This is a genomic window from Dactylosporangium sp. CA-152071 (genome assembly GCF_050936335.1).
In the GTDB taxonomy this organism is placed as follows: Bacteria; Actinomycetota; Actinomycetes; order Mycobacteriales; family Micromonosporaceae; genus Dactylosporangium; species Dactylosporangium maewongense.
In genome coordinates this window covers 6417122-6532464 of record NZ_JBNJMZ010000001.1, presented here as the reverse complement: position 1 = coordinate 6532464, position 115343 = coordinate 6417122, and the positions used below count along the sequence as shown (strand labels likewise).

The window sequence follows — 115343 nt, the reverse complement described above, 5'->3', positions numbered from 1 at the left end:
TTTCGCGACTCGTCGTGCGGTGGCGGCGAACGGCGTTAGATTCGGGGTTGTGACGCTCTCGCTCGCATTCTCGCCGTGCCCCAACGACACGTTCGTCTTCCATGCGCTCGCGCATGGGCTGGTGCCGGGGGCGCCCGCGTTCGACGTGACGTTCGCCGATGTCGACGTCACCAACACCGCTGCCGAGCAGGGTGCGTTCGACCTGGTCAAGGTCAGCTATGCGGCGCTGCCGTGGCTGCTCGACAAGTACACGCTGCTGCCGTGCGGCGGGGCGCTCGGCCGGGGGTGCGGGCCGCTGGTGCTGGTGAAGGACCAGGCGATCACCAGCCTGGAGGGCAGGACGGTGGCGGTGCCGGGTGACCGCACCACCGCGTATCTGCTGATGCGCCTGTGGTCGGCCGGGGCGCCGCCGAAGAGCGTGGAGATCGTGCCGTTCGCGGAGATCATGCCGGCGGTGGCCAAGGGGCAGTTCGACGCGGGACTGGTGATCCACGAGGCGCGGTTCACGTTCCAGCGGCACGGCCTGCACGCGCTCGCCGACCTCGGCGAGTGGTGGGAGGGTGACACGGGGCTGCCGATCCCGCTCGGGGCGATCATCGCGCACCGCGACCGCGTCGACCCGGAGCAGGCGACCGCGTGGATCAAGGAGTCGGTCCGGCAGGCGTGGGCCGACCCGTCCCGCAGCCGTGACTACGTGCTGGCGCACGCCCAGGAGATGGAGCAGCCGGTCGTCGACCAGCACATCAACCTGTACGTCAACGAGTTCACCTCGTCGCTCGGCCCGGACGGCCACGCAGCGGTCGACGCCCTGCTGACCAGGGCCGCCGCCGAGGGGCTGGTCCCAGCCACACCCCTCGTCGGCGCCTGAACAAAGCACTGAGCAAGCAACAGCAACCCAGACGAGCAACAGAAAACCTAGACTTCCAGCTCCCGCGCCACGAGGTGGACCGCCTCGGCGACGGTCTTCGCGATCTTGCGGTCGGGGTAGCGCCCCCGCCGCAGGTCAGGCTGGATCTTCGCCTCGAGGACCTTGATCATGTCCTCGATCAGGCCGTGCAACTCGTCCGGCTGGCGGCGGCTGGCGACAGCGCGGGCCTCGGTCACGGAGGGCGGCGCATCGACGAACTTGACGTGCATCGCCTGAGCGCCCTTACGGCTGTCAACCACCCCGAACTCGACCCGCTGGCCGGTCTTCAACTCACCCGCACCGGTCGGCAGCGCCGCCTTGTGCACGAAGACGTCGCCGCCGTCATCGCTGGTGAGGAACCCGAAACCCTTCTCCTGGTCGTACCACTTCACTCGACCCGTCGGCACGCTGTCCTGCTCCCCAGTGATTGACCCGTCCCACCCACAACACCTCAAGGCTAGTCACCGCTTGGCGGACGGCCAACCGAGATCACGCCCTTGAGAAACGAGGGGAACGCGTGCAGGTCGGCGGCCACGACCGTCGCGCCCGCGGCCTGCAGCTCCGCGGCCGAGCAGGGTCCGGTGGTGACACCCAGGACGGGCACGCCGGCCAGGACTCCGGCCTGCATGTCGGCGACGTGATCCCCGACGTACGCCGTCGCGCCCACCGCCTTCAGTACCGTCGACTTCTCCGCGGCGAAGACGTCGCCATGCACCTCGTCGACCGGAATGTCCAGATGCGCGAGATGCAGTGAAGCGAGCCTGCCGAGCTTCGACGTGATCACCACGATCCGGCCTCCGGCCGCACGCACCACCGCAAGGGCGGCCAGGACACCGGGCAGCACCAACGCCGGAGCGATCGCGTGATGCTCGTACAAACTCCGATAAATAACGACAGCCTCCTCGACCGACTCAGGAGGGAACCATTCGGATAGTTCCGTCCTGAGCGGTGGTCCGAGACGGGACACCGCCAGATCGGCGTCGACATGGACGCCAGTACGCGCTGTGAGGGCGCGATACGCAGCCGCGATTCCTGGCCGAGTGTCGAGGAGCGTCATGTCAAGGTCAAAGCCAATGACAACCGGTTGTTGAGACACCCTTAAGGATGCCCAGGTCACGATAGGTAAGCCATCGAAATACCCACCGGTCACCAGTTGACGAGGTGAGACTTCGGCCACTAACGTCTCCAATACTTTTAGGAAAGTTTCCTAAAGGATCATCCAGGAGACGCGATGAAACGATCCGTCCGCAACGGCCTCATCGTCGCCGCCGCGCTGGCAGTGGCCGGGGCCGTCGTCCCAATCGTCACCACCACCGCCAACGCCGCCGGCAACCTCAGCGCAACGTTCACGGTCGACCAGGACTGGGGCAGCGGCTGGGGCGCCACGTACAAGATCACCAACGGCACCTCAAGCGCCATCAACGGATGGACTCTCGAGTTCGACCTGCCCACGGGCGGTCAGATCACCAGCTTCTGGGACGCCGACGTCGTGCGCACCGGCCAGCACTACGTGGCGAAGAACAAGTCGTGGGCCTCGTCGCTCGCCGCCGGCGCCAGCTTCAGCTGGGGCATGAACGGCAGCGGTGCGAAGCCGCCGACCAACTGCAAGATCAACGGCGTGACCTGTAGCGGTGGCACCCCCACCACCAACCCGCCGACCACGACGCCGCCGACCTCCAAGCCGCCGACGTCGAACCCACCCACCTCGAACCCCCCGACCTCCAACCCGCCGACCACGAACCCCCCGAGCGGCCAGAAGGTCGTCGGCTACTTCGCGGAGTGGGGCGTCTACGGCCGCAACTACCACGTGAAGAACATCGACACGAGCGGCTCGGCGGCGAAGCTGACGCACATCCTCTACGCGTTCGGCAACACCACCGGCGGCCAGTGCTCCATCGGTGACAGCTACGCCGACTACGACAAGGCGTACACGGCGGCCGACTCGGTCGACGGCGTCGCGGACACCTGGGACCAGCCGCTGCGCGGCAGCTTCAACCAGCTCAAGAAGCTCAAGGCGAAGTACCCGCACCTGAAGGTGATCTGGTCCTTCGGTGGTTGGACCTGGTCGGCCGGCTTCACCCAGGCCGCCGCCAACCCGACCGCGTTCGCGAACTCCTGCTACAACCTGGTCAACGACCCGCGCTGGGCCGGTGTCTTCGACGGCATCGACATCGACTGGGAGTACCCGAACGCCTGTGGCCTGCAGTGCGACGCGAGCGGCCCGGCTGCGTTCAAGAACGTGATCTCGGCGCTGCGCGCCAAGTTCGGCACCAGCAAGCTGGTCACCGCGGCCATCACGGCTGACGGCAGCAACGGCGGCAAGATCGACGCGGCGGACTACGCCGGTGCGGTCGGCAACCTCGACTGGTTCATGCCGATGACCTACGACTACTTCGGTGCGTTCGCCGCGCAGGGCCCGACCGCCCCGCACTCGCCGCTGAGCTGCTACTCGGGCATCCCGCAGGCCGGCTTCTGCTCCGAGGCCGCGATCGCCAAGCTCAAGGCGAAGGGTGTCCCGTCCAACAAGCTGCTGCTCGGCATCGGCTTCTACGGCCGTGGCTGGACCGGCGTCACCCAGACCGCGCCCGGCGGCACGGCGACCGGCGGCGCACCCGGCACGTACGAGACGGGCATCGAGGACTACAAGGTCCTCAAGAACACCTGCCCGGCCACCGGCACCGTCGGCGGCACCGCGTACGCCAAGTGCGGCAGCAACTGGTGGAGCTACGACACCCCGGCCACCATCGCCGGCAAGATGAGCTACGCCAAGCAGCAGGGCCTCGGCGGCTCCTTCTTCTGGGAGCTCTCGGGCGACACCACCAACGGTGAACTGATCACCGCGGTGAGCAACGGTCTGAAGTAACAACCCCCTTCGAAAGAGGGCGGGGCCGTCGGCCCCGCCCTCTTTTGTCATACGGGGCGGTTAGCGTATGAGGTGAGATGACTACCTCGCTCGCAGACCACTTCCGCGCCCTGCCCGACGACGGGCTGATGGCGCTCATCCGGTTGCGCCCGGACCTGGTCATCCCCCCGCCGTCGGACTTCTCGGCGCTGGCGCACCGCGCCCAGTCGCGGGTGGCGGTGGCCCGGGCGCTCGACGGGCTCGACACGTTCACCCTCGAGATCCTCGACGCACTGCGGTACACACGCATCGGCCACACCACGTCCACCGAGACGGTCCTGGCGCTCACCGCGGCGTCCGGCGTCGAGGCGGCGAGGGTGCGGGGCGCGATCGACCTGCTCCTGCAGCACGGCATCGTCTTCGGGCACGACAGCGCGCTGCGCATCGTCGGCGCCGTCGACGAGGTCTGTTCGCCTTATCCGGCGGGGCTCGGCCGGCCCGCCGCCGAGCTCGACCCGCTCGCCGGCGCCCTGGTCGCCGACGCCGCGAGGCTGCGCCGCACGCTGCTCGCCGCGCCACCCGCCGCCCGCGCGGTGCTCGACCGGCTCGCCGCCGGCCCGCCCGTCGGCACCGTCACCCCGGCCAGCCTGCGCTCCGACCCCGACTCCCCCGTCCGCTGGCTGGTCGAGCAGCACCTGCTGGTCGCCGTCAGCCGCGACGCCGTCGAGCTGCCCGTCGAGGTGTCGCTCGTGCTGCGCCGCGACGGCGGCCCGCTCGGCCAGCTGCACCCCGACCCGCCACAGGTCGACACGCCGACCCGCGACGCCGCCCAGCTCGACCGCGCCGGCGCGGGCCAGGTCCTGGAGCTGGTGCGCAATCTCGAGACGCTGATCGAGGCGGTCAACGCCGACCCGCCGTCGGTGCTGCGGTCCGGCGGCATGGGCGTGCGCGAGCTGCGCCGCTTCGCCAAGCTCGTCGGCGTCGACGAGCAGGCCACCGCCCTCATGATCGAGATCGCCGCCGCCGCCGGGCTTCTCGGCGAGGAGATCATCGACAACAAGCGGGTCGAGAGCGTCTTCCTGCCGACCGTCGCCTATGACGTGTGGCGGGCGTGCGGAATCGCCGCCCGCTGGCACCGCGTCGCCGTCACCTGGCTGACGATGACCCGCGCCCCGTCGCTGATCGGCCAGCGGGACGACCGCGACCGCCCGTTCAACGCGCTGGCGCCCGAGCTGTCCCGCCCCGGCGCACCCGCCCAGCGCCGCGCCGCGCTGCAGGTCCTGGCCGAGCTGCCGCCCGGCGCCACCATCGCCCCGTCCGACGTGGTCGACCTGCTGTCGTGGCGCACCCCGCGCCGGGTCTCCCGCGGCGCCGCCGCGGTGGTGGAGGCCAATCTCGCCGAGGCCGCCCTCCTCGGCCTGATCGGCTATGACGGCCTCACCGGCTATGGCCGGCTCCTCCTCGACGAGGTCACGTCGGGCAGCGTCGACACCGACGACCCGCTCGGCCTCAACGCCCCTGACGGCACCGCCCTCACCGGCTCCGCCGCCCTGCTCGACACGCTCCTGCCCGCCCCGGTCGACCACGTCCTGCTGCAGGCCGACCTGTCCGTCATCGTCCCCGGCCCACCCGAGCCGACCCTCGCCGGCGAGCTGGAGCTCCTCGGCGTGCAGGAGTCCGCCAGCGTCTTCCGCATCACCGCCGACTCGGTCCGCCGCAGCCTCGACGCCGGTTACAGCGCCGCCGACCTGCACGCCCTCCTCGCCCGCCGGTCCCGCACCCCCGTCCCGCAGACGCTCACCTATCTCATCGACGACATGGCCCGCCGCCACGGCGGCATGCGCATCGGCTCCGCCAACTCCTATGTCCGCAGCGACGACGAGTCCCTGATCGCCGAGGTTCTCGCCGACCGCCGCCTCCAGCCGCTGACGCTGCGCCGCCTCGCACCGACCGTCCTCGCCAGCCGCCACACCCCCGCGAGGCTGCTGGAGGCCCTCCGCGACGCCGGCTACCCGCCCGTCCAGGAAGACTCGACCGGCGCCGCCGTCCTCACCCGCCCGAAGGCCCGCCGCGGCCCACCCCGCCCCAGCTGGGCACACCGCGGCATCGAGGACCCGGCCGCCGCGGCCCGCCTCTCCAGCCCCCGCCTCGCCGGCGTCATCGAGCAGATCCGCAAGGGCGACGCCGCCGCCAGGGTCGCCCGCCGCGCCCCCGTGACCGTCCGCGCCAACGGCTCCAGCACGTCGTCCCACACCGAGGCGCTGGAGATCCTCCAGCAGGCGCTGCGCGACAAGACCCGCGTCTGGGTCGGCTATGTCGACTCCCACGGCGCCACCGCGTCCCGCCTGGTCAGGCCCGTCTCCATGGGCGGCGGCTACCTGCGCGCCGAGGACGAGCGGACCGAGATGCTGCACACGTTCGCCCTCCACCGAATCACCGCCGCCGCACCCGAAGAGGGCCCCGCATAGCTGGTCTTTCATGGCTCCGGCCGGGCCACCTCCGCGATCCACCCGGCCAAGGCCACGACGCGACCTCGCGGTCGCGACAAGCACCCGGTCGGCCGCTGCCATGACCCGCCCACCAGCCCCGCGACGCCAACATTCCCCGTCGGTGAGGTCGTCGCCCGGCGCGGCGTAGTGCGCGTGTGAGTACGGCACCTACCGGCGGTGCGGCCTGTCATGGCGGATAGCGATCAGCTCGCCGGTGGGTGTGGGGCGTCAGCCGCGGCCTGTGGGGTCCGATGCGCGGGCGGCGCCGATGATGGAGACGACCAGCAGGATCGCGGCCAGGCTGCCGACCGTCTCGCCGATCGCGTCGGTGAGCGGGCTGCCGAGCACGAGCCACGAGACGAGGAACCACGTCAGGCCCAGCGCGCTGACCGCGCCGACGCCGAGCAACGCCAACAAGGAGAAGCCGGACCGGGCGGCATCGTCGACGGACGATGCTTGCGTGCCCTCCAGGTCGGTCACCTTCCACAGCGTACCGACTCATCGCCCACTGTCACGGTCCGAAATCAGCCGCGACGGATGGAGCCGATCACCGAGACGACGAGCAGGAGGACGAGGATCGCGCCGAGCGACTCGCTGACAGCGGTCGCCACGTCGGTGTGCGCCACCTGGGAGGACAGCAGGAACCAGCCGACGGCCACCGCCGCTGCGGCGAACCCGCCGAACGTCAGGGCAGCCTTGTCACCCAACCGCCGGCCCACACCGACCAGTCTAGGAGGTGGAGCGGACGCCGCGCCCACCCCCGATCAATGATCGGAAGGCAGCGGTCGCCAGCCCCCGCGACCACACCGCCATCTTCCGATCCGAACGCGGACGTCCGGCTCCACCACCGACTTGCGGGCACTGCAGTGACAAGACAAGCGATGGAGGCGAATCTGATCGCATCCATCGCGTGGCCGTCACAAGCACAGACGCGATTCGACCCCCGGATGGTTGCAGCATTTCCAATCCTCCCACATATCGGGAACTGTCAGAGGTGCATGCGACACTGGTGCCGTGCCCGAAGGTCCACTGATCGTCCAGTCCGACAAGACCCTGCTGCTTGAGGTCGACCACCCCGACGCGCTCGCGTGCCGGATGGCGATCGCGCCGTTCGCCGAGCTGGAGCGCTCGCCGGAGCACGTGCACACCTATCGCCTGACGCCGCTCGGCCTGTGGAATGCGCGTGCCGCCGGGCACGACGCTGAGGGGGTCGTCGACGCGCTGCTGCGGTTCTCCCGCTATCCGGTGCCGCACGCGCTGCTCGTCGACATCGCCGAGACGATGGACCGCTATGGCCGGCTCCAGCTGCTCAACGACCCCGTGCACGGCCTCGTCCTGCACGGGCTGGACCGGGCGGTGCTGATCGAGGTCGCGAAGAGCAAGAAGCTCGCCGGCATGCTCGGCGCCAACATCGACGCCGACACGCTCATCGTGCACGCGTCCGAGCGTGGGCGGCTCAAGCAGGCGCTGCTGAAGCTGGGCTGGCCGGCGGAAGACCTCGCGGGCTATGTCGACGGCGAGGCCCACCAGATCGACCTGGCCGAGGACGGCTGGGTCCTGCGCTCCTACCAGCGCGAGGCGGTCGACTCGTTCTGGGCCGGCGGCTCCGGCGTCGTCGTCCTTCCCTGCGGCGCCGGCAAGACGCTTGTCGGCGCGGCCGCGATGGCCGAGGCCAAAGCCACCACCCTGATCCTGGTCACCAACACGGTCGCCGGCCGGCAGTGGAAGCGCGAGCTGATCGCCCGGACCAGCCTGACGGAGGAGGAGATCGGCGAATACTCCGGCGAGCGCAAGGAGATCCGCCCGGTCACGATCGCCACGTATCAGGTGTTGACCACCCGCCGGGGCGGCGTGTTCCCGCACCTGGACCTTTTCGGCGCCCGCGACTGGGGCCTCATCGTCTATGACGAGGTCCACCTGCTGCCCGCCCCGATCTTCCGGTTCACCGCCGACCTGCAGGCCAGGCGCCGCCTCGGCCTGACCGCGACCCTGGTCCGCGAGGACGGCCGGGAGGGCGACGTGTTCTCGCTGATCGGCCCGAAGCGTTACGACGCACCGTGGAAGGACATCGAGGCGCAGGGCTGGATCGCCCCGGCTGAGTGTGTCGAGGTCCGCGTCACGCTGACCGACGCCGAGCGGATGGCCTATGCGGTCGCCGAGCCCGAGGAGCGCTACCGGGTCGCCGCCACCGCCCGCACCAAGCTGCCTGTGGTCCGCGCCCTCGTCGACCGCCACAAGGACGAGCAGATCCTGGTCATCGGCGGCTACATCGACCAGCTGCACCAGCTGGGCGAGTTCCTGGACGCACCGATCGTGCAGGGTTCGACCACCAACAAAGAGCGCGAGCGCCTCTTCGACGCGTTCCGCACCGGCGAGCTCAAGACCCTGGTCATCTCCCGCGTCGGCAACTTCTCGATCGACCTGCCCGAAGCCGCCGTGGCGATCCAGGTCTCGGGCAGCTTCGGCTCCCGCCAGGAAGAAGCCCAACGCCTCGGCCGGGTCCTGCGCCCCAAGGCCGACAAGCGTCAGGCCCACTTCTACACGGTCGTCGCCCGCGACACGATCGACACCGAGTATGCCGCCCACCGGCAGCGCTTCCTGGCCGAACAGGGCTACGCGTACACCATCACCGACGCCGACGACGTCTTAGCCCCGTAGACCGCAGCCGCTACCGCCCGGAGTCCGACCACTCGCAACTCCGGGCGGTAGACCACACGACCCAAGCTCCGCTCCGAATCCGACTCCACCCCACCGGCCTCGCGGCGGCCTGGCCCGTGGGGCCTGGTCTGCGGCGGCTGGTCTGCGGGGGCTGGTCTGCGGGGGCTGGTCTGCGGCGGCTCGGCTCGAACTGCCCTGGCTGGTCGGACCGGGTCGGGCGGCGGTTGCAGGCTGCACCGCTGAACCAGGTCCGCGCCGGCCTGCGTCGGGCACTCGAACTGAGGGCGATGCGCTCGAGCTGGCACGCCCAACCGGCTCACCGCCGACGGCGAGTGCCTTGACAGCCGACTCGATCCCGGACCAGGCCGGACCGGTCGGACCAGGCCGGACCGGTCGGACCAGGCCGGACCGGTCGGACCAGGCCGGACCGGTCGGACCAGGCCGGACCAGGTCGAACCGGCAAGACAGGAGGACCAAAGTCGGACCGACCGGACCACGTCGGATCGGGCGGACCACGTCGGATCGGGCGGACCACGTCGAACCAGCCATCAGAGCCACACGGAGTCATGAGGAGCACCCCACCCAGCCACTGCGGAGGGCGACCACCGGATGGATGCGGCGCGCATGCGCCGCTTGCTCTGCCTCGCGCCTCAGCGCGGGCAGTGCGTCGCGAAGCGGCGCATTGGGGTGCGGGTGAGAATCCCCGCCGGGCCCCGCCGCGGCAGCGGTGGGGGATTACAGCATTACAGCATTACAGCGCCTGGAGCTCTTTGGAGAGGAGCTCGGCGATCTGGGCAGTGTTGAGGGCGGCGCCCTTGCGGAGGTTGTCGCCGGTGACGAAGAGGTCCAGGGCGCGCGGGTCGTCGATCGAGCGGCGGATGCGGCCGACCCAGGACGGGTCGGTGCCCACGGCGTCGATCGGCATGGGGAACTCGCCAGCGGCGGGGTCGTCCACGAGGATCACGCCGGGGGCGTGGCGGAGGACCTCGCGGGCGCCTTCGGCGTCCACCTCGACGCCGAAGACGGCGTGGACGGCGACGGAGTGGCCGGTGACGACGGGGACGCGGACGCAGGTGGCGGAGACTTTCAGGTCGGGCAGGCCGAGAATCTTGCGGGACTCGTTGCGCATCTTGAGCTCTTCGGACGACCAGCCGGCGTCGCGGAGGGAGCCGGTCCACGGGACGACGTTGAGCGCGAGCGGGGCCGGAAAGGGGCCCAGGTCGTCGCCGACGGCCTGGCGGACGTTGCCGGAGCGGGAGCCGAGGCTGCGGTCGCCGCTGACGCGTTCGAGCTGGCTGAGCAGGGTGTCGACGCCGTCCTTGCCGGCGCCGGAGACCGCCTGGTAGGACGCCAGGACCAGCTCCTTGAGCCCGTATTCGCGGTGCAGGGGGGCGAGCGCCACGATCATCGCGAGGGTGGTGCAGTTGGCGTTGGCGATGATGCCCTTGGGGCGATTGCGGGACTGTTCGGGGTTGATCTCCGGTACGACCAGCGGGACGTCGGGATCCATGCGGAACGCGCCGGAGTTGTCGACCGCGATCGCGCCGTAGGAGACCGCGACCGGGGCCCATTCGGCGGAGACCTCGTCGGGGACGTCGAACATCGCCACGTCGACGCCGGCGAAGACGTCGCCGGACAGCTCCTGGACGACGACCTCCTCGCCCCGCACGACCAGGGTGCGGCCGGCGGAGCGTTTGGAGGCGACGAGGCGGATCTCCCCCCACATGTTCTTGCGGGAGGAGAGCAGCTCACACATGACGGTGCCGACGGCGCCGGTCGCACCGACGACGGCCAGCGTTGGTAGCGCGCCCATAAAGAGCGAACCTACCGTCCGGACCCCGCATAAACCACGGCTTCCTCGGACCCGCCCAGCTCGAAGGCGTCGTGAATGGCACGGACGGCCACGTCGAGGTCGGTGTCGCGGCAGACGACGGACACCCGGATCTCCGAGGTGGAGATCATCTCGATGTTGACGCCGGCCTCGGCGAGGGCGGCGAAGAGCTTGGCCGCGACGCCCGGGTTGGAGCGCATGCCGGCGCCGATGAGGGAGACCTTGCCGACGTGGTCGTCGAACAGGATCTCGCGGAAGTCGACGGTCGCCTTGACGCGCTCGAGCGCGGCCTTGGCGGTGGCGCCGTCGGTCTTCGGCAGCGTGAAGGAGATGTCGGTGCGGCCGGTGCCCTCGGTCGACACGTTCTGCACGATCATGTCGATGTTGGTCTCCGCGGCGGCGACCGTCTGGAAGATCCGCGCGGCGACACCAGGCTGGTCGGGCACGCCGACGATGGTGATCTTCGCTTCGCTGCGGTCGTGCGCGACGCCGGTGATGAGTGCTTGCTCCACAGAAAGGTCCTCTATCGATCCGGTGACCATGGTGCCGTTGGCGGTCGAGTATGACGAGCGGACGTGGATCGGCAGGTTGAACCGCCGCGCGTATTCGACGCTGCGCAGGTGCAGCACCTTCGCGCCGCAGGCGGCCAGCTCGAGCATCTCCTCGTACGTGATCTGCTTGATGTGTCTTGCGTTCTTCGCCACCCGCGGGTCGGCGGTGAAGATCCCGTCGACGTCGGTGTAGATCTCGCACACGTCCGAGCGCAGCGCCGCGGCGAGCGCGACGGCGGTGGTGTCCGAGCCGCCCCGGCCGAGCGTGGTGATGTCCTTGGTGTCCTGCGACACACCCTGGAACCCGGCGACGATGGCGATCGCACCCTCGTCGAGCGCGCCGCGGAGGCGACCCGGCGTCACGTCGATGATGCGGGCCCGGCCGTGCGTCGACGTGGTGATCACGCCCGCCTGGCTGCCGGTGTACGACCTTGCCTCGTATCCGAGGTTGTTGATGGCCATCGCGAGCAGCGCCATGGAGATCCGCTCACCGGCGGTGAGCAGCATGTCCAGCTCCCGCCCGGCGGGGACCGGGCTGACCTGCGACGCGAGGTCGAGCAGCTCGTCGGTCGTGTCGCCCATGGCCGAGACGACCACGACGACCTCGTTGCCGGCTTTCCGCGTGTCGACGATCCGCTCGGCGACGCGCTTGATGCGCTCGGCGTTGGCGACGGACGACCCGCCGTACTTCTGCACGATCAGCGCCACGCCGTCGAGCTCCTTTCCACCCGTACGGGCGATGTTGACGCAGCCGAGCGTACCGGCGCCGGGTATCCCCCGGGAGTGGCGTTCCCACGATCCGGCCGCACGACAGGCGAGAATACGCACGTGCGCGCACGTAGAGGCCGGGTATCCGCGATCACTGTGACCACCGGCACGGCGCTCGCCGCGGTCACCGGGCTGCTGCTGACCGCCTGCGGCGGCGGCGCGCCGGTCGATGCGCCGTCGGATCCGGCGACCGGGGTGCCCGCGCAGCCAGACCCCCGCGGCATGCTCGCCGCCCGGGTCGCGGTCGCCAAGGACCAGCGGTACGTCGCCGCGTACACCCTCGTCGTGCAGGGCAAGGCGCCCCGATCGGTGCTGGTCACGGTCGCCAAGGACCGCACCTGGCGGGTCGACATCCAGGGTGGCGCGCTCGGCGGGACGGCGGACGTCGCGATCGCCAACCGGCCCGAGGGCGTCTACCAGTGCGCGATCAACCCCCCGACCGGCTGCGTGAGGGTCGGCGCCACCAACAAGAAGCTGCCCGTCTCGATCGACCCGAGGCTGCAGTACGTCTTCATCGCCTGGCTGGACGTGCTCCTGGACCGGCAGGTCCCGCTCGCGGTGTCGCCGGCCGAGCCGCTGGCCGGCACGTCGGCGCCGTGCTTCGCCGTCGAGCCGGGCGTCACCGCCGTACAGCCGCCGATCGACGCCGGTGTGTTCTGTTACAACGACAAGGGCATCCTCGCGGCCGCCAGGATCCCGCTCGGCCAGCTCATGCTGACCGGGGAGCCCGCGCCGGCCCCCGACACGATCACCCTGCCAGGACCGGTCGTCACGGTCCCTCCGCTGGGCACGTCGGCGCCGCCCCCGCCGAAGCCGTCGTCTTCGTCACCATCGGCCGCACCGTCGATCTCGCGCTCCCGTTGAGTGGTACGCTGGCGCTCGACATGTGGCAGACGGTTCTCCTTCTTCGTCGCCGCGACGAGGCCCGACAGGCCGGCACCTCGTCGCGGGGTTGAGTCGCGTCTGCGCTCCTGCCGGTCGACCCTTCTTGGTCCCGACCACCTTTCCAGGAGCATTGAGCCATGTCCGAGATCGCCAATCAGACCAGCAGCCGGATGCCCGTCGAGCGCTACCGGCCGTTCAGTGAACAGTTCCCGGTCCCGCTGACCGATCGTCAGTGGCCCTCCCGTGAGGTCACCGTGGCGCCCCGCTGGTGCGCGGTCGACCTGCGCGACGGCAACCAGGCGCTGATCGACCCGATGTCCGTGGAGCGCAAGCGCCGCATGTTCGCGCTGCTGGTCCGCATGGGCTACAAGGAGATCGAGGTAGGTTTCCCGGCGGCGTCGCAGACCGACTTCGACTTCGTGCGGACGCTGATCGAGCAGGACCTGATCCCCGAGGACGTCACGATCCAGGTCCTGACCCAGTGCCGCGACACGCTGATCGAGCGGACGTTCGAGTCGCTGCGCGGCGCGAAGCGGGCGATCGTGCACTTCTACAACTCGACCTCGACGCTGCAGCGGCGGGTCGTGTTCGGCCTGGACAAGGCCGGGATCACCGACATCGCGACGAGCGCGGCGCGGCTGTGCCAGAAGTACGCCGAGGCGATCACGCCCGACACCGAGATCTACTACGAGTACTCGCCGGAGTCGTACACCGGGACCGAGCTGGACTACGCGTTGGAGGTCTGCAGCGCCGTCATCGACGTGCTGCAGCCGACCCCCGACCGGCCGCTGATCGTCAACCTGCCGGCGACGGTGGAGATGGCGACCCCCAACGTCTACGCGGACTCCATCGAGTGGATGTCGCGCAACCTGCCGCGGCGCGAGTCGGTCGTGCTGTCGCTGCACCCGCACAACGACCGCGGCACCGCCGTCGCCGCCGCCGAGCTGGGCCTGCTGGCCGGCGCCGACCGGGTCGAGGGCTGCCTCTTCGGCAACGGTGAGCGCACCGGCAACGTCGACCTGGTCACCCTGGGGCTGAACCTGTTCTCCCAGGGCATCGACCCGCAGATCGACTTCTCGAACATCGACGAGATCAAGCGGACCGTCGAGTACTGCAACCAGCTGCCCGTGCACGAGCGCCACCCGTACGCCGGCGACCTGGTCTACACGGCCTTCTCCGGCTCCCACCAGGACGCGATCAAGAAGGGCTTCGACGCGCTGCACCGCGACGCCGCGACCGCGGGCGTCGAGGTCGACCGCTTCACGTGGGGCGTTCCCTACCTGCCCATCGACCCGAAGGACGTCGGCCGCTCCTACGAGGCGGTCATCCGGGTCAACTCGCAGTCCGGCAAGGGCGGCGTCGCCTACGTCATGAAGACCGAGCACCACCTGGACCTGCCGCGCCGGCTGCAGATCGAGTTCTCCGGCGTCGTGCAGCGGCACACCGACGACGAGGGCGGCGAGGTCAGCCCGCAGGCGATGTGGGACTTCTTCTCCGGTGAGTACTTCTCCGACAAGAGGTTCGCGCTGCAGGGGTACGAGGCGGCGACGGTCGACGGCAAGGTCACCCTCACCGCCGACGTCTCGGTCGACGGCGCCGTCCGGTCGGTCACGGCCACGGGTAACGGCCCGATCGACGCGTTCGTGCACGCGCTGGGCGACTTCGGCGTCGACGTGCGGGTCCTGGACTACGCCGAGCACGCCCTCACCGCGGGTGAGAGCGCACAGGCCGCGGCGTACGTCGAGTGCTCCGTCGACGGGCAGACCTTCTGGGGTGTCGGGATCGACGCCAACATCGTGACCGCATCGTTGCGAGCCGTGCTGAGCGCCGCGAACCGCGGCTGATCCACCGCCGCATCCCGGAGTTCCTCCGGGGATCGTTCGGGTTGCTCTGAGCTGCTCAGGCTGCTCAGGCTGCTCGGGTTGCTCAGGGTTGCTCAGGGTTGCTCAGGGTTACTCAGGGTTGCTCAGGGTGAAAGGCCGGCCCCCGCAATGGGCCGGCCTTTCCGTCTATGTGGGTCCTGCCCAGGTCTTCGTCGTCATGCCACTGATCCTGCGGGACCCGGTGTCCCGGGCGACAGGGACACCGGTCCCGTTCTGTGGTCCCGCCCGTTTCATGGGGATATGCGACTGTTCGTGTCGGGAATCGCACCGTGGCGCTGCGAGCGCGGCGTGCGCCGATGCCGCACAGTGGTGGGCGTGCGCCCCTCCAACGGCAAAGCCGTCCTCCTCGCCCTCGCGCTAGCAACGGTGCTCACCGGCGCCGCCAGCTGCGAGGTCTCCTCCACGCCGGGCGCGGCAGCGCCCAGCTCGACGTCAACGACCGGCAGCGGTGGCACCGCCGGTGCGACGAAGCCACCGGCCGGCAACCCGGCCAACGCCACGGCCGCGCTCGATCAGCTCACCGTCGCGGCCGCGGGGTCGATGGCCGGGTACAGCCGCGAGAAGTTCACCCACTGGATCGGCCAGGGTGACGGCTGCGACACCCGCGACGTCGTGCTCAAGCGCGACGGCAAGGGCGTCAAGGCCGACGCCGAGTGCAAGATCACGGCGGGGACCTGGTACAGCCCGTACGACGACAAGACCCTCACCGACGCGAAGGCCCTCGACATCGACCACATGGTGCCGCTGGCCGCCGGCTGGCGCTCGGGTGCCAGCAAGTGGACCGATGAGCAGCGCAAGCAGTTCGCCAACGACCTGACGCGCCCGCAGCTGTTCGCCGTCAGTCTCCAGTCGAACCGCTCCAAGGGTGACCAGGACCCGTCGACGTGGAAGCCGCCGAACAAGGGCTACTGGTGCACATATGCGCAAGACTGGGTAACGGTGAAGAGCTTCTACAAGCTGACCGTCACCGCCGCCGAGAAGTCGGCACTGACGGAGATGCTCGCGACCTGCAAGTAGGGTTTCTTTTCCGGGTTTTCGCGCGACTGAAGGGCGGCCGAGATGGCAGACGCAGCACCGGTGCCGGGAGCGGCACCGGGCACTCCGCAGGCACCGGCCGCCCCCGCCGCGACCCCGGCGGCGCCGGCCGGCACTCCGACGCCGGCCGCGGCTCCCGCGACGGCGGCTTCGGCACCCGCTTCGACTCCGGCCTCAACCCCGGCGGCGGCTCCGGCTCCGGCGGGCGCCGCTCCGGCCGCGGCCCCTCCCGCCGACGCCACTGCGGCCGGGGCCACCCCGGCTGACGCCGCTGCTGGAGCCGCTCCCGCTGGGGCCGCTCCGGCTGGCGCTGACCCGGCCGCCGCACCCGCTGCGGCTCAGGCGGGCGGCGGGGCAGCGCCGCTGACGACCGACATCATGGCGGGCCCCGGCGGGGTCATGACCGACGAGGTCGGCGTGGTCACCGGCGAGCTGACCCTGCGCTCCGAGGTCGACGCCACCGGCGCCGCGCTCGTCCGTGTCCAGTACAAGGACGCCGAGGAGTGGTACGTGGTGACCGGCACCAAGACCCACCTCGCCGACCCCGCCGACCTCGCCGCCGTGCACGCCGTGGCCGTCGGCATCCTGAACCGCCCGGAAGGCTAGCCCGGGCTAGACCGCCCGCCGTCCCTCGAACGCGCGGCCGAGCGTGATCTCGTCCGCGTACTCGAGGTCGCCGCCGACCGGCAGGCCACTGGCGAGCCGGGTCACGGTGAGACCCATCGGCTTCACCAGCAGCGCCAGGTAGGTCGCGGTGGCCTCACCCTCGGTGTTCGGGTCGGTCGCCAGGATCAGCTCCTTGCAGGTGCCGTCCGCGAGCCGCATCATCAGCTCGCGGACCTTCAGGTTGTCCGGCCCCACGCCCTCGAGCGGGTTGATCGCCCCGCCGAGCACGTGATACCTGCCCCTGAACTCGCCGGTGCGCTCGATCGCCACGACGTCCTTCGGCTCTTCCACGACGCAGAACACCTCGTCGCTGCGGCGCGGGTCGCGGCAGATCCGGCACAGGTCCGACTCCGCGACGTTGAAGCAGCGCGTGCAGAAGCGCACGAGCTCCTTCACCCGCGTCAGCGCCTGGGCGAGCCGCTTCACGTCCGACGGGTCGGACGACAGCACGTGAAACGCGATCCGCTGCGCGCTCTTCGGACCGACGCCGGGCAGCCTGCCCAACTCGTCGATCAGGTCCTGGATGGCACCTTCGTACATCTGCGGCGGTTAGAATCCGGGCAGCCCGAGGCCGCCACCCAACCCGCCGAGGCCCGCGGTCAGCGGTCCCATCTTCTGCTCCGTCAGATCCTTCGCGGCCTGCGCGGCGTTGTGCAGCGCCGCGACCACGAGGTCCTCGAGCGTCTCCACGTCCTCCGGGTCGACCGCCTTCGGGTCGATCTTGATGCTGACGACCTCCCCGGACCCACGCACGACCGCCGTGACGAGACCGCCGCCGGCCGTGCCGGTCAGCTCGGCCTCGGCCAGCTCGGCCTGCGCGGCGACCATCTGCTGCTGCATCTTCTGCGCCTGCTTCATCATCTGCTGCAGGTTGGGCTGTCCACCGGGGCGCACGATCTGCTCCTCTTCGATATTCGGTCACTGCTCAGCTGGTCTTACCCTGGCACGCCCGGCCGGTATACCTCGGCCGCCGCGCCCGTCCTGCCGCCCGGCGGGTGGCCCTCGGCCGCCGCACCGTCCTGCCGTGCCGCTGGGCCGGTGTTTCTCGGCCGCCGCACCGTCCTGCCATCCGGCGGGTGACCCTCGGCCGCCGCGCCGCGCCGCTGTGCCGCCCTGCCGGGCCGCCGCCGTGCCTGTCCTGCCACCCGGCCGGTGACCCTCGGTCGCGTCGTCCTGCGGGCCCGGCCGGTCTCACTCGAAGCCCCGCCCGCCGGCTCAGCTCGTGGTCTCGCCGATCTTCTCCGCCCCGAGCGCCTCGCTGAGCAGCCGTAACGCGGCTTCTTCGCTCGACTCGCGGACGGAGCTCGCATCGTCGAGCAGCTCATCCCCCGGGTCCAGCCCGGGAAACCGCGGATCGGCGACCGGCCTGTCGTACTCCGGGTCGTACGGCGGCTCGTCCGCCCCCGCACCCTCCCACGCCGACTCGGCCACCGGCGCCGCGGCCGCCCGCCGTGGTGCGTTCGCCGCCCTGCTCGCCGCCTCGCGCGCCTGCTCGATGGCGCTCCGCGGTCGTGCGCCGTTCTGCTGGCGGGCGCCCCCTTGGGTGCGCGCGCCGTTGGCTCCTTGACCGCTACCTGCCCCGGACGGGCCACCACCGTTCGGCGACGCACCCGCCGCCTGCCCGGCGCCGGGCTGCCTGGTCGCCACCTGCGCCGATCCAGCCGCCGCGGAACCCCCGGGCGTGGCCGTCGCGGGCCACTCGCTCGCCTGCCCCTGACCCCCCTGGGCCGCACCACCTGGCGTGGCGATCGCGGGCCAACCGCCGCCCTGGCCGCCGCCGCTGACGTGCATCTGGTCGCCGCCCGCCGATCCTCCGGACAGGCCGCGCGGATCTGCCAGCGCCCCACCCGACGGTGTGCGAACCACCCCACCGGGCACGGCCGTCGCCGGCCAGCCGTCCGGCTGCGCCGCCCCACCAGGAACCGCGGGCGTCGGCCAACCCGCCTGCCCACCGCCCTGAGGACCAGGCGCACCACCGTGCGCCGCCCCGCCGGCCTGACCCGCGTAACCACCCTGGGCCGGGTGCCCGTCCCCATGACCTGCGTCGGAAGCCTGGACAGTCGTCGTGGCGTGGGTCCCGTGAGAGCCGCCGGTGCCGGGCACGGCCGCCGGAGTGGGCCAGCCGTCGTCTGCTTGGGACGGACCACCCGGAGAGCCAAGCGCCCCTGACGAACCACCTCCATGGGCGAACGCCCCTGACGGACCACTCGCAGGGGTGAAGCCGCCTGACGGGCCACCCGGAGCGGAGTGCCCGGAGGAGCCACCCGCGTGCGCGTCGACGGGGACCGGGTCGCCCGCGGGGCGGGCGGGCGTCGGCCAGGCCTCCGCGGCCTGCTGCGGGACTGTCGCGCCGCCGGGACCGCCGCCCGACGGACCGCCGTGTCCCGGTGCGCCGCCGGGCGCTTGGCCACCCGGAGGGGCGCCGCCGGGGCCGGACGGCGTCGGGCGGGGCGGGGTGGGACGGGTGCCGCCGCCACCGCCGCCGGGCTGGCCGCCGACCTCGCACCTGACCTGCCACCTGCCGCCGAGCAGCTCGCTCAGCGCGGCGATGAGGACGTCGGGTGAGGCGTTGAGCATGTTGGCGTGCGCGGTGTGCTTGAACCCGAGCACGAGCGTGGTGCCTTCGACGTCCTGCACCGTGGCCTCGCGGACGATCGCGGCGGCCTTCTTCGACTTCCCGCTCACCAGGGACAGCACGTCGGTCCACACCCGCCGGACCGCGCCCGCGTCGAGCGCCCCGACGCCCTGCGAGGTCGGCTGCACAGGAGGCGCGGCGGGAGGTGCCGGGGGTGCGGCCGGATGGGCCGCAGGCTCATACGGGACCGGAGCCCCACCACCCGCCGACTGCTGTGGCTCCCCGGCAGCGACCTGCCCGGAAGCGTGGGCAACCGGCGCCGACGCGTGACCGGCCGCCGCGGCAGCGGAACCAGTCGCCGGCGCGGAGCCGTGATGGGCCGCGGAGGCGTGACCCTCCGCCTGAGCGGGAGCGTGACCGGCCGCGGAAGCAGTACCTGACCCAGCGGGAGCACCCGCCGCGGGTGCGTAACCGGCCGCGGAGGCAGGGCCAGGCCCTGGGGCGGGCACGGGAGCGGGCGCGGGCGCGTATGCAGGCGCCGCCGTTGGACCGGGCACCGGGGCGCCGCCGGCGAGCAGGCGGCGCTCCATGCGCTCCAGCCGCTGCAGCAGCGCGCTGCTGGAGTCGTCGGCGCCGGGCAGCAGCATGCGGGCGGTGATCAGCTCCAGCAGCAGCCGCGGGGCGGTGGTGCCGCGCATCTCGGTCAGCCCGTCGTGGACGATGTCGGCGAACCGCGACAGCGTCGCCTGCCCCAGCTGGGTCGCCTGGGCTCCCATCCGCTCCAGCTGGTCGTGCGGCGCGTCGAGCAGACCCTTGGCCACGGCGTCGGGCACCTGCTGCAGGACGATGAGGTCGCGGAGCCGCTCGAGGAGGTCGGAGGCGAAGCGCCGCGGGTCGTGGCCGGCCTCGACGACCCGGTCGATGACGCCATAGGCGCCACGGCCGTCGTCGGCGGCCAGCGAGTCGCACATCTCGTCGATGAGGGCGACGTCGGTGACGCCGAGCAGCGAGACGGCCCGCTGGTAGGTGACGCCGTCGGCGCCGGCGCCGGAGATCAGCTGGTCGAGGACCGAGAGCGAGTCACGGGCGCTGCCCGCGCCGGCGCGGACCACCAGCGGGAAGACGGCGGGCTCGACCTTGACGCCCTCGGACGTGGTCAGCTGCTCCAGATAGGGCCGGAGCACCCCCGGCGGAATCAGCCGGAAGGGGTAGTGGTGGGTGCGGGACTTGATCGTCCCCAGCACCTTCTCGGGCTCGGTGGTCGCGAAGACGAACTTCACATACTCCGGCGGCTCCTCGACGAGCTTGAGCAGCGCGTTGAAGCCGGCGGACGAGACCATGTGGGCCTCGTCGATGACATAGACCTTGAACCTGCTGGAGACCGGCGCGAAGAAGGCCCGCTCCCGCAGGTCGCGCGCGTCGTCGACACCACCGTGGCTGGCGGCGTCGATCTCGATGACGTCGATCGAGCCGGCGCCGTCGGGCGCGAGCGCGCGGCACGAGTCGCACTCGCCGCACGGGTCGGGCGTCGGGCCCTTCTCACAGTTGAGCGAGCGGGCGAGGATGCGGGCGCTGCTGGTCTTGCCGCAGCCACGAGGGCCGGAGAACAGGTAGGCATGGTTGAGCCGCCCCGAACGCAGCGCCTGCGACAGCGGCTCGGTGACGTGCTCCTGCCCGATCACCTCGGCGAACGTGCGAGGCCGGTACTTGCGGTAGAGCGCGAGCGCCACCAGCGGTCCCTCCGTTCGCCTCGCTCAATCGGGCCGGCACCACGGTACCCCCAGGCACCGACAAAAAGCTGCGCCGCGACCGACCGGGGCCCGGACATGAAGGCGCCACCCGTGCACCCGTCAGAGCTCACTTATCCTTGCTGCCTTCCGGCCCTGGGGAGGTTCGTAAGATGACGCCGCACGAGTGGCTTGAGGAACACAATACCCCGTAGCGCGGAGCCCGTGAGGCATGGGTATCCTGGCGCACGGAGGATTCGCCTAGAGGCCTAGGGCGCACGCTTGGAAAGCGTGTTGGGATAAAACCCTCACGAGTTCGAATCTCGTATCCTCCGCCGGTCTGACCAGGCAAAACGCCGGGACGCCCACCAGGGCGGCCCGGCGTTCGTCGTTCAGGGCCCACACCGGAGGCGTTCAGGACCCACCCCGGAGTCACCCCGGGAGCCCACCGAGAGGCGCCCAGGCCCATCCGAGGACGGTCGAGGACGGAACAGGACCCACCCGAACGGCGGACCACCCGAAGAGCCGACACCGCGCCGACCCCCGCGCGACAGGCAGTCTTCACGCTCAATCTGCTATATGGCTGGTTGGGACCTGGCGCCCTGTGACACCACATGCGACCATGAGTGCATGGCCAGCCGGCTAGGGGGCGAGAAAACACAACAGCACCCGGCGGCCACCGGGTGCTGTTTGTGATCGCTTCCACCTCTACGACTACGCGGAGGGTCAGCGGTGATACCTACAGCAATCCTTGCGCATCCTGCACCCCTCCGCAAGACCGAGAGGGAAAGGGAGATGCGCACCTTCTACCGGAGTCCGGACATCCTGGTCACAAGCGACCATTTTTCTGTCCTCCGCCCACGCCCTGTCCGCTTCCGGATCAGGGACCTCAGAGACGCCTACATCGTCCGGCACGGATCACCCTCACTTCGCCCGCAGCTGGAGATTCGCGCGGGTTACGGGGCAAACGACGTCCGGCTCTTCATCACCACCGACTCGCGGACCTTTGGACAGATCCGTCGCGCACTCATCCGCGCCCTGGAGCAGAGCAAAGCAGCACGTAGTTAGGCCCCAAATGACCGCGCGCGAGCCGACGGACTCGCGCGCGGCATCTTGGGTTCATCAAGATGATGCAGAAGTGCAACTTGCAATATCGCTACCTGGTGGATGGCCTGTCGTTACCATCCCCGGGGCGGCGGACGGTGCGAGCCACCCGCAGGCGACCTCCCCAGAGGTCGGTGCGCGGTATAGCCTGTATTTTGGCATTCACCACATCCGCCCAACCGTCTGCGCGTAGCGTCACGAAGTGGCTCCCTACCTGCAATGTCGCTGGTAGGCATACGTCCCTTGGAGGGGCTGGACATGGCACCGGGTGACACTCCCGCCGTGGCCCGCCGCGCCGTCCGCTTGGCTATCAAGGACGCGCGGACGGCGAAGGGGCTCACCCAGTCGCAGGTAGCCGAGGCCATGGAATGGTCGCTGTCCAAGGTGATGCGCATCGAAAGCGGCGAGGTCACCATTTCGCAGAATGACCTGCGCCCTCTGCTGAGCCACCTCGGAATTCGCGACAGAGCACGCGTCGACGAGCTCGTGCAGGCCGCCAAGGCATCAAAGCAGCGGCAGCAGTGGTGGGACCACAAGCGCTACGCTGGAATGCTGACGCCGGCGATGAAGCAGTGGTTCAGCTACGAGGCCGAAGCCAGCTCCATGCGGCTCTTCTACTCCGCGTATTTTCCGGGGTTCCTGCAGACCCCGGAATTCGCGCGTGTTCTACTTGAGTTCTTCGTCGACGACCTCACACAAGACGAGATCGCGGCGCGCATCGAGACGCGGACCCAGCGTCGACAGGTCCTTGAGCAGCGAAGAGGCCGACCCAACGTCCATCTGCTGCTCGACGAGTCAGTGCTTCGCCGGACCCTCGGCCTTCCGGAAGTGCTGGGCCGCCAGTTGTCCGCCGTGCTCGACGTCATCAACGAGGGCTGGCTGACGATTCGCGTCGCACCATTCACCGTCTTCAACATCGCCATCGGAAACTGGGATCTTTTCTATCTCGGCTCCGAGGATCTCGACCATGCGGTTCTCTACCGCGAGAACGCCACCCGGGACGAAATCATCGACGACGCCGTCAGTCTGCAGCGGCATCTTGTCCAATGGGACAAGATCTGGCACGCGTCGTATGACGAGACCCACAGCAAGGAAATGATCGAGAGTCGCGCCCACGAACTCCTCGCCATTCATAACTCCCCAGGACGCGAACCTGCGGGATAGGGCACCTCAAGCCTGAGGTGTCGACTCCTTTTCCGAGAGGAAAGAAGTATAGTGCAGCCTACTGTGGCGCCACTTGTGTGGCGCAGAAGCCAGGCGTGTGCCAGCTCGGCATGCGTCGAGGTCGCAGAACACTCGAGCTCATTCTTCGTCCGCGATTCGAAGAATGCCGCAGGCTCGGTGCTGACCTTTGACCGGGCGGAGTGGGGCGCTTTCATCACCGGCATCAAGACCGGCGCGCTCACGACGTCCGTTTGACATAACGAATGGTGAGGTTGAGTGCGACGAACGTTCAAGACGCCGCAGCGCCCAACCTCACCGGCTCATTCGATTCGCCCCTCACGCACCGCCCCGATGAACGATGCCCAATCGTCGGCGCCGAATCCCAGGCGAGGGCCTTCAGGATTCTTCGAATCGCGGACCAGAAAGCGGTCCTCGGCCCGCGCCACCTCGACGCAGGCGGCACTTGCGCAGGACCGGCTCTTCCGCCAGGTCAGCCCGTTCACACCGTCGGCCACAGGGTCCTCCTCCCTTTGGACCTGCCCTCCAGGATACGGACGGTCACGAGCGGCGCCACCGAGATTTCATCGATTTGCATGAGTTTGGCATGTGTGAATGCCTCATTCATGTGCAAACCGGGGCCAAAAGGCAACGATCGTGCCGCCTGCGTTTTGCAAATCGCAGGCGGCACGATCGCCCAGGCCACTAGAGGGTCTGGTTGAGTCTCCGGAAGGCCTCGTCATAGCCGGCCAGATCGCGCCGGTCCATGCTGCGGGAACGGGCCTCGAACGCGCGCATCAAGGCTCGCTTGACCTGACCGAACACGAGCATGTCGGAGGAGCTGAACAACGTGACCGGCACGCCCAGGTGGTGACCCACCAGGTGCAGCGTCCGGGGGGTGAGCGCCCGCGACGTCGAGCCGACCATCGGCGGCGCGACGATCGCGGCGAACGCGAACAGAAACTCGCCGGCCGAATCGATCAGCGGCCAGGCGACGAGCACCGCGAGGACGGCAAGACCTCCGAGCACCATGAGAACGATCCGGGCCGGGTGAATCGAACCGCGGACGACGTGCACCCCCTGCACCTCGTCCAGCACGTACACCTGCGGATCCGGCGACCAGAGGGCGAAGATCTCCTCAGTGATCATCAGGTCGGTACTTCGGTAATACACCGTCGTTGACATTGCTCCCCCTCCCTGTCGGGCAAGTCAATCGCGGTCGTCCGTGCTGCGAGGTATCCGGCGGGTCCCCATCCGCATGTGAATCACCCCGCGTAGTCAGAGTCGGCTGTCGATCACAATTCCGGCCCCCACCGGAGACTCTGGCCGTCCATCCGCCCTACCAGTATGGATGAGGTGCCTCACAGATCGCCAGACTTCAACCAGCTATATCGCAGATTGACGTACCACGGGTGGCTGTCACGCAACCAGCTGTGTACGGACGGTTACAGCTAGGCGTACCAGAGAACGACGGCGAATGAGAGCACAATCACATAGCTGGACGGACGGCACGCACCGTCTTGCCGTCGTCGGCGACGGCGGAGACCCAGCCGCCGACCCGTCCCAGCCGCAGCAGGACGTCGGCCCGGGCCGGGAGGTCGGCGGTCTCGCCCGGCGTGGGCGGCCACGCCTGCCGGGCCGCGTGGCCGGGCGTCAGCCACGGCACCAGGGTCGTGATCGGGTCCGCGCCGTCGAGGGCGGCCCGCGCGGCGGCCAGGTCGGCGAGCACCGCGTCGAGGGCGTCCAGAACCGCCTCCGCGTTGCCGCCGCACATGGCCGCGGTCAGCTCGGGGCGGGCGGCGGCGACCCGGGTGCCGTCGCGGAACGAACCGGCGCCGAGCGTGCCCGCCAGGGGGTCGGCGGCGATCCGGGCGGCGACGGCGGCGGCGACCAGGTGCGGTACGTGGGAGATCGTCGCGACCGCGCGGTCGTGCTCCTCGGCGGTGGCCGGGACGACCCGGGCACCGAGCCCGGTGACGAGCGCGGCGAGCTCGATCCAGTCCCGCAGGCCGGCGCCGTCCTCCTCAAGGCACAGCACCCAGGCGCAGCCGTCGAAGAGGCGCGGGTCCGCGGCGGTGAAGCCGGAGGTCTCGCGGCCGGCCATGGGGTGCCCGCCGATGAACGTGGCGAGGGCCTGCCCGCCGGTGCGGAGCCGGTCGAGGGCGAGGTCGCGGACGGGGCCTTTGACGGAGGTGACGTCGGTGACGACGCCGACGTACGCCAGCGACGCCAGCTCGTCGAAGACACTCCCGACGGCCGGGAGCGGCACGGCGACGACCGCGAGATCGGCGTCGCGGACGGCGTCGGCAACCGTGGCGGTGACGTGCCAGCGGGCGTCGGCGGGCGCCTGAGCCGCGGCGGTGCGGGCGGTCGCCCTGGTGGCGGGGTCGGCGTCGTATCCGGTGGCATGGTGCCCACGCGCCGCGAGGGCACGCAGGACCGATCCGCCGATCAGTCCGAGCCCGATCACCGCCACGTTCAACGTCGCATCACGCACTGCGGAACTCTCGCACACCTGCCGATCACCCGTTCGGCTCGGGACGACCACCGAACAGCCTTAAGGAGCCGATTCATTCCTATTTGGGCGGTTACAACCCGTTAGCGTGCTCACATGCGACTTTTCCGGCAATTCGTGAGGACCGCCCTCGTGGCGGCCGCCGCCACGGCGGTCTACGGGCTCTCCGGCGGCGGCCAGGCGCACGCCGCGGTGGTCGAGAAGACACCACTGCTGTCGCCGTCGTTCGACGGCACCGTCTGGGCCGTGGCCTACTCCTCCGACGGCGGGACCGTCTACGTCGGTGGATCGTTCAGCAAGGCGATCGTCAATGGCAAGAGCATCGCGCGGAGCCGGCTCGCGGCGATCAACACCCGCACCGGCGCGCTGCTGGACTGGGCCCCCGTCGCCGACAACACGGTCCGGGCACTCGCGGTCGACGGTGACTCTGTGTATGCGGCCGGTGACTTTTCGAAGGTCGCGGGGGTCAAGCGGGACTCGCTCGCCGGGCTCGACGCGACCACCGGCGCGGTGACCACATTCAGCCACGAGGTGTCCGGCTCGCCGGTCACCCTCGGGGTGGGCAGCGGCCGCCTGTACGTCGGCGGCAAGTTCAGCACGATCGACACGGCGAAGCGGACCAACCTCGCCGCGTTCAGCCTCGCGACGGGCGTGCTCGACGCGGACTGGGCGCCGACCACCGACGACAAGGTGGAGGCGCTCGCCGTGACGAGCAGCCGGGTGTACCTCGGCGGCTCCTTCCACAAGACCAACGGGGTCAGCAACGCCTTGCGGCTCACCGCGGTCGACTCGGTGGACGGCAAGCTGGACAAGACCTTCATGCCGCGGCCGTCGGCCATCGTGCTGGCGGTGGCGGTCGGCCCGGACGGCGTCTACGCGGGCATCGGTGGGCAGGGCGGACGTGCGGTCGCCTACACCACCGCCGGCAAGGCCCGGTGGACCCGGGTCTTCGACGGCGACGTCCAGGCGGTCACGGTGCTCGACGGCGTCGCGTACGTCGGCGGGCACTACGACAAGGCATGCACCACGAACAGCAACGGCTCGCAGGGCGCGTGCACCGACGGGTCGGTGTCGCGGGTGAAACTCGCCGCGATCGACGACCGCGGCAAGCTGCTCGACTGGGCGCCGCAGGGCAACGGCGTCGCCGGGGTGCGGGCCATGGCCGCCGACCAGGCGCTCGGCCAGGTCGTCGCCGGCGGCGAGTTCACCACCATCGGCGGCGTGACGCAGAAGCGGATCGCCCTGTTCGGCTAGGAATTCGGACCAGACATCGGTAGGTCGCTGCGCAGCCCGGTCGTCCCTCTGGGACGGCCGGGCTAAGCTCTTTTTCGTGGCAGTGAACGAGTCGCCGTGGAGTTCGCCGGACGCGTCGCGCCCCGCGAGCCCGGCACCGGCGTTGCCCGACGACCCCCAGCCGGTCGCGCCGGGGCTGCCCGGCAGCCCTCAACCGGTCGCGCCGGGGTTGCCCGGCGGCCCAAAGCCGGTCATGCCGGGGTTGCCCAGCAGCTCCCATCCCGTCCCGCCGCCCCCGCACGGGGCGCCGAGCCTCACGGCAGGCCGGCCGTGGCCGGGCGCCAGCGGGCCGCCCGTCATCGGGCCCCCACCACGCCTGAGCGCCACCCGCCCGCTCACCCCCGCCGCGTCCTATGGCGCCTGGCAGGGCGTGCTGCGGCCGCCGCCGTTCGTGGTCTCCCAGGGACCGATTCGGCCCACGTACCGTGAGCCGCTGCCGGTCCGCAGCCCGATGGTCACCGCCGGCGCCGCCGCCGGGGCCGCCTGGATGCTGCTGTTCGGCCTGCTCGCCACGGGCGCCCGCGGGTACATCTGGCTGACGATCATCGCCGGGGTGCTCGCCTGGGTGGCGTCGTTCATCCTTGCGAGGTTCGGCGACCGGGGCGTCGCCGTGGGTGTGGCGGTCTCCAGCGGCATCGCCGTGGCGATCGCCTGCATCGTCGTGGCATACCGGCTCGCCGGCGGCGACTGGGTCCTGTGGTGAGGCGCGAGCACCGCTGAAAAGCGTCGGCCGAACACGTTCGGTAGCTGGCACAAGGACTTTCCCGCGTGGGCTTGACGTGGATTGCGGCGAGGATCACTCTCAGCAACATGGCTTTGAGGCTGCAGCGGCTCGATCCTGAGCGGCGTCGTCGGCGGCTCGCGCTGCTGGTCGAGCTCGCGGACGCGAAAGCGCTTCGCGAGCGGCTCCACCCACGCCGTCTCCGCGCCGACCGGATCCGCGAGCTCATCGCGACTCGCCGACGACTCGCCGACTAGCCCTGCGCCAACCGCCGATCTGCTCGAATAGTGTTCTCGGGTAACGACGAACACCGACCGGGGGGACCGTGTCGCACTTCGCTGCCGCTGTCACACGCGGCTCCAAGAGCTGGGCCGCGGCCGAGCTCGACCTCAGTGGCGTCGCCGACGTCGAGGAGGTCACCGAACGCCTACGCGACACCGACCCGGACGCGACGGTGTCACTGCTGTTCGTCGAGTCCGACGACGCGTATCTGGTGATCCTGCGCCTCGACGACGGCGAGGATCTGCGGATCTTCGGCTCCGACTCCATCTTCGCCACCGAGTCGCGCCTCGGCGCCATCCTCCTCGGCGACATCGAGGAGCAGCTGCCGGAGATCGTCGACGAGGAGGTCGACACCGACGAGGAGGATGACGAGGAGCGGCCGTCGGCCGAGCCCGACATCGAGCCGGTCGGCGATCCGGAGCTCCTCGCCGACCTAGGGCTGCCCGGCGGGCGGCTGCTGGAGCTGTGCGCCCAGGAGGGCATGCTCCCGGCCGACCTGACCGCGGAGATCTGCCAGGCGATCGGTGCCGGCGACGAGATCGAAGAGCTGCGCGAGGCCTGAGGCGTTGCACCAGCGCTGGGAGCCGGCGATGCGGCGGGCCCTGGCGGTCGCCGCGTCGGCCGGCGCCGACGTGCCGATCGGGGCGGTCGTCCTCGGCCCCGACGGCACGGAGCTCGGCGCCGCCCACAACGAGCGGGAGGCCACCGGCGACCCGACCGCGCACGCCGAGCTCCTGGCGCTGCGCCGCGCCGCCGTGCGCCTCGGCGCCTGGCGGCTGGAGGACTGCACCCTGGTGGTCACCGTCGAGCCGTGCACGATGTGCGCCGGCGCCCTCGTGCTCGCCAGGGTCGGCACCGTGGTCTTCGGCGCGTGGGAGCCCAAGACCGGCGCCGTGGGCTCCCTGTGGGACGTCCTGCGCGACCGCCGGCAGACCCACCGTCCTGAGGTGTTGGCAGGTGTACTGGCGGCAGAGTCCGCGACCTTGCTCCGGACGTTCTTCCACCAGCAGCGCTGACGCCAAGGCAACGCCGACGCACCGGCGGTCGTGACACCCGGGCCCCACGATGCGCCGGCGGCCCTGACGCACAGGCGGCGTCGATGCACGGGCGACGCACCGGCGGCACCGGCGCCCCTGCGGCAGCGCTGCGCGCCGCCGCGTCAGGTTCGGAAGCGGCCGGCCAGCTGCTGGAGCTCGTCGCTGAGGCGGGTCAGGTCGGCGACGGCCGCGTCGGCCTCGGCGAGGTTGGTCGTGGTCTGCTGGGTCGCGTCGGCCACGCCGGTGATGTTGGTGGCGATGTCGGTCGAGGAGTCGGCGGTGTCGGCGACGCTGCGGCTCATCTCCTTCGTGGTGGCGCTCTGCTGCTCGACGGCCGCGGCGATCGTCAGCTGATACTCGTTGATCCGCGCGATGATCTCGCTGATGCGGCTGATCGCCTCGACGGCCTCGGCGGTGTCGACCTGGATGGCGCTGACCTGCTCGGAGATCTGGCCGGTCGCGCGGGCGGTCTCCTGCGCCAGGTCCTTCACCTCGCTGGCCACCACGGCGAAGCCCTTGCCGGCCGCGCCGGCGCGGGCCGCCTCGATCGTCGCGTTGAGGGCGAGCAGGTTGGTCTGCGTCGCGATGGCGGTGATCGTCGCGACGATGTTGCCGATCTCCGCCGACGACGCGCCGAGCTGCGACACGGTGTTGGTGGTGGTGGCCGCGACGCTGACCGCCTCGGCGGCGACGGTGACGGCCTCGTTGGCGTTGCGGGCGATCTCGCGGATCGAGGCGTCCATCTCGTCGGCGCCGGCCGCGGCGGCCTGGGTGTTGGTGGAGACGCTGCCCGCGGACGACGCGACCAGGCCCGCCTGCCGGGCCGCCTCCGACGCGCTGCCGGCGAGGAGCTTGGTGACGGACGTCAGCCGGGAGGTGTTCTGGCCGAGCGTCCGGGAGCCGGCGGTCAGCGAGGAGACGGTGTCGCGCAGCCCGGTGCGGGCCGCGTTGACCGCGGCGGCCATCTGGCCCAGCTCGTCCCGCCCGCGCACCTCCGCGGACGTCGTCAGGTCACCCGCGGCGACGGCACCGAGGGCCGCCGACACGCTCGACAGCTGGCGTCTCGTCAGCCGTGCGGCCCAGACGGCCAGGATCAGCGCGAGCAGGATGCCCACGGTGTAGGCCACGATCATCGTGGTGCGGGCATCGGAGAACCGGGCCTCGACCTGCGCCGACCGCGCCTCCGCCTCGGACAGCTCGAGGTCCTGCACCTTCTGTACCGCCGCAAGCAACGCCGACTCGATCCGCTCCGCCTGCTGTTGCTGCTGGGCTGCCGGCACGGGCGAGCCGGAGGCGGCCGCGCCCTCGCCCAGGAACGCGGCGTTGCGCAGCTGCCGGTAGGCGAGGATGGTCTTCTCGAGCTCGTCGGCGGCGGCGAGGCGGGCCGTTGAGGCCTCGGCGGCCTTCCGGTATTCGGCCAGGTTCTGGTCCGTGTGGGCGTCGGCCTTGGTGATCTCCTCCCGCGCCGCCGCGAGCCGCTGCGCGTCCGGCGCCGGTGCGGACCTGGTCAGGATGTAGACCAGCACGGTGCGGTAGAGCAGCCCGATGTCGCCGCGCAGCTCGGAGAAGGTGCTGAGGCTGTCCACGTGGTGCGCCTTGATCGTGCGTACGTCGCTGCGCATGCCGAGCATCGTGGTCAGCGACGCGGTGCCGATGACCAGCGCCGCCAGGGCGACGACGCCGACGACGAGGGCGTTGCGCGCGTTGAGGCCGAGGTCCGCCAGCAGGCCGGTGAGCCGCCCCCGCGGCACGGTCACGTGGATGTCGGACCGACGCTGCATGGTGAAGGCACCTTCCGTCCCGGCGACCGATACCGGACGCATCGGCGACGACCTTCAGGAACTGAGCAAAGTGCTCGCGTGGGTGCGGGCGTCCTCGCTCCACGGCGCGGGGCGCAGCGTGCGCGGGTCGAGCTTCACGTTGACGCGCCGGCCCTCCGCGTGGACGGTCTGGCCGTCGGCGGACAGGATGCGGAAGCGGTAGACGGCGCTCGTCTCGCCGAGCGTCTCGATCCAGAAGTGGACGCCGATCTCGCCGGTGCCGCGGACGGGCGCCTTGTAGGAGATCGAGTACTCCGCGACGGCGTGCATCACGTCCGGCGTGGTCGGCCGGCCGCCGGCGTAGGAGTGGCCGCGATCGGCCCACCACTGCGACAGGGCCCGTTCCAGGAACACCGCGTAGCGGGCGTTGTGCACGATGCCCATCGCGTCGAGGTCGTCGAAGTGCACGACGAACGGGGCGACGTGGCCGGGCAGGACGGTGGTGGTCATGTCAGCGCCTCCAGATACGGGACCAGGGCCAGGGCGCGCAGCCGCTCCAGGGCGGCCGTCCGCGCATACGTGTAGATCTCCTCCGCCCGCAGCAGCCGCGACTCGTAGACCGCCGCGGTGCCCAGCGCGTTGAGCTCGAACGCGAGCCGCGGAGGGTGGACGTCGGCGGGCAGCTCGCCGAGCTCGACCGCCTCGGTGATCAGCCGCTCCAGCAGGGTGTGCCAGTCGGCGAGGGCGGCGCTCAGCGCGTCGCGGACGCTGCCGGGCCGGACCGTGAACTCGAACTGCGCGTTGGTGAAGAAGCAGCCGCCGGGCAGGGCGCCGCTGGCCATGTCGGCGAGCCGGCTCTCCTGCAGCGCCCACAGCCGGCGGATGCCGCGCGGCGCCCGCAGCGCGGGCCGCACGACCACCTCGGTGAAGCGCTGCGAGGCGTGGGCGACGGCGGCGAGCTGCAGCTCCTCCTTCGTCGACCAGTGCGCGAACAGGCCCGACTTGCTGACCCCGGCCCGCTCCGCGAGCTGGCTGAACGACAGCCCGTCGAGGCCGGACTCGGTCGCGAGCGCGACCGCGACGTCGAGGGTCGCGGTGCGGGCTCGTTCGCCGCGCGCCAGGCGGCCGTCGACGGTGGGCACGCCCCCGACGGTACCAACTAAACGACCGACCGATCGGTTAGTTTGTGTGTGGGCAGGGTCACCGTGACGATGAGCCCGCCGCCGTCGCGGGGCCGCGCGTCGACCCGCCCGCCGTGCGCGACCGCGACCGAGCGCACGATCGACAGGCCCAGCCCCGTGCCCTGCGCCGACCCGGTGCGCCCGCGCAGCCGGCGGAACGGCTCGAACAGCCGCGGCACCTCGTAGGCCGGGATCACCGGGCCGGTGTTCTCCACGACGAGCTCCGCCGAGGCGCCGGCCGTGCGGGTGCGCACCCACACGTCGCCGCCCTCCACGTTGTACGCGAGCGCGTTGTCGACGAGGTTCTGCACCACCCGCTCGAGCAGCACGGGGTCGCCGACGGTCGGCGCCGCGCCCGGCGACACGTCGGTGGCGACACCGGCCGTGACGTGCCGCGCGATCTCCGCGAGGTCCACCGTCTCGTGCACGGTCAGCGCCTGCTCCGAGGCCACCAGGGTGAGCAGCCCGTCGATCAGCCGCTCGTGCCGCGCGTTGACCGCGAGCAGCGTCTCCCCGAGGTGCACGAGCTCCGGCGGCGGCGACGGCCGGCCCAGCGCGACCTCGATCAGCGTGCGGTTGATGGTCAGCGGCGTGCGCAGCTCGTGCGAGGCACTGGCCACGAACCGGCGCTGCCCGTCGAACGCGCCGTCGAGACGCTCCAGCATCGAGTCGAACGTGTCCGCCAGCTCCTTGATCTCGTCGGCCGGCCCCTGCAGCGCGATCCGCTCGTGCAGGCTGCCGCCCGCGACGCGGCGTGCCGTCTCGGTGATCCGCCCGACCGGCCGCAGCGCCCGCTCCGCCATCAGCCAGCCGAACCCGACGCCGATCACCGTCACCGCGCCGAGCGCGATCGCGCCCTGGGTGACCAGCGCGTCGAGGGTGTCCTGCTCGATCCGCGCCTGGCGCGCCGCCAGCTGCTGGACGAACTCGTTGACCGCCACGTTGCCGATCTTGATCTCGGCCGGCAGGTCCGCGGTCGTGCCGGCGCCGCGCTGGTGGATGTTCTCCCGCACCAGGAAGTAGGTGACGCCGAGCAGGATCGTCCCGCCGAGGAGGAAGAGCACGCCGTACAGGACGGTCAACCGCGTCCGGATCCCCAGTCTGTTCATCGGATCTGGTACCCGACGCCGGCCACGGTCTCGATCACCGGTGGGTCGCCGAGCTTGCGGCGCAGCGTCATCACCGTCACCCGCAGCACGTTGGTGAACGGGTCGATGTGCTCGTCCCAGGCGCGTTCGAGGAGCTGCTCGGCGCTGAGCACGGCGCCGCCGGCCCGCAGCAGCTCCTCCAGGACCGCGAACTCCTTGCGGGTCAGCGCCACGTAACGCCCGGCGCGGAACACCTCCCGCCGGTTGGGGTCCAGGCGCAGGTCGCCGCGCTCCAGCACCGGCGGGGTCGCCGCCCTGGCCCGCCGGCCGAGCGCCCGGACCCGCGCGACCAGCTCGGCGAACGCGAACGGCTTGCCGAGGTAGTCGTCGGCGCCGAGGGACAGCCCCTCGACCCGGTCGAGGACCGCGGAGGCGGCCGTCAGCATCAGGATCCGGGTCTCCGGCAGCTCGGCGCTCACCCACCGGCAGACGTCGTCGCCGCCGACCGACGGCAGGTCCCGGTCGAGGACCAGCACGTCGTACTCGTTGACCCCGAGCCGCTCCAGCGCGCCGTCGCCGTCGTAGGCGACGTCGACCGCGAACGACTCCCGGCGCAGCCCCTCGGCGACCGCGTCGGCCAGCAGCTGCTCGTCCTCGACCACCAGTACCCGCACGCGATCCATGGTGCCCGCCCGCCGCGTAAGCCCGGGATAAGCCCGCATGCTCACGGCCCGTTTATCGCCGGAGGCGTCTGCTGCCCGCATGAGACGAATCCTGCTGACGACGGCGCTGCTGCTGGCCGCCTGCTCGTCCACCACCGGCCCGTCCGTGGCCACGGCGGGCGGCGGCGCCGCCGCGTCCGCGTCGCCGTCCATCAGCCAGGCCGAGGCCAACCGGCAGTTCGCGCAGTGCATGCGGGAGCACGGCGTCGAGGTGCCCGACCCGGGCCCCGACGGCAAGCTGGAGTTCGGCCCCGGCGTCAACCGCGACAAGGTCGCCGAGGCGATGCCGGCCTGCCAGCGGCTGCTGCCCAACGGCGGCACCCTGAGCAACCTCACCCCCGAGCAGCTCGAGCAGGCCCGCCAGTTCGCCAGGTGCATGCGCGAGCACGGCATCGACATGCCCGACCCTGACCCCGCGACGGGCGTCGGCGACATGGTCAAGCTCGTCGGCAAGCCCGGCTTCCAGGAGGCGGCGAACGCGTGCAAGGGGGTCGTGGGCCGGTGAGGCGCACCCTGCTGATCGCCCTGCCCGTCCTCGCGCTCGCCGGTGCCGGCGGGTGGGTGCTGCTCGACCGCGACCCGGCGCCGGCCGCGGACCGTCCCCCGGCGGCCACGACGAAGATCACCCGCGGGACGCTCACCGAGACCGAGGACGTCGACGGGACCCTCGACTTCGGCCCCGCGACCACCGTGACCGGCCGGCTGCCCGGCATGGTCACCGGCCTGCCCGCCGAGGGGGCCACCGTCGAGCGCGGCCAGCCGCTGCTGCACGTCGACGGCCTGCCGGTGCTGCTCATGTACGACGCGGCGCCGCTGCACCGGTCGCTCCGCGCGGGCGACTCGGGCGCGGACGTCGCGGCGTTCGAGCGCAACCTCTCGGCGCTCGGCTTCAAGGGGTTCACGGCCGACGACTCCTTCACGTCCTCGACGGCGTCGGCGGTGCGGGACTGGCAGGAGCGGCTTCGCCTGCCGGAGACCGGCGTCGTCGAGCTGGGCCGGGTCGTCATGGCGCCCGGGCCGGTCCGGGTCGGCGCCGTCAAGGCCCACCTCGGCGACAACGCCACCGGCCCGCTGCTGGAGTGGACCGGGCGGACCCGGCAGGTCACGGTCAGGCTCGACGTCACCAAGCAGCGTCTCGCCTCGGTCGGCGACCAGGCCACCGTGAAGCTGCCCGACGGCGTCACCGTGCCGGGGACCATCACCGCGATCGGCGCCGTCGCCACCGTGCAGCCCGGGCCGCCGTCGATCGTGACCGTCGACGTCACCGTGACGCTGCCGTCCCAGGACGCCCTCGGCGCCTACTCGTCGGCGCCCGTCGACGTCACGCTGGTCTCGCAGCGGCGCGACGGCGTGCTCATCGTGCCGGTCGGGGCGCTGGTCGCGCTCGCCGAGGGCGGCTACGGGCTGCAGCTCGTCGACGGCCCCGCGATGCGCACGGTCGCCGTCACCACCGGGCTGTTCGCCGCAGGCCGGGTCGAGGTCTCGGGCCCCGACGTCCGCGAGGGGCTCACCGTCGGGACCGCCGGATGATCCGCCTGGAGGACGTGCGGAAGTCGTACACCGGCGGCATCACGGCACTGGACGGCGTGTCGCTGTCGGTCGAGGCCGGCGAGATGCTCGCGATCGTGGGCCCCTCCGGCTCCGGGAAGTCGACGATGCTCAACCTCATCGGCACGCTGGACCGGCCCACCAGCGGCTCGGTCTCGATCGACGGCCTCGACGTCGGGACACTCCCCGACGACCGGCTGTCCCGGCTGCGGGCGACGACGATCGGCTTCGTCTTCCAGCAGTTCCATCTGGCGGCCGGCGTGCGCGCGGTCGACGACGTCGCCGACGGGCTGCTCTACGCGGGGGTGCGGCTCGCCGATCGGCGGCGGCTCGCCCTGGCGGCGCTGGACCGGGTCGGGCTCGGGCACCGGGCCACGCATCGGCCGCACGAGCTGTCCGGGGGCGAGCGGCAGCGGGTGGCGGTCGCCCGGGCCGTCGTGGGCTCGCCGGCGCTGCTGCTGGCCGACGAGCCGACCGGCAACCTCGACACCGCGGCCGGTGCCGGCGTGCTGTCGCTGTTGCGCGAGCTGCACGCCGCCGGGACGACCGTCGTGGTGATCACGCACGACCTGGACATCGCGGCCGCCCTGCCCCGCCGGGTGCGGATGCGCGACGGGAGGATCCTGTGAGGCTCTCTTTCTTGGATGTCGTGCGCGTGGGCACGGCCGGGCTGCGGACGCGGCCGCTGCGGGTGGTGCTGTCGGCGCTGGGTGTCGCGATCGGGATCGCGGCGATGGTGGCCGTCGTGGGGATCTCCACGTCGAGCCGGGCGTCGCTGGACCGGTCGCTGGACGCCCTGGGCACCAACCTCCTGACCGTCGGCCCCGGGAAGTCGTTCTTCGGCGAGGAGTCGCACCTGCCGTCGTCGGCGCCGGCGATGGTGTCCCGGATCGGGCCGGTGACCTCGGTGTCCTCGACCGGGCGGGTCGCGGGCGCGCGGGTGTACCGCACGGACCGCGTCCCCGCCTCGTCGACGGGCGGCATCGCCGTCCTGGCGGCGTCACCTTCGCTGCTGCCCACCGTGGGCGGCGCGGTGGCGTCGGGCTCGTGGCTCGGCTTCGGCGCCGCGCCCGTGGTGGTGCTGGGCTCGCGGACGGCGTCCCTGCTCGGCGTCTCGTCCCCTGGGCTGCGCGTATGGCTGGGAGAGCGGTGGTTCACCGTCGTGGGGGTTCTTTCGCCGGTACCGCTGGCGCCCGCGCTGGACACGGCGGCGCTCATCAGCTGGTCGGCGGCCACCGAGCTCGACTTCGACGGCTACCCGACGACGATCTACGCCCGCACCCGTCCGGACGCCGTGACCGCGGTGGCGTCGGTCCTCGCCGCCACCGCGAACCCTTCGGCCCCTAACGAGGTGCAGGTCTCCCGCCCGTCGGACGCCCTGGCCGCCCGCTCCGCCGTGGACCGGGCGTTCACCGGCCTGCTGCTCGGCCTCGGCGCGGTGGCACTGCTGGTCGGCGGGGTCGGCGTCGCCAACACGATGGTCATCTCCGTGCTGGAGCGCCGCGCCGAGATCGGCCTGCGCCGGGCCCTGGGCGCCCGGCGGGTCCAGATCCGGCTGCAGTTCCTCACCGAGTCGCTGCTGCTGTCCCTGCTCGGCGCCGCCGTGACCGTCGTCTACGCGCTGCTGCGGTCCTGGCCTGCGGTGGTGCCGCTGTGGGCGGTGGGCTCTTCGCTGGTCGCCACGCTGGTCGTCGGCGTGCTGGCCGGGCTGGCGCCCGCGGTGCGGGCCGCCCGGCTCTCGCCCACGCTCGCCCTGGTGTCGGCTACTTGACGATCGCCTCGAGGGCGATCTCGACCATCTGGCTGAACGTCTGCTCCCGCTCCTGCGCGGAGGTCCGCTCGCCCGTCTTGATGTGGTCGCTGACCGTCAGCAGCGTCAGCGCCTTCGCCTGGAACCGCGCGGCGATCGTGTACAGCGCCGCCGACTCCATCTCGACGGCGAGCACACCGTAGTCGGCGAGCTTGTCGTACAGGTCGGGCCGGTCCGTGTAGAACGCGTCCGCGGCCAGGATCGGCCCGACCCGCATGGTGATGCCCTTGGCCTCGGCCACGTCGACCGCCGCGCGCAGCAGCCCGAAGTCCGCGACCGGCGCGTAGTCGATCAGCCCGTCGAACCTGGCCCGGTTCATGTTCGAGTCGGTGCTCGACCCGATCGCCGCCACCACGTCCCGCAGCTGCAGCGACTCGACCAGCGCCCCACAGCTCCCGACTCTGACCAGCGACTTCACCCCGTAGTCGTTGATCAGCTCATGTGCGTAGATGCTGGCCGACGGCATCCCCATCCCGGACCCCTGAACGCTGACCCGCGTCCCCCGGAACGTCCCCGTGTACCCGAACATGTTCCGCACCGTCGAGTAACACGACGCCCCCTCCAGGAACGTCTCGGCGATCCACTTGGCCCGCAGGGGGTCCCCCGGCATCAGGACAAGTTCGGCGATCTCGCCCGGCTCAGCGCCAATGTGCGTGCTCATGCCCCCGATCCTGCCAAACGGCCATCCCCCGCGCAGACGCGGATGGGCATCCGGTAGCCTTCTCGGCGGTGGCGTGTCCGAGTGGCCTAAGGAGCACGCCTCGAAAGCGTGTGAAGGTGCAAGCCTTCCCGGGGTTCGAATCCCCGCGCCACCGCACTCGGCCAGCACGAACGCCCGGCATCTCCTAACGGAGACGACCGGGCGTTCGGCATTCCAGTCTCATTTCGTCTCAGTTGTGGCAGGGTGCTCTGTGCACCGTTGGCGGCCACGGAGCATCCAGGGCGACCAGTCGACGATCCTCTCCTGCACTTCGGTCGCCCCTCGCTGTACTACACACAACGTGCTGTACTACACCGACAGTGTCATGCTGTAGTACAAAACACAGCTCTGTACTACAGCCTGTTGCACAGGCCCGCGAGAGGAAGCAACGATCACTTCCTCTGCGAGGTCAAGCGGTCCCAGGGGGGATTGCCCGCCACACTCTGGGAGACGATCAGCGCGTTCGCCAACGCTCAGGGTGGCTGCATCCTGTTGGGTGTCGATGAAAAGTCCGGCTTCGCCGCCGTCGGTGTCACCGACGCCGGGGCGATGGAGAGCCAGATCGGCGCGGTGTGCTCCGAGATGGAGCCGGCCGTCCGGGCGGAGATCTTTACGGTCGCCATCGATGGCAAGAACGTTGTCGCCTGCTACGTGCCACCGACACCACGCGATCAGCGCCCGTGCCACAAGCGAAGCCTCGGACCCTGGGCCGGGTCACGGATCCGGGTCGGTGATGGGGACCGGCGGCTGACCGACTACGAGGTCGCTGTGCTGCTCGCGAACCGTACCGAGCAGAAGCACGACGTCCGGGCGATGTCAGATGCCAGCATCGCGGATCTGGACCAGGAGGCACTCGGTCGATTTCTTCACCGGATTCGCGAGACCAGGGGTGAGATCTTCCGAAAGGTCGACGACGAGCGCGCTCTGACCATGCTCAACGTCTTGACCGTTCACGACGGCAGGTCCGTGCCGACGCTGGCCGGCTTGCTGGCGTTCGGCGTCTATCCGCAGACCTTCGAGCCCCAGCTCTACCTCACCTTCGTCGCCTATCCCACCAGCGAACCCGGCGTGCTGGGCCCCGCCGGTGAACGGTTCACCGAGAACCGGTCGGTGGACGGCTCGATCCCGTTCATCGTGAACGAGTGCGTGCGCATCCTGAAGCGCAACATGAAGCGGCGCAGCATCATCTCTGGCATCTTCCGCATCGACGAGTGGGAGTATCCCGAGGAGGTCCTGCGCGAGGCGCTGGTCAACGCGCTGGTCCACCGCGACTACTCCGACTTCGCACGCGGCATGCAGGTCCAGGTCGAGATGTACCCCGATCGGCTCGTGATCCGTAACCCCGGCGGGCTCTACGGGCCGGTCGACGTCGGTGTGCTGGGCATTACCGGCGTCACGTCATCACGGAACAAGGCCCTGCTCAAGATCCTGGAGGACACGCCGTACTTCGACGGTCACATGGTGTGCGAGAACCGCGGAAGCGGAATCACCCGCATCCGGATCGCACTCACCGAGGCCGGCATGGAGCCACCGCATTTCACCGACTCGGTCTCATCATTCACCGCAGAGTTCCCGAACCACACACTGCTCGACCAGGAAGCGCTCGAATGGTTGCAGTCTCTCGACAACCGGCCGCTGTCGCGGTCGCAAATGAGCGCCCTGGTGATGATGCGAAACGGTGTCGTGATGACGAACAGCGCCTATCGAGCGTCCACCGGCGTTCAGGACAGCCGAACGGTCACTCGCGAGCTACGGGACCTTGTCGAGCGGGGCCTGATCGAACAGGAGGGAACGCGGGGCACGACAACGTATCGCCTTCCGTCGAATGATCCGCTTCAGACGGAACAGACTGACGAGCCGGTAACGACGGATGACGACCTGACTCGGAACTCGGCTCAAGTGATGGCCGGGCTCTCCGCCGAAGGTTCGTCTCGAAGCGAGATCGAGGAGCGCACCGGCCTGAAGCCGCACCAGGTCTTTCGCGCCTTGAAGGCGCTTCGGGAACGGGGTCTGGTGGAGATGACCGGCCAGCCACGATCGCGGACCGCTCGCTATCGGCGGGTACCGCAAATTCCGGAAGCCTGAGGTCGCGCGCTCCGCCGCGAGAGCCGACCTTCAACCCATCGAGGTCGTCTCAGTTGTCGTCTCATTCGCCAGCCTCCACCGGCGGCCCAGGCGGTCCATGTCACCTTGCCGCACCTGGTCACGGACGGTGGTGACCGCTCCCGGACGCGGGTGGGCAGACCTCGAAAGCGTGTGAAGGTGCAAGCCTTCCCCGGGTTCGAATCCCCGCGCCACCGCACCTCGGCCAGCCCAGACGCCCGGCGGTCCCCACAGACCGACCGGGCGTTTTGGCGTTTCAAGATCGCTAGTCCCAGTTGAGCTTCGAACCGAGATGTGGGATCACTGCCTCACGCGGCTCAGGCTTTGACCGCGCAGGCCGTCCAGGCCCGAGCCCGGCTGCTCGCGGCACTCCCTTGACAGACATTGGTCAATGCCCTGCTTTGCGGCTATTGCTCCATAGACGTTGCGCGATCCACCCCCAGTTCGATCTCTGAAATAGGGGTGGATCGCGCAACGTCGATCCGGGAAAAGGAGTATTCCGGGGCATTGGCCAACATCTGCATCGCGGGAGCTCCGGGTACTCCAGCCACGATGCCTCCGCAGGTCGCCGGACCCGCGGACGTGGATTTGAAGAGCACGACGGCCGGGATCAGCGTGCGCTCGGCCTTGTCGAGCAATTGCTGGCGTTGGAGTCCGCGCCTTGAGTCCTTCCCGGTTCGTGCGCCGCCGTGGGCTGGTCGGTGGCATCACGGTCGAAGTGACTCACGACACTGCGATGTCCCTGTGCGACGACGCAGGCGTGCGACTTGTGGTCATTGCTCGAGTGCGGGGTGGGTTGCGGGGTGGGGCAGGCGCGAGGGGGCGGTGCGCGGGGAGTCGGCGGCGTGGTGGGCAGGGCGGGGTGGGGTGGGGTACCAGATGCGGGTGTCGGTGACGATGGCGGTGACCAGGGAGGCGGGGGTCACGTCGAAGGCGGGGTTCACCGCGGGGGTGGCTGCAGGGGCGGCGGTGCCGACGACTTCGGCGGGGCCGCGGTCCTCGATCTCCACGTCGGCGCCGGTGGGGGTGGAGGGGTCGACGGTGGATTCGGGGGCGACGCAGATGAAGGGGATGCCGGCGGCGCGGGCGCCCAGGGCGTGGGCGTAGCTGCCGACCTTGTTGACCACGTCGCCGTTGGCGCAGATGCGGTCGGCGCCGAGGATGACGGCGTCGATCTCGCCGCGGGCCATGAGGAAGGGACCGGCGGAGTCGACGGACAGGCGGTGGGGGATGCCGGCCCGGGCGAGCTCCCAGGTGGTCAGACGGGCGCCCTGCAGGAGGGGACGGGTCTCGCTGGCGGTGACGCTCGCGAGGGTGCCGCGGCGGTGCAGCTCGAAGGCGACGGCGAGGGCGGTGCCGCCGACGACGGTGGCCAGGGCGCCGGTGTTGCAGTGGGTCAGGAGGCGGGCGGACGGGCCGCAGAGGGACGTGACCAGGTCGGCGCCGCGGCGGGCCATCTCGGTGGAGGAATGGATCTCCTCGTCGCGCACGCGCAGCGCCTCGGCCAGCACGGCGGGGAAGGACGGCAGGTGGGCGGCGGCGCGGTCGACGCCGCGGGCGAGATTGACGGCGGTCGGGCGGGCGGTGGCCAGGCGGTGCACCAGGTCGCGGACGACCGCGGGGTCGGAGGACGAGGCGGCCGCCAGGGCGACGCCCATCGCGCCGGCCACGCCGAGGGCCGGTGCGCCGCGCACGGCCAGGCGTTTGATGGCGTCGACCAGTTCATCCACAGTGGACAGGCGGAGGTGGACCAGCTCGGACGGCAGCAGGGTCTGGTCGATAAGGACGACGGCGTCGTCGATCCAGTCGATCGTTCGCATGTCAACTCCCAACGGTCATGATTTTCGGAAACGGCCAACACGAAACGTTGACGGGCGTACATTCGCGGTTATGAGCACCGGATTGGCGCTCGCGACGGTCTTGGGTCTGATGACGGTTGGGCCGGTCGCGTTGATGAGAATTCCGACAAACCTGCAGCTGACGGTCACCGACACGGCCCTGGTCATCGAGCCGCAGGGGCTGGACAGCTGGTGGACGGGGACAGGAAGGGTCGAGGTGCCGGTCGAGGAGATCGCCTCGATCAGGATCGTGCCGCGGTCCGAGGCGCCGGCGGTGGCCAAGCGGCTGCGGCCGGGGGCGCTGCACATCGACGGGGTGATCACGGCGGGCGTGCACGACGGCACGTTCTGGGACGTGCGCGGCGGCGACCAGCTGCTGATGATCACCTGCCGGCCGGAGTCCCGGCACAAGGCTTTGGTGCTGCAGTTCGCCAACCCGTTCGCGACACTGACGAGGACACGGACGGTGGTCGCGCACCGGCCGTCGAGGAGCACTACCTTCTAGAGCATGAGGGATCCGCTCGCCGATCTGCGGCGCATCGCGTTCCTGCTGGAGCGAGCCGGCGAGAAGACCTACCGGGTGCGCGCGTTCCGCGGCGCGGCGGCGACCCTGGCGAAGCTGCCGGAGGGCGAGCTGGCCGCGCGGGCGGGCAACGGCACGCTGAAGGACCTGCAGGGCGTCGGCGAGGTGACCGCCCGGTGCGTGGTCGAGTCGTTCGCCGGCGAGGAGCCGGTCTACCTGCGCCGCCTGGAGTCGACCGCCGGGCAGGACCTCGACGAGGCGACCGCCGCGATGCTGGCGGCGCTGCGCGGTGACTGTCACGCGCACTCGGACTGGTCCGACGGCGGGTCGCCGATCGACGAGATGGCCCTGGCGGCGGCCGCGATCGGGCACGAATACCTGGTGCTCACCGACCACTCGCCGCGGCTGACGGTGGCCCGGGGGCTGTCGGCGGAGCGGCTCGCCGAGCAGCTCGACGTCGTCGCCGACCTCAACGCGGGCTTCGCGGAGCTGGGCATGCAGTTCCGGATCCTGACGGGCATCGAGGTCGACATCCTCGCCGACGGCTCGCTCGACCAGACCGACGAGCTGCTGGAGCGGCTCGACGTGGTGGTCGGGTCGGTGCACAGCAACCTGAAGGACGAGCCGGACGTGATGACCCGCCGCATGGTCACCGCTCTGGCCAACCCGCACCTGGACATTCTGGGCCACTGCACCGGGCGCCTTATCACGGGCGGTCGTGGCACCAGGCCAGAAAGCCGGTTCCATCCGGAGCAGGTCTTCGAGAAGGCCGTCGAGCACGACAAGGCGATCGAGATCAACTCGCGGCCGGAGCGGCTCGACCCGCCGAAGCGGCTGCTGCGGGTCGCGCTCGAGACGGGGTGCAAATTCTCGATCGACACCGACGCGCACGCTCCCGGGCAGCTCGACTGGCTGTCAAACGGCTGCGCGCGTGCCGTCGCCTGCGGGGTGCCGCTCGACCGGATCGTCAACACGCTTCCGGCCGCCGACCTTAGAAGCTGGACCCAATCGCACAAATAGCCCCTGCGAGATGCCGACGCCGCACAGGACGATGATGCCGCCGACGGGCTGATTCCAGGTCAGGTGCTCGTGCAGGACGACGACGCCGGCCACGGCGCCGACGAAGGGCGGCAGGTAGGTCACCATCGAGCCGGTGGTGATCCCGGCGGTGCGCACGACGTGGTTGTTCAGGGCGAAGGCGATCCCGGTGCCGAACACGCCGAGCGCGACGACCGCCAGGTAGACCCGCGGCGAGTGCGACAGCGGCGACGGCGGCGCCCCGGCGATCAGCGGCGCCGCGACCAGTAGCTGCAGCGTCGACATGGTGAGCTGGCCGACCGACAGCTGCAGGGCCGACAGCTCGAAGTTCTTCATGAGCCAGCGGGTGTAGTTGAACGCGATGCCGTAGCAGGTGACCGCGCCGAGGAGCATCAGCTGGCCTGCCAGCGACGAGCCGCCCACCCCGTTCCAGACGCCGAGGACCACCAGTACACCGGCGAAACCGGCGAGAAGTCCGAGGATCTGCCGCCGGGAGGGGCGCTCGGACCGCATCGCGACCAGGGTCACGACGAGCGTGGTGAGCGGGGCGGTGCCGTTCCAGATGCCGGCGAGGACCGACGGGACCCGCTGCTCCGCGTAGCCGAAGAGCGTGAAGGGCACCGTGGTGGCGACGGTCGCGTAGACGAACAGGTGGACCCAGAGGCGGAGCCCTCGCGGCGGGCGCAGGCCGCGGGCGAACAGGAAGACCAGCAGGGTGAGCGCACCGAGGAGGATCCGGTAGCCGGCGACGTACACCGGCTCGAGCTCGACCAGCGCGTCCTTGATGAACATGAAGCTGGTGCCCCAGATCAGGGCGACGGCCAGGAAGGCCGGAAGCCAGCGGGACGCGTCAGGAGCTGGAGACGTCATGGGCCTTACTTTGCTCCCGTCGAAAACAAAAAGTCGCGCGGATTTCGGACGTCTGGGCGCAGGTCAGTCCACCAGTTGCGAATTGGCCTCGACAAAGGCGACAGCGCCGGACGCAGTCCCGTAGGGTCGGCGCGTGGGATCTATCGATGACATCGCCAACAGCTATGTCGAGCAGTGGGCGCCCCTCGACCCGACCGGGGCGACCTTCGTCGGAGTGGCCGGGTATGACGACAGGTTGACCGACCTGTCGCCCGACGGTTTCGCAGCCCTCGCCGACCTGGACCGGCGCACCCTCGCCGCCCTCGCGGCGCAGACGCCCACCAGCGAGAGCGAGCGGGTGGCCAGAGAGGCCATGCAGGAGCGCCTGGGGCTCGCCCTGGAGCGGTTCGAGGCCGGCGACATGACCAGCGACATCAACGTCATCTCCAGCCCGCTGCACGGGGTGCGGAGCTCGTTCGACCTCATGGCGACCGAGGGCGAGGAGGCCGCGACCAACGTCCGCGACCGCCTGGCCGAGGTGCCGGTCGCGCTGGACCAGTGGCAGCGCTCCCTGCTGCACGCCGCGCAGCAGGGGCACGTCGCGCCGGCCCGGCAGATCATCGAGGTCGCCAAGCAGTGCGAGGTCTGGGCCGATCCCGAGGGTGACAACTTCTACCCGGACCTGGCCGCGAAGGTCGGCGCCGGCAACAAGACCACGCTCGCCGAGGAGCTGGCGCGCAACGCGGTGGCGGCCCGCGCCGCGACCGTCGCGCACGCGGAGTTCCTGCGCCGCGAGCTGGCGCCGCTGGGCCGGGAGAAGGAGGCCGCCGGGCGCGAGCGCTACCAGCTCGCCTCCCGCTACTTCCTCGGCGCCACCGTCGACCTCGACGAGGCGTACGCGTGGGGCTTCGAGGAGCTCGCCCGCCTCGAGAGCGAGATGCGCACCGTCGCCGACAAGATCGTGCCCGGCGGCTCGGTCGACGACGCGGTCGCCGCGCTCGACGCCGACCCGGCCCGCACGATCCGCGGCAAGGAGGCGTTCCGCGACTGGATGCAGTCGCTCGCCGACGCGACCGTGAGCGAGCTGCACGGGCGGCACTTCGACATCCCCGAGCAGGTCCGGCAGATCGAGTGCATGCTGGCGCCGACGTCCGACGGCGGCATCTACTACACCGGCCCGAGCGAGGACTTCTCCCGCCCGGGCCGCATGTGGTGGGCGGTGCCGCAGGGCATCGAGGAGTTCTCCACCTGGCGCGAGGTCACCACGGTCTACCACGAGGGCGTCCCCGGCCATCACCTGCAGATCGGGCAGACGTACGTGCGGGCCGAGCTGCTCAACCGGTGGCGCCGGATCCTGGCGTGGTCGTCCGGCCACGGCGAGGGCTGGGCGCTCTACGCGGAGCGGCTCATGGACGAGCTGGGCTACCTCGCCGACCCGGGCGACAAGCTCGGCATGCTCGACGGCCAGGCGTTCCGCGCCGTCCGGGTGATCATCGACATCGGCATGCACCTGGAGCTGGAGATCCCCCGCGACAACCCGTTCGGCTTCGCGCCGGGCGAGCGGTGGACCCCGGAGCTGGGCTGGGAGTTCCTGCGCGCGCACTGCCGGGTCGAGGAGAAGAGCCTGCGCTTCGAGCTCAACCGCTACCTGGGCTGGCCCGGCCAGGCGCCGGCGTACAAGCTCGGCGAGCGCGCCTGGCTCGCCGCCCGCGACGACGCCCGGGCCCGCAAGGGCGCCGCCTTCGACCTGAAGGCCTTCCACCGCGACGCGCTCAACCTCGGCTCGCTGGGCCTGGACCCGCTGCGGGCCGCACTGCAGAGAATCTAGAGCGTGGGCCCGCTCGACGGCATCCTCGTCGCGGACTTCTCCAGAGTCCTCGCCGGGCCGATCGCCACCATGACGCTCGGCGACCTCGGCGCCGACGTCGTCAAGGTGGAGCGGCCCGGCGCGGGCGACGACACCAGGTCGTGGGGGCCGCCGTTCGCCGCCGACGGGCGCTCGACCTACTTCCTGTCCGTCAACCGCAACAAACGCGGGCTGGCGCTGGATCTGGGCACCGACGACGGCCGGCGACAGGCGCTCGAGCTGGCGTCGGCGGCCGATGTACTGGTGGAGAACTTCGCCCCCGGCACGATGGAGCGCTTCGGTCTGGGCTACGAGCAGATCGGCAGTCCCAGGCTCGTCTACGCCAGCGTCACCGGCTTCGGCCGGCAGCACCACTCCCCCGGGTACGACTTCCTCGTGCAGGCGGTCGGCGGCCTGATGTCGATCACGGGCGACCCGGCGGGCGCGCCGACGAAGGTGGGCGTCGCGCTGGTGGACGTGCTCGCCGGCCAGCAGCTGACCGCGGGCGTCCTGGCGGCGCTCTACGCCCGGGAGCGGACCGGCCGGGGGCAACGGGTCGAGGTGGACCTGCTGTCCAGCCTGCTCGCCGGGCTGGTCAACCAGGCCTCCGCCCACCTGAACGCCGGCGTCGTGCCGCAGCGGATGGGCAACCGGCACCCGAGCATCGCGCCCTACGAGACGCTGCGGGCGAGCGACGGCGAGTTCGCGGTGGCGGTGGGCAACGACCGGCAGTTCGAGCGGCTCTCAGCGGCGCTTGAGCTGGCGCCGGACCCCCGGTTCGCCACGAACGCCGGCCGGGTCGCGCACCGGCAGGACCTCGTCGACAGGATCGAGGCGGTGACGGTACAGCGGCCGAAAACGCACTGGATCGAGCTGCTGCACACGGTGGGGGTGCCGTGCGGGCCGGTGAACACGGTGGCGGAGGGAATCGCGCTGGCGGAGCGACTGGGGCTCGCGCCGGTGGTGGAAGTCGACGGTGCCAGGTCGGTGGCGTCCCCGATCAGGTTGTCGGAGACCCCGGTGACCTATCGACTCCCACCACCTGATCAGGACGCGTAGGCGATGCTCAGCCCGGGCGCCCGAAGGACGTTGGACTGCACGTAGACCAGCTCGATGTTGCAGTTGGTGTAGTACCCCGGCAGCGGGATCGGCGGCGGCGGGAACGACGGGGTGAAGGTCAGCGGCAGGATGCCCAGCACGTTCGCGGAGAACTTCGACGTGTAGAACTTCACGTTGCCCTCGACGGTCAGCTTGCTGCTCTTCGTCAGCAGCAGCTTCGGCGCTCCGGGGGTCCGCAGCTCGAACGGGGTCGACACCGAGTTCTTCATGCTGAACGCCAGCACCTTGACCTTGCTGCCGTCCTTCTTCGTCAGCTCCGCCACGCCGTCGTAGACGAGGCTGTCCATCGTCATCTGGTCGGCGATGAGGATGGACGGCGCCGACGCCACGAAGGGCTGACCGGCCGCGACCTGGGCCTTCTTGTCGTTCGGGGTGGCCGACGCGCTCGCGCACGGTGCCTTCGAGGGCGACTTCGTCGCCGTCGAGGTCGTGGCCGGCGCGGCCGGGGACGCGGTCGTCTCCGCCTGCGCCGCGGGCGGGGCCGCGGTCGCCGACGCGGTGGTCTCGGCCTTCTTGTCGTCGCCGCCGCCGAAGAGGCCGCCGAGCCAGTCGAGCAGGCCCGGCTTCTCCTCCGCGGTCTTGGTCGGCGACGGGCTCGGGCTCGGCGATGCCGGAGCGGGTGCCGACGTGGCGCCGCCGCTGGGCGCCGGCTGGGTGCCGGTGCTCGGCTTCACCGACGGGGAGGCGCAGACGGCCGGCGCCGCGAACGCCGGCGTGCCGCCGTGGGCCGCGCCGAACAGGGCCGATCCCGCGACGGTGCCGGTGAGCAGCAGCGCGAACAGCGGGATGCCGAGCCCGCGCCGCCTCGGCAGGTCGTCGTTGCCCGACGGCGGCCGCTCGTCGTCGGCGCTGCCGCCCCCGCCGTAGGACGGCGCGTCGTGCAGAGGGCTGCGCTGGGAGATCGGCAGCGAGTCGGTCAACACGCCCGACGAATGCCGAGGGAGGGGCTGCTCCCGGGTCGGCTCGTCATGAGCGATGTCATGACCGGCGTCGGTCTCCTTGCGCAGCGACGGGCGCTCGTAGCCGGCCGGCTCGTCCGGCTCGTTGCTGAGCAGGTCGTCGAGCTCCGCCGGCTCGTAGGTCGCCGTGTCGTCATCTTCGACGGTGGTGGACTCCGCGGGGGTCCCGGGCGACCAGGAGGCGGCCAGGCCGCCGCCGATGACGCCGAAGATCATGCCGAGGAAGAAGCCGCCCAGGTTGAGCCCGATGATCGAGTACAGCGCGGTGAGGGTGCCCAGGATGCCGTAGAACAGCCGCTGCGCCGGCGACAGCCAGGTCAGCAGACCGCACAGCAGCAGCATCGCGGGGATGACGTAGGACAGGAAGCCCGTCGGTCCGAAGTGGACCTCCAGGGCGAGCTGCAGGTTGGCGCTGAGGAACAGTTCCAGCCCCGACAAGAGCAGGAACAACCCACCCCAGAAAGGACGCGAGTCGCGCCACTTGCTGAAGCCACCGGCACGGCGCTTGACGTGCGAAGGGTGGGGAGTGGTCACGGAGCCCTCCAGCTGAAAAGACTGACGGCAAACAACTGGGCCCGCGGGTGTGACGCCGCGGGCCCAGGCGGTGAGGCTAGAAGCACTCGAAGGGGGTGCCACCGGTGGAGAGGCTCAGGTCGAGACCGGTCAGCTTGAACGTGCCGGCCGTGGTCGACCAGGCGACCTGCTTCAGGTTGGTGATGACCACGCTGTCCGCCTGCTGGGCGAAGCTGCCCTGCAGGCCCTTGGCGTTCGGGCCGCCCTTGCTCAGGTCCGACGCGTCGATGCCGATCTGGATGTTCTCGAACGTGGCGTCACCCTTGAGCGACGTCAGGTCGATCAGCAGGTCGGTCGCCTCGGCCGGGGCACCCGCGGCCTGACCGGCGTGGATCACCATGCTGACGGGCAGGCCGGGGACCTTCACCGACTGGCACAGGTTGTAGAGCTTGGCGGACTTGATGCCCGAGACCGCGACGAAGTGGTTCTTCGGGTCGGCCGGGTTGGCGGGGTTGCCGCCCTTCTCCGTGGCGAGGCCGCCGTACTGGACGAAGCCGGTGCCCTCGAGCTTGTCGGCGGAGACCTTGAACTGCTGGCCGGAGACGCTGAACGACGCGGCGATCGCGCCGGTCGCCTGGCCGAAGACGATGGCGCCGGCGATGAAGGCGGAAGGCACGACGACGGTTGCGAAACGCTTCCATCGCGTGCGGCCCTTCACCGCGCTGCCCTGAGCTACGGACACGAGAAGCTCCTCTTGGGTCGCGGGGGTGCGTGCGGTGCTGCGCTCCTGTCACTGCGGGCGCTCGCACCGGCCTGGGTGTCTCGACGCCCCGGCCGGCCCTGCGTCCGCAGGGGGTGGAACCGGGGATTGGGGCGTGCGGACGATGTTGCCGCCTGCGTCGAGCGCGGACAAGGCCCGTAGTTACTCGCCGGTAACGGCTCAAGTCCAGAATTCTTACGTTCCGTGATCGGTTACCGGAGCGTTTCCAGCGCGTGACCGCGCTCCAAAGCGCGTAAAGACGGACAAAAATCGCGTGTGACGGTTACCACATGTGAGCAATCTTGCAAGAGGTCACGGTTTTATAACGACAAACCTCAGAGGTTCTCAATGTGCACATCGACTGCCATGAGTTTTCCGTAGAACGGCAGAAATGCCGCATCTCGAAAAACTCGGCATTGCCGTTTGCGACCCGCGGTGGTTAGTTAGCTCTGATAACTAACACGGTGGCCGCCATCCACCGCGCAGTTAGTTCCCGCCCGCGCGCGCGAAGGGTCGGCGCCCCGGTCGCGAGCGGTCCTCAGGTAGCGCGATCGGCGCGCGTCTTGCCTGGCTGGCACCCCCATCAGCCCAGGAAGGACACCCCGCATGGCACCATCCCAGCGCCGGTGGAGAAGGCTGCTCACCGCGGCCACGCTCGCCGCCGGCAGCTCCGCAGCGGCCGCGTTCGTCCACGCGCCCGCCGCCTCGGCCATCCCCCTCCCCGCCTCCGACTATCAGCACGTCCAGCTGGCCCTCGGCAGCGCCGAGCTCGGCGAGCCGATGTCCCTGGCGGTGATGCCCGACCGCACGGTGATCCACACGGCCCGTGACGGCACAGTCCGCGTCACCGACGCCGCCGGCAACACCAAGCAGGCCGCCAAGCTGTCGGTCTACACCCACGACGAGGAAGGCCTGCAGGGCGTCGCCGTCGACCCCGGCTTCGCCACCAACCGCTGGGTCTGGCTGTACTACTCGCCGACGCTGTCCACCCCGGCCGGCGACGCGCCGAAGACGGGCACCGCGGCGGACTTCGCGCCGTGGCAGGGGCACCTCAACCTGTCCCGCTTCACCATGAAGGCCGACAACACGCTGGACCTCGCCAGCGAGAAGATCGTCATGACCGTGAACAACGACCGCGGCCAGTGCTGCCACGTCGGCGGCGACATCGACTTCGACGCGGCCGGCAACCTGTACCTGACCACGGGTGACGACACCAACCCGTTCGAGTCCGGCTCCTACGCGCCGATCGACGAGGTGACCAACCGCAACCCGCAGTTCGACGCGCAGCGGTCCTCGGCCAACACCAACGACCTGCGGGGCAAGGTCCTGCGGATCAAGCCGAACACGGACGGCACGTACGCCATCCCGTCGGGCAACCTGTTCGCCCCGGGCACCGCGAAGACCCGTCCCGAGATCTACGCGATGGGTCTGCGCAACCCGTTCCGGATGAGCGTGGACAAGCCGACCGGCATCGTCTACCTGGGCGACTACGGCCCTGACGCGGGCGCCGCCGACCCCAACCGCGGTCCCGGCGGGCAGGTCGAGTTCAACCGGATCACCGGCCCCGGCAACTACGGCTGGCCGTACTGCACCGGCACGAACACCACGGCCGAGACCTACAACGAGTGGAACTTCGCCACCAACACCACCGGTCCCAAGTACAACTGCACCGGCGGCCCGACGAACAACTCGTTCCGCAACACCGGCCTGACCACGTTGCCCGCGGCCAAGCCGAGCTGGATCCGTTACGGGTTCGACTCGACCCCGCCGGAGTTCGGCGGCGGCTCCGAGTCGCCGATGGGCGGCCCGGTGTACCGCTACAACGCCGGTCTCAACTCGGCCGTGAAGTTCCCGCAGACCCTCGACGGCCAGTTCTTCGCCGGCGAGTACGGCCGCCGCTGGATCAAGCCGATCAAGGTCAACGCCGACGGCTCCCCCGGTGAGATCTCCACGTTCCCGTGGGCCGGCACCCAGGTCATGGACATGGCGTTCGGCCCGGACGGCGCGCTGTACGTGCTCGACTACGGCACCGGCAGCAACAACCAGGCGCTGTATCGGGTGGAGTACATCGGCGGCGGCAACCGCGCCCCGACGGCGAAGATCACCGCGTCGGTGACGTCCGGCCCCGCCCCGCTGACGGTGAGCTTCTCCTCGTCCGGCAGCTCGGACCCGGAGGGCGGCGCGCTCACCTACGCCTGGGACTTCGACGGCAACGGCACCACCGACTCGACGGCCGCGAACCCCACGTACACCTACACCACCAACGGCACGAAGACCCCGACGCTGACCGTCAAGGATCCGCAGGGGCTCACCGGCTCGGCGAGCACCGTCGTGACCGTCGGCAACACCGCGCCCAAGGTGACGCTGACGCTCCCGGCGGACGGCCAGCTGTTCAACTTCGGCGACACGGTGCCCTTCACGATCAGCGTCACCGATCCCGAGGACGGCACGATCAACTGCGCCAAGGTCAGCATGACCTACTCGCTGGGGCACGACAGCCACGCCCACCAGATCACCTCGAAGACCGGCTGCACCGGCTCGATCGCGGTGCCGGTGGACGGCGAGCACGACGCGTCGGCGAACATCTACGGCGTCTTCGACGCGGCGTACACCGACAACGGCGGCCTGACCACGCACGTCATCCGCACCCTGCAGCCGAAGCACCGGCAGGGTGAGCACTACAGCAGCCAGTCGGGCGTGCAGATCGCCCCGCACGCCGCGGCCGAGGGTGGCAACACCGCCGGCTTCATCGAGAACGGCGACTGGATCGCCTACACGCCGTACCTGCTGAACAACGTCACCCAGTTCACCGCGCGGGTGTCCTCGGCCGGCGCCGGCGGCACGATCGAGGTCCGGGCCGGCTCGCCGACCGGCACGCTGCTCGGCACCGCCACGGTCGCCCCGACCGGGGGCTGGGAGACGTTCGCGAACGTGACGGCGAACCTGGCCGCCGGCCCGGCCACGGCCACCACGCTGTACCTGGTGTTCAAGGGCGGCACGGGCTACCTGTTCGACGTCGACGCGTTCACGTTCACGACCGGCACCGTCAGCGCCGGGCCGACGGTCAGCCTCCGGTCGCTGACGAACAACCAGTACGTGACGGCGGCGAACGCGACCACCGCGCTGATCGCCAACTCGGCGACGATCGGCACCGCTCAGCAGTTCGAGCTGGTCGACCTCGGCGGCGGCAAGGTCGCCCTGAAGTCGAAGGCGAACGGCCAGTTCGTCTGTGCGGAGAACGGCGGCGCGAACCCGCTCCTGGCCAACCGCCCCACCGCCGGGTCGTGGGAGACGTTCAACCTGATCCGCAACGCCGACGGCAGCGAGAGCCTGCAGGCGACGGTGAACAGCATGTACGTCGTCGCGGAGAACAACGGCGCCGGCTCGCTCATCGCGAACCGGGCGGCGATCGGGCCCTGGGAGAAGTTCGAACTCGTCGGGGCCTGACCATGTTGGAAAATGTTCGGTCCAGCGCCGCACTTGTGCGGGATATTGATGTGTGACTCTTGACACTTCTCGTTGGATCGTGAGGTTATGTGTTGGTCCGTGGGGACGTCTGACGCCCCCACGGATCAGCCTCGGCCGCCACCGGGGCTGACGCATACCTCGAGGAGCCACTCGTATGAAGCTCTCCAGATGGTTCGCGCTCGCGCTGGCACCGTTGCTGGCCACGGCGGGCACCGTGATCGTCACGGCCGCCCCCGCGAGCGCATGGACTCCGAAGACGCCGCCGATGACCACCCCGTGGACCAACTCGGTGCCCACGGCGAACCCGCTGCCGGAGTACCCACGCCCGCAGCTGACCCGCACCGACTGGCAGAACCTCAACGGCATCTGGGACTTCGCGGTCACCGGCAGCGGCCAGACCAGCCCGCCCGGCACGTTCGGCGAGCAGATCCGCGTCCCGTTCCCGGTCGAGTCCGCGCTGTCCGGCATCCAGCGCAAGGTCACGGAGAACGACCGGCTCTGGTACAAGCGCACCTTCACGGTCCCGTCCGGCTGGGCCGGGCGCCGGGTCCAGCTCAACTTCGGCGCGGTCGACTTCCAGACCACCGTGTGGGTCAACGGCACGCAGGCCGGCGCCGTGCACAGCGGCGGCTACGACGCCTTCACCTACGACATCACGAGCCTGCTCAACGGCGGCACCAACACGATCATCGTGGGCGTCTACGACCCGACCGACGCGGGCACCCAGGCGGTCGGCAAGCAGCGCCGCAACGACGTGCTCCCACACGCGGGCGGCGGCATCTTCTACACCGGCGTCTCCGGCATCTGGCAGACGGTCTGGCTGGAGCCGACCCCGACGGCCCGGATCACCCGCGTGGACCTGGTGCCGAACCTGTCCAACAACACGCTGTCGGTCAACGTGCAGGGCGCCGGCCTGTCCGGGCACACCGTGACCGCCACCGTCCTGAACGGCACCACCCAGGTCGGCACCGCCAACGGCGGGACGGGCACCGCGTTCAGCGTCCCGGTGCCGAACGCGCACCGCTGGTCGCCCAGCGACCCATTCCTGTACAACGTCCGCGTCGACCTCAAGAGCGGCTCCACGGTCGTGGACTCGGTCGGCAGCTACGCCGGCATGCGGTCGATCTCGATCGGCAACGTCAACGGCAAGCTGCGCATCCTGCTCAACGGCCAGTTCGTCTTCCAGTCCGGCACGCTGGACCAGGGCTACTGGCCCGACGGCATCTACACCGCGCCCACCGACGCCGCGCTGCGCTCCGACCTGCAGGCGCACAAGGACCTCGGCTTCAACATGGTGCGCAAGCACATCAAGGTCGAGCCGCAGCGCTGGTTCTACCACGCCGACCAGCTCGGCCTCCTGGTGTGGCAGGACATGCCCGCCATGCCGACCGGCAAGAACCCGACGACGGCCGCGCGGACCCAGTGGGAGGCCGAGTACCACCGCATCATCGACCAGCACCGCAGCTCGCCGTCGCTGGTCATGTGGGTCGACCAGAACGAGGGCTGGGGGCAGTACGACCAGGCCCGCATCGCCAACGACGTCAAGGCCTACGACCCGTCGCGCCTGGTCAACAACATGAGCGGGGTCAACTGCTGCGGCTCCGTCGACGGCGGCAACGGCGACGTGATCGACAACCACATCTACGTCGGTCCCGGCTCCACGCTGCCGACCGCGACCCGCGCCGCGGTGCTCGGCGAGTTCGGCGGCCTGGGCCTTCGCGTCTCCGGTCACGAGTGGTCGCCCGGCAACGGGTTCAGCTACGAGGACCAGGGCAACGCCACGAACCTCAACAACCGCATCGTCGGCCTGTACGACCAGCTCCGCACCGGCGGCATGCCGGCGGGCCTGTCCGCGTCGGTCTACACCGAGATCACCGACGTGGAGAACGAGAGCAACGGCTTCCTCACCTACGACCGCCAGGTGATGAAGGTCGACGTGGCCCGGTTCCGGGCGGCGAACCAGGCGCTCATCAACGCCTCGACCAACCCGCCGCCGCCGGCCACGCTGCCGACGAACGTGTACCGGTCGTTCCGGGTCGTGACGCCGTGCTGCACCACCCGGTACATCAGGCACCAGAACAGCCTGGGCTACACCGAGGTCGTCGACGCCAACAGCAGCACGCTGCTCAAGCAGGACGCGACCTGGAGGATCGTGCCCGGCCTGGCCGACGCGTCGTGCTACTCCTTCGAGTCGCGCAACTTCCCCGGCCAGTACCTGCGGCACCAGGCCTACCGGGTGCGCAAGGACCCGAACGACAACTCGGCGCTCTTCAAGGCCGACGCCACCTGGTGCGCCCAGCAGGGCACCGGCGGGGTGCGGCTGACCGCCTGGAACTTCCCCGGCCAGTTCCTGCGCCACCGGGCGTCGGAGCTGTGGCTGGCGACGCCGGGCGGGCCGAACGCGTGGGACAACCCCACCAGCTTCACCGAGGACACCACGTGGTCCGTGGAGAACCCCTGGGCTCCGTAGTGGTCCTGCTGTAGGGAGGGGGGCGCTCTTTCGAAGGGCGCCCCCTTCTTCATGCCCGCATGACCGTGGCGATCGGGATCCGCGCGGCGCGGATGGCCGGGATCAGGCCGCCGAGCAGGCCCGCCACCAGGCCCGCGATGACGCCGGCAACCCCCGCCTGCCACGGGAACGTCATCTCCTGCAGCTGCGGCACCCGCGAGCCCAGCAGCCCGGCGCCCACGTCGAGCGCCACCACCGCCAGGCCGATCGCGGCGGCCGCGGTCAGCAGGCCGGTCAGCAGCGTCTCCGCCAGGACGATGCCGGCCAGCAGCGAGCGGGGCGTGCCGACGGCCCGGCGCAGCGCGAACTCCTCGACCCGCTCCCCCACGGTCGCCAGGCCGACGTTGAGGATGCCGGCGACGCCGATGAGCAGTACCAGGGCGGCCATGCCGAGGAAGATCCAGCGGATGATCGCCAGCTCGCCCGCGATGTCCTTCCGGGCGTTGATGGTCTCCACGTGCAGCATCTCCTGCGGTACGCCGAGGCCGGTGAGCTTACGGATCACCAGCGCCTCGGTCTCCCCGGCACCGGGGGCGAACAGCAGCTGCAGGCCCGGGCCGTACATCTGGTTCGCCGACGGCTTCGGCATCCAGTTGCGCATCTCGTCGGCCCGCACGTAGGCGGTCGGCTGGGGGTTGCCGTCGTCGACGACGCCGATGATGCGGGGCGTCGGGTTGGCGGTCGCGCCCTCGACCCGCATCTCCGCCGGGATCTGGTAGCGGGTGAAGCCCTTCGCCGCCTCCTTGTTGATCACCAGGCGGGGCGAGTAGGAGGGGTCGCCGCCGAAGTCGAGCCAGTCGCCGCTGACCGGGCGGAACGGGCGGAACTGCCGGACGTCGCCGGTCAGGCCCTGCAGGACGACCTCGATCGCCTGCCCGCGGGGCGGCTGCGCGACCGGCTCCATCGGGCGGCACATGCCGGTCATCGGGTCGCAGTTCATCGGCATGCCCGGGCCGTAGTAGCCGCCCTCGTTGTTGTCGAACGGCGCGGCGCCCTGGTTGATCGGCAGCACGTCCGGCTCGCCGATGATCGCCTGGTAGCCCAGCATGCCGACGGCGCCGGGCTTGCCCGTGACGGTGGTGAGGGCGGCGTCCATCGCGTCGGGCATCGGCGGGATGTACATCTGCCGGGTGCCGTCCTTGCCGACGTGCAGCTCCAGGTCGGCGAGGCGCAGGGTCTTCGCCGTCTCCGCGCCGGCCTGGACGGTGACGACGGCGAGGACGCCCAGGAACAGGCTGATCATGGACAGGAAGGTGCGCAGCTTGCGCGACCTGATGCCCTGCCCGCCGATGATGAGCGCCGACCGGAGCCGGCCCGACAGCCGGATCATGCCGGCACCTCCGTCGCGCCCCAGCCCGGTGCCGTCAGCACTTCCGTCGGACCCTGGTCCGGTGCCGTCAGCACTTCCGTCGGACCCTGGTCCGGTGCCGTCAGCACGCCGTTGGTGAGGGTCAGCACGCGCTGCATCTTGGCCGCGTGGGCGTGGTCGTGCGTGACGAGGATCAGCCCGCAGCCGCGGTCGGTGGCGGCGCGCATGACCTCGATGACGAGGTTGCCGGTCTCGGTGTCCAGCGCGCCGGTCGGCTCGTCCGCCAGCAGCAGCCTCGGCTGCCGCACCAGGGCGCGGGCGACCGCGACCCGCTGCTGCTCACCGCCGGAGAGCTTCGCCGGTCGCTGCTTCGCCAGGTGCGCGATGCCGACCAGGTCGAGCGCCTCCAGCACGCGGGCGCGGCGGTGCCGGCGCGGCAGCCAGCCCTGCCCGTTGACCAGCGCCATCGCCACGTTCTGGGCGGCGGTCAGGTGCTTGAGCAGGAAGAAGCGCTGGAAGACGAAGCCGAACTGGGCGCTGCGCAGGGCGGCGGCCTTCCGCTCGGGGATGCGGGCCAGGTCGCGGCCGTCCATGAAGTAGTGCCCGTCGTCCGGCCGGTCGAAGAGCCCGATGAGGCTCAGCAGGGTGCTCTTGCCCGACCCGGACCGGCCGAGGATCGCGACGCTCTCGCCGGGGTCGACGGTCAGGTCGACGCCGTCGAGGATCACCCGGGGCTCCTGCTGGCCCTTCAGCGTCTTGGTGATGCCCACCATCTCGATGAGCGGGCTCATTTGCTGAACCCGGGCATCGGCTCCCCGCCGTTGTTCTTGGCGGCCGGCAGGTTCGGCCCGGGCACGGCGACCGTCTCGTCGCCGGTGAGGCCGCTCCTGATCTCGATGACCTTGCCGTCGCTGAGCCCGAGCGTCACCTCGCGGGTCTCCCGCGTCTGGTCGGCCTTGACGACGTCGACCTTTCCCTTGCCCTGCGAGCCGGCGACCGCCTCGACCGGCAGGACCAGCGCGTTCGCGGCGCGGGCGGTGATCACCTCGACCGTGGCGGCGGCGCCGTTGATCGCCTTGACCTCGGCCGGCGGCACGCAGACCAGCCGCATGCCCGTGGGCTCGGAAGGCTGCTGCTGCTGGCCGGTGACCCTCGGCTGCGGCACCGGCGCGGCCGACGGGTTGGGCGTCGGCGTGACGGGCTCCGGGATCGTGCCCGCGGGCAGGGCGGCGAGCGTGCCGAGGACCGTGCAGGGGAACGGCCCCGGGCCGTTCTTGATCTGCGCCTGCACCGACTCGAGCTGGTCGGAGATCTGGTACGCCTGGGCGCCCTCGATGTCCGCGACCACGCCGTAGCCGGCCTGTTTCGCCGATACCACCGGCATCCCGGCGGTCACCTTGGACCGGTCGTCGACGAGGCGGCCGCTGAAGACGGCGCCGGCCGGCACCTCGATGGGGGTGGCCTTGCCGCCGGCCCAGATGTTGGCGACCTTGGTGGGCTTCGTCGGCGTGCTCGTCGACGCCTTCACGTCGAGGTAGCGGATCTCGCCGTCGATCGGGGCGACCAGGCCGAACGTCGGGCTCAGCTGCACCTTGCCGGTCAGGCTCACCTTGTTGGTCAGGTCCTGCCGGGTTGGCTTCACTGTGGTCATCGTGAGGCCCCGGTCGGCGAGTCCGGGAGTGCGCACCTCCTCCGGGCCAGATGCCGTGCAGGCGCCCAGTGCACTGATCGCACCGGCGGCGGCCACCGCGAAAAGGATTCGTCGCACCCGGGTTCACCCCCAGCAAGGATCGAAGTCCGGCAAAGGGTAGCGGTCGATCGGGTGAGGCGATGCCCCATCAAACGATTCATCCGGGTGAGGAAATGTACTCATCTCGACAGCACCGGGATGCAACCTCCGGGACGGGCAAAGCCGTCCCGCCCCCGGATGCCCGGGTGCGGGACGGCCTTTTCCTGCGGGTACGTCAGACCTTGTAGGTGAAGGTCGACGTCGTGGCAGCAGCGCTGGTGCCACCCTTCGTGATGACCTGGAGCTGGACCGGGCCCGCAGGGCGCGGCGGCAGGTACACCTTGAGCCTGGTGTCGGAGAGCCTGACGAACGAGACCGCGACGCCGTTGGAGGTGACCTTGTCGACGGCCACGAAGTTGCTGCCGGAGACCTCGACGGTCGTCCATGTCCTGGTGCCGCCGGTCGCCGGGGCCACCGCGGACACGACCGGCGCGGGCGGCGCGACGTAGGTGAACGGCGCCGAGACGCCCTCGACGGTGCCGCCGACCGTGGTCACCCGCACGGTCGCCTGGCCCGCCGCGTGGACCGGCATCGTGACCTTCAGCTGCGTGTCGGAGACCCGCTGGTACAGGGCGGCCACCCCGCCGACGCTGACCCCGGTGACGCCGCCGAGGTTGGTGCCGGTGACGACCACCGGGGTGGGCAGGTAGGTCGGGCCGCTGGTCACGCTCAGCGAGACGATGGTCGGCGCGGGCGGGTTGACGATCGCGAGCTTGTCGGCGGCGACCGTGGCGCTGATGCCGGACGGGGTCACGACCGTCACGTCGTAGATGCCGGGGACGAGCTTCGCGGGCACGGTGAAGGTGATCGTCGTCGGCGACAGCACCTTCACCTTGGCGGCGGGGTTGGCGCCGATGCGCACCGCGGTCGCGCCGTCGAAGCCGGCGCCGGTGACCGTGAGGACGTCACCGCCGACGACGGACGCGCTCGCGGCGCTGAGGCTCGTCACGACGGGCAGCGGCGGCTGGTACAGGAAGCGCGCCTGCGAGTTCAGCGTGCTGGCCCCGGCGACGTTGACGACGGTCACGTCGACGGCACCCTTGGCGTGCGCGGGCGACGTGGCGACCAGGCTGATGACGCCGTTCGTCTCGACCTTGCGGAACTGGGCCGCGGTCTCGCCGAACTTCACCGTCGTGGCGGTGGCCAGGTTGCCGCCGGTGATGGTGACCTCGGTGCCGCCGGTGATCGGCCCGCGGACCTGCGACAGCGTCGACACCGACGGCCGGGGCACGGTGACCTTCGACGGGGTGGTCACGCCGGAGATGGTGTACGCGGCCTGCACGTTGGTGTTGACGAACGCCCAGGCGAGGTGCGCGTCGCCGGAGGCGCCCCACGCGGTGCCCCACTGGTTGCGGATCCACACGCCCTCGGCGTCGTACGCGTACGCGGTGACCATGTGCCCGCCGAGGTTCGTGCCGCTGGTCGTCTGGTAGAGCGCGCCGCCGGTCAGGTACATGAAGTCCTTGAAGACCGGCATGCCGATCGCGACCGGCGAGCCGGCGGCGATCGCGGTCTCCACCGCGACCTGCCCGGCGGTGCCCTGGCCCGAGCCGGTCCACAGGGTCTTCCAGCTGGAGACCTTGTAGTTCTTGGCGTTCGCGATCTCCGCGGCGGTCGGCGGGATCGTGTAGTTGGTGGTGCCCTGCAGGTAGTCGTCCTGGGTGTCGACGCCGTTGACGGCGGCCTCGGTCAGCGCCTTCTCCGGCGACAGGCCCGCGTTCGGCGCGCCGCCCTTCTGCACCGACCGCATGTAGAGGTACAGCGGCGCGTACGGGGCGCCGGTCCCGCCGTCACGCTTCGCGTAGTAGCCCATGATCGAGTGGGCGATGGTCCAGGCGACGCACGAGCCGATCTGGCCCTGGTCGCCGACGGCCGGCAGGTCGGCCTTCACGCTCGCGCTGTCCGGCAGCGTCCCGTACACGCCGGGCTGCGACTTCGCGTTGACCCGGGTGGTCGGCTCGGTGAACCCGCCGACCTTGTGCGGCAGCGCGGCCGGGGTGACCGCCGCGGCCGCCGCCGGGTTCACCGCCACAAGGGTGCCGCCTGCCGCCATCAGCAGGCCGAAGATGGTGCGTGCTCCAGGGTGCATCCGTGCTCCTCGAGGGTCGGTGACCGCGACGTGCGTGCCATCGACCCCACCCCCGGCGGCATGAGGCGTCACCGGAAAGCCCACCCGGCCGGTGTCCACCGGCCGGATGACACGCGCGCTAGGCTCCGGGGTCGTGCCGGTGATCGCGCTGCTCGCGGCGATGGGGGCCTTCCACGGCCTCAACCCCGGCATGGGCTGGCTGCTGGCGGTCGCCAACGGGGTGCAGGAGCGCAGCCGGGCCGCGGTGCTCCGGGCCCTCGCGCCGATCGCGGCCGGGCACGCCGCCTCGATCTTCGTGGTCGCCGGCCTGGTCAGCGCCCTGCAGTCGGTGGTCGCGACCCGGGTCGTGGCGATCGGCGGCGGCCTCGTGCTCGTCGGCTTCGGGCTGTGGCGGGCGGTGTCGCGCCGGCACGTCGGCCCGCCGGGCCTGCACCTGTCCGCCGCGCAGCTGGCCGGGTGGTCGTTTCTGATGTCGAGCGTGCACGGCGCCGGCCTGATGCTCGTGCCCGTGCTGGTCGCCGACCCGCCGCCGGGTCTCGGGCACGCCCACGCCGCCTCGGCTCTCGGTGATCCGCTGTGGGCGGGCTTCCTGGCCACCGGCGTGCACACCGCCGCCATGGTCACCGTCGCCGGCGCGATCGCACTCGTGGTCTACCAGACGGTGGGGCTGCGGCTCTCCCGGCTGGCCCGCGTCAACCTGGACACCGTCTGGGCGGTGGCACTGGTCGGCGCGGGCCTCGCGACGCTCGCCGCCTCCTACTAGACGTCCGTGATCCGGAGCTCCTCGCTCAGCGGGTGCGCGCCGGTCGCGGGTAGGCGCAGCCACACCACCCGGACGGTGCCGCCGGCCCAGCCCACGCCGAGCACGCCGGACCTCTCGCCCCGCGTGACCGGCGTCGTGCCGACCCTCCCGGTCGCGACGTCGATCCTGAACAGGGTCACGACCCCCGCGGGGTCGCTCAGCGCCACCGCGAGGGTGCGGCCGTCGGGCGAGAGCCGCATGACCCGCGTCGCCGCGCAGGGCAGGTATGCGACGAACAGCTGCTTTCCGGTGTCCAGCGCGACGGCCCTCAGCCCGCATGACGCATGCGGGGCCGCGAGGAGCAGGCCACCCTGGACCGTCAGGCTGTGCGTCTCCCAGGAGGGCACCGGTTCGAGGCCCGTGAGCCTGTGCTCGGCACCCGTCGCGAGGTCGTGGGCCATGATCCGGCCGGGGGTGCGGTACAGGTAGGCGGTCGTCGCGGTGGCGCCGAGGAGCTCGACGTCCTGGCCCTGGACGCGCACCTCCCGCTGCAGGCCGACCTGCCCGCCGGCGTCCAGCACCAGCAGGCGGATCGCGAAGTCGCTGACGTCGGGGCCGTCCTCGCGGCTGACGCCGGGCTTGAGGTTCTTGCCGCCGAGGACCACGGAGCGGCCGTCGTCGAGCGGGACCCAGGCCCGGACGTCGTCGACGATCTCGGGGACGGGGGTGCCGTCCAGGTGCCTGTCGGCGCCGAGCTCGTACAGCGCGCGCACCTGCGGGACCGTGACCTTGCCGCCGTTCTTGTCCGGCCCCAGCGCCCAGCCGGCGTTGAGCGGCAGGCGCTGCCTCGGCCCTTGGTCTTGGATTGTTCGGCTTGGGGCTGCCGGCCCGACGGCCGGTCCGCCCGGATTTAACGCGATGATTGCGGTGACAGCCGCTACGGCCGTCACGGCGACCGCCCCGAGCGCGGCGGACGTCGCCGTGCGCCGGCGGTTGCGGCGGTGCCTTCGCAGTACAGCATCCAGATCCGGACCCGCGGCGGGCACCGCATCGGCGGCGCGGCGGATCACCTCGGTGATGTCTCCGGTCGTCATCCCTGCTCCTCACCCAGCGACTGGCGCAGCTCGGCGAGGCCGCGCGCCATCCGGCTCTTGACCGTGCCCTCGGCGACGCCGAGCACGGTGGCGGTCTCCACGGTGGACAGGTCCAGCAGGACCCGGCAGACGATCACGGCCCGCTGCGGCAGCGGCAGCCGCCGCAGCGCGGCGAGGGCGCCGGCATGCGTGTCGGGCCCCTCCTTCACGCCGCCGACGGCGCCCGCGTCGGGGTCCGGATACGGCAACGGGCGCTCCCGCCGGACCTTGCGCCACCAGGAGGTGGCCCAGTTGAGTCCGACGCGGAACGCCCATCCACCCGGGTTGTCGTGGTCACGGACCCGGCCCCAGTGGGCGTAGGCGCGTGCCATCGCCTCATCCGCGGCCTCGCGGGCCAGCTGCGGATCGCCGAGGGTGACGGCGAGCGCGCGGTAGAGCCGATCGGCTTCGAACCGGTAGAACGACTCGAAGTCGTTGCTTGTCGCGGTCATTACTGGCGTCCCCACAGCACACACACGCCTGGGGGCGCCGACGCGTTCCCTAGCTCTTCAGACTTTTCAGCGCCGCCGCCACCGCGTCGGCGAGGGTCGTGGTGGGGCGGCCGATGAGCGTCGACAGGTCGGCGCCGGGCACGTCGAGGCTACCGGCGGCGATCGACGCGTCGGCCGCGGCCAGCAGCCGCGCGAACTGCTCCGGCAGCCCGAACCCGATCAGCGCCTGCGCGTAGTCGTCGGCCGGCAGGTCCCGGTACTCCACCTTGGTGCCGGACTGCGCGGTGACCTCGGCGGCGAGGTCGTTGAGCGACATGGTGGCGTCGCCGCCGGTCTCGTAGATCTTCCCCTCGTGCCCCTCTCCGGTGAGCACCGCGACGGCACCCTCGGCGAAGTCCTCGCGAGTCGCGGCGGCGACGCGGCCCTCGCCCGCGGCGCCGAGGATCACGCCGTGCTGCAGCGCGGTGGCCAGGCCGGCCGTGTAGTTCTCGAAGTACCAGTTGTTGCGCAGGAAGGTGTACGGCAGCCCCGACGCGACGATGAGCTCCTCGGTCGCCTTGTGCTCGGGCGCGAGCGGGTTCGCCGACGTGTCGGCCCTGGTGATGCTCGTGTAGACGATGTGGCCCACACCCGCCTTCACGGCGGCGTCGACGACGGCCCGGTGCTGGTCGAGCCGCCGGCCGGCGTCGCTGCCGGAGATGAACAGCAGCCGGTCGGTGCCCTCGAACGCCGGCACGAGCGTCTCCGGCTTGTCGTAGTCGGCGTGCCTGCCGCTGGCCTTCGTGGTGTCGCGAACCGCGGCGACCACGTCGACGCCCCGCTGCCTGAGCTGGTCGACGACCAGGCGGCCGAGCTGCCCGGTGGCGCCGGTGACGGTGATGGTCATGAGAACTCCCTCGTCCTGTTTGCTATCTCCAAGAAAGCACTAACTTCTGGAAAGTGCAAACCTTGAGTTACCGTAGTCTCATGTCGTACGAGGAGCTGGTCTTCGACGTCTTCGCCAGGAACTGCACGTCGCGCCCCGTCATGGACACGGTCGCCGGCCGCTGGGGCATCCTGTCGATGGCGGCGCTGCTGGGCGGCACGCACCGGTTCAACGAGCTGCGCCGCCGCGTCGACGGCGTGAGCGAGAAGATGCTGTCGCAGACCCTCCACGCCCTCGAGCGCGACGGCCTGGTCCTGCGCACGGTGCAGAGCACGATCCCGCCCCGCGTCGAGTACAGCCTCACCGACACCGGCCGCCGGATCGCGACGAAGCTCATGGAGCTGATCGACCTCGTGGAGTCCGAGATGCCGGGGATCTCCGCCGCGCAGGCCCGCTACGACGCCCTCTAGCTCGTGGCGTGGGTCTCGATCAGGTCCGCGACCCTCAGCAGCGGCGCGACCTGCCCGGGGATGTTGTCCGGCGCGCCGAGCCGCCCCTGGAAGAACGTCAGCAGCTCGTTGCCCTCGACGCTCCAGTCCGGCAGCCATCCGGCGACGTGCTCCGCCACGAGCTGGCCGCCGATCACCGCTCTGACCAGGCTCGGGTCGCTCGCGTTCACCCGGTACGCGCTGTCGAACGCCTCATACCCGATCGCCGTCGCCTTGTCCCCGAACAGCGACCGCCACAGCTTCGACCCGCCGCCCCGCTTGTGCACGGCCACCGTCGGCCGCGGCATCCGCAGCCGCACCACCACCGCGACATGATGGTGCGTGGTCGACGTGGTGTGCGTCGTCCCGTTGGCATCCGTCGAGGTCGACGAGGTCGTGTACGAATAGTCGGCGATGCTCACCGGGCGCCCGCCCACCGTCCCGAACAGCGCGAGCGACACGCCCCGCCGGTTCCGCCCCGGCATCCGCCGTCCCCAGTCGACCTGCGGCCTCACCACGACCTGCCAACCGTGCCGCTTCGCCCACACCCGCAGCGCCTCGACCCGCTCCCGCTCCCGCCGCGCCGACACCACCGCCGTGACGACGATCAGCACGATCGCCACCCCGAAACAGGCGACACCACCGATGACGATGGCCGAGGAGTCCATACATCCACGCTAAAGTCCCGGTGCCAGTTCCGCTTCCCGGCGCCGCGCCACCTGCCGCGCCGCTTGTCCGCTCCGCACCTCCCCGCCCGCGAGGTTCCCAGCATGCACCTGTTCGAGTCCCTGATCGAGCCGGCGGCTGCCCTCACGGTGATCCCAGAAGCCGCCGCGACCCGATCCCACCGCTACGGGGGCCTGCCCGGCCTGCCCCGCGGGACCGACTGGCCCACCCACCACGGCACCCCCATGGTCCTGCTCGCCCGCCTCGACTGCGCCGACCTCGCCGCCGTGCTCCCGGACACCTGGACCCTCCCCCGCACCGGCGAGCTGCTCTTCTTCCACGCCGAGCCCCCAGCTGCCGCCCGATTCGGGAGCTCCTCCACCGCCGACCGGTTCAGGGACTCCTCCATGGCCGGCCGGTTCGGGGACGGGCAGCCGTTCCCCCGCAACGATTCCGCCACCGGCCCGCAGCGGTTCTTCCGAGACGAGTCGTCCGCCGCCGGCCGGTCCGGGGACGCGCAGCCCTCCACCGCTTACCGGTTCAAGAACCCGCCGCCGTCCTCCCGCGACGAGCCCTCCGCCGACCGGTTCGTTGACGCGCAGCCGTTCCCCGGCGAGGAGCGCTCCACCGCCGACCGGTTCGAGGACCTTCGGCCGCTCCTTAGCGACGGGTTCTCCGCCGCAGAGGGCCAGTTCGGCGACGCCCTCGACGACGGCTGCCGGGTCCTGCACGTCCCGGCCGGGCTGCCCCCACGCCCCGCACCGCCGGGCACCTGGGTCGTCCCGCCGCTGTGCCTGGCGGCGGACCGGGTGGGGTCCGTCCCGCCGTACGACGCGCCCGCCCTCGCCCACGTCTTCGCCCTCGACCCGGTCGCCGCGATGACCGCCCGCGAACACGCCGAGGACACCGCCGGCCGGCCGCCCCGCCACCAGGTGCTCGGCTGGCAGCGGGACGCGTTCCTGCACCTGCCGGGCCTGCGCCCGCTCCTCCAGCTGGAGGCCGAGCCGGGCACCGCCTGGGGCGAGGTCGTCAACGTCTCCTTCTGGCTCCCCGAAGCCGACCTCGCCACCGGCCGCCTCACCGCCGCCCGCCGCTACCTCGAGATCGCGTAGCCCGACCGCGCGGCCTCGCCACCGAGCCGCCTCACCGCCGCGACCTTGAGATCGCGTAGCCCCGACCGACTCGGCTCGCTGTCACCCCACCGCCAAGAGCGCCTCCAAGGCTTCCCCCGTCGCTGGGTGGTCGGCGAGCAGCGCCCGCACGGCGGACGGTCCCGGACCCGCCAAGCCCGCGGCGGACGCCTGCCCCGGGGCGGCGGACGCCGCGAGCAGTTCGAGGTCCGACCAGCCGGGGCTCTCGCCGCCGTCGCCCGGGACACCGAGCAGGCCGGCGATCCCGTCAGCCGCGGAAGGGTGCCCGGCGAGCAGCCGCATGACCGGCACGGCCGCGTCCCACCGCTCCGACCCGGGCCCGAACCCGTCGCCGCCTCCGACCAGGTCACCGAGGCCGCCGATGGCGCCGCCGCCGTGGGCCGCGGCACCCGGGGCGGGCGCGGTGACGGTCCAGGGCGGGGCCCAGGCGTCGACGGCGGGCAGGGTGCCGGGGAACGTCCGGCCGGCCTCGCGGATCAGGACGGGCACGAGCTCGCCCGCCTGGTCGCGCAGCGTGGTGATGAGCGTCGGGAGCCACGGCAGCAGGACCGGGTCGGGCAGGTGGGCGAACGCGTCCGACATCACCTCGACCACGAACGCGGCCAGCTTCGGCACCGGCTCCAGCGCCTGGACGAACCCGCTCAGGTACTGCGGGAACGTCGGCACCACGAGCGGGTTGCCCAGCAGGTCGGCGCAGCGGGCCCGCAGGTCCGCCAGGGGCAGCAGGCCGAGCTGGTGCTGCGCGGCCCAGAGCAGCGCGACCTTCGCCGGTGACTCGGGGTGCGACTGCCGGACGGCGAGCTCCAGCTGGGCCCGGTCGCAGCCGAGCGACAGCGCCAGGCCCTCCATGGTGAAGAGGAAGCCGAGCATCGCGCCGACCTGCCGGACCCCCGTCTCGTCGTCGACGAACGCGGTCGGCAGGAGCGTGCAGTAGTGCGCGTAGCCGGTGGTGACGAACGACGCGCACCACGACGGCAGCTCCGGCTCGGTCGACCGGTAGTGCGCCAGCAGCCGGCGGATGCGCCGCAGGACGTCGGGGGCGTCGTCGACGGTGCGCTCGGCGGAGAGCAGCTCGACGGCCCGCGCGCCGAGCTCGTCGGTGAACCTGCGGCTGCCGAGGAACAGGATCGAGTCCTCGACGGCGCGCAGGGCGACGGCGGCGGTCGCGTCGGGCGCGTACACGGACCGGCGGAGCCTGCGCTCCACGACCTGCTCGACGGTGACGCCCTCATAGCCGAGCTCGATGATGAACCGCTGATGCTTGCCGATCGAGAGGTCCCAGCTCTCCTGGACCGACCGCTCGCCGAGCCGCCGCGAGCCCATGATCGGCCGGACGGCGCCGTCGGGCAGCAGGTACCGCAGCATCCACAGCAGATGGGAGCAGGGAACCAGCTCGGGCTGCCCGTTGAGGTCGAGCAGCGCCCGCTGCACCGTGCTCTTGCGCAGGTCGAGGCCGATCGGGGCGAGCCGGTCGTAGACGTCGCGAGCCAGTGGCGGCAGGGCCTCGTAGCCGACCTGGCCGACGCGGTCGCCGCCGAGCAGGATCTCGCAGAGCCGCCGCACGTCGCGCCGGCCCGGGACCACGTCCTTCTCGATGCAGGTGACGGCCGCGTCCTGGAAGTCGTACGGCGTGGGCCGCGCCCGGTTGCGCATGCCGGCGAGCAGGATCGACGTCTCGAAGACGGCGATCGCGTCGGCGGTGCTGGCGAGGTACCCGTTGCGCCGGGCCAGCCGGACGATGTCGACGGACCAGCCGAGCAGCTCCTCCTCGTCGAACCCGTGCAGGTCGGGCGGGCTGGCCAGGAACTGGGTCAGCTGGTCGGCGACGGGAGCCGTCTCGACCGGCGCGGCGGCCGGGCGGGCGGGCTTCTTCTTGCCGCCGCGCTGCCCCTCGAGCTGAAACGTGGCGAGCTTCGACCGGCTGACCGCCTTGGCCCAGGTCGCCGCCGCGATCGACACCGAGCCGGAGGCGAGCCCGAACTGGCCTTCGATCGCCGAGTGGCTGGACGGGATCAGCCCGTACAGCCACTTCGTCGCGGTGCGTGGGCTGATCTCGAACGGCGCCGCGTCCGGTCCGGTGCCGAACTGCTCGACCCGGCTGGCGGCGTGGAAGGCGCCGCACACGTACAGGCAGTCGGCCCGGTCGACGCCGGAGGTGGCGAGGTGCTCGCGCATGCGGGTCCACATGTAGCGCTCGCGGTCCTCGTCGACCGTGACCCGCTCGGTGTCGCTGGGCGCCAGCCGCCGGAAGAGGCTGCCGATCAGCACCATGACCTGCCGGTATGTCGCGTAGTCGGCGTCGACGAGCGGCTGCTCGACGTACTGGTCCCACCACTCCGACCAGTGCCGCACCTTGCCGTGGTGCAGCAGGTGCGTCTCCAGCTCGGCGAAGCGCGGCCGCAGGTCGCCGATCTCGATGCCGACCGCGTCGCCGTGCAGCGCGCCGGCGTCCTCGGCGTCCGACGCGTCGGCCTCGGACGGCGCGACACCCGACCCGGCGCCGGACGGCTCGGCGTCGGCCGGGGTTTCTTCGCCGGACGCGCCGGAGGTACGCGGCTGCCACTGGAAGACGTGGTCGGTGGAGCGGTCGACCAGCACCAGCTCGACGCCGGGGGTCTCCAGCGCGTACGCGATCGCCTGGTATTCGGCGGACGCTTCCGTGATCGGCGCGATGACGCTGAGCGGCCCCCAGTCCTTCGGGAACGTGTCCAGCTCCGACGCGAACGCCTGCAACGCCACCGGCAGCCGGCAGTTGCGCAGCTCCGTCAGCAGCGGTGCCAGGTCCTCGCACAGCTCCAGGTAGATCACCTTCGGCTGCTTCTCGCGCAGCCTGCGGACCATGGCGAGGGCGGACGCCGGCGAGTGGTGGCAGACCGGGAAGATCTCCAGCTCCTCGCGCAGCGCCCGGTCGACGTCGTCCACGATCCCGGAGAGGATCCCGGGCACGGCGCCGGGCGAGCCGGCGAACGCCGTCGCCGCCTCGACCAGCTGCTGCCGCAAGGCCCCGAACGGCTCGCTCATGACAAGGTGGCGATCGCCTCGCGGCCGCCTTCGAGGAAGGCCTGCCAGTCCCCGCCGTCCTGCTTGCTGCGCGGCTCGACGACGCCGTGCCAGTACTTGTTGAGGATCGCGAGGTCCTCGGGGGTGCGGCGGGCGAGCGACCCGACGAGCGAACCGGCGAGGGTCTGCGCCCGCAGGGTCCGGTCGCCGAAGAACGTGCTGTGCAGGATCGCGTCCTCCAGCACGCCGATCTGCTCGGCGGTCGACAGCGCCGACTCGAGCTTCTCGTCGTCACTGGTCGCCGATGCCGCCGCGGTCCGGAGGTCGGCGAAGCTCTGCAGCAGGATGTCGAGCAGGTTGGGCGGCACGTCGAGCTCGATCTGGTGCCGGCGCAGCAGCTCTGTGGTGCGGAACCGGACGATCTCCGCCTCGCTGCGCTTGTTGGTCACGACGGGGATGCGCACGAAGTTGAACCGGCGCTTGAGGGCCGACGACAGGTCGTTGACCCCGCGGTCCCGGCTGTTCGCGGTCGCGATGATCGAGAAGCCGGGCTGCGCGAACACGATGTTGTCGTCGTCGAGCTCGGGGATCGACACGTACTTCTCGGACAGGATCGAGATCAGCGCGTCCTGCACGTCACTGGTGGAGCGGGTCAGCTCCTCGAACCGGCCGATGACGCCCCGCTCCATCGCCGTCATGATCGGCGACGGGATCATCGAGGCGCGGGACTGGCCCTTGGCGATGACCATCGAGACGTTCCACGAGTACTTGATGTGGTCCTCGGTCGTGCCGGCGGTGCCCTGCACGACGAGCGTCGAGTTGCGGGAGATGGCCGCCGCGAGGAGCTCGGCGAGCCAGCTCTTGCCGGTGCCGGGGTCGCCGATGAGCAGCAGGCCGCGGTCGGACGCGAGCGTCACGATGCTGCGCTCGACGAAGCTGCGGTCGCCGAACCACTTCTGCGACACCTCACGGTCGAGGCCGTCCGCGCGCTCCGAACCGAGCACGAACAGGCGGACCATCTTGGGGCTCAACCGCCACGAGAACGGCTTCGGCCCGTCGTCGATCGACTCGAGCCAGTCGAGCTCATCGGCATACTTGACCTCGGCGGGGGCGCGGAGCATGTCGGTCATGTCGGGTCTCCTATGCGAGGAAGTTCTTGAGTTCGGTGATGAGCTTGCGGATGTGGCCGGAGATCACGGGCGTGCCCATGTCCTTGAAGCGCTGCCGGAACCACGGGTTGACGCTCTGCTGGCCGCCGCTGCTGACGGAGCCGATCGGGATGAACCTGACGCCGGAGCGGTGCACCGCCTGGATGCCTTCCAGCAGCGGCTGCGACCGGTCGAACTCGTAGAAGTCCGAGATCCAGACCATCACCGTGTTGCTCGGGTCGGCGATCTTCGGACGGGCCATCGCCATCGCGACCGGCCCGTCGTTGCCGCCGCCGAGCCGCGTGCGCAGCAGCACCTCGAACGGGTCGTGCACCCACGGCGTCAGGTCCAGCGCCCGCGTGTCGTAGGCGATCAGGTGCACGTCGACCTTCGGCAGCCCCGCGAAGATGGACGCGAGGATGGTGCAGTTGACCATCGAGTCGACCATCGAACCGGACTGGTCGACCACGACGATGAGCCTCGCCGGGGTGGTGCGCTTCGCGGTCTGCCGGTAGAAGAGGCGGTCGACGTAGAGCCGCTCGTCGTCGGGGCTCCAGTTGGTCAGGTTCTTCCAGATGGTGCGCTCGAGGTCGAGGTTGCGATAGACCCGCTTCGGCGGCACCGACCGGTCGATCACGCCGGCGCTGCTCTGCTGCACCTGGGTGCGCAGCACCTCGGCGACCTCGTCCACGAACCGGCGGATCAACGCCTTCGCGTTGGCGAGGGCGACGCCGGACAGGTTGCTCTTGTCGCGCAGCAGCTGCTCGATGAGCGACATGCTCGGCGTCAGCTGCTTGGCGAGCGCCGGGTTGGCCAGGACCTCCCGCAGGTGCATCCGCTTGACCAGGTCGCCTTCGAGCCCGCCGAGCACCCCGGCGAGCCCGCCGGCGTTGGGCTTGCCGCGCAGCTCCCCGGGATTCATGCCGAGCGCCCGCTCGAACCACCCCGCGTCGGCCTGCCAGTTGGCCAGCTGCCCGGCGCTCACACTGCCGCTGCCGGTCGCGAACACGTTGATCAGCAGCTTGGACACCAGCGCCGCCCGCCGCACCTCGTCACCCGCCGCGCCCACCACGCTCAGCGAGGTGCCCGAAGCCGTGCCTGCCGGGGTGCCTGGCAACGCCGCTGCTCCAGCGCCCCCCGAAGCGTCCTCCCCGGCGCCCGCCGAGGCTTCCGGCCCGGTGCCGGCCGAACCGCCCGATGACGCGCCGGGTGCGGTGCCCGCCGAACCGCCCGCGGGCGACCCCGGTCCAGACCCCACTGCAGAGCCCGGGCCGGTAGCCGCAGCAGAGCCCGGCCCATTGGCCGCAGCAGAGTCCGGCCCGGTAGCCGCAGCAGAGCCCGCCGGCGGGCCCGGGAGCGAGCCCGGCGCAGCGCCCGCGGAGGCGCCCGGACCAGTAGCCACCGAAGGCCCCGCCGGAGTGGCCGATGTCGGGTCGGCCGGGGTCATCAGGCCGTCGAAGGCGCCGGCCAGCTCGGGGTGGCGCTGGACCAGGTTGTCGACGGAGACGGCCGGGTCGAGCAGCGCCGGGGGCAGGCCGATGTCCTCGACGATGGCGACGCTCGCCGCCTCCAACGCCTGTTGCTCGTCGGTCTGGAAGACCCGGGACAGCATCCGCCAGTAGAGGACCTGGCGACGGTTCTCGTCGCTCATCGGCGCAGCAACCTTCCGGCCCGCTCGCGGAGGACCGCGACCGCGTCGCCGGCCGCGGCGGCCGCCTTGACGACCTTCGGGTCGGTGGGGCCGAGGGCCCAGTCGGTGGTGTGGGTCGCCACGGGCTGGCGCTTGACCATGGTGAGGACCGCGACCGGCTGCAGCGACCAGCCGCCGTCCCACCGCAGCAGGCCGATGCAGGCCTGCGAGGCGGCGACGAGCTGCGGGGTCAGCGGCCCGCACGACGGCAGCCGCGTCGTGTCGACGGCGATCGCCTGGTCGCCGAGCGTGAACGTGCCGCCGTCGGCCGCATAGCCCTCGACGAGGACAGGCTCGCCGATGCGGGCCGGGTGGCGCTCCAGCGGCGGCACCGCCGGTGCGACCGCGCCGGGCAGCAGCACCCGGGCGGTGGCGAACGGGTCGGCGGGCGGCCCGGCCTTGGCCTGCGCGTCGCTCCAGACCAGGTCGCCGCTGTCGAGCAGCGGCAGGTCGGTGACGTCGAGGGTCAGCCGCTCCGCGAGGGCGCCGAGCAGCACGGGATGCGCCGCGAACAGCCGCCACACGGCCGGCCCGACGATCGTGTCGACCTTCGGGGCGGCGACGCTGGTGCGCACGAGGCGCGGCGCGGCACCGGGGGTCTCGAGGATGCCGTGCACCTGGATCTGCACGGCGGTCGCGTGCTCGTGGACGTCGGCGCCCAGCAGCAGGAGCCGGCCGCTGACCGGCTCGGACGCGGTGGCCCGGCCGCCGTCCTGGGCCAGGAGCATCGCGCGGCTCCACAGGTCGCCCCAGCGCCGCAGCGGCAGCCGGTCCATGGTGGCGATCGGGCTGCACGCGCGCAGCTCCGCGGCGAGCCCGTCGAGCAGCGTCGCGAGGCGGCGCAGCCGCGGCTCGGCGAGGGTCGCCGCGATGATCTGGCCGGCGGTGGTGACCAGGTCGTGGTCGACGCCGCGCCAGCCGGTGATCGCGAGCTCCCGCAGCCAGGAGCGGCTGCCCGCGAGCAGGTTGCCGGCGGCCGCGACGTCGTCGCCGGCGCGGGCGGGCCACGTCGGCCGGGTGCGGCCGAGCGCCGCGTCGGCCTGGGCGAGCAGTGCGTCGTGGACGGCGCCGAACAGCGCCGACCGGGCGCCGGCCAGGGCGAGCAGGTGCTCGTCGGAGATCGACCCGGCGGCGATCTTGTCGGCGGCCTCGGCGACCCGGTCGCGCAGCGGGCTGCCGGCGAACGCGTCGGCGAGGCCCGTGAACACGGACGGGGAGACCCTGGCGAGCCCGTCGGCGAGGGCATGGTCGACGGAGCCGGCCAGGTCGAGGGCCTCGGGCACGCCCGGGGCGGGGTCGGCGAGCAACGCGCCGAGCTGGGTCTCAAGCATCAGCGGACCACCCGACCGGGCGCGAGACGGAAAGAACAGCGCATCATCGGGCCGCCCCGACCGACGGGAACCAGTGCAGCTCGGGCACGGGCTGCGTGGTGTCGGGCAGCTCCAGATAGGCCAGGTGGCGCAGGAAGCTGCTGAACACGGTCGCCGCGGGGGACGGCTCGTGGTGCGCGCGCAGCGCGCCGGCGAGGCTCGCGCCCGGCTCGGCGTCGATGCGCAGATAGCGGGCGACCCGGTCGGCGCCATACTGCAGCACCGCCTCGTCGAGCAGCGCCTGCAGGTGCTTGCACGGATAGGACCCGCGCAGCCCACCGCAGGGGCGGTTGTTGTTGGTGCTGCAGCTCAGGCCGTGGCTGCCGGCCCCGATCGAGGAGACATAGACCCGCTCCACGTCGGAGCCGCTCGACACGACCCCCTGCAACCGCCCGTCGGCCAGCTCGACGAACGGCACCTTGGCCAGCTTGCGCGGCTTCACCGGCGGGATGATGGGCGCTACCGAGCGCCGCTCAACGTCCACAGCCATCGACCTCCAGCGTCGGACGATCCTTGACGCCGGTAGTTCTACAGCATCGGTACGACAAAATTTCCGACGGCGGCCTTCAAGCAGCTCGGGACGTCCTCGGCATGGTATGGCCATTCATCTGGCTCGATATTAGCGAGGAAGTTGGCGTAGACGGCGGCGCCGAGCAGCGGGGCCACGGGCCGCAGCAGCGTCACCACCCGTGACGGGTCGCAGCCGGGCACGGCGGCGCGCCACAACGAGGACCACCGCGCCAGCAGCGCCTCGGACGACTCGAGACCGCCGCACAGCCGGAGGATGTCGAACCCGGGATGCCCGAGGTAGGCGTCGCCCCAGTCCAGCACCGCCGGCGGTACATGAGCCGCAGAACGCACATTGCCGGGGTGGAAGTCACCGTGGACGAGCGTCTCCGGCACCCCGCACGCGGCAACGGCGGCCAGCCGCGTGGGCAGCGCGTCGAGGACCGCCTCGAGCCCGTCGATCCGGCCGAGCCAGGGGGTGGCGGCCGCGGTGATCTGCTCCAGGAGGAGGCCGCCGCGGCGGTCGAGGATGCCGGGCAGCACCGGCTGGTCCCGCAGGAACCGCAGCTGGAGGTCGTGCAGCAGGTCGACCATCGGCAGCCGGTCGGCCTCGGGCGCGCCGAAGCGGTCCTCGCCGTCCAGGTGCGACAGGAGCTGGCGGCCCTCGCCGTCGGCGGCGAGCAGGGTCGGCGCGGCGCCGGGCGCCACCGCGTTGAGCCAGCTCAGCACGGCGGTCTCGGCACGCAGGAAGGCGGGCAGCTCCTTGAGCCACACCGTGTCGCCGCCGGTCTCCAGCCGCCACAGCGACGACAGGTTCCAGGTCTTCACCTGCACCATGTCCGAGATTTCGGAAATATGTGACGAAGCCCATTCGAGTGACCGTGTGGGCCCGCCCACCGCCGCGTAAGCAGCACGCAACGGATGCGACGACAGCATGCCGGAGAACGGCAGCACGCCCGCAGGCGCGGAAGGCGCGGAAGCGAGATACGTGACCGACCCGCCCGGCTGCTCCGGCAGCGACGTGGACAGCAGCCGCAGCACGGTGACCGTCACCCCGAACCGCGCACGGGCGGCGGAGACCACCGACGCGATCTCCGACCACCACGGTATCTCGACCTCGAACGGCGGCAACGCGCCGAGCACGTCGCCGCCGGACGAGACGAGCACAAGCGAGACGGTCCTCATGTCACAGCATGCTGGCGTGCGCGGCGACCAGCCGCCATCCGGTTTCCTCGGCGAAGGCCCAGGTCCGCGTGTACCGCATCCGCGCCGCGAACGAGGTGCCCTTGAACGTGCCGGCGAGCTGACCCAGGAAGCAGGTCACCCCGGTCCGGTCGTGGACGAGGACGATCAGGTCCTCCTCCTCGACCTTCGTGACCTTCTGCTCGCCGGAGCGGTGCAGGTGGAGGTCGTCGCCCTTGCCGTACAGCAGCCCGTCGGGGCCGGTGAAGACCAGGCGCTCGTCGAGCACCTCGTCCAGCACCGCCACGTCGCCGGCCAGCTGCGCGGCCTGCAGGCGGCGCTCGGCGGCCCGCAGGCCGTCCTCCGACGGGGCCGTCACAGCGAACGCGCCAGGCGGTCCGCGACCAGGCGGGTGAAGCGCGCGGGATCCGCGAGCTCCCCGCCCTCGGCGAGCAGCGCCACCCCGTGCAGCAGCTCCGCCGTCTCCACGAGCCCCTCGTCGTCAGGCGAGGCCGAGAACGCCGAGCGCAGCCCCGTGACCAGCGGATGCGTCGGGTTCAGCTCCAGGATCCGCTTGGTGCGCGGCAGCTCCTGCCCCATCGCGCGGTACATCTTCTCCAGTGTCGGCGTGATGTCGTGCTCGTCGCCGACGATGCAGGCCGCCGAGGTGGTGAGCCGCGAGGACAGCCGCACGTCCTTCACGTCGTCCTGGAGCTTCTCGCCGAGCCACTTGAGCAGCGGCGCGAACTCCTCCTGCTGCTCGGCCGGCGTCTCCGTGGCGCCGAGGTCGACCTGCCCCTTGGCGATCGACTGCAGCTGCTTGCCGTCGAACTCGGTGATCCGCTCGACCCACACCTCGTCGACGGGGTCGGTGAGGATCAGCACCTCGTAGCCCTTGGCGAGGAACGCCTCCATGTGCGGCGAGTGCTCGACCATGGCCCGCGACTCGCCGGTCATGTAGTAGATGTCCTTCTGGTCCTCCTTCATCCGCGACACGTAGTCACGCAGCGAGGTCAGCTCGCCGGACGCGGTCGACGGCAGGAGGAGCAGGTCGAGCAGGGCGTCGCGGTTGTCGGCGTCGTCGATCAGGCCTTCCTTGAGCGCCCGGCCGAACTCGCTCCAGAACCCGAGGTACTTCTCCTTGGACTCGCGCATCTCGGTCAGCGTCGAGAGCACCTTCTTCACCAGGCGCCGCCGCACGACCTGGATCTGCCGGTCCTGCTGCAGGATCTCGCGGGAGATGTTGAGCGACAGGTCGTGCGCGTCGACGACGCCCTTCACGAAGCGCAGGTACTGCGGGGTCAGCGCCTCGCAGTCGTCCATGATGAAGACGCGCTTCACGTAGAGCTGCACGCCGCGCTTGCCCTCGCGCATGAACAGGTCGAACGGCGCCCGCGACGGGATGAAGAGCAGGGCCTCGTATTCGAACGTGCCCTCCGCCTTCATGTGGATCGTCTCGAGCGGATCGGTCCAGTCGTGCGAGACGTGCTTGTAGAACTCGTGGTACTCCTCGTCGCTGACCTCGCTGCGCGGCCGTGCCCAGAGGGCCTTCATCGAGTTCAGCGGCGTGTCGGAGTCGCCGAGGCGGATGGGCCAGGCGATGAAGTCCGAGTAGCGCTTGACGATCTCGCGGATCTTCCGGTCCGCGGCGTAGTCGTGCAGCTGGTCGTCGGTGTCCTCGGGCTTGAGGTGCAGCGTCACCGAGGTGCCCTGCGGCGCGTCGTCGACGGGCTCGATCTCGTACGTGCCCTCGCCGGCGGACTCCCAGCGGGTGCCGCCCTTCTCGCCGGCCCGCCGGGTCACCAGCGTGACCTTGTCGGCGACCATGAACGTCGAGTAGAACCCGACCCCGAACTGCCCGATCAGCTCCTGCTTCGCGGCGGCGTCCTTCGACTCGCGCATCTTGCGCAGCATCTCGGCCGTGCCCGACTTCGCGATCGTGCCGATGAGCTGGACGACGTCGTCGCGGGACATCCCGATCCCGTTGTCCCGGACCGTCAGCGTCCGGTCCTCGGCCGAGACCTCGAGGGAGATGTGCAGGTCGGAGGTGTCGGCCTCCAGATCCTTGTCGATCAGCGACTCGATGCGGAGCTTGTCCAGGGCATCGGACGCGTTGGAGATCAGTTCCCGCAGGAAGATGTCCTTGTTCGAGTAGATCGAGTGGACCATCAATTGCAGGAGCTGCCGCGTCTCGGCCTGAAACTCCAGCGTTTCGCTGCTCACCTGAGATCCCCTTCCGTGAAGATGCCGCAGAAAAGAATACGTGGACGCTGGGGTAGAAAGGTGACCATGCGGCAGTACCTGCTCAGCGTGGTCGAGCCCAGCGAGGGCGAGCCTCCGTCGCCGGCGGAGATGGCGGCGATCGACGCGGACGTGACCGCGTTCGACCGGGAGGTGCGCGAGGCCGGCGTGTGGGTGTTCTCCGGTGGCCTCCTGCCGCCGTCGACGGCGACCGTGCTGCGGCCGGGCTTCGTCAGCGACGGCCCGTTCGCCGAGGGCAAGGAGCATCTCGGCGGGTTCTGCGTCATCGCCGTCGAGGACCGCGCGGCCGCCCTGGCGTGGGCGGACAGGTTGATGCGCGCCTCGCGGCTGCCGATCGAGGTCCGGCCCTTCCGTTGACCTCGGTGGAGCGGGTCTTCCGGGAACAGTACGGGCGCGCCGTCGCCGTCCTGGTCGGGCTGCTCGGCGACATCGACCTCGCCGAGGAGGCGGTGCAGGAGGCGTTCGCCACGGCCGTCGCCCACTGGGCCACGGAAGGCCCGCCGCCGAGCCCCGCCGGCTGGATCATCACCACCGCCCGCAACCGGGCGATCGACCGGCTGCGCCGGGAGGCCAAGCGCTCCGGGAAGCACCAGGAGGCGGCGCTGCTGCACGGCCCTCCCGAGGAGGGTCCCGACCTGCTCCGGCTGATCTTCACCTGCTGCCATCCAGCACTGTCGATGGGAGCGCAGGTGCCACTGGCGCTCCGGCTGCTCGGCGGGTTGTCCACCGTGGAGATCGCGCAGGCACTGCTCGTGCCCGAGACGACCGTCGCACAACGCATCGTGCGGGCGAAACAGAAGATCCGCGACGCCCGCATCCCCTACCGGGTGCCATCGGACGAGGAGCTCCCCGCGCGGCTGCCGCCCGTCCTCGCCGTCATCTATCTGATCTTCAATGAGGGGTACACCGCCGGCTCCGGCGAACGGCTCGTCCGCGACGACCTGTGCGCGGAGGCGATCCGGCTCGGCCGCCTGCTGCACCGGCTGCTGCCGGACGAGCCCGAGGTCACCGGGCTGCTCGCGTTGATGCTGCTCATCGAGGCGCGGCGACCCGCGCGCACCGGGCCGGACGGGGCGCTCGTCCTGCTGCGCGACCAGGACCGCGGCCAGTGGGACGCCGGCCTCATCGCGGAGGGCCACGGACTCGTCAGACAATGCCTGGAGCTCGACCGGCCCGGCGTCTACCAGCTGCAGGCCGCGATCAACGCCGTCCACACCGACGGGCCGAGCACCGACTGGCCGCAGGTGTTGCGCCTGTACGACCAGCTGCTGCACCTGTCACCCACACCGGTCGTGGCGCTCAACCGTGCGGTCGCCGTCGCCGAGGTGACCGGACCGGAGACGGCGCTGGCCCTGGTCGAGGCCCTCGATCTGCCCGACTACCACGTGTTTCACGCCGTGCGGGGTGATCTGCTGGGCCGGCTCGGCCGCGTCGCCGAGGCGCGGGAGGCGTTCGGCCGGGCCGCCGCATTGGCCGGCAACGATGTGCAGCGGGCGTACCTTATGACGCGTCGCACTTGAAGAACCGTGACAACCGGTGGCACGCTCGAATGGTGAACCACGCAGCCTTGGCCGAGATCCTCGCGATCACCTTCATGGTCGCCGTCCTCGCCCTTGCGATCGTCGCGGTCCCGGCACCGAAGCGTCGCGACGGCGGCGACGCGCGCGGGATGAGCGCCGACCCGCGCGCGTGGCGCGGCGTCTTCTACGTCAACCCGGACGACCCCGCGCTGTTCGTGCCGAAGCGGCAGGGCGTCGGGTGGACGCTCAACTTCGGCCACAAGTGGACGTGGCGGCTGGTCTGGTTGATGATCGGCTCGCTGGTGGCGTCCGTGGTGCTCAGCACGGCCCTGTCCCGGGACTGACGCTCACCCTTCGACCGCTTCAGCCACGGGGCCGCCCGGCGCTCTCGCCGAGGCGGGCGGCCAGCGCGCGCACCTCGTCGCGCAGCGCCTCCGGGCGCCTGATCGTGAAGTCCCAGCCGAGGCCGGCCAGCATCCGCGCCATCCCGTCGAGGCGCTCGGCGCGGCAGGTCAGCAGCACGCCGTCCGGGTGCACGGCGAGCGTCCCGACCGCCGGCGGGATCCGGCTCGCGGCGTCCGAGAGCTCGGCGCGTAACACCACCTCCACCTCGTGCCGGAACGGCACCGCCGCCAGTTTCCGCAGCACGTGCGCCACGGCGTCGAAGTCGGGCGGCGGCTCGAAGTACACCTGCAGGCTCGTGATCGACCGGATCCGGTCCAGCCGGAACGTGCGGATCTCGCCGCTGCGGTGGTCGTGCCCGGCGGTGTACCACCGTCCGTTGTGGACGACGACGCCATACGGGTCGAAGTCGCGCTCGGTGTCCTCGTCGCGCCACGACCGGTAGGCCAGCCGGACCCGCCGGTGCGCGCGGGTCGCCTCGCCGAGCGCGAGCAGCTGCTCGACCGGAGCCTTCTTCTCCGCGTGTACGGCGGTGAACCCCAGCGTCTCGCGGACCGCCTGGACCCGCTCGCGCAGCCTGGCCGGCAGGACCCGCTCGACCTTGGCCAGCGCCGCCGGCGCCCCCACCCCCTGCCGTTCCGCGGCCAGCAGGCCGAACACCACCGACACCGCCTCGTCGTCGGTCAGCATCAGCGGCGGCAGCTTGTACCCGGGCAGCAGCCGGTAGCCGCCGTACCGCCCGCGCTCCGCCTGCACCGGGACGCCCAGGTCGGCGAGGGTGGTGGCGTACCGGCGGACCGTGCGGCCGTCGACCTCCAGGCGGCGCGCCAGCTCGGGCCCGGTCAGGCCGGGCTGCGCCTGGAGCAGCTCCAGCATCGCGAGCACCTTGCCGGTCGACATGTTCTTCTTCTTATCAGGACTTTTATCAGGGCGTGATCCGCCCGGATATCGTCCTACGGTCGTGGCATGACGCACTTCATCCTTGTTCCCGGTATGTGGCTCGGCGGTTGGGCCTGGGACGCGGTCGCCGCGCCGCTGCGCTCCGCCGGCCACGACGTGACCGCGCTGAGCCTCGACCTGCGCGCGGGCGCCACCCTCGACGACCACATCACGCAGGTCACCGCCGCCGTCGCGGATGCCGCGGAGGTGGTGCTGGTCGGGCACAGCTACGGCGGTCTGCCGGTCCGGGGCGCGGCGGACTTTTTGAAGGTTTCACGAGTGATCTATGTGGACAGCGGCCCTCTGCCGGACGGCGTCTCGCAGGCCGACGTGTCCCCGCCGGCTTCCCCTGACGGCGTGTTCATCCCGCCGCCGTCGTTCGACCCCGCTGACGACCCGGTGCAGTTCGCCGGCCTGCATCCGTCACAGTTCTCCCGCGCCGTCCCACACCCGCTGGCCAGCGCGTTGTCGCCGCTGCGGCTCTCGTCCGCGGCGCAGCCGCCGACCGACCTGATCTGCTCGACGTTCGCCGTTGCCGACGTCCACCAGATGATCGACGGCGACCATCCCTTCTTCGCCGGCCTGGACCGCGGCGACTACCGCGTCCACGAACTGCCGACCGGCCACTGGCCGATGCTCAGCCGCCCGGCGGACCTGGCCGCTGTGATTTTGTTTTGCGCAGGTCGGCACGGGGATTGACGGTGTGTGCGGCGATTTTTTGTCGGGGGGTAGGTGCAGACTGCTGGCATGGGTCCGGGGAGTCGTGGTCGTAGCCACAAACGCAGGCACCGTCAGCAGTCTGTCCACCGCCGCACGCCGCACCGGCGCGCTCCTTCGACCGCGGCCGGTCCGCCGGGCCTCTTCGCCGCGGTCGTGGGCGACGTCGACCCCCTCCTGCGGCGCATCCTCGGCGGGCCCGCCGCCCTGGTCCCTGACGACGACCCGACCGACGCCGAGTTCGCGGGCGCCGCGTTCGTGTCGATGGCCGCCCTCACCATCGGCGACCCGATGGCCCACGTCACTGCCGGCAGCACCCTCGAGGCCGTCCTGCTCTCCGACGTGATCCCCAGCTTCGAGCGCGCCACCACCCCCATGGCCCCAGCCGTCGTCCTCGGCCTCGGCAGCGTCGCCGGCGGCCGGGTCGCCGACGCGTCCGCGGCCGCGGTCGAGCGCATGGTCGCCGCCGGCGCCCGCCGCCCCGTCTGGTCCCCGGAGCTCGCCGGCCCCCAGCACGCGGGCGGCTGCCACCGCCTCGTCGCCGCCGACGGCACCGTCGCCGGCCTCGGGTTCTCGGTCGCCCGCGCGGGCTGGACCCGCTCCGTCGAGTGCTATCTCGACCGCGAGGACGGCCGCCTCACCCGCACCTACCTCACCTTCCTCGTCGGCGTCGGCTCCCCCGCCCACGAGCAGCAGCTCGGCGTCCGCCGCCACCTCCACGAGGCCATCCGCGCCGTCCGCGAAGACGTCCCGGCCGCCGCCTTCCGCACCTTGGTGGAGGACGCCCTGCAGCGCAGCGACCTCCACGACAGGCACCGCCCCACCCCGCTGATCGACCCCTTCATCTTCGCCGCCGACACCCTCACCTCCCCGATCGACGACGCCCCCGCCAGCCCGCTGGTCCGCACCGTCACCCCGCTGCTGCGCGCCTGGATGCGCGGCCTCCCCCGCGAGATCCGCCGCCTCCAGTGACCCACTTCCCCGACCTCTCACCCCCACGCGCCCACACCCGGCCGCGGACAGGAGGCCCTCACCAGACCGCAGACCCATGACCTGAGCCAACGCCCCGCCCCGCCCCGCCCCGGGGAGTCTGTCCCGCCCCGCGTGTCGGAAGCCTGCGCCAAGGGTGGATGGCGGCGCCGGCAGCTGCAGGCAGGACGGACAGCGGCGCCCAGCCTGTATGCCTCCGTGGTTGCTGAGCCGGCACCGGCGGTCGCCGCCGGAGTGGGTGGCGGTCACCGGACCGTGCGCTTCCCAGGTGTGGGCCGGCACCCGCATCCAGTCGCGGGGCAAGGCGTTCGCTGCCTGCCACGCGTCCGCAGGTTCGAGCCGGCGCCTTCGCGTCGGCCGCGGGAAGCAAGGCTGGCAGTCGCAGGTCAGCCACCGGGCCGGAGCGATCGCCGCGTCCATGTGCCCACAAGATATTGCCCCGGACTCCATGCTCAGCCGATCACGGCCGGCACCGCGTCCGGTCGCAGGCTGCCACGGTCCGGGGGTTCTTGATCGAAGGATGGATCCGGTCGTTGGGGTGGCCAGAAGCGTCCTTCGATCGAGAACCGCGGGCTCGGGGGGACCGGCGGGTTGCGGGGGCGCGCGACACTGGCAGGGCGCGGGGGTGGGCGGGCGCGACGTGAGGAATCGGCGGCAGTGGACGAGTTGCTCGAGGACGCGGCGAAGGTCGGCACCATGGGGCAGCTTGCTCGGGTGCTGCGGGAGTTACGGGTGCGGGAGTCGGGGCGGGCGGGGCAGCCGCGGTTGACGTACCGGCGGATCGCGGCGCTGACGGGGTGGTCGCACGGGATCGTCGGGGAGTATCTGGCCGGGCGGGTGCTGCCGCCGACGGATCGGTTCGACGAGCTGGTCAGGCTGCTCGGGGCCACGCCGGACGAGCAGCGGGCGCTGGCGTCGGCGCGGGACAGGGTGGAGGAGCTGCGGGCGGCCGGGGTGCCCAAGGGGGATGAGGCGCCGCGGCAGTTGCCGGCGGATCTGGCCATGTTCGCCGGGAGGACGGGGCAGCTCGCTCACCTCGACGGGCTGCTCGACCGGCGGCGGCGGGCGATCGTGGTGTCGGGGACGGCGGGGGTCGGGAAGACGGCGCTGGCCGTACATTGGGCGCATCGGATGACGCGCACGTTTCCGGACGGTCAGCTGTTTCTGGACCTGCGTGGGTTCGGGCCGAGCAGCCGCGACCCGGTCAGCCCGTTCGACGCGCTCGGTGTCGCGTTGGGGTTACTGGGGGTGCCGCCGGCGCAGGTGCCCGCGGACGCCGGGGCGCGGGCTCGGCGGTACCGGCAACTCCTGCGCGACAAGCGGATGTTGATCGTGTTGGACAACGCGTCGACGGCTGAGCAGGTGCGGCCGTTGCTGCCGGGCACGGGGGCGGCGCTCGCGCTGGTCACGAGCAGGTCGGACCTGACGGAACTGGTGGCGGCCGATGGCGCGTATCCGGTGACGCTCGACCTGCTCGACGTCGGCGAGGCCAGGGCGCTGCTCGCGGGGCGGATCGGCGCGGCGCGGGCGGAGCGGGAGCCGGCGGCGGTCGACGCGATCGTCGCGGCGTGTGCGCGGCTGCCGCTGGCGCTGTCGGTCGTGGCGGCGCGGGCGGCGTTGCATCCGGACTTCAGTCTCGCCGCGATCGCCGCGGATCTGACGGGGGCGCGCAGCCGGCTGGACGCGCTGCGGTCCGACGACCCGAAGGCCGACGTCGAGACGGTGTTCTCGTGGTCGTACCAGCGACTCAGCCCCAACGCGCAGCGGCTCTTCCGGCTCGGCGGCCTGCACCCCGGCCCGCAGCTCGGGATCGCGGCCGCCGCGGCGATCGCCGGGCTGCCGCGCGAGACGGTCCTGCCGCTGCTGGCGGAGCTTGTACGGGCGCAGCTGGTGATCGAGGGACGGCCGGGGCGGTTCGGCATGCACGACCTGCTGTGTGCGTACGCCGCCGATCTCACCCGCGTCGCCGACCCCGCCCCGGAGCGCGCCGCCGCGCGTAAGCGGCTGATCTCGCACTACGTCGAGGCGGCCACGGCCGCGGCGATGGCGCTCAATCCTTCGCGGGACCCGGCGGGGCTGCCCGCACCCGCCGCGCGGAAGGTCCCGGACGGGGAGGCGGCGGCGTGGTTCGAGGAGGAGCGGACGGCGCTCATCGGCACCGTGCAGCTGGCGGTGGCGTGCGGGGCGGACCGGGAGGCGTGGCGCCTGGCCTGGGCGATGGCCGACCACCTCGACAGGAGTGGGCGCTGGGGCGACTGGATCGCCACGCAGCGGGCCGCGGTCGGCGCCGCCGAGCGGCTCGGTGACCGGGCGGCGCTCGCACTGGCGCACCGCAGCCTGTCCGGCGGGTTGATCCGCAGCGGGCGGCACGAGGAGGCGCGGCGGCACCTGCGGGTTGCGTTCGACCTGTTCGTCGAGCTGGCCGACCACGCGGGGGCGGCCCGGTGCCAGCACGCGCTGGCCTGGCTGCTGGAGACGCAGGACCGGTTCGCGGAGGCGGTCGCGCACGACGAGCGGGCGCTGAAGCTGTTCGGGCTCGCGGACGACCCGGTCGGGCAGGCCCGGGCGTTGAACTCGGCGGGCTGGCACCGCGCCCGGCTCGGGCACCACGACGTGGCCCTCGAGTGCTGCGAGGAGGCGTTGGAGCTGCAACGGGCGCTCGGCGACGCGGCCGGTGTCGCGGCGACGCTGGACAGCCTCGGGTACATCCACCACCGCCTCGGCGACCATGACCGGGCGATCGAGCGCTATCAGGACGCGTTGCTGCGCTACGCGGAGCAGGGCGACCGGTTCAACGAGGCCGACACGTCGATCCGGCTCGGTGACACCTGGGCCGCGGCGGGCCGGTGGGATCAGGCGAGGGCGGCGTGGACCCGGTCGCTGAGCACCCTGGACGTGCTCGCCCACCCGAAGGCCGGTGAGGTGCGCAGCCGGCTGCAGCACCGCGGAGCGGGCCCGACGACGCTGTCGGGCCCGCTCCTCCCCATACCCGCGAACTAAGTCGAAACCGTCACGCCCACAGCGCCGGTACGTTCGGTGGCTCCCAGCCGACCTGCGAGGTGTGGCCCTGCAGGCAGCGGTAGGACCGGCCGCCGTAGGTGACGGTCGCGCCGGTCGCGTACACGGTGTTCGGCGCCCACGTCCCGCCCTGCGGCGGGCTCGTCGTCGTGGCCGTCGCGGTCGGACCCGGGCCGCCACCCGAGGTCACAAGGGTCAGCCCGTACGCCTGAAGGATCTCGTTGACGGGCTGGTAGTACATGGTGCCGCCGGAGGTGCAGTTGCCCGAGCCGCCGGAGGTCACGCCCTGCGCCTGGGTGCCCGACAGCCACGAGCCGCCGGAGTCGCCCGGCTCGGCGCAGGCGTTCGTGCGCACGAGCCCGGTCACGGTGCCTTGTGAGTACGTGACGGACGCGTTCTTCTGCTGGATCGTGCCGCAGTGCCAGCCGGTGGTGGAGCCGGAGCGGCAGACGGAGGCGCCGACGGCCGCCTCGGTCGACCCGGCGACGGCGACGGTGCCGCCGCTGTAGTTGTTCACCAGGCCGCGCGGGGTGTTGCCGGCGTCGACCTGGACCCACGAGTAGTCGTTGCCGGGGAAGCTCGACCCGCGGAACGTGCCGCTCGGCTGGGTGGTGCGGGCGCCGGTGGTGCCGCAGTGGCCGGCGGAGACGAAGCCGCCGTTCACGGAGAAGCCGATCGAGCACCTGGTGCCGCTGCCGATGTAGTACGCGTTGCCGCCCACCACGTCGATGTACGGCTTCGGGTCCTCGCTGGTCGCCTCGACGCGGACCGCGGCCTGGTCGACGCCGGCCGCCGCCAGGAAGCCCTGCGCGCCGGATCCGAGGACGACGACGGAGTTGGTGGGCAGGTCCGCGTACCAGCCCTTGACGGTGCGCGGCGCGGCGGACGAGTGCCGGTCGAGCTTGGCGACGATCGCGTCGAGCTGCGCCTCGCTGCGGCTGACCAGGGTCGGGGTCGCGCCGAGGTTGCGGACGCTCTGCTGCTGGCCGGCGTCGGTGATGCCGACGGTGACGGTCCTGCCGTCGGTGGCGACCCAGGTGCCGCCGTAGCGGGCGCCGAGGGTCGTGCGGAGGACCTGCTGGGTGGTCGCGGCGCGGCCGTCGAGGGTGAGACGGTCGCGGGCCTGCGCCGGGGTGAGGTGCAGGTCGCGTTGCATCGCGCTGAAGACAGCGGGTGCGACCCCGGCCGGTGGCGCCGCCGCGGTGTCGGCGACGCCGGTGCCGGCCAGGGCGTTGTGGGTGAGTACGCCGGTCGTGACCAGGGCGGCGGTCACGGTGACGGACAGCACCAGGGCAGTTCTGCGCATCGCAGTTCCTTCCCGGAAGTGCAGCGTTGGGGGTGCTGGCGGTGGTGTCCGGCATCGGGACGGGGGAGGCACCCGGCATCCCGACGCCGGAGATCGTGGGAGGTGCGCAACTGGCTTGTTAACTCCAGTTACCGTCGTTGTTGCGTGAACGCTAGGACGCGCACAGTCGGCTGTCAATACACAGGTGATGTGGGAAGGTGACGCGGTGACGGAGGACGAGTCGCTCGGCGCGCGGATCAGGCGGTTGCGCCTCGACCGCGGGCTCACCCAGCGGGAGGTGGCGGAGCCGCGGTACACCCGCGCGTTCCTGGCCGCGATCGAGGGCGGCGTGCGCGTGCCGAATACCGAGACGCTCGCCCACATCGCGGGCGCGCTCGGGGTCGACGCCGACGACCTGCGCCACGGCCGCCCGGCGGACCTGGCCGGCACACTCTCCGGCGAGCTCGCCGAGGCCCGCCGGGAGCTGTCCCGCGGCCGCACGGCCGAGGCGGCGGCGAAGGCCGACGAGGTCGCCGAGCTGGCGCGCCGGTACGCGCTGCCGGAGCTCCAGTGCCGCGCGGTCCACCTCGCCGGGGACGTCGCGCTGCACCGCGGCGACGTGGGTGCGGCGATCCAGCGGTACGCCGGCGCGAAAACCCTGCTGGAGCAGCAGGACGTCACGCTGCGCGCCGCGGTGGTCGCGCGGGAGGCCTACTGCCTGCAGATCACCGGCGCCACCGGCGAGGCGATCACGTTGCTCGAGGCCGAGCTGCGCGCCGTCCGCGCCGCGGCCGACCCCGATCCCGACGCGCAGGTCCGGTTGACGAGCGCACTGGTGTACACGTTCCTGGAGCTGGACTGGCGCGAGCGGGCCCGCCGGCTGGAGCGGGAGGCGCTGCCGCTGCTACCGCGGGTGCGCAACCGCGAGTGGCTCGCGCAGTTCAGCGTCACCGTCGCCCAGCAGCGGCGCGACCACGACCTCGCCGACACCGAGCGGCTGCTCGGCGAGGCCCTGGCCATCTACACCTCGCTCGGGCTCACCCGCGAGATCGGCATCTGCCAATGGGCGCACGGTTACGTGCTGCGCCGCGTCGGACGGGTCCGCGAGGCCGCGGAGCGCTTCGAGCAGGCCAGGGCGATCCTGCGCGAGGTCGGCGCCGTGCAGGACCTGGCCGGCGCAACCCTTGAGCTCGCGGAGGCGCGCCGGCTCGACGGCGACCTGGACGAGGCCGAGCGGCTCGCGGGCGAGGCCGTCGACATCTGCCGCCGCACCCCCCACCAGGAGTGCATGGCCGAGGCCGACCGAATCCTCGGGCGGATCGCGGGTGCCCGCTCCCCCGGGTCTCCTGTTGCGGACCAGCTGCTCAGCGCCGCCGCGGATCGTTACGAAGAGTCAGGGCTCGTTGCCGAACTCGTGACGACGAGCAGGTTGTTGGGCGAGCAACGGCGGGCCGGGGGTAACGTCGAGGGTGCGGCGGAGAGCTTCCGGCGGGGGCTGCTCGCCGCGGCCCGGCTGCCTGAGGGCGGATCGCTGTGAGCGGGGTCGGTGAACGGATCCAGGCACTGCGCACCGGCAAGGGGTTGACGCAGCGCGACCTCGCCGAGCCCAACTACACCGCCGCCTATGTCTCGTCCGTCGAAAACGGTCACCGCGTCCCGTCCAGCGACGCGCTCGCACACTTCGCGGCCCGCCTCCGCGTCGACGTCACGCAGCTCACCACGGGCCGCCACCCCGGCGACGCGCTGTCCATCGAGATCGATCTGCTTGAGGAGGTGCAGCCCCAGCCCTGGTACGAGCAGCTCGCCACCGACCCGACCGCGCTCGACACCCGCCGGGCGGCGGCGGAGGTCGTGCTCGGCCGGCGTCGCCTGACGGCCGGCGCGGCCGACGACGCCGTCGCGCACTTCGAGCGGGCCCGGCGGCTGGTCCCGCCGACGCTGGCCCATCTGCGGACTCCCGCGGTGGCCGGGCTCGCGCTGTGCGCACGGCTGCAGGGTGATCCGGGCTATGCCGCGTATCTGCTGACGGGTTTCCGCGACGAGCTGCACCGTGCCGGGCTGCCGGATCCGGCGTCGGTGCTGGCGGTGCACGCGCTGCTCGCGCTGTGCCAGCACGACCTGGGCGAGGACGCGGCACCGGCGGCCTCGACCGCGCTCGCGCTGGCCGGGCCTGGTGCCGAGGCGGTGTCCGCGTTCGTGGCGACGGCCCGGACCCTGGCGGCGTCGAGCCATCTGCCGGAGGCGCGGGCGGCGCTGGCCGCGGCCGGGGCGGCGGTGCTGGAGTCGTGGCTGGCGGACGAGATCGCGGGCGCGTTCCGCATCCGCGCGCGGGCGCGGCTGGCGGCGGGCGACCTGGCGGGCGCGCTGGCCGATCTGACGGCGGCGCGGCAGCGGTCGACGGGGCCTGAGGCGCTGGACGCGCTGGTGGATCTGGCGGAGGTGCACCGGGCGCTGGGCGATCCGGCGACGGCGCGTGCCCTGCTGTCGGCAGCGGATCCTGCGATCGCGCCGGAAGCAGATCTTGTGGCCGAGCCGGACGCGGATGCTCTGATCGCCCCCGGCACCGGCGCTCACGGCGGCACTGCTGGGGGCAACGGCGATGCCGATGCGGACCTCGAAGGCCACCGCCGCGACCGTACCGGTGGCGGCGGGTCGGCGGGCGAGGTGCGCCGGGCTCGTGCGCACCGGGTCCATGCCCTGCTCAGCCAGGACGCCGGCGATCTCGAGTCGGCCGAGCGGCACCTCCGGGCCGCGATCGCCATCCATCGCGGGACCGGGCCGCGGCGGGAGCTCGCCCAGCTCTCCCTCGATCTCGCCGACCTGCTGACCGCGATGCGCCGGCCCGACGACGCCCTGGCCGTGCTCGCCGACGGCCTCACCGCCGTCGACACCCACGCCGGATAGCCGGGCAGGCCGCGACGGTCAGGCAGGCCGCGGCAAGCCGCAGGCCGTGGCGGGTCGGGCAGCCGTGGCGGGTCGGGCAGCCGTGGCGGGTCAGGCCAGTCGCGCGGGGAACCCACCCGTCGCGATCGGCCCCCACGACTCGATCGTGATGCGCAGCAGCGACTTGCCCTGCTGGCGCATCGCTTCCCGGTACTCGTCCCAGTCGGGATGCTCGCCGGAGATGCACCGGAAGTACTCGACCAGCGGCTCCAACGCCTCCGGCAGGTCCAGCACCTCGGCGACCCCGTCGACCTGGACCCAGGGGCCGTTCCACTCGTCGGACAGCACGACGACCGAGACGCGCTCGTCACGGCGGGCGTTGCGGACCTTGGCGCGCTCCGGATACGTCGAGATGACGATCCGGCCCTCCGCGTCGACGCCGCAGGTGACCGGCGAGGCCTGCGGCCGCCCGCCCGCGCGAGTGGTGATGATCAATGCCCGGTGCCGGGTGCGGAGGAACTCGATCAGTCCGGAGCGGTCCACGTCGGTGTTCGTCGCGATGGTACGAGCCATGCCTCAACCCTAGTCGCACCAAGGGTTGAAGGATTTCCGAACTGTGGTTAGGTCGGCTGGTGACCTCCGACGCACCTGGCTGGGACGCCATCGACGCCGCGCTCGACCGCCTCTACCCCGGCATCGAGCCCAAGCACTACGCCACGCTGCTGAAATGGTCGCTCGGCGGCCCGGATCCGCTGGACGGAATCAGCTTCTACGCCCGCGACACACCGGTCCCGCACTGGCACATCGTCAGCTACGGCATGAGTGAGCTGTATTCGGCGCCGAATCCAGACGCGGAATGGTCCGGCTGGGGCTACGAGTTCACATTCCGGGTGCGTCGCGCGCCGCGCGAGACCGAGCCGCCCATCTGGGCCGCCAACTTCCTGCAGAACCTCGCCCGGTACAACTTCAGCAGCGGCAACGGTTTCGCGCCCAATCATCAGATGGACCTCAACGGTCCGATCGCGCTGGAGTACCAGACCCGGATCCGCGCCATTTCCTTCCTCGAGGATCCGGAGCTCGGCGTCATCGACACCCCGTTCGGCAGAGTGCGATTCCTGCAGGTGTTCGGGCTGACCCTGGGCGAATACGCGGCGACCCAGACCTGGAGCACCGAGGCAGTGCTCAAGCTCGCCGCCGGATACGCGCCGCTGTTCATCACCGATCTGGGCCGCACCTCGTTCACCGACATTCCCGCGTTCGCCGAGAAGGTCGCCGCCGGCCGACGCCGCGACGGCTCCTCCACGAGCAGTCTGGCCGTCGCCGAGTTCGCCTGGCTGCCCGACGGCGACGGGTACCGCCTCATCGTCGGCGCCCACGCGGTCGAACGCATCGCCGCCATCCTCCGCGGCCGGCTGCGATTCGGCCGGACCCTGGTCATCGACGGCCCCGACAGCAGCGTCGAGTTCTCTTCCGGCAGTTTCGGCCTCGGCACCAACAGCGACGGCACCCTCTTGAGGATCGTCCTGACGGAAGAAGCCCTCGACAACCTGACCGGCGTCCTCGTCCCCTTGGCCGGCGCGTCCCCCGTCCCCGAAGCCCCCGGCCTCATCGTCGACGTCCGCCCCACCCTCATCCGCGACAGCGACGGCAACGTCGTGGAGCGCATCGGCTGAGCCCTTGGCCGGTCCCACGGAAAATGTCGGTCGGTTTCTTAGAATGGAGGCATGCTCGACCATCTTGGGATCCAGGTCGCCGACTTCGATGCCAGCAAGGCGTTCTACGACGCTGTGCTGGCCCCGCTCGGCGCGAAACGCATGATGGAGTTCCCCGGCGTCGCCGGCTACGGAGTCACCAAGCCCGACTTCTGGCTCGGCCCGGTCACCGTCGACGTCGTCCAGCGCGAGGTCCACGTCGCGTTCTCCGCCGCTGACCGCGACACGGTCATCGCCTTCCACGAGGCGGGCGTCGCCTTAGGCGCCGAGGTCCTCCACGCCCCACGCCTGTTCCCCGAATACCACCCCAACTATTTCGGCGCCTTCCTCCGCGACCCCGACGGCAACAACATCGAGGCCGTCTGCCACCTCCCCGCTCCCTGACCAACAACGCCGCGGAATCGGTGAGCGGCGCCCACCCCACACCGCAGCCTCGCCTGCCCACAACACCGCATTACGCCCGGCCTCAACGCCCGTCGTCACGGCGGAGCGTCTCAACTCTCCTGACCCACGACGCTGCCCTGCAACCCACAACACCGCACCACGCCCGGCCATCCCCGAACCGCGACGCGCGGGACCATCACGGCGGAAGCACCCAGCTGCGCCCTCACCACGCCGCCTACGCTCCACCACACCCAACCTCGGCACGGGTCATCACGGCGGAACGGCGCAAACCGTAACCCACGACGCCGTTCTGCAACCCACAACACCGCACCACGCCCGGCCACCCCCGAACCGCGACCCGCGCGGGATCATCACGGCGGTATCACCAAGCCGCGCCCCACCACGCTGCCCACGCGCATCCACGTCCCAGCCCCAACGCATGTCGACACCGGCGGGATCGGCCAAACCTGACCCGCGACGCAGCACAGGCGCTGCCGTGTCCAACCGCGACACGCGTCGGCGTGGCGGGATGGCCAGCCGGTGACCTACAACACCAGCCAGCGAGTTAGGCGGGTGGGTGGGGGGTGTCTGACATCGCGGCGGCTACCTGGCGTTCGGGGGCCGTGCCGGTGGCGAGGGAGGCGCGGACGCCGGCGATGTCGGCGGGGGAGCGGTTCTGGCTGAGCTTCCACTTGGCTTCGATGCGGGTGATGGCGATCTCGACGCCGACGATGGCGCGGAGTTGGCCTTCGATGAAGGGGCGGGGGGCGTCGTCGACCGACCAGGGGGACGGGCGGGCGGACTCGTGGAGGGTGGTGAGGCGGCGTACCAGGGTCTCGGTCCAGGCGGGGTCGTCGTGGGCGACGAGCGTGCCGTAGACGTGGGCGGTGATGTAGTTCCAGGTCGGCACGACGCGGCCGTGTTCGTGCTTCGTCGCGTAGGCGGAGGGGGTGACGTACGCGTCCGGGCCGCGGACGATGACCAGCGCCTCGGCGGCCGTGTGCTGCCACTGGGTGTTGTTGCGGGCCACGTGTCCGAGCAGGGCACCGGCGTCGGGGTCGAAGAGCAGCGGCAGGGTGGTCGCCACCATCTGCCGGCCGTCCCACGTGACCAGGTCGCTCGCGGCCGGGCGGGACAGCAGCTCGTGGACCGCGGCCTCGGACGGGGCGGCGAAGTGCGCAGGCACGTACATGAGCTCAAGCCTAGAGACCCTCAGCAGCCCTGCCAGAGCACCGGCGCGGGAAGGCCCGAGGCGGTGGCGCTCCAGCCGGCCACCGTGTGGCCGTCGCCGACGATGGTCGCGGCGGCGCCGCGGGTGCCGCCGGTGAGCATCGGCAGCGGGACGACGGTGCCGTCCCGCCAGATGCCGGGCTCGTCCCTGCCGACGCGGCCGGCCAGGGCGCCGGCGGCGGACACCGAGGTGGGCACGATGCGCATGCCGTGGTCGAGAGCGCCGGTGCGCAGGTTCCAGCGCACGACGACGGACTCGGCGGTGAGCTCATCCTTGCCGTCCTCGCCGCCGCGGCTGGTGGAGGCGGTGCCGACCGCCCAGTCGCCGGCGACCGCCTGGCCCTCGCCGCCGCGGTAGCCGGACGGCAGCGGGAGGGCGGTGCCGGCGCCAGCCGCGGTCCAGCGGTACGGGTGCTCGCGGGTGCCGATGGTGCCGACGACCGTGCCGTCGTCGGCGACGCCGGCGGCGAAGGTGTCCTTGCCGCCCGACTGCAGCAGCTTCGGGGTGCCCTGGCCGGAGGGCCAGACGACGGCGCGGGCGGAGAAGTCCGGGGTGCCCGGGAGGTACGCGGTGCCGGCGATCTCGCCACGGGCGTTGACGGCGACGGCCTCGGAGAAGGTCGCTCCGGTGGGGGCGGGCAGGTCCACCACGGCGCCGTCGCGGAAGACGGCGGCCCGGCGGTCCTCCAGCCGGCCGCTGATGCCGGCGACGAGGCCGGAGGCGTTCACGGCGGTCCCGGCGAAGCCGGTCGGCAGCAGCCGGGGGGTGCCGTCGGTCCACAGGATCGTCACGGCGGGGGCCATGTCGTCGCTCGGGAAGGGGACGCCGAGGACGTACCGGCCGGTCGGGTCCGCGGCGATGACGGAGCCGCCGGTGATGCCGGCGGGCAGGGGCAGGGACCGCACCGAGCAGCCGTCCGGCGCGGCACCCGTGATCGCCGGCACGGGTGGCCGGGCCCCGGACGGCCGCAGGGCCACGGCGACGACTGCGACCAGTACAAAAGCGGAAAACGCCGACAGAGCGACCTGCCGGCGCCGGTGGGAGCGGCGGGCACGGACCAGCACGTCCTCGGCGCGCAGGCGCGAGGCGCTGGAGGTACGCCGGGCGTAGTCACGAAGCTGCTCGTCGATCATGACGCGCTCCAGGTGGTCGAGGGGATCGCGCGGCGCAGGGCGGCCAGCGCATAGGCGGTGCGGCTCTTGACCGTGCCTTCGGAGCGGCCGATCAGCTGGGCGACCTCGGCGACCGGCAGGTCGCACAGGAAGCGCAGGACGACGACGACCCGCTGACGCTCCGGGAGCTGGTCGAGGGCCTGCCGGATCAGCAGCCGCTCGTCGACCCGCCCCTCGCCGCCGGCCACCGGGCCGTCCGGGGCGGCGTCCCGCAGCAGGACCCGCGACCAGGGCCGCCGCCGGTCGGCGAGGCACGCCCGGACGACCATGGTGTGCACGTACGCGTCGAGGTTCGACACGTCCGAGATGCGGTGCCAGCGGCGGTACAGCACGGTGAGCGCGTTCTGCACGGCGTCGTCTGCCCGGTCGCCGTCACCGAGGATCAGGTAGGCGACGTGGTGCAGCCGCGGGATCCGCGCCCGGACGTACTCGACGTACTCGTGCTCCTGTTCGGCGCGCAAGGGTGACCTCCACGAAAACCAACCGGCGTCACACATGAAGATGCTCGCCGCCCGGCACGGGGTTCAAAAGTCGTGTCGGCGCCGTGTCGGTCCCGTGTCAGCGGGGCCGCGCACGGTGGTGGCATGACGGATCTGATGGTCGAGGCCGAGGGCCTCGTCAAGCGGTTCGGGGAGACGAGGGCGCTGCAGGGCGTCGACCTCGCCGTCCCCCGGGGCACCGTGCACGGCGTGCTCGGCCCCAACGGCGCGGGCAAGACCACCGCCGTGCGCATCCTGTCGACGCTGCTGCGCCCGGACGCCGGCAGCGCCCGGATCGGCGGCGCCGACGTCGTCCGCGACGCCCAGCGGGTGCGGTCCAGGATCGGGCTGACCGGCCAGTACGCGAGCGTCGACGAGGACCTGACCGGCCGGCAGAACCTGGTGCTGTTCGGCACGCTGCTCGACCTGCGCAAGCCGGCGGCGAAGGCGCGGGCCGCGGAGCTGCTGGAGTGGTTCGACCTGACCGAGGCCGCGGACCGGCCCGCGAAGACCTACTCGGGCGGCATGCGGAGAAGGCTCGACCTGGCCGCGAGCCTCGTCGGCCGGCCGGACGTGATCTTCCTGGACGAGCCGACGACCGGCCTGGACCCGTCAAAACGCGAGGACATGTGGGGCGTCGTGCGCACCCTGGTCCGCGACGGTTCGACGGTGCTGCTGACCACGCAGTACCTGGAGGAGGCCGAGGCTCTGGCGGACGAGATCACCGTCATCGACCACGGGCGGGTCATCGCCAACGACACGCCGGACCGGCTCAAGCGGATCGTCGGCGGGCAGACCCTCGAGGTGCGCCCCACGGACCCGGCCGACCTGGAGAAGACCGGGCTGATCCTGGCCGCGGTCGCCACCGGCGGGCAGACCGCCGAGCAGACCCGCAAGGGCGTCCTGTCGGTGCCGGTCGCCGGTGACGAGGCGCTCACCGAGGCCGTCGCCCGGCTCGCCACGGCGGGGATCGCCGTCACCGAGCTCTCGATGCACCTGCCCAGCCTCGACGAGGTCTTCTTCACCCTGACCGGCAAGCCCAAGGAAGAGGTCGCCGCATGACCGCCGTAGCCGTCCTGCCCGAGAACAGGATCCACAAGGGCCCGCTCCGAGGCGTACGCCACTCGCTGGAGCTCACGAAACGCAGCCTGATCAAGACCTGGCGGACCCCGGAGGCGCTGATCGACGTCACGGTCCAGCCGGCCCTGTTCATGGTCATCTTCGTGTACATCTTCGGTGGCGCGGTCGCCGGCGGCACGCACCAGTACCTGCAGTTCCTCATGCCGGGCATCCTGGCCCAGACCGTCGCGATGGGCGCCATCTCGATCGGCGTCAACCTCAACAGCGACCTGGAGAAGGGCATCTTCGACCGGTTCCGGTCGCTGCCGATCGCCCGTTCCGCGCCGCTCATCGGCGCCGTGCTGGGCGACGTCGTCCGGTACGTCGTCGTGAGCATCTCGACGTTCGCGTTCGCCTACCTGATGGGGTTCCGGCTGCACGCCAGCCCGGTGCACGCGGTCGCCGGCTGCCTGCTCGCGGTGCTGTTCGGCCTGTGCCTGAGCTGGGCGCTGGTGTTCGTGGGGATGCTGGTGCGCACGTCCGGCGCGGTGCAGGGCGTCGGTTTCCTGGTGATCATGCCGCTGACGTTCGCGTCGAACGTGTTCGTCGGCGTGGCGACGCTGCCGGGCTGGATGCAGGGGTTCGTGAAGGTCAACCCGCTGACGCACCTGGTCGAGTCGATGCGGGCGCTGTTCCTCGGCACCCCGGTCGGCGACCACGTGTGGTGGACGCTCGGCTGGTGCGCCGCCCTCGTCGCGGTGTTCATGCCCCTCGCGCTAGCCGCCTACCGCAAGAAGGTCTGACATCAGCGCGCGGATGCGGTCGGTGGCCTCGGTCACCGGCCGCTCGCGCCATCCCCAGCCGTCCCCGCCGTCCCCGCCGGAGCCACCGGAGCCACCGGAGCCACCGGAGCCGACGGAGCCGACGGAGCCGCCAGAGCCACCAGAGCCGACGGGGAAGTCGCCGCCGGGGAAGAGGTGCTCGGGGTTGCCGCCGACCCGCAGCCCGAGCGTCCACAGCTCGTCGGCGGCACCGAGCCCGCCATGAGCCGCCAGCGCCGCCCCCGCGAGGGCCCACGCCCCCAGGATCGGCACGTCCTGCGTGGACAGCGCCTCGTCCCACGCCAGCAGCAGCAACGCGGCGGCCCGGTCGGCGTCGTCCAGCCCCAGGCACAGCACGGCCACGGCGCTGCGGTACAGCACCCGCAGCTGCGGGACGACCGGCTCCATCGTGTCGACGAGGGCCACGACCCGCGTCATGTGTGCCAGCGCCGCAGGGTGGTCGTCGTGCGCCATCGCCAGCTGGGCGAGCACCAGGGACGCCAGCCCGGCGTCGTGCTCCTGACTGTCGGGCGAGCCCGCCACCGCCCTGAGCCGCTCCGCCGCGGCCGCGTCGCCGCCGAACGCCGCCCGCGCGTCGAGCATCACCCGGATCGAGCCGACGTCCTCGGTGGCGCCGAGCAGGTCCATGTGCCGTTCGCTGCGCCGCAGCCACTCGTGCGCGCCCGGGCCGCCGCGGGCGCCGATGCTCTGCGCGGCGGTGCCCATCCCCCAGTGGTCGCCGACCTCCTCGAAGCACCGGTACGCGTCGGTCGCGTCGGCGACGGACTCGGCGAGCGCGCCCAGGTTCTCGTTGACGGTGGCCCGGAAGTAGTAGCCGAAGCCGCGCACGTAGGGGTCGGGGTCCGCGATGAGCGCGGTCGCGCCGGCCGCGTGGTCGAGGTAGGGCGTGGCGAGCCGCCGGACCATCGAGGCGAGCGTCCACGCCCGGTCCGAGATCTCCGCGCGCCGCGTGCCGAGGGCTCGCAGCATCCGCAGGACCAGCGCGAAGAGGCGGGTCGTGTCCCGGACGAACGCGTTGAGCCCGGTGAACAGGCACAGCCAGGTGGCCCGATCGGCGTCGACCGAGGCGAGCGCGAAGCGGCGCCGCGCCAGCGGGTCGCCGACCCGGAACACCCGCAGCGTCCAGGCGACGACCTCGGCGTGCAGGCCGCGGACCGTCCACAGGTGGGCCAGCGGCAGCATCACGTCGACGGTCGCGGCGTCGTCCTCGTGCTCCAGCGCCCAGCGCAGCGCCGTGACGAGGTTGTCCTGCTCGGCCGAGCAGCGCCGGAACGCCGGCAGCTGCGCCGGGGACCGGAACCGCGCGGCGAGGTCGGCGGACTCGGCCGCCGCCCACCGGACCAGGCCCTCCATCGCCGCGTCACGGGTGCCGGCGCCGTCGAGGCGCACCTCGCCGTATTCGCGGACCGTCTCCAGCATGCGGTACCGCAGCGCACCGTCCTCGCCCGCGTCCAGGACCAGCAGCGACTGCTCGACCAGCGTCGCCAGCCCCCGGCGGACGTCCCGGCCGCCGACCACGGCGCCCGCCAGGGCGGCGGTGAACGGCGCCGGGATCACCGCCAGCCGCTCCAGCAGCTCCCGGTCTGCGGCGCCGAGCAGCTCGCGGCTCCAGTCGACCAGCGCCCACAGGCTCGCGTGCCGGTCGGGCAGGCCGCGCAGCGCGGCGTCGAGCAGCCCGAACCGGTCGGCGAGCCCGGCCAGGACGTCGTCGATCGGCATGTGCCGCAGCCGGGCCGCGGCGAGCTCCAGCGCGAGCGGCAGGTTGTCGAGCCGGTGGCACAGCTCCAGGGCCCGGTCCGGGTCGGCCGGCACGCCGCCGCCGGCCCGGACCCGCGCGTCGAGGAGGTCGAGCGCGGCGTCGTCCGCCAGGGTCCCGAGCCGGTGCACGACCTCGCCGGGCAGGCTCAGCGGCGCCCGGCTGGTCGCGAGCACGGCGAGCTCCGGCGCCTCGGCCAGCGCCGTGAGCTCCGCGGCGGCCCCGGCGGCGCCGTCCAGGACGTGTTCGCAGTTGTCGAGCACCACAAGACCGCGCAGCTCCTGTACGGCCAGCCGGAGCCGCTCCCGCGAACCCAGCGCCCGCCACTCCGCCGTGCCGGCCGCGAGGTCCGCCGCACCGACCGCGGCGAGGACGGCGGGCAGGACGTCCGCGTCGGTGCGCAGGGCGGCCAGCTCCACCACGTGGACGGGCCGCCCTTCGGTCACGGCCAGCCGGGCGACCTCGGCGGCGAGCCGGGTCTTGCCGGCCCCGCCGGCGGCGACCACGGTCACCAGCGGCGCGGACGCCAGGGCCGCGCGCACCGCGGTCACGTCGCCGTCGCGCCCGACCAGGGTTGTCACCGCCCGCCGCCAGCCCGCCGGCAGCGCCGTTCGGGGCTCCGCCCGCGGGGCGAGCTCCCCCCGGAGCAGCGCCACGTGCACCGCCGCGACCGCCGCGGACGGGTCGGCGCCGTAGCCGTCGGCGAGGGCGGCGCGCAGGCGCTCCACGACGTCGAGGGCCTCGGCGTCCCGGCCCTGCGCGGCGAGCACCCGCACCAGCAGCACCGCCGACGGCTCGTGCGGCGGCTGGTCCGCGACGAGGCGGCGCAGATCGGTCTCGTCCGCGGGCGCGCCGGCGGCGAGGGCGGCCTCCGCGGCGAGCCCGGCGACGTCGGCGAGGAGCGGGGTCGGGCGGTCCGGCACCTCGGGGAACAGCGCCCGCGCCGCACGGGCCGCCTCCCGTGCCCGCTCGTGGTCGCCGGCGTCGAGCGCCTTCCGGCCGTCGTCGAGCAGCGACCTCGCGACGACGGCGTCGACCTCCACGGCGCTCGCGGGCAGCAGGTAGCCGCCGGGGGCCGCGGCGATCGGCAGCCCCAGCCGCCGGGCCCGGGAGATCAGCGCCTGCACCGCGCCGGGCGCGTCGTCGGGCGGGCCGTCGTCCCAGACGGCGTCGACGAGCGCGCCGACGGACACCGCCCGCCCACGCGCCTCGACCAGCGCCCGCACCACGGCCGCCAGCCGTGCGCCCTTCACCGGCCGGCCGTCGACGGCCAGCTCCCCCAGTGTCGTGACGCGCATGGCTCGATCATGCCGGGGGTCCGGGCAGACGGACGCCCCGGGGGAGGGCCCCGGGGCGTCCGCCGCTACGTGTTGCCAGGCCGCGTCCTAGACGTGGGTCCACCAGTCCCAGGTGCCGGAGTTCGGCGCGGACTGGACGCGGTGCCAGACCTTGCCGTCACCACCGACGACGAAGACCTCCATGATCCCGTCGGCCCGCGTGAAGGCGGTCGGGTTGCTGAAGATCAGGCCGCTGAGGTTGGTCCAGCCGCTCCACTGGCTCGGGTCGGCGGCGTCGGTCTGCGTGTTCGAGTACAGGTTGCCGTCCGTGCCCCGGATGAACACCGCGACGGTGCCGTCGGCGTTCTGCGCGGTCTCGATGTCGTTCGCGTACATCCAGTTGCCGAGGCGGGTCCACCAGGCGAACGAGCCGTCCGCGTTCTGCAGCCGGGACCAGATCGCGTGGTCGCCGCCGATGGCGAAGACCGTGATCCGGCCGTTGGCGTTCTTGATCGCGACCGGGTCGCTGAAGATCAGGCCGCTGAGGTTGGTCCACGCGCCCCAGGTGCCGTCGGCGGCCTGGACGCTGGTGTAGAGGTTGTTGTCGCCGCCACGGGCGAAAATCTGCTGCAGACCGTCGCTGTTGGCGATGATCGGGCCGCTCATGGCACCGGTGGTGCCGGGCGCGGCGGCCTTGGTGGTGATCGTGGTGGTGGCCGCGGTGCTGTACGCCGTCGGGCTGGCGTAGGCGACGACGGTGACGTCGTACGCGGTGCCGGCCGCCAGGCCGTTGATCGTGCAGGTGACGGCCGGGGCGACCGCGGTGCAGCTCAGGGCGCCGGAGCTGGCCTGGGCGGGCTCGGACGGGGTGGCGGTCGCGACGTAGTACACGACGGCGGCACCACCGACGGGAGCGGCCGCGGTCCAGGCGAGCGTCGCCGAGGTGGCGGAGACGTCGTCGTCGGCCGGCGGGGTGACGACCGGCGGGGCCGGCTTCGGCACCACGGCGGGGGTGACCGTCGTGGGCGTGGAGGCGGCGCCGGCCGATGCCGTGCCGTTGGCGTTCATGGACATGACGCCCGTGGTGTACACGGTCGCGTTCGTCAGACCGGTGACCTTGCAGGTCAGCTGGTCGGTGATGCAGAACTTGACGACGCCGCCACCGCTGATCGCGGCGGCCCGGTACTTGGCGACGGTGCCGGACGTGGGCGCGACCCAGGTCAGCGTCGCCTCGCCGTCGCCACCGGTCACGGTGACGTCAGTGGGGTCGTTCACCGTGCCCAGGATGTAGATGGCACCGGATTTCGCGGGGTCCGAGCTGAGCCCGTCCTTGGTGGCGGTCACCTCGAACTCGTACGAGAAGCCCGGCGCGACCGGGGTGCCACCACAGGTCACCGCCATCGATCCGGCGACGACCGGGCACGTGATGCCGGGAATGGCGACGCCCTCTTTGAACGCGGCGACCGCGTAGGTGACGCCCTCGGTCGGCGAGGCACCCCACGACACGGTGGGCACGCCGGCGGAGGTGGTGGCGGCGACCACGTCGACCGGCGCCTCGGGGCCGACACCCGGCGTGGCGCCGACGCTGGCGCTGCTGGCCGCGGAGTTCGGGACCGAGTTGGCGCCGTTCGTCACGACCTTGAACGTGTACTCAGTACCGTCGGTCAGGCCGCTGATCTTGCAGCTGTTGCTCAGCGCGTTGGTCGCGCTCGTGCACGTCTTGCCCGTCGAGACCCCGCCGAGGTAGGCCGTCGCGGTGTAGTTGGCGACGGTGGACAAGGCGTTCGCCGCGCCGGTCCACACCACGTTGACCTCGCCGGTCTTGCCCGTGGCGACCGGGGTGCCGATGGTGGGCGGGGCCAGCACGGGCGTCATCACACCGGTCGCGGTGGCGTCGGCGACGAGCGTGCCACCCTGCGGGTCGACGGTGATCGTGTACGTCGTGCCGGCGATCAGACCCGTCAGCGTGCAGGGCCCGCCGGCCTTCGCGGCGACCTGGCAGGACTGGTCGGGCGACGAGCCGGCGTCCGGGCCGTCCGCGTTGACGATGTAGGCAGGGCTCGTGTTGACGTCCGTGGCGTTCGTCTCGTCCGGGGTCACCGTGACGATCAGCGTCTCGTTGGGACCCAGCGCCGACACAGCGGTGACGCTGGCCAGGACCGCCGCCGAGGCGGGCTGCTGGGCCACCAACAGGGAGCCCGCCGTCAGTGTCAGAACAGCCGCCGAGCCGAGCAGGCCGCGTCTGGGCCCTGCCCGGCGGTCGCGCGGTTTGCTCACTTGAATCATTGCGTCCAACCCCCCGTTGCGAGGCGCCAGCTACGGTGCCGACGCGCCATCTCCTAGCAATGTAGGGCGGTGTTGTACTTTCCGGAGCAAATTAGGTAATAAGGCTCTTCGACAGGTGGCCAGCACTCTTCGTGTGCTAGTGAACACGTTCAGCTCACCAGCCGCGATCGGCGCGATGCCCGAAAAAACTTCCGTGGAGGATGTAGACATCGAAGGCGGCGCTCCGACGTACCAGGCGAGCGACGGAACGGCCGTCGTACACGCGAGGAGAGCCCGATGAAGTACGTCATCCTGATCCACTCGAACCCGCAGCCCTGGGGCCACCCGACGAGCGACTACCTCGCGGCCCACCAGGCGCTGCCCGGCGAGGTCCGCAAGCGGCTGAACGCCGAGTTCGAGCAGGTGATGACCGAGCTGCAGGCCAACGGCGAGCTGCTCGGCGGCGAGGCGCTCGGCGACCCGGCGAACGCCCGGCTGTACCGGTGGCGCGACGGCGAGCCCCTGGCCAGCGACGGGCCGTACTCGGAGGCGAAGGAGCACCTCGCCGGCTTCTTCCTGATCGACGTCGACAGCCAGGCGCGGGCCGAGGCGGTCGCCGCCCGGTTCTCCGGCCCGGACGAGACGGTGGAGCTGCGCCCGATGATGTGGCCCGGCGGCGACGACCAATGACCGGTTCGGTGCTCGGTGACGTGTGGCGCCGGGAGGCGCCGCACGTCCTCGGGGCGTTGCTGCGCAAGTACGGCGACCTCGGCGACTGCGAGGAGGCGCTGCAGGACGCCGCCGAGGTGGCCGCCGCCCGGTGGCCCGTCGACGGGGTGCCCGACTCGCCGCGGGCCTGGCTGATCACCGTGGCCTCCCGGCGGCTGATCGACCGGGCCCGGGCGGACTCGGCCCGGACCCGGCGCGAGACGCTGGACGCGGCCCAGCGCCCGGCCACGACGGAGGAGGCGACGACCGAGGACAGCGACGACACGCTGCGGCTGTTCTTCCTCTGCTGCCATCCGGCGCTGACCCGGCCGTCGCAGGTCGCGCTCTGCCTGCGCTCGGTGGCCGGCCTGGGCGTGGAGCAGATCGCGGCCGCGTACCTCGTGCCGGCCCGCACGATGACGCAGCGCCTCAGCCGTGCGCGGATCGCGCTGCGCCAGGCCGGTGCGCGGTTCGTCATGCCGTCGCCGGAGGAGCTGCCCGACCGGGTCGCCGCGGTCATCGACGTGTGCCACCTGGTCTTCACCGAGGGGTATGCGCGGACGTCGGGCGAGGCGCTGCTCGACGTGCAGCTCGCCGAGGAGGCGATCCGGCTCGTCCGGCAGCTGCACGCCGCGCTGCCCGACCACGCCGAGGTCGCCGGCGCGCTGGCCCTCATGCTGCTCACGCACGCCCGGTCCGCCGCCCGCGTCGACGCCGCCGGCGACCTCGTGCCGCTCGCCGAGCAGGACCGGCTCCGCTGGCGGCACGACCTGATCACCGAGGGCGTCGAGCTGCTGGAGCGCACCCTGCCCCGCGGGCACGTGGGCCGCTTCCAGCTGCAGGCCGCGATCGCCGCCGTCCACGCCGAGGCCGCGACCTACGAGGAGACCGACTGGCTGCAGATCAGCGTGCTCTACGACATGCTCAGCAAGGTCGCGCCCGGCCCGGCCGTCACCCTGAACCACGCCGTCGCCGTCGCCATGGCGCACGGACCCGCGGCCGGCCTGGCCATGCTCGAACCGCTGCTGGACGACCCCGCCATGCAGCGTCATCACCGGCTGTACGCGGTCCGCGGCCACCTGCTCGACCTCAGCGGCGACCCGGACGGCGCGGTCGAGCAGTACCGGATCGCCGCCCGCCTCACGGCGAGCCTGCCGGAGCAGCGCTACCTCAACCGCAAGCTGGCCCGTTGAGCGTCACGGTGACGGCCGGGGGGACGGCCGGCGGACAGGCCATCGGGTGACACATCCGGCCGTCGGCCCGATTTGCCGGTAGTGTCGGAACGATCGCCACTGCATGGAGGGCATTCCTGTGGATTCGAGGCATTCCGGTCCGCAGGCTGGTGCAGGGCGAGAGTTCCTACGGGTGCAGGTCGACGCGGCGGCCGGCGACCACGCGCAGCACGCACTGATCCTCACCGGCGTCCTGGAAGGCCTGACGGCGCGGGAGCTGCTCACCGTCATGGCGGACACGCTGCCGGACCCGGTCCCGGAGCTCGTCGTCGTCGACATCGCCGGCGTGCGGTTCCTCGGCTCCCAGGGGCTGCGCTGCCTCATGGCCTGCCGCCGCCACGTGGAGAGCCGGGGCGGGCGGATGGTGCTGCGCAACCCGGCGCCGATGGCCGAGCGCATCCTGTACATCGCGGGCATGCTCGACTCGTTCGGGCTCTCGATGACCGCGCAGGGCACCTCGGTGCCGGCGGCGTACCGGATCGAGACGGCCGCCACGGCGGAGGTGACCGGGGTGGCCGACACGGCGGAGGTGACCTGAGCGCCGCCCGTGGCCGGGGTAACGGATGTGCGCGGTCGCACCACCGGACAGTAGGCTTGCGCAGGGTCGATGAAGAGGCCCCCCGCCGCTGGTGGGGGGCCTCTTCCATGCAGCTGCCGACGGAAGAGTGACGATCGTGGCGAGTGAGACAGACAACGACTGGGTCGACCGGTTCGCGGACGAGGTGATCGCGGCGTCGCAGCGACGCGCCCCGGGCAAGCCGGTGGTCTGCGCGTCCGGGCTCAGCCCGTCCGGCCCCGTCCACCTCGGCAACCTCCGCGAGGTGATGACCCCGCACCTGGTCGCGGACGAGATCCGCCGGCGCGGGCACGACGTGGTCCACATCATCTCGTGGGACGACTACGACCGCTTCCGGAAGGTGCCCGCGGGGGTCACGGGCATCGACCCCTCGTGGGCGCAGCACATCGGCAAGCCGCTGAGTGCCGTGCCGGCGCCGGCGGGCAGCGAGCACCCGAACTGGGCGGAGCACTTCAAGGCCGCCATGATCGCGTCGCTGGCCGAGCTCGGGGTGGAGTACCGGGGGATCAGCCAGACGGAGATGTACACGTCCGGCGCCTACCGCGAGCAGATCCTGCTCGCCATGCGCGAGCGCGCCCGGATCGACGCGGTCCTGGCGCGGTACCGGACGAAGAAGCCCGCCGCGGCGGCCGCGGCCGGCACGAGCGAGGCCGAGGCCGAGGCGGCGGAGGGCTCCGGCGCCGCGAGCGAGGACGACGGCACCGCCGCGACCGGCTACTACCCGTACAAGCCGTACTGCGGCAGCTGCGGCACCGACCTCACCACCGTCGTGTCCTACGACGACGACACCACCGAGCTGACCTACACGTGCGTCTGCGGGTTCACCGAGACCGTGCTGCTGTCGGAGTTCAACCGCGGCAAGCTGGTGTGGAAGGTCGACTGGCCGATGCGCTGGGCCTACGAGGGAGTGATCTTCGAGCCGTCGGGGGTCGACCACTCGTCGCCGGGCTCGTCGTTCCAGGTCGGCGGGCAGATCGTCACCGAGGTGTTCGGCGGCGAGCAGCCGATCGGGCCGATGTACGCGTTCGTCGGCATCAGCGGCATGGCGAAGATGAGCAGCTCCCGCGGCGCGGTGCCGACGCCCGCCGACGCGCTGGAGATCATGGAGGCGCCGCTGCTGCGGTGGCTGTACGCGCGGCGCCGCCCCAACCAGTCGTTCCAGGTCGCGTTCGACCAGGAGATCCAGCGCATCTACGACGAGTGGGATGCGCTGGAGAAGCGCTACACGGCCGGCACCGCGGTCCCCGCCGACCGCTCCGCCTACCTGCGGGCCTCCCGGACGGCGGCGCTGGAGCTGCCCCGGACGCCGCGCACGGTGCCGTACCGGACGCTCGCCTCCATCGTCGACATCACCACCGGGCAGGCCGAGCAGACCCTGCGGATCCTGCGCGACCTCGACGCGGAGCAGCCGATCACGTCGCTGGACGAGGTCCGGCCGAGGCTCGACCGGGCGCAGCACTGGGTGAACACGCAGGTGCCGGCCGAGTCGCGGACCAAGGTGCTCGACGAGCCCGACAAGGCGCTGCTCGACTCGCTGACCGCCGAGCAGCGCGAGTCGCTGCGCCTGCTGCTGGCCGGGCTCGACGACCACTGGTCGCTCGACGGCCTGACCACCCTGCTCTACGGCGTGCCGAAGGTGATGGCCGGCCTCCCGCTGGACACCAAGCCGACCGCTGAGCTGAAGGTGGCGCAGCGCAGCTTCTTCGCACTCCTGTACCACCTGCTGGTCGGCCGCGACACCGGGCCGCGCCTGCCCACCCTGCTGCTCGCCGTCGGCGCCGACCGCGTCCGGGCGCTGCTGTCCTGAGACGGCGGTGGCCCGCCGGACCCCCGGCGGGCCACCATGACACCGGCGTGGCCGGATCCTGAGCCGGCCGACCCGCGCACCGGGCGCTCCCTGCCGCGGCGGGAGGCGGTCGCGCCGGTGGACGGGTTCACCGTGCCGGTGCCGGCGGCACCTGCCAGCGCTGCTGCCTCGTGCCGGCGCAGCGGGTGATGTACGGCCTGCCGCCCCACTCCGTCAGGCACTGCTTCGAGGAGCGGGTGACCAGCGCGCCCCGGACGGCGTCCCACTGCTGCGCGACGGCACCGGAGCAGGCGCCCAGCCGCAGCGAGGCGTCCAGGCAGCGGCCCGCCGTGCGCAGCGTGCCGTCGGCGACGATCGTCCAGGTCTGCGCCGCGGCGCCGGAGCAGCGGCGCAGCCGCACGGACGCGTCCAGGCAGAGCCCGGCGGACCCGACCAGCGGCCCCGACGCGGCGCCGGAGACTGCCGCGGGCGCGACACCGGACCCAGTACCGGACTCAGCGCCGGGCTCAGTACCGGACTCAGCGGCCGGCGCGGACCCGAGGCCCGCCTCGACCGGCGGCGGGAGGACGGCCATCTGCAGCCGGCCGGACGACGGCGCGGAGTCCGCGGAGGGCGCGGACGTCGCGGGCCGGTCGCCGGCCGACAGCGCCAGGGCGGTCGTCGCGGTCGTCACGACCAGCACCGTCCACGCGAACGCGGGGTGGTGCCGCCCCGCCCGGCGGTGCGCCGGCCGAGAGCCCGGCGATGCCGACGGTGCCGGATTCACGAGGGTCATCCAGGAATGCCGTGGGTGGTATTCCGGCGGTTCGGGGCGCGCCACCGCCGGTGCGTTGTTGGGGTGTGCCGCGGGTGGAATCTGATGGTGCGCGATGACTCTCACGTATGGGCGGACCAGCACCGGAGACATAGCACGACCGTAGCGGCCATCAGCGATGACCGATCCCGGCCGGACCGGGTGAAACAGCAGAATCACCCTCCGTCTCACCCGGTCGTTGGAGCGCTTTCACAAATCGCCGCAGCCCGGATGGATCGCACGGAACGTCCGCATTTCCCGTGACCGCCGAGCGGTTTCGTGGAAATCGAGGGCGCGCGGACGTAGCGCACGGCGGATTTACACGGTAGAAACAACACGCTGGAGAGAGCGCTCTCACACGCGGACGCCGATGCGCCGCCGGCTCCTCCCACACCCCATCCACCGTGTACCTCACCCGCCCGCACGATCGAGAGGACGCACCCGTATGACGATCCAGTCCGAGCATTCCGTGAGGCGGTGGTCGAGCCGTCGCAACGTCGGCAGGGCGTTCGTGCTCAGCCTGGCGCTGACGACCGCCACCGCCTCGATGGGGACAGCGGCCGGCGCGACCCCGCCCGGGTTGAACGGCGGGTCGCAGGACCTGGGCCCCAACGTCACCGTGTTCGACCCGAGCACGCCGGTCAGCGAGATCCAGGCGAAGCTGGACGCGACCTACGCCAAGCAGGTCGACAACGAGATGGGTACCGCTCGGTACGCCTACTACTTCAAGCCCGGCACGTACGGCACGGCAGACCAGCCGCTGCAGTTCAAGGTCGGCTACTACACCGAGATCGCCGGCCTGGGCGCCAACCCGGGCGACGTCGTCATCAACGGCAAGGTCGAGGTGTACAACCGCTGCCTCGAGAACGGCGGCACCAGCAACTGCCTCGCGCTGGTCAACTTCTGGCGCACGCTGTCCAACCTGTCGATCAACGTCAACGGCAAGGGCCAGGACGGCTGCCGCGGCTCGGCCAACTTCTGGGCCGTGTCGCAGGCCGTCTCGCTGCGGCGCCTCAACGTCACCGGCGGCAACCTGTCGCTGATGGACTACTGCACCGCCGGCCCGCAGTACGCCAGCGGCGGCTTCATCGCCGACTCGAAGGCCGGGACGATCGTCAACGGCTCGCAGCAGCAGTGGCTGACCCGCAACAGCCAGGTCGACAACTGGTCCAACGGCGTCTGGAACCAGGTCTTCTCGGGCGTCGTCGGCGCCCCGGACGACTCGGCGTTCCCGAACCCGCCGTACACCACCATCGCGCAGACCCCGATCAGCCGGGAGAAGCCGTACCTCTTCGTCGACGCCAAGGGCAAGTACCAGGTCCGCGTCCCGTCGGCGCAGAAGAACACCAGCGGCATCTCGTGGGCGAACGGCCAGACCGCCGGCCGCACCATCCCGCTGTCGGACTTCTACGTCGCCAAGCCGGGCGACTCGGTCGCCAAGATCAACCTGGCGCTGCTCGCCGGCAAGAACCTGCTGCTCACCCCCGGCATGTACGACATCGCCCGCAGCATCGAGGTCCGCTGGCCCAACCAGGTGGTCCTCGGCATCGGGCACGCGACGCTGACCGCGGTCAACGGCGCCACCCCGCTCGACGTCGCCGACGTCCCGGGCATCATCGTCGCGGGCGTCACCATCGACGCCGGCCTCAAGGAGTCGAAGGTCCTGCTGCGCGTCGGCAAGGAGCACGGCTGGGGCTTCAGCGACCCGAAGAACCCGACCACGCTGTCCGACGTGTACTTCCGCGTCGGCGGCCCGCACATCGGCAAGACCGACACCGCGCTCGAGGTCAACAGCGACAACGTGCTCATCGACCACACCTGGGTGTGGCGCGGCGACCACGGCGTCGAGGGCTTCACCGGCGGCGTCAACGGCGACAACCAGCGCTGGGTCACCAACACCGGCCGCTACGGCGCCATCATCAACGGCGACAACGTGACCGCGACGGGCCTCTTCGTCGAGCACTTCCAGAAGTACAACACCGTCTGGAACGGCGAGCGCGGCACCACGATCCTGTACCAGAACGAGCTGCCGTACGACCCGCCGACGCAGGCCGACTGGATGAACGGCAGCGTCAAGGGCTACGCCGGTTACAAGGTCAACAACAAGGTGAAGACCCACAACCTGTACGGCGCGGGCGTGTACGTCTTCAACCAGAACAACCCGTCGATCCAGACCGAGAACGGCTTCGAGGCCCCGAACACCCCGGGCGTCAAGCTGCACCACATCATGACGGTCAACCTGAGCGCCGGCGTCATCAACCACGTCGTCAACGGCGTGGGCAACGCGGCCGACACCACCATGATCGGCGTGCCGATCTACCTGGCGGACTACCCCGTCGCGTAACACCCGGCACCACCAACGGTGGGCTCATCGCGATCAGCGATGGGCCCACCGCTGTGTTTTCTGAAAGTTGCGCCCGTCGCCGCTGGCCGCGAGGGCGCTCCCTTTACACCCCGCCGGGCGGCGTGGAACCATGCGGCGGCGGTTGTGGGAGCGCTAACATCGCAGGCGGGAGGCCCGGTGGCCGAGACCATCGTCGGGACGGCCGAGCTCGTCGCGGCGGCCCAGGCCGGCGACCGGGCGGCGCTGGAGGAGCTGACCGCCGCGCACCTGCCGCTGGTGTACAACGTGATCGGCCGGGCCCTGAACGGCCACGCCGACGTCGACGACCTCGTGCAGGAGACGATGGAGCGGGTCGTGCGCAACCTGCGCGGCCTGCGCGAGCCGGAGCGGTTCCGCTCGTGGGTCGTCGCCATCGCGTACCGCGAGATCCAGCTCCATCTGCGCAAGGCCCGCCGGCTGGGGTTCCCGCGCCGGCCGGAGGCGCTCACCGAGGTGCCCGACCCGGCCGGTGACTTCGCCGAGCGCACCGTCACCGAGCTGGTGCTCACCGGGCAGCGCCGCGAGCTGGTCGAGGCGACCCGCTGGCTCGACGACGGCGACCGGCACCTGCTCGCGCTGTGGTGGCACGAGGCGGCCGGCGACCTGACCCGCACCGAGCTCGCGGCCGCGCTCGGCATCGGCCAGCCGCACGCCGCCGTCCGCCTGCAGCGCATGAAGGCGCAGCTCGAGACGGCCCGCGCGATCGTCCGGGCCCTCGCGGCGAGCCCGCGCTGCGAGGGCCTCGCGACCGTCGTCGACGGCTGGAACGGGGTGGCCCGGCCGCTGTGGCGCAAGCGGCTGTCCCGGCACGTCCGCGAGTGCACCGGCTGCGGCGGCCACCGGCACGGGCTCATCCCGCCGGAGCGGCTGCTGCACGGGATCGGCGCGGTCGCCGTGCCGGCCGTGTTCACGAAGGCGGCGCTGCCCGGCACATCCCTGCTCGGCTCCCTGCAGCAGCTGTTCCAGCACAAGGCGGCCGCGGTCGCGACCGTGGCCGTGGTGGCGGGCGGCGGCTTCGCGTACGCGGTGTACGAGACGCCGGACGGGCGCGAGGCGCCGGCCGTGTCCGCGCCGCAGGCACCCGCCGCCCCCTCGGCCGCCTCCCCGGCGCCGCCGGCCGCCTCCTCCGCGGCCCCGCCGGCCCGGACCACCGGCGAGATCTTCGTGTCACCGACCGGCGCGGACACCGGGGACGGCTCGATCGACCGGCCCCTGGCGACGCTCTCGGCGGCGGTCGCGCTGGTGCGGCCCGGCCAGACCATCACGCTGCGGGGCGGCACCTACCGGCCCGCCGACCCGGTCACCATCACGACCAGCGGCACCGCCGAGCAGCGGATCACGCTCACCAACTACCGCGACGAGGCACCCGTGATCGACGCCTCGCGCATCCCCGCCGACAAGTGGGCGATCACCCAGCGGGCGGACTACTGGACCGTGCAGGGCCTGGAGATCAAGGGCTCCCGCAGCCACGCGTACGTCTGCCTCTCCTGCAAGCACGACGTCTTCCGCCGCCTGTCCGTCCACGACAATGTGGAGTCGGGCCTCACCCTGCGCGACGACGGCACCGTCGGCAACCAGGTCCTGGACAGCGACTTCTACCGCAACCGCAACCCCGCCGACCAGGGCCAGACCGGCATCGGCCTGGGCGTGAAGTTCGGCGACGGCGACGGCAACCTCATCCGCGGCTGCCGCGCCTTCGACAACGCCGACGACGGCTTCGACCTCGGCGACTTCCGCAGCCCGGTGACGCTGGAGTACAACTGGGCCTTCGGCAACGGCGTCAACCGCTGGGGCGTGCGCGACTGGCAGAGCAACGGCAACGGCTTCACGCTCGGCGGCGGCAGCCCGCCCGCCGCGGCCGCGCACCGGCTGCGCCACAACGCCGCCTGGGACAACGTCCATCACGGCTTCACCGACAGCGGCAACCGCGCGGCCCTGCAGCTCACCAACAACACCGCCTTCCGCAACGGCGCCACCGGCTTCGCCGTGACCGACGCCCCGGCGACCCTGCGCAGCTCCGTGTCGATCGACAACGAGACCGCGGTCCGCGCCAACGCCGCCGTGCAGTCCAGCCGCAACACCTGGGACGAGGGCACCTGGACGAGGTCGATGTTCCGCACCACGGACCCGGTCACCGCCCAGTCCCCCCGCCCGCTCGACGGCTCCCTGCCCCCGACCTCGTTCCTGACCACCGGCAACGGCATGGGCGCCTCCATGTCCGGCGGCGACTGACCCCAGGCGGCGGGCGGCGGCGTCAGCGGTGGATGTCCAGGTGCTCCTGGAGCTGCCGCGCGAAGCCTTCGGCGGTGTCGAGCTGGTCGCGCAGCGCCTGCACCCTGGCCCTGGCCGCGTCACGGAAGACAGTCAGCCGGTCGAGCAGGACGACCCGCCGCTCAGCATCCGCGGTCCGCGACAGGGCGTCGAGGAGGTCCAGCAGGTCACGCATCTCGTCGAGGGTGAAGCCGAGCGGTTTCATGCGTTTGACGACGGCGAGCCGGTCGAGGTCGGGCTGCGTGTAGAAGCGGAACCCGCCGTCGCTGCGAGCGGAGGGCACGGTCAGGCCGACTTCCTCGTAGTGGCGGATGGTGCGGATGCTCAGCCCGACCCGCTCCGCCGCCTCGCCGATCTGCATGTGTCGTCCGGTCATCGGCCCAGTGTCCATCAGTGCCCCACCTTGAGCCGCCCGGCGAGCGTGTCGTGCATGCGGGCGCTGGGCTCGTTGAGGCCGACGATCTCCACCGTCTTGCCACGGGCGGCGTACCTGGTGCTGATCGCGTCCAGGGCGGCGACCGAGGACGCGTCCCAGATGTGCGCCTCGGCCAGGTCGATCACGATCCGGTCAGGGTCGCCGGCGTAGTCGAACTGCCCGACGAGGTCGTTGCTGGAGGCGAAGAACAGCTCGCCGTGCACGGCGTACACCTGCGTGCGTCCGTCGCGACCGGGGCGGCTGGTCACGGTCGCGAGGTGCGCGACCCGGCGGGCGAAGATCACCATCGCGGTAAGAACGCCGAGGACCACGCCGACGGCGAGGTTGTGGGTGACGAGGGTGCCGCCGACGGTGGTGGCCATGACGATCGTCTCGCCCCACGGCATCCGCTTGAGGGTGGCCGGGGCGATGCTGTGCCAGTCGAACGTCGACACCGACACAACGATCATGACGGCGACGAGCGCGGCCATCGGGATGACCGCGACCACGTCGCCGAGCGCGACGACGAGGATCAGCAGGAACACCCCGGCCGGGAACGTCGACAGCCGGGTCCGGGCGCCGGACGCCTTCACGTTGATCATCGTCTGGCCGATCATGGCGCAGCCTGTACCGTGCCAAAATTCGTCGCACAGGGCCTGAGCTGCTGTTTCGCGACAGTGGCGCAGGATGGGAGGCATGTTGGTTCGGCGCCCTCTGCTGAGCCACCTCGGAATTCGCGACAGAGCACGCGTCGACGAGCTCGTGCAGGCCGCCAAGGCATCAAAGCAGCGGCAGCAGTGGTGGGACCACAAGCGCTACGCTGGAATGCTGACGCCGGCGATGAAGCAGTGGTTCAGCTACGAGGCCGAAGCCAGCTCCATGCGGCTCTTCTACTCCGCGTATTTTCCGGGGTTCCTGCAGACCCCGGAATTCGCGCGTGTTCTACTTGAGTTCTTCGTCGACGACCTCACACAAGACGAGATCGCGGCGCGCATCGAGACGCGGACCCAGCGTCGACAGGTCCTTGAGCAGCGAAGAGGCCGACCCAACGTCCATCTGCTGCTCGACGAGTCAGTGCTTCGCCGGACCCTCGGCCTTCCGGAAGTGCTGGGCCGCCAGTTGTCCGCCGTGCTCGACGTCATCAACGAGGGCTGGCTGACGATTCGCGTCGCACCATTCACCGTCTTCAACATCGCCATCGGAAACTGGGATCTTTTCTATCTCGGCTCCGAGGATCTCGACCATGCGGTTCTCTACCGCGAGAACGCCACCCGGGACGAAATCATCGACGACGCCGTCAGTCTGCAGCGGCATCTTGTCCAATGGGACAAGATCTGGCACGCGTCGTATGACGAGACCCACAGCAAGGAAATGATCGAGAGTCGCGCCCACGAACTCCTCGCCATTCATAACTCCCCAGGACGCGAACCTGCGGGATAGGGCACCTCAAGCCTGAGGTGTCGACTCCTTTTCCGAGAGGAAAGAAGTATAGTGCAGCCTACTGTGGCGCCACTTGTGTGGCGCAGAAGCCAGGCGTGTGCCAGCTCGGCATGCGTCGAGGTCGCAGAACACTCGAGCTCATTCTTCGTCCGCGATTCGAAGAATGCCGCAGGCTCGGTGCTGACCTTTGACCGGGCGGAGTGGGGCGCTTTCATCACCGGCATCAAGACCGGCGCGCTCACGACGTCCGTTTGACATAACGAATGGTGAGGTTGAGTGCGACGAACGTTCAAGACGCCGCAGCGCCCAACCTCACCGGCTCATTCGATTCGCCCCTCACGCACCGCCCCGATGAACGATGCCCAATCGTCGGCGCCGAATCCCAGGCGAGGGCCTTCAGGATTCTTCGAATCGCGGACCAGAAAGCGGTCCTCGGCCCGCGCCACCTCGACGCAGGCGGCACTTGCGCAGGACCGGCTCTTCCGCCAGGTCAGCCCGTTCACACCGTCGGCCACAGGGTGTACCGTGCCAAAATTCGTCGCACAGGGCCTGAGCTGCTGTTTCGCGACAGTGGCGCAGGATGGGAGGCATGTTGGTTCGGCTGTTGTACCTGAGTGCGGTGCGGGTGTTCGGCTGGTTGCCGCAGGCCACGCGGAGCGAGTCAGCGATGGTCGCCGAGTTGCTGGTGCTGCGCCACGAGGTGGCCGTGTTACGGCGGCAGGTCGGTCGGCCGCGCCTGTCGTGGCCGGAACGGGCGGTGTTGTCGGCACTGGTCCGGGCGCTACCGCGGGAACTGTGGAAGCATCGGATCGTCACCCCGGCCACCCTGCTGGCCTGGCACCGCCGGCTGGTCTGCCGGCATTGGACCTACCCGAACCGGCCCGGACGACCACCGATCAGCGACGACCTCCGTGACCTGGTCCTGTGCCTGGCCCGGGAGAACCCCGGCTGGGGACACCGGCGCATCCAAGGTGAACTCGTCGGCCTCGGCCACTGGGTCGGTGCCGGCACCGTCCGCCGCATCCTTGCCCGATCGAGGGTCGGCCCGGCCCCTCGCGAGATCGACACCAGCTGGCGGACGTTCCTGCGCGCGCAGGCGTCCGGGCTGCTGGCGACCGACTTCTTCCACCTCGACACCATCACGCTGCGGCGGTTGTACGTGCTGTTCGTCATGGAGATCACGACCCGGCGGGTGCACATCCTCGGCGTCACCGAACGCCCGACCGCTGCCTGGACCACCCAGCAGGCCCGGAATCTGGTGATAGACCTCGGTGACCGTCTGACACGGTTCCGGTTCCTGATCCGCGACCGGGACGCCAAGTTCACCGCGTCTTTCGACGCCGTGTTCGCCGCCGAAGGCATCGACGTGGTGAAGATTCCACCGCGCACGCCAAGGGCGAACGCGTTCGCGGAACGCTTCGTGCGTAGCGTCCGAGCGGAGTGCACCGACCGTGTATTGATCTACGACGAACAGCATGCCCGTGCGGTGTTACGCGACTATGAGGACCACTTCGACCGGCACCGGCCACACCAGAGCCTGGATCAGCATCCACCCGACCACGACCCCGGCGTGGTCATCGCGATCGACAAGCCGATCCGGAGACGCCGCGTCCTGGGCGGCGTGATCAACGAGTATTACCGGGCCGCCTGATCGCTAACAAATCCTCAGCTCACGCCTAAAACGCAGTTTTGGCACGGTACAGGGATTTTCGGCAAGCGCAGCGCTGCCACAGCCCGTCCGGCACGATCCACGGCGGCTGTTCACCACGCCTCACGGCCGAATATGTTAGATCATCATCCTCCACAAAGGACGGAAGACCCTCGATCAACTTTGTTAGGACCTCCAAATCCACATGTCTCACAAGATATATGAATCAGACGTCCTCTCAGAACCTTACGAACGTGCCATCGAGGTCAACGGCTAGCCCGTGCCGGGCAGCCCACGCCTAATTGGATCTCCTCCGGTACAGCGTGACGGTCACAAACACCCCAGCGAACGCTACAGCAATCACGGCGGCGGCCCACCAAGGCAGCCCTGGAACGAGCAGCAAAGCGAAAAACGACAGCGGCGCAACCACCGTAGCGTCGACTACAGGATGCTCAGCCGACCAGCGCCGAACCCGTGACATGGATAGCGCGTAGGCGCTGAGCAGCACCCCGTAAACCAGGAAGGCCAGCGCGCCCAACACCGGCCCTCGTCGGTCGGACATCTCGAAACCCACGAGGCCGGCGAATGCCACGGCGCCAGTGAAGCGCAGGGCCGGCCAGGTCTGGCCAGCGGACCGCACGAATTTGATGAGAGGGGCCACGCCAACATCATGACGAAAAGTCGGTCGTTCCGCATCTGCCGGGCACGGGGTATGCCAAGAATATTTGGTTCGATTGGGCATCGGCGGGGTCAGGTGCGCTCGACGATCAGACACCCTCAGGCGACCTTCGAAGACGAGGTCGTCGCGGGCCAGGAACGGCACGACCTCGGCCCAGGCGTTCCCCCACGGCCTGACGCTCGCTGGGACCCCGTCGCCCCGGCGCCCCACGTTCCTGCGGACTCGGGAACCGATGCTCAACATCGACTACGGCCTGCCTGCTGCAGACCGGTTGGGCGCTATGGCGATGGTGTCGCGGTGCTGGCCGGCGGCGATGCCGCACGAGTTGGGCCGCAGGTGCACCACACAGGTC

General features: G+C 71.5%; 101 protein-coding genes, 2 tRNA genes, 1 other RNA gene and 1 pseudogene (1 of these 105 cut by a window edge). 52 read left to right on the top strand and 53 right to left on the bottom strand.

The window, feature by feature from the left end; genetic code table 11:
- The first annotated feature begins 49 nt into the window (after positions 1-49).
- Positions 50-868, top strand: a complete 819-nt coding sequence (locus ACQEVZ_RS29350; protein ID WP_433372340.1) for a 1,4-dihydroxy-6-naphthoate synthase — start codon at positions 50-52, stop codon at positions 866-868.
- A 47-nt stretch (positions 869-915) separates the two neighbouring features.
- Here the strand turns inward: ACQEVZ_RS29350 and ACQEVZ_RS29345 are convergent, their stop codons facing one another.
- Both ACQEVZ_RS29345 and ACQEVZ_RS29340 read right to left on the bottom strand, forming a co-directional pair.
- Positions 916-1314, bottom strand: coding sequence for a cold-shock protein (locus tag ACQEVZ_RS29345; protein ID WP_344501322.1), 399 nt, complete (start codon positions 1312-1314; stop codon positions 916-918).
- Between the two features lie 50 nt (positions 1315-1364).
- Complete coding sequence (locus tag ACQEVZ_RS29340) at positions 1365-1964, bottom strand: HAD family hydrolase (RefSeq protein ID WP_433372338.1); 600 nt, start codon at positions 1962-1964, stop codon at positions 1365-1367.
- A 174-nt stretch (positions 1965-2138) separates the two neighbouring features.
- Here ACQEVZ_RS29340 and ACQEVZ_RS29335 point away from each other — a divergent pair, with 174 nt between their 5' ends.
- Together ACQEVZ_RS29335 and ACQEVZ_RS29330 are read left to right on the top strand one after the other, a co-directional pair.
- On the top strand, positions 2139-3770 hold the full coding sequence (locus ACQEVZ_RS29335; protein ID WP_344501320.1) for a glycosyl hydrolase family 18 protein: 1632 nt from the start codon (positions 2139-2141) through the stop codon (positions 3768-3770).
- 77 nt (positions 3771-3847) lie between these two features.
- Positions 3848-6217, top strand: coding sequence for a helicase-associated domain-containing protein (locus ACQEVZ_RS29330; protein ID WP_344501319.1), 2370 nt, complete (start codon positions 3848-3850; stop codon positions 6215-6217).
- A 249-nt stretch (positions 6218-6466) separates the two neighbouring features.
- Here the strand turns inward: ACQEVZ_RS29330 and ACQEVZ_RS29325 are convergent, their stop codons facing one another.
- Both ACQEVZ_RS29325 and ACQEVZ_RS29320 read right to left on the bottom strand, forming a co-directional pair.
- A complete protein-coding gene (locus tag ACQEVZ_RS29325; protein WP_433372334.1) occupies positions 6467-6718 on the bottom strand; it encodes a hypothetical protein in 252 nt (83 codons plus the stop codon).
- A gap of 44 nt (positions 6719-6762) precedes the next feature.
- Positions 6763-6957, bottom strand: coding sequence for a hypothetical protein (locus ACQEVZ_RS29320; RefSeq protein WP_344501317.1), 195 nt, complete (start codon positions 6955-6957; stop codon positions 6763-6765).
- A 295-nt stretch (positions 6958-7252) separates the two neighbouring features.
- Here ACQEVZ_RS29320 and ACQEVZ_RS29315 point away from each other — a divergent pair, with 295 nt between their 5' ends.
- The gene (locus ACQEVZ_RS29315) at positions 7253-8896 is read left to right on the top strand and encodes a DNA repair helicase XPB (RefSeq protein WP_344501316.1); all 1644 of its coding nucleotides are present in this window, start codon (positions 7253-7255) and stop codon (positions 8894-8896) included.
- Positions 8897-9647: 751 nt separating this feature from the next.
- Here ACQEVZ_RS29315 and ACQEVZ_RS29310 read toward each other — a convergent pair.
- Positions 9648-10709 carry an aspartate-semialdehyde dehydrogenase gene (locus ACQEVZ_RS29310; RefSeq protein WP_433372329.1) on the bottom strand — a complete coding sequence of 354 codons (1062 nt, stop codon included), beginning with the start codon at positions 10707-10709 and terminating at the stop codon, positions 9648-9650.
- 11 nt (positions 10710-10720) lie between these two features.
- Complete coding sequence (locus ACQEVZ_RS29305; RefSeq protein ID WP_433372326.1) at positions 10721-11986, bottom strand: aspartate kinase; 1266 nt, start codon at positions 11984-11986, stop codon at positions 10721-10723.
- Positions 11987-12106: 120 nt separating this feature from the next.
- Between ACQEVZ_RS29305 and ACQEVZ_RS29300 the strand changes: the two genes are divergently transcribed.
- From ACQEVZ_RS29300 to ACQEVZ_RS29285, 4 genes are all read left to right on the top strand, one after another.
- Entirely contained in the window at positions 12107-12910 is an 804-nt protein-coding gene (locus tag ACQEVZ_RS29300) for a hypothetical protein (protein WP_344501313.1), read from the top strand.
- 158 nt (positions 12911-13068) lie between these two features.
- Positions 13069-14775, top strand: a complete 1707-nt coding sequence (gene leuA, locus ACQEVZ_RS29295) for a 2-isopropylmalate synthase (RefSeq protein ID WP_433372322.1) — start codon at positions 13069-13071, stop codon at positions 14773-14775.
- A 405-nt stretch (positions 14776-15180) separates the two neighbouring features.
- On the top strand, positions 15181-15831 hold the full coding sequence (locus ACQEVZ_RS29290; protein WP_433377062.1) for an HNH endonuclease family protein: 651 nt from the start codon (positions 15181-15183) through the stop codon (positions 15829-15831).
- A gap of 60 nt (positions 15832-15891) precedes the next feature.
- On the top strand, positions 15892-16455 hold the full coding sequence (locus ACQEVZ_RS29285; RefSeq protein ID WP_433377059.1) for a hypothetical protein: 564 nt from the start codon (positions 15892-15894) through the stop codon (positions 16453-16455).
- A 6-nt stretch (positions 16456-16461) separates the two neighbouring features.
- On the opposite strand, the gene recR is transcribed toward ACQEVZ_RS29285, so the two are convergent.
- The 4 genes from recR to ffs all read right to left on the bottom strand — a co-directional run bounded on the left by recR (position 16462) and on the right by ffs (position 21012).
- Entirely contained in the window at positions 16462-17055 is a 594-nt protein-coding gene (gene recR, locus ACQEVZ_RS29280; RefSeq protein ID WP_344501310.1) for a recombination mediator RecR, read from the bottom strand.
- Positions 17056-17064: 9 nt separating this feature from the next.
- Positions 17065-17385 (bottom strand): YbaB/EbfC family nucleoid-associated protein, encoded by a 321-nt coding sequence (locus ACQEVZ_RS29275; RefSeq protein ID WP_344501458.1) that lies wholly within the window; start codon positions 17383-17385, stop codon positions 17065-17067.
- A 345-nt stretch (positions 17386-17730) separates the two neighbouring features.
- Positions 17731-20820: a DNA polymerase III subunit gamma and tau gene (locus ACQEVZ_RS29270; RefSeq protein WP_433372318.1), complete on the bottom strand. Its 3090-nt coding sequence runs from the start codon at positions 20818-20820 to the stop codon at positions 17731-17733.
- Between the two features lie 98 nt (positions 20821-20918).
- An RNA gene (ffs, locus tag ACQEVZ_RS29265) (signal recognition particle sRNA small type) lies at positions 20919-21012 on the bottom strand.
- Between the two features lie 55 nt (positions 21013-21067).
- Between ffs and ACQEVZ_RS29260 the strand changes: the two genes are divergently transcribed.
- From ACQEVZ_RS29260 to ACQEVZ_RS29250, 3 genes are all read left to right on the top strand, one after another.
- Positions 21068-21152 (top strand) — tRNA-Ser (locus ACQEVZ_RS29260).
- A gap of 1051 nt (positions 21153-22203) precedes the next feature.
- Complete coding sequence (locus tag ACQEVZ_RS29255) at positions 22204-23085, top strand: helix-turn-helix domain-containing protein (RefSeq protein ID WP_433372315.1); 882 nt, start codon at positions 22204-22206, stop codon at positions 23083-23085.
- A 51-nt stretch (positions 23086-23136) separates the two neighbouring features.
- Positions 23137-23340: a DUF397 domain-containing protein gene (locus tag ACQEVZ_RS29250; RefSeq protein ID WP_344501307.1), complete on the top strand. Its 204-nt coding sequence runs from the start codon at positions 23137-23139 to the stop codon at positions 23338-23340.
- A 65-nt stretch (positions 23341-23405) separates the two neighbouring features.
- On the opposite strand, the gene ACQEVZ_RS29245 is transcribed toward ACQEVZ_RS29250, so the two are convergent.
- From ACQEVZ_RS29245 to ACQEVZ_RS29235, 3 genes are all read right to left on the bottom strand, one after another.
- The gene (locus ACQEVZ_RS29245) at positions 23406-23600 is read right to left on the bottom strand and encodes a DUF397 domain-containing protein (protein WP_344501306.1); all 195 of its coding nucleotides are present in this window, start codon (positions 23598-23600) and stop codon (positions 23406-23408) included.
- Between the two features lie 187 nt (positions 23601-23787).
- Complete coding sequence (locus tag ACQEVZ_RS29240) at positions 23788-24231, bottom strand: DUF6232 family protein (RefSeq protein WP_433377055.1); 444 nt, start codon at positions 24229-24231, stop codon at positions 23788-23790.
- Positions 24232-24571: 340 nt separating this feature from the next.
- Positions 24572-25579 (bottom strand): prephenate dehydrogenase, encoded by a 1008-nt coding sequence (locus ACQEVZ_RS29235; protein WP_360571826.1) that lies wholly within the window; start codon positions 25577-25579, stop codon positions 24572-24574.
- 114 nt (positions 25580-25693) lie between these two features.
- Here ACQEVZ_RS29235 and ACQEVZ_RS29230 point away from each other — a divergent pair, with 114 nt between their 5' ends.
- The 5 genes from ACQEVZ_RS29230 (at position 25694) to ACQEVZ_RS29210 (ending at position 28909) form a co-directional block, all read left to right on the top strand.
- Complete coding sequence (locus tag ACQEVZ_RS29230) at positions 25694-26851, top strand: hypothetical protein (protein ID WP_433372311.1); 1158 nt, start codon at positions 25694-25696, stop codon at positions 26849-26851.
- Between the two features lie 76 nt (positions 26852-26927).
- A complete protein-coding gene (locus tag ACQEVZ_RS29225; RefSeq protein ID WP_433372308.1) occupies positions 26928-27593 on the top strand; it encodes a hypothetical protein in 666 nt (221 codons plus the stop codon).
- Positions 27594-27700: 107 nt separating this feature from the next.
- Positions 27701-27868, top strand: coding sequence for a hypothetical protein (locus ACQEVZ_RS29220; RefSeq protein ID WP_344501301.1), 168 nt, complete (start codon positions 27701-27703; stop codon positions 27866-27868).
- Between the two features lie 68 nt (positions 27869-27936).
- Entirely contained in the window at positions 27937-28455 is a 519-nt protein-coding gene (locus tag ACQEVZ_RS29215) for a tRNA adenosine deaminase-associated protein (RefSeq protein WP_433372305.1), read from the top strand.
- A gap of 28 nt (positions 28456-28483) precedes the next feature.
- Positions 28484-28909 carry a nucleoside deaminase gene (locus ACQEVZ_RS29210; RefSeq protein ID WP_344501299.1) on the top strand — a complete coding sequence of 142 codons (426 nt, stop codon included), beginning with the start codon at positions 28484-28486 and terminating at the stop codon, positions 28907-28909.
- A gap of 143 nt (positions 28910-29052) precedes the next feature.
- On the opposite strand, the gene ACQEVZ_RS29205 is transcribed toward ACQEVZ_RS29210, so the two are convergent.
- From ACQEVZ_RS29205 to ACQEVZ_RS29185, 5 genes are read right to left on the bottom strand one after another with little or no spacing between them, the layout of a single operon-like run.
- Positions 29053-30711, bottom strand: a complete 1659-nt coding sequence (locus ACQEVZ_RS29205; protein ID WP_433372300.1) for a methyl-accepting chemotaxis protein — start codon at positions 30709-30711, stop codon at positions 29053-29055.
- A gap of 54 nt (positions 30712-30765) precedes the next feature.
- A complete protein-coding gene (locus ACQEVZ_RS29200) occupies positions 30766-31200 on the bottom strand; it encodes an acyl-CoA thioesterase (protein WP_433372297.1) in 435 nt (144 codons plus the stop codon).
- Positions 31197-31832 carry a TetR family transcriptional regulator C-terminal domain-containing protein gene (locus ACQEVZ_RS29195; RefSeq protein WP_344501296.1) on the bottom strand — a complete coding sequence of 212 codons (636 nt, stop codon included), beginning with the start codon at positions 31830-31832 and terminating at the stop codon, positions 31197-31199. The genes ACQEVZ_RS29200 and ACQEVZ_RS29195 overlap by 4 nt, the downstream gene beginning before the upstream one ends.
- A 17-nt stretch (positions 31833-31849) precedes the next feature.
- Complete coding sequence (locus ACQEVZ_RS29190; protein WP_433372293.1) at positions 31850-32980, bottom strand: sensor histidine kinase; 1131 nt, start codon at positions 32978-32980, stop codon at positions 31850-31852.
- Positions 32977-33633, bottom strand: a complete 657-nt coding sequence (locus tag ACQEVZ_RS29185; protein ID WP_344501294.1) for a response regulator transcription factor — start codon at positions 33631-33633, stop codon at positions 32977-32979. The genes ACQEVZ_RS29190 and ACQEVZ_RS29185 overlap by 4 nt, the downstream gene beginning before the upstream one ends.
- An 88-nt stretch (positions 33634-33721) precedes the next feature.
- On the opposite strand from ACQEVZ_RS29185, the gene ACQEVZ_RS29180 reads away from it, so the two are divergent.
- Genes ACQEVZ_RS29180 through ACQEVZ_RS29165 form a run of 4 tightly spaced genes read left to right on the top strand, consistent with a single transcriptional unit; the run spans position 33722 to position 37000 of the window.
- Positions 33722-34186: a hypothetical protein gene (locus ACQEVZ_RS29180; protein ID WP_433372289.1), complete on the top strand. Its 465-nt coding sequence runs from the start codon at positions 33722-33724 to the stop codon at positions 34184-34186.
- Positions 34183-35211 carry a peptidoglycan-binding protein gene (locus ACQEVZ_RS29175; protein WP_433372286.1) on the top strand — a complete coding sequence of 343 codons (1029 nt, stop codon included), beginning with the start codon at positions 34183-34185 and terminating at the stop codon, positions 35209-35211. Before ACQEVZ_RS29180 ends, ACQEVZ_RS29175 begins: the two co-directional genes overlap by 4 nt.
- Positions 35208-35858 (top strand): ABC transporter ATP-binding protein, encoded by a 651-nt coding sequence (locus tag ACQEVZ_RS29170; protein ID WP_354889763.1) that lies wholly within the window; start codon positions 35208-35210, stop codon positions 35856-35858. The genes ACQEVZ_RS29175 and ACQEVZ_RS29170 overlap by 4 nt, the downstream gene beginning before the upstream one ends.
- 11 nt (positions 35859-35869) lie before the next feature.
- Positions 35870-37000 carry an ABC transporter permease gene (locus ACQEVZ_RS29165; protein ID WP_433372281.1) on the top strand — a complete coding sequence of 377 codons (1131 nt, stop codon included), beginning with the start codon at positions 35870-35872 and terminating at the stop codon, positions 36998-37000.
- Here ACQEVZ_RS29165 and deoD read toward each other — a convergent pair.
- Positions 36993-37700, bottom strand: a complete 708-nt coding sequence (deoD, locus tag ACQEVZ_RS29160; RefSeq protein ID WP_344501289.1) for a purine-nucleoside phosphorylase — start codon at positions 37698-37700, stop codon at positions 36993-36995. The two genes, ACQEVZ_RS29165 and deoD, sit on opposite strands and share 8 nt — an antisense overlap.
- Positions 37701-37767: 67 nt before the next feature.
- On the opposite strand from deoD, the gene ACQEVZ_RS29155 reads away from it, so the two are divergent.
- Positions 37768-37854 (top strand) — tRNA-Ser (locus tag ACQEVZ_RS29155).
- 89 nt (positions 37855-37943) lie between these two features.
- Positions 37944-39824: an ATP-binding protein gene (locus ACQEVZ_RS29150; RefSeq protein WP_433372278.1), complete on the top strand. Its 1881-nt coding sequence runs from the start codon at positions 37944-37946 to the stop codon at positions 39822-39824.
- A gap of 791 nt (positions 39825-40615) precedes the next feature.
- On the opposite strand, the gene mtnA is transcribed toward ACQEVZ_RS29150, so the two are convergent.
- A complete protein-coding gene (mtnA, locus tag ACQEVZ_RS29145; protein WP_433372275.1) occupies positions 40616-41662 on the bottom strand; it encodes an S-methyl-5-thioribose-1-phosphate isomerase in 1047 nt (348 codons plus the stop codon).
- 133 nt (positions 41663-41795) lie between these two features.
- Between mtnA and ACQEVZ_RS29140 the strand changes: the two genes are divergently transcribed.
- Together ACQEVZ_RS29140 and ACQEVZ_RS29135 are read left to right on the top strand one after the other, a co-directional pair.
- On the top strand, positions 41796-42185 hold the full coding sequence (locus ACQEVZ_RS29140; protein WP_344501285.1) for a hypothetical protein: 390 nt from the start codon (positions 41796-41798) through the stop codon (positions 42183-42185).
- A 3-nt stretch (positions 42186-42188) separates the two neighbouring features.
- Positions 42189-43223 carry a PHP domain-containing protein gene (locus tag ACQEVZ_RS29135; RefSeq protein ID WP_433372270.1) on the top strand — a complete coding sequence of 345 codons (1035 nt, stop codon included), beginning with the start codon at positions 42189-42191 and terminating at the stop codon, positions 43221-43223.
- On the opposite strand, the gene ACQEVZ_RS29130 is transcribed toward ACQEVZ_RS29135, so the two are convergent.
- Positions 43119-44111, bottom strand: a complete 993-nt coding sequence (locus ACQEVZ_RS29130; RefSeq protein WP_433372267.1) for a DMT family transporter — start codon at positions 44109-44111, stop codon at positions 43119-43121. The genes ACQEVZ_RS29135 and ACQEVZ_RS29130 overlap by 105 nt on opposite strands.
- A 133-nt stretch (positions 44112-44244) precedes the next feature.
- Between ACQEVZ_RS29130 and ACQEVZ_RS29125 the strand changes: the two genes are divergently transcribed.
- Positions 44245-45918: a DUF885 domain-containing protein gene (locus ACQEVZ_RS29125; protein ID WP_344501282.1), complete on the top strand. Its 1674-nt coding sequence runs from the start codon at positions 44245-44247 to the stop codon at positions 45916-45918.
- Positions 45919-45921: 3 nt separating this feature from the next.
- The gene (locus ACQEVZ_RS29120) at positions 45922-46995 is read left to right on the top strand and encodes a CaiB/BaiF CoA transferase family protein (protein ID WP_433372264.1); all 1074 of its coding nucleotides are present in this window, start codon (positions 45922-45924) and stop codon (positions 46993-46995) included.
- Here ACQEVZ_RS29120 and ACQEVZ_RS29115 read toward each other — a convergent pair.
- Together ACQEVZ_RS29115 and ACQEVZ_RS29110 are read right to left on the bottom strand one after the other, a co-directional pair.
- Complete coding sequence (locus ACQEVZ_RS29115) at positions 46983-48548, bottom strand: DUF6114 domain-containing protein (RefSeq protein WP_433372261.1); 1566 nt, start codon at positions 48546-48548, stop codon at positions 46983-46985. The genes ACQEVZ_RS29120 and ACQEVZ_RS29115 overlap by 13 nt on opposite strands.
- Positions 48549-48624: 76 nt before the next feature.
- On the bottom strand, positions 48625-49269 hold the full coding sequence (locus tag ACQEVZ_RS29110) for a DUF6230 family protein (protein WP_344501279.1): 645 nt from the start codon (positions 49267-49269) through the stop codon (positions 48625-48627).
- Between the two features lie 624 nt (positions 49270-49893).
- Here ACQEVZ_RS29110 and ACQEVZ_RS29105 point away from each other — a divergent pair.
- The gene (locus ACQEVZ_RS29105) at positions 49894-52734 is read left to right on the top strand and encodes a PQQ-dependent sugar dehydrogenase (protein ID WP_433372258.1); all 2841 of its coding nucleotides are present in this window, start codon (positions 49894-49896) and stop codon (positions 52732-52734) included.
- Positions 52735-52909: 175 nt separating this feature from the next.
- A complete protein-coding gene (locus ACQEVZ_RS29100; protein ID WP_433372255.1) occupies positions 52910-55225 on the top strand; it encodes an AbfB domain-containing protein in 2316 nt (771 codons plus the stop codon).
- 49 nt (positions 55226-55274) lie between these two features.
- Here the strand turns inward: ACQEVZ_RS29100 and ACQEVZ_RS29095 are convergent, their stop codons facing one another.
- The 4 genes from ACQEVZ_RS29095 to ACQEVZ_RS29080 all read right to left on the bottom strand — a co-directional run bounded on the left by ACQEVZ_RS29095 (position 55275) and on the right by ACQEVZ_RS29080 (position 60451).
- Positions 55275-56594: an ABC transporter permease gene (locus ACQEVZ_RS29095; protein ID WP_433372252.1), complete on the bottom strand. Its 1320-nt coding sequence runs from the start codon at positions 56592-56594 to the stop codon at positions 55275-55277.
- Positions 56591-57364 (bottom strand): ABC transporter ATP-binding protein, encoded by a 774-nt coding sequence (locus tag ACQEVZ_RS29090; RefSeq protein WP_433372249.1) that lies wholly within the window; start codon positions 57362-57364, stop codon positions 56591-56593. Before ACQEVZ_RS29090 ends, ACQEVZ_RS29095 begins: the two co-directional genes overlap by 4 nt.
- Positions 57361-58224: an efflux RND transporter periplasmic adaptor subunit gene (locus ACQEVZ_RS29085; protein WP_433377052.1), complete on the bottom strand. Its 864-nt coding sequence runs from the start codon at positions 58222-58224 to the stop codon at positions 57361-57363. The genes ACQEVZ_RS29090 and ACQEVZ_RS29085 overlap by 4 nt, the downstream gene beginning before the upstream one ends.
- Positions 58225-58537: 313 nt before the next feature.
- Positions 58538-60451, bottom strand: a complete 1914-nt coding sequence (locus ACQEVZ_RS29080; protein ID WP_433372246.1) for an IPT/TIG domain-containing protein — start codon at positions 60449-60451, stop codon at positions 58538-58540.
- 106 nt (positions 60452-60557) lie between these two features.
- Here ACQEVZ_RS29080 and ACQEVZ_RS29075 point away from each other — a divergent pair, with 106 nt between their 5' ends.
- A complete protein-coding gene (locus tag ACQEVZ_RS29075) occupies positions 60558-61214 on the top strand; it encodes a hypothetical protein (protein ID WP_360573384.1) in 657 nt (218 codons plus the stop codon).
- Here the strand turns inward: ACQEVZ_RS29075 and ACQEVZ_RS29070 are convergent.
- The 3 genes from ACQEVZ_RS29070 to ACQEVZ_RS29060 are packed head-to-tail and all read right to left on the bottom strand — an operon-like array spanning position 61211 to position 63664.
- Positions 61211-62287 (bottom strand): hypothetical protein, encoded by a 1077-nt coding sequence (locus ACQEVZ_RS29070; RefSeq protein WP_433372243.1) that lies wholly within the window; start codon positions 62285-62287, stop codon positions 61211-61213. The two genes, ACQEVZ_RS29075 and ACQEVZ_RS29070, sit on opposite strands and share 4 nt — an antisense overlap.
- Positions 62284-62778 carry a SigE family RNA polymerase sigma factor gene (locus tag ACQEVZ_RS29065; RefSeq protein WP_354889786.1) on the bottom strand — a complete coding sequence of 165 codons (495 nt, stop codon included), beginning with the start codon at positions 62776-62778 and terminating at the stop codon, positions 62284-62286. Before ACQEVZ_RS29065 ends, ACQEVZ_RS29070 begins: the two co-directional genes overlap by 4 nt.
- A gap of 49 nt (positions 62779-62827) precedes the next feature.
- Positions 62828-63664, bottom strand: coding sequence for an SDR family oxidoreductase (locus ACQEVZ_RS29060; RefSeq protein ID WP_433372239.1), 837 nt, complete (start codon positions 63662-63664; stop codon positions 62828-62830).
- Between the two features lie 80 nt (positions 63665-63744).
- Here ACQEVZ_RS29060 and ACQEVZ_RS29055 point away from each other — a divergent pair, with 80 nt between their 5' ends.
- A complete protein-coding gene (locus ACQEVZ_RS29055; protein ID WP_344501268.1) occupies positions 63745-64113 on the top strand; it encodes a winged helix-turn-helix transcriptional regulator in 369 nt (122 codons plus the stop codon).
- Here ACQEVZ_RS29055 and ACQEVZ_RS29050 read toward each other — a convergent pair.
- Complete coding sequence (locus ACQEVZ_RS29050; RefSeq protein ID WP_433372236.1) at positions 64110-64799, bottom strand: hypothetical protein; 690 nt, start codon at positions 64797-64799, stop codon at positions 64110-64112. The genes ACQEVZ_RS29055 and ACQEVZ_RS29050 overlap by 4 nt on opposite strands.
- A gap of 102 nt (positions 64800-64901) precedes the next feature.
- Here ACQEVZ_RS29050 and ACQEVZ_RS29045 point away from each other — a divergent pair, with 102 nt between their 5' ends.
- Positions 64902-65909, top strand: coding sequence for a DUF1963 domain-containing protein (locus tag ACQEVZ_RS29045; RefSeq protein ID WP_433372233.1), 1008 nt, complete (start codon positions 64902-64904; stop codon positions 65907-65909).
- A gap of 81 nt (positions 65910-65990) precedes the next feature.
- Here ACQEVZ_RS29045 and ACQEVZ_RS29040 read toward each other — a convergent pair whose 3' ends face one another.
- Genes ACQEVZ_RS29040 through htpG form a run of 8 tightly spaced genes read right to left on the bottom strand, consistent with a single transcriptional unit; the run spans position 65991 to position 77068 of the window.
- Positions 65991-68969, bottom strand: coding sequence for a DUF5682 family protein (locus tag ACQEVZ_RS29040; protein ID WP_433372230.1), 2979 nt, complete (start codon positions 68967-68969; stop codon positions 65991-65993).
- On the bottom strand, positions 68966-70078 hold the full coding sequence (locus tag ACQEVZ_RS29035) for an ATP-binding protein (protein ID WP_433372227.1): 1113 nt from the start codon (positions 70076-70078) through the stop codon (positions 68966-68968). The genes ACQEVZ_RS29040 and ACQEVZ_RS29035 overlap by 4 nt, the downstream gene beginning before the upstream one ends.
- A gap of 10 nt (positions 70079-70088) precedes the next feature.
- On the bottom strand, positions 70089-71747 hold the full coding sequence (locus ACQEVZ_RS29030) for a VWA domain-containing protein (RefSeq protein WP_433372224.1): 1659 nt from the start codon (positions 71745-71747) through the stop codon (positions 70089-70091).
- Positions 71744-73117: a hypothetical protein gene (locus ACQEVZ_RS29025; protein ID WP_433372221.1), complete on the bottom strand. Its 1374-nt coding sequence runs from the start codon at positions 73115-73117 to the stop codon at positions 71744-71746. The genes ACQEVZ_RS29030 and ACQEVZ_RS29025 overlap by 4 nt, the downstream gene beginning before the upstream one ends.
- Positions 73118-73160: 43 nt before the next feature.
- Positions 73161-73646, bottom strand: coding sequence for a hypothetical protein (locus tag ACQEVZ_RS29020; protein ID WP_344501261.1), 486 nt, complete (start codon positions 73644-73646; stop codon positions 73161-73163).
- Positions 73647-73684: 38 nt separating this feature from the next.
- Complete coding sequence (locus tag ACQEVZ_RS29015) at positions 73685-74848, bottom strand: phosphotransferase family protein (RefSeq protein WP_433372218.1); 1164 nt, start codon at positions 74846-74848, stop codon at positions 73685-73687.
- 1 nt (position 74849) lies between these two features.
- Positions 74850-75224 (bottom strand): nuclear transport factor 2 family protein, encoded by a 375-nt coding sequence (locus ACQEVZ_RS29010; protein ID WP_344501259.1) that lies wholly within the window; start codon positions 75222-75224, stop codon positions 74850-74852.
- Positions 75221-77068, bottom strand: coding sequence for a molecular chaperone HtpG (gene htpG / locus ACQEVZ_RS29005; protein WP_433372214.1), 1848 nt, complete (start codon positions 77066-77068; stop codon positions 75221-75223). Before htpG ends, ACQEVZ_RS29010 begins: the two co-directional genes overlap by 4 nt.
- A 66-nt stretch (positions 77069-77134) precedes the next feature.
- On the opposite strand from htpG, the gene ACQEVZ_RS29000 reads away from it, so the two are divergent.
- The 3 genes from ACQEVZ_RS29000 to ACQEVZ_RS28990 are packed head-to-tail and all read left to right on the top strand — an operon-like array spanning position 77135 to position 78971.
- Positions 77135-77464 carry a YciI family protein gene (locus ACQEVZ_RS29000; protein ID WP_433377049.1) on the top strand — a complete coding sequence of 110 codons (330 nt, stop codon included), beginning with the start codon at positions 77135-77137 and terminating at the stop codon, positions 77462-77464.
- Positions 77461-78627 (top strand): RNA polymerase sigma factor, encoded by a 1167-nt coding sequence (locus tag ACQEVZ_RS28995; protein ID WP_433372211.1) that lies wholly within the window; start codon positions 77461-77463, stop codon positions 78625-78627. Before ACQEVZ_RS29000 ends, ACQEVZ_RS28995 begins: the two co-directional genes overlap by 4 nt.
- Before the next feature lie 32 nt (positions 78628-78659).
- Positions 78660-78971, top strand: coding sequence for a DUF5808 domain-containing protein (locus ACQEVZ_RS28990; protein WP_344501255.1), 312 nt, complete (start codon positions 78660-78662; stop codon positions 78969-78971).
- Positions 78972-78990: 19 nt separating this feature from the next.
- Here ACQEVZ_RS28990 and ACQEVZ_RS28985 read toward each other — a convergent pair whose 3' ends face one another.
- Positions 78991-79929: a helix-turn-helix transcriptional regulator gene (locus tag ACQEVZ_RS28985; RefSeq protein ID WP_344501254.1), complete on the bottom strand. Its 939-nt coding sequence runs from the start codon at positions 79927-79929 to the stop codon at positions 78991-78993.
- Between the two features lie 66 nt (positions 79930-79995).
- On the opposite strand from ACQEVZ_RS28985, the gene ACQEVZ_RS28980 reads away from it, so the two are divergent.
- The 3 genes from ACQEVZ_RS28980 to ACQEVZ_RS28970 all read left to right on the top strand — a co-directional run bounded on the left by ACQEVZ_RS28980 (position 79996) and on the right by ACQEVZ_RS28970 (position 84675).
- Positions 79996-80667, top strand: a complete 672-nt coding sequence (locus tag ACQEVZ_RS28980) for an alpha/beta hydrolase (RefSeq protein WP_433372207.1) — start codon at positions 79996-79998, stop codon at positions 80665-80667.
- A gap of 174 nt (positions 80668-80841) precedes the next feature.
- A complete protein-coding gene (locus ACQEVZ_RS28975; protein ID WP_433372204.1) occupies positions 80842-81657 on the top strand; it encodes a hypothetical protein in 816 nt (271 codons plus the stop codon).
- A 675-nt stretch (positions 81658-82332) separates the two neighbouring features.
- A complete protein-coding gene (locus tag ACQEVZ_RS28970; protein WP_433372201.1) occupies positions 82333-84675 on the top strand; it encodes an ATP-binding protein in 2343 nt (780 codons plus the stop codon).
- Positions 84676-84685: 10 nt separating this feature from the next.
- On the opposite strand, the gene ACQEVZ_RS28965 is transcribed toward ACQEVZ_RS28970, so the two are convergent.
- Positions 84686-85999, bottom strand: a complete 1314-nt coding sequence (locus tag ACQEVZ_RS28965; RefSeq protein WP_433372198.1) for a carbohydrate-binding protein — start codon at positions 85997-85999, stop codon at positions 84686-84688.
- 205 nt (positions 86000-86204) lie between these two features.
- Here ACQEVZ_RS28965 and ACQEVZ_RS28960 point away from each other — a divergent pair, with 205 nt between their 5' ends.
- Complete coding sequence (locus tag ACQEVZ_RS28960; protein ID WP_433372195.1) at positions 86205-87515, top strand: helix-turn-helix domain-containing protein; 1311 nt, start codon at positions 86205-86207, stop codon at positions 87513-87515.
- A complete protein-coding gene (locus ACQEVZ_RS28955; RefSeq protein WP_433372192.1) occupies positions 87512-88882 on the top strand; it encodes a hypothetical protein in 1371 nt (456 codons plus the stop codon). The genes ACQEVZ_RS28960 and ACQEVZ_RS28955 overlap by 4 nt, the downstream gene beginning before the upstream one ends.
- Before the next feature lie 90 nt (positions 88883-88972).
- Here ACQEVZ_RS28955 and ACQEVZ_RS28950 read toward each other — a convergent pair whose 3' ends face one another.
- Complete coding sequence (locus ACQEVZ_RS28950) at positions 88973-89434, bottom strand: PPOX class F420-dependent oxidoreductase (RefSeq protein ID WP_344501247.1); 462 nt, start codon at positions 89432-89434, stop codon at positions 88973-88975.
- Positions 89435-89493: 59 nt separating this feature from the next.
- Between ACQEVZ_RS28950 and ACQEVZ_RS28945 the strand changes: the two genes are divergently transcribed.
- Both ACQEVZ_RS28945 and ACQEVZ_RS28940 read left to right on the top strand, forming a co-directional pair.
- Positions 89494-90534: a suppressor of fused domain protein gene (locus ACQEVZ_RS28945; RefSeq protein WP_433372189.1), complete on the top strand. Its 1041-nt coding sequence runs from the start codon at positions 89494-89496 to the stop codon at positions 90532-90534.
- 51 nt (positions 90535-90585) lie between these two features.
- Entirely contained in the window at positions 90586-90957 is a 372-nt protein-coding gene (locus ACQEVZ_RS28940; protein WP_433372186.1) for a VOC family protein, read from the top strand.
- A gap of 565 nt (positions 90958-91522) precedes the next feature.
- Here ACQEVZ_RS28940 and ACQEVZ_RS28935 read toward each other — a convergent pair.
- From ACQEVZ_RS28935 to ACQEVZ_RS28925, 3 genes are read right to left on the bottom strand one after another with little or no spacing between them, the layout of a single operon-like run.
- Positions 91523-92149 carry an FMN-binding negative transcriptional regulator gene (locus ACQEVZ_RS28935; RefSeq protein WP_433372183.1) on the bottom strand — a complete coding sequence of 209 codons (627 nt, stop codon included), beginning with the start codon at positions 92147-92149 and terminating at the stop codon, positions 91523-91525.
- Positions 92150-92169: 20 nt separating this feature from the next.
- Positions 92170-93321 (bottom strand): hypothetical protein, encoded by a 1152-nt coding sequence (locus ACQEVZ_RS28930; RefSeq protein WP_433372180.1) that lies wholly within the window; start codon positions 93319-93321, stop codon positions 92170-92172.
- The gene (locus ACQEVZ_RS28925; RefSeq protein ID WP_433372177.1) at positions 93318-93821 is read right to left on the bottom strand and encodes a SigE family RNA polymerase sigma factor; all 504 of its coding nucleotides are present in this window, start codon (positions 93819-93821) and stop codon (positions 93318-93320) included. The genes ACQEVZ_RS28930 and ACQEVZ_RS28925 overlap by 4 nt, the downstream gene beginning before the upstream one ends.
- A 123-nt stretch (positions 93822-93944) precedes the next feature.
- On the opposite strand from ACQEVZ_RS28925, the gene ACQEVZ_RS28920 reads away from it, so the two are divergent.
- Together ACQEVZ_RS28920 and ACQEVZ_RS28915 are read left to right on the top strand one after the other, a co-directional pair.
- Entirely contained in the window at positions 93945-94901 is a 957-nt protein-coding gene (locus ACQEVZ_RS28920) for an ATP-binding cassette domain-containing protein (protein WP_344501241.1), read from the top strand.
- Positions 94898-95701 carry an ABC transporter permease gene (locus tag ACQEVZ_RS28915; RefSeq protein WP_433372173.1) on the top strand — a complete coding sequence of 268 codons (804 nt, stop codon included), beginning with the start codon at positions 94898-94900 and terminating at the stop codon, positions 95699-95701. The genes ACQEVZ_RS28920 and ACQEVZ_RS28915 overlap by 4 nt, the downstream gene beginning before the upstream one ends.
- On the opposite strand, the gene ACQEVZ_RS28910 is transcribed toward ACQEVZ_RS28915, so the two are convergent.
- Together ACQEVZ_RS28910 and ACQEVZ_RS28905 are read right to left on the bottom strand one after the other, a co-directional pair.
- Positions 95675-98794 carry a BTAD domain-containing putative transcriptional regulator gene (locus ACQEVZ_RS28910; protein ID WP_433372170.1) on the bottom strand — a complete coding sequence of 1040 codons (3120 nt, stop codon included), beginning with the start codon at positions 98792-98794 and terminating at the stop codon, positions 95675-95677. The genes ACQEVZ_RS28915 and ACQEVZ_RS28910 overlap by 27 nt on opposite strands.
- A gap of 87 nt (positions 98795-98881) precedes the next feature.
- On the bottom strand, positions 98882-101050 hold the full coding sequence (locus ACQEVZ_RS28905) for a fibronectin type III domain-containing protein (protein ID WP_433372167.1): 2169 nt from the start codon (positions 101048-101050) through the stop codon (positions 98882-98884).
- A gap of 285 nt (positions 101051-101335) precedes the next feature.
- Here ACQEVZ_RS28905 and ACQEVZ_RS28900 point away from each other — a divergent pair, with 285 nt between their 5' ends.
- From ACQEVZ_RS28900 to lysS, 4 genes are all read left to right on the top strand, one after another.
- Positions 101336-101728 carry a YciI family protein gene (locus ACQEVZ_RS28900; RefSeq protein WP_344501237.1) on the top strand — a complete coding sequence of 131 codons (393 nt, stop codon included), beginning with the start codon at positions 101336-101338 and terminating at the stop codon, positions 101726-101728.
- Positions 101725-102939 (top strand): RNA polymerase sigma factor, encoded by a 1215-nt coding sequence (locus ACQEVZ_RS28895; RefSeq protein WP_344501236.1) that lies wholly within the window; start codon positions 101725-101727, stop codon positions 102937-102939. The genes ACQEVZ_RS28900 and ACQEVZ_RS28895 overlap by 4 nt, the downstream gene beginning before the upstream one ends.
- 172 nt (positions 102940-103111) lie before the next feature.
- Positions 103112-103516, top strand: a complete 405-nt coding sequence (locus ACQEVZ_RS28890; RefSeq protein ID WP_433372162.1) for an STAS domain-containing protein — start codon at positions 103112-103114, stop codon at positions 103514-103516.
- 136 nt (positions 103517-103652) lie between these two features.
- Entirely contained in the window at positions 103653-105362 is a 1710-nt protein-coding gene (gene lysS, locus ACQEVZ_RS28885) for a lysine--tRNA ligase (RefSeq protein WP_433372159.1), read from the top strand.
- Between the two features lie 127 nt (positions 105363-105489).
- Here lysS and ACQEVZ_RS28880 read toward each other — a convergent pair whose 3' ends face one another.
- On the bottom strand, positions 105490-106035 hold the full coding sequence (locus ACQEVZ_RS28880) for a ricin-type beta-trefoil lectin domain protein (protein ID WP_433372156.1): 546 nt from the start codon (positions 106033-106035) through the stop codon (positions 105490-105492).
- Between the two features lie 565 nt (positions 106036-106600).
- On the opposite strand from ACQEVZ_RS28880, the gene ACQEVZ_RS28875 reads away from it, so the two are divergent.
- Both ACQEVZ_RS28875 and ACQEVZ_RS28870 read left to right on the top strand, forming a co-directional pair.
- Positions 106601-108499, top strand: coding sequence for an adenylyl cyclase (locus tag ACQEVZ_RS28875; RefSeq protein ID WP_433372153.1), 1899 nt, complete (start codon positions 106601-106603; stop codon positions 108497-108499).
- 177 nt (positions 108500-108676) lie between these two features.
- On the top strand, positions 108677-110770 hold the full coding sequence (locus tag ACQEVZ_RS28870; RefSeq protein ID WP_433372150.1) for a sigma-70 family RNA polymerase sigma factor: 2094 nt from the start codon (positions 108677-108679) through the stop codon (positions 110768-110770).
- A gap of 22 nt (positions 110771-110792) precedes the next feature.
- On the opposite strand, the gene ACQEVZ_RS28865 is transcribed toward ACQEVZ_RS28870, so the two are convergent.
- A complete protein-coding gene (locus ACQEVZ_RS28865) occupies positions 110793-111185 on the bottom strand; it encodes a MerR family transcriptional regulator (protein WP_433372147.1) in 393 nt (130 codons plus the stop codon).
- Positions 111186-111199: 14 nt separating this feature from the next.
- Positions 111200-111850: pseudogene (locus ACQEVZ_RS28860) on the bottom strand (SulP family inorganic anion transporter); the annotation flags it as partial.
- A 70-nt stretch (positions 111851-111920) separates the two neighbouring features.
- Here ACQEVZ_RS28860 and ACQEVZ_RS28855 point away from each other — a divergent pair.
- A complete protein-coding gene (locus ACQEVZ_RS28855) occupies positions 111921-112664 on the top strand; it encodes a DUF5753 domain-containing protein (RefSeq protein WP_433372144.1) in 744 nt (247 codons plus the stop codon).
- A gap of 51 nt (positions 112665-112715) precedes the next feature.
- Positions 112716-112919 carry a DUF397 domain-containing protein gene (locus tag ACQEVZ_RS28850; RefSeq protein ID WP_344501307.1) on the top strand — a complete coding sequence of 68 codons (204 nt, stop codon included), beginning with the start codon at positions 112716-112718 and terminating at the stop codon, positions 112917-112919.
- A gap of 65 nt (positions 112920-112984) precedes the next feature.
- Here the strand turns inward: ACQEVZ_RS28850 and ACQEVZ_RS28845 are convergent, their stop codons facing one another.
- The gene (locus ACQEVZ_RS28845) at positions 112985-113179 is read right to left on the bottom strand and encodes a DUF397 domain-containing protein (RefSeq protein ID WP_344501306.1); all 195 of its coding nucleotides are present in this window, start codon (positions 113177-113179) and stop codon (positions 112985-112987) included.
- A gap of 74 nt (positions 113180-113253) precedes the next feature.
- Here ACQEVZ_RS28845 and ACQEVZ_RS28840 point away from each other — a divergent pair, with 74 nt between their 5' ends.
- On the top strand, positions 113254-114315 hold the full coding sequence (locus ACQEVZ_RS28840; RefSeq protein ID WP_433372140.1) for an integrase core domain-containing protein: 1062 nt from the start codon (positions 113254-113256) through the stop codon (positions 114313-114315).
- Positions 114316-114610: 295 nt separating this feature from the next.
- Here the strand turns inward: ACQEVZ_RS28840 and ACQEVZ_RS28835 are convergent, their stop codons facing one another.
- Both ACQEVZ_RS28835 and ACQEVZ_RS28830 read right to left on the bottom strand, forming a co-directional pair.
- Complete coding sequence (locus tag ACQEVZ_RS28835; RefSeq protein ID WP_433372137.1) at positions 114611-114973, bottom strand: hypothetical protein; 363 nt, start codon at positions 114971-114973, stop codon at positions 114611-114613.
- Between the two features lie 264 nt (positions 114974-115237).
- Positions 115238-115343 carry the end of a transposase gene (locus ACQEVZ_RS28830; RefSeq protein ID WP_433372134.1) on the bottom strand. It continues 170 nt past the right edge of the window, so 106 of the gene's 276 nt are visible here — the last part of the coding sequence; its start codon lies off the right edge, out of view — the gene reads right to left on this strand; it ends in the stop codon at positions 115238-115240.

Bases quoted from the DNA above. Each gene is read 5' to 3' on its own strand.
- ACQEVZ_RS29340 (WP_433372338.1), bottom strand. From the start codon at position 1,964: ATGACGCTCCTCGACACTCGGCCAGGAATCGCGGCTGCGTATCGCGCC.
- ACQEVZ_RS29335 (WP_344501320.1), top strand. From the start codon at position 2,139: ATGAAACGATCCGTCCGCAACGGCCTCATCGTCGCCGCCGCGCTGGCA.
- ACQEVZ_RS29330 (WP_344501319.1), top strand. From the start codon at position 3,848: ATGACTACCTCGCTCGCAGACCACTTCCGCGCCCTGCCCGACGACGGG.
- ACQEVZ_RS29310 (WP_433372329.1), bottom strand. From the start codon at position 10,709: ATGGGCGCGCTACCAACGCTGGCCGTCGTCGGTGCGACCGGCGCCGTC.
- leuA (WP_433372322.1), top strand. From the start codon at position 13,069: ATGTCCGAGATCGCCAATCAGACCAGCAGCCGGATGCCCGTCGAGCGC.
- recR (WP_344501310.1), bottom strand. From the start codon at position 17,055: ATGTACGAAGGTGCCATCCAGGACCTGATCGACGAGTTGGGCAGGCTG.
- ACQEVZ_RS29240 (WP_433377055.1), bottom strand. From the start codon at position 24,231: ATGATCACTGAGGAGATCTTCGCCCTCTGGTCGCCGGATCCGCAGGTG.
- ACQEVZ_RS29230 (WP_433372311.1), top strand. From the start codon at position 25,694: ATGCGACTTTTCCGGCAATTCGTGAGGACCGCCCTCGTGGCGGCCGCC.
- ACQEVZ_RS29220 (WP_344501301.1), top strand. From the start codon at position 27,701: ATGGCTTTGAGGCTGCAGCGGCTCGATCCTGAGCGGCGTCGTCGGCGG.
- ACQEVZ_RS29210 (WP_344501299.1), top strand. From the start codon at position 28,484: ATGCGGCGGGCCCTGGCGGTCGCCGCGTCGGCCGGCGCCGACGTGCCG.
- ACQEVZ_RS29205 (WP_433372300.1), bottom strand. From the start codon at position 30,711: ATGCAGCGTCGGTCCGACATCCACGTGACCGTGCCGCGGGGGCGGCTC.
- ACQEVZ_RS29200 (WP_433372297.1), bottom strand. From the start codon at position 31,200: ATGACCACCACCGTCCTGCCCGGCCACGTCGCCCCGTTCGTCGTGCAC.
- ACQEVZ_RS29190 (WP_433372293.1), bottom strand. From the start codon at position 32,980: ATGAACAGACTGGGGATCCGGACGCGGTTGACCGTCCTGTACGGCGTG.
- ACQEVZ_RS29180 (WP_433372289.1), top strand. From the start codon at position 33,722: ATGAGACGAATCCTGCTGACGACGGCGCTGCTGCTGGCCGCCTGCTCG.
- ACQEVZ_RS29170 (WP_354889763.1), top strand. From the start codon at position 35,208: ATGATCCGCCTGGAGGACGTGCGGAAGTCGTACACCGGCGGCATCACG.
- deoD (WP_344501289.1), bottom strand. From the start codon at position 37,700: ATGAGCACGCACATTGGCGCTGAGCCGGGCGAGATCGCCGAACTTGTC.
- mtnA (WP_433372275.1), bottom strand. From the start codon at position 41,662: ATGCGAACGATCGACTGGATCGACGACGCCGTCGTCCTTATCGACCAG.
- ACQEVZ_RS29140 (WP_344501285.1), top strand. From the start codon at position 41,796: ATGAGAATTCCGACAAACCTGCAGCTGACGGTCACCGACACGGCCCTG.
- ACQEVZ_RS29135 (WP_433372270.1), top strand. From the start codon at position 42,189: ATGAGGGATCCGCTCGCCGATCTGCGGCGCATCGCGTTCCTGCTGGAG.
- ACQEVZ_RS29130 (WP_433372267.1), bottom strand. From the start codon at position 44,111: ATGACGTCTCCAGCTCCTGACGCGTCCCGCTGGCTTCCGGCCTTCCTG.
- ACQEVZ_RS29105 (WP_433372258.1), top strand. From the start codon at position 49,894: ATGGCACCATCCCAGCGCCGGTGGAGAAGGCTGCTCACCGCGGCCACG.
- ACQEVZ_RS29100 (WP_433372255.1), top strand. From the start codon at position 52,910: ATGAAGCTCTCCAGATGGTTCGCGCTCGCGCTGGCACCGTTGCTGGCC.
- ACQEVZ_RS29095 (WP_433372252.1), bottom strand. From the start codon at position 56,594: ATGATCCGGCTGTCGGGCCGGCTCCGGTCGGCGCTCATCATCGGCGGG.
- ACQEVZ_RS29090 (WP_433372249.1), bottom strand. From the start codon at position 57,364: ATGAGCCCGCTCATCGAGATGGTGGGCATCACCAAGACGCTGAAGGGC.
- ACQEVZ_RS29085 (WP_433377052.1), bottom strand. From the start codon at position 58,224: ATGACCACAGTGAAGCCAACCCGGCAGGACCTGACCAACAAGGTGAGC.
- ACQEVZ_RS29080 (WP_433372246.1), bottom strand. From the start codon at position 60,451: ATGCACCCTGGAGCACGCACCATCTTCGGCCTGCTGATGGCGGCAGGC.
- ACQEVZ_RS29075 (WP_360573384.1), top strand. From the start codon at position 60,558: ATGACACGCGCGCTAGGCTCCGGGGTCGTGCCGGTGATCGCGCTGCTC.
- ACQEVZ_RS29070 (WP_433372243.1), bottom strand. From the start codon at position 62,287: ATGACGACCGGAGACATCACCGAGGTGATCCGCCGCGCCGCCGATGCG.
- ACQEVZ_RS29065 (WP_354889786.1), bottom strand. From the start codon at position 62,778: ATGACCGCGACAAGCAACGACTTCGAGTCGTTCTACCGGTTCGAAGCC.
- ACQEVZ_RS29060 (WP_433372239.1), bottom strand. From the start codon at position 63,664: ATGACCATCACCGTCACCGGCGCCACCGGGCAGCTCGGCCGCCTGGTC.
- ACQEVZ_RS29055 (WP_344501268.1), top strand. From the start codon at position 63,745: ATGTCGTACGAGGAGCTGGTCTTCGACGTCTTCGCCAGGAACTGCACG.
- ACQEVZ_RS29050 (WP_433372236.1), bottom strand. From the start codon at position 64,799: ATGGACTCCTCGGCCATCGTCATCGGTGGTGTCGCCTGTTTCGGGGTG.
- ACQEVZ_RS29045 (WP_433372233.1), top strand. From the start codon at position 64,902: ATGCACCTGTTCGAGTCCCTGATCGAGCCGGCGGCTGCCCTCACGGTG.
- ACQEVZ_RS29040 (WP_433372230.1), bottom strand. From the start codon at position 68,969: ATGAGCGAGCCGTTCGGGGCCTTGCGGCAGCAGCTGGTCGAGGCGGCG.
- ACQEVZ_RS29035 (WP_433372227.1), bottom strand. From the start codon at position 70,078: ATGACCGACATGCTCCGCGCCCCCGCCGAGGTCAAGTATGCCGATGAG.
- ACQEVZ_RS29030 (WP_433372224.1), bottom strand. From the start codon at position 71,747: ATGAGCGACGAGAACCGTCGCCAGGTCCTCTACTGGCGGATGCTGTCC.
- ACQEVZ_RS29025 (WP_433372221.1), bottom strand. From the start codon at position 73,117: ATGCTTGAGACCCAGCTCGGCGCGTTGCTCGCCGACCCCGCCCCGGGC.
- ACQEVZ_RS29020 (WP_344501261.1), bottom strand. From the start codon at position 73,646: ATGGCTGTGGACGTTGAGCGGCGCTCGGTAGCGCCCATCATCCCGCCG.
- ACQEVZ_RS29015 (WP_433372218.1), bottom strand. From the start codon at position 74,848: ATGAGGACCGTCTCGCTTGTGCTCGTCTCGTCCGGCGGCGACGTGCTC.
- ACQEVZ_RS29000 (WP_433377049.1), top strand. From the start codon at position 77,135: ATGCGGCAGTACCTGCTCAGCGTGGTCGAGCCCAGCGAGGGCGAGCCT.
- ACQEVZ_RS28985 (WP_344501254.1), bottom strand. From the start codon at position 79,929: ATGTCGACCGGCAAGGTGCTCGCGATGCTGGAGCTGCTCCAGGCGCAG.
- ACQEVZ_RS28980 (WP_433372207.1), top strand. From the start codon at position 79,996: ATGACGCACTTCATCCTTGTTCCCGGTATGTGGCTCGGCGGTTGGGCC.
- ACQEVZ_RS28965 (WP_433372198.1), bottom strand. From the start codon at position 85,999: ATGCGCAGAACTGCCCTGGTGCTGTCCGTCACCGTGACCGCCGCCCTG.
- ACQEVZ_RS28950 (WP_344501247.1), bottom strand. From the start codon at position 89,434: ATGGCTCGTACCATCGCGACGAACACCGACGTGGACCGCTCCGGACTG.
- ACQEVZ_RS28940 (WP_433372186.1), top strand. From the start codon at position 90,586: ATGCTCGACCATCTTGGGATCCAGGTCGCCGACTTCGATGCCAGCAAG.
- ACQEVZ_RS28935 (WP_433372183.1), bottom strand. From the start codon at position 92,149: ATGTACGTGCCTGCGCACTTCGCCGCCCCGTCCGAGGCCGCGGTCCAC.
- ACQEVZ_RS28930 (WP_433372180.1), bottom strand. From the start codon at position 93,321: ATGATCGACGAGCAGCTTCGTGACTACGCCCGGCGTACCTCCAGCGCC.
- ACQEVZ_RS28920 (WP_344501241.1), top strand. From the start codon at position 93,945: ATGACGGATCTGATGGTCGAGGCCGAGGGCCTCGTCAAGCGGTTCGGG.
- ACQEVZ_RS28915 (WP_433372173.1), top strand. From the start codon at position 94,898: ATGACCGCCGTAGCCGTCCTGCCCGAGAACAGGATCCACAAGGGCCCG.
- ACQEVZ_RS28910 (WP_433372170.1), bottom strand. From the start codon at position 98,794: ATGCGCGTCACGACACTGGGGGAGCTGGCCGTCGACGGCCGGCCGGTG.
- ACQEVZ_RS28900 (WP_344501237.1), top strand. From the start codon at position 101,336: ATGAAGTACGTCATCCTGATCCACTCGAACCCGCAGCCCTGGGGCCAC.
- ACQEVZ_RS28895 (WP_344501236.1), top strand. From the start codon at position 101,725: ATGACCGGTTCGGTGCTCGGTGACGTGTGGCGCCGGGAGGCGCCGCAC.
- ACQEVZ_RS28875 (WP_433372153.1), top strand. From the start codon at position 106,601: ATGACGATCCAGTCCGAGCATTCCGTGAGGCGGTGGTCGAGCCGTCGC.
- ACQEVZ_RS28865 (WP_433372147.1), bottom strand. From the start codon at position 111,185: ATGACCGGACGACACATGCAGATCGGCGAGGCGGCGGAGCGGGTCGGG.
- ACQEVZ_RS28855 (WP_433372144.1), top strand. From the start codon at position 111,921: ATGTTGGTTCGGCGCCCTCTGCTGAGCCACCTCGGAATTCGCGACAGA.
- ACQEVZ_RS28840 (WP_433372140.1), top strand. From the start codon at position 113,254: ATGTTGGTTCGGCTGTTGTACCTGAGTGCGGTGCGGGTGTTCGGCTGG.